The organism is Pseudomonas sp. 50_B, assembly GCF_017491625.1.
In the GTDB taxonomy this organism is placed as follows: Bacteria; Pseudomonadota; Gammaproteobacteria; order Pseudomonadales; family Pseudomonadaceae; genus Aquipseudomonas; species Aquipseudomonas danubii.
Genome location: NZ_JAFGYX010000005.1, coordinates 1 through 111,304, shown reverse-complemented (window position 1 = coordinate 111,304; position 111,304 = coordinate 1). Strand labels below are relative to the sequence as shown.

113 protein-coding genes and 2 tRNA genes (1 of these 115 cut by a window edge) are annotated in these 111,304 nt (G+C 61.8%); 61 read left to right on the top strand and 54 right to left on the bottom strand.

The window, feature by feature from the left end; translation table 11 throughout:
• From J5M73_RS08980 to recX, 21 genes are all read left to right on the top strand, one after another.
• Positions 1-259 carry the end of a phage tail sheath subtilisin-like domain-containing protein gene (locus J5M73_RS08980; protein ID WP_102861411.1) on the top strand. 1,238 nt of this gene lie to the left of the window's left edge, so 259 of the gene's 1,497 nt are visible here — the last part of the coding sequence; the start codon falls outside the window, past its left edge; it ends in the stop codon at positions 257-259.
• A 66-nt stretch (positions 260-325) separates the two neighbouring features.
• On the top strand, positions 326-673 hold the full coding sequence (locus tag J5M73_RS08975; RefSeq protein WP_011059564.1) for a phage tail tube protein: 348 nt from the start codon (positions 326-328) through the stop codon (positions 671-673).
• Complete coding sequence (locus J5M73_RS08970) at positions 670-966, top strand: phage tail assembly protein (protein ID WP_102861412.1); 297 nt, start codon at positions 670-672, stop codon at positions 964-966. The genes J5M73_RS08975 and J5M73_RS08970 overlap by 4 nt, the downstream gene beginning before the upstream one ends.
• A gap of 130 nt (positions 967-1,096) precedes the next feature.
• On the top strand, positions 1,097-2,818 hold the full coding sequence (locus J5M73_RS08965) for a phage tail protein (RefSeq protein ID WP_102861413.1): 1,722 nt from the start codon (positions 1,097-1,099) through the stop codon (positions 2,816-2,818).
• Positions 2,808-4,052 (top strand): DNA circularization N-terminal domain-containing protein, encoded by a 1,245-nt coding sequence (locus J5M73_RS08960; RefSeq protein WP_102861414.1) that lies wholly within the window; start codon positions 2,808-2,810, stop codon positions 4,050-4,052. The genes J5M73_RS08965 and J5M73_RS08960 overlap by 11 nt, the downstream gene beginning before the upstream one ends.
• Before the next feature lie 3 nt (positions 4,053-4,055).
• Positions 4,056-5,096 carry a phage baseplate assembly protein gene (locus J5M73_RS08955; protein ID WP_102861415.1) on the top strand — a complete coding sequence of 347 codons (1,041 nt, stop codon included), beginning with the start codon at positions 4,056-4,058 and terminating at the stop codon, positions 5,094-5,096.
• A 108-nt stretch (positions 5,097-5,204) separates the two neighbouring features.
• Complete coding sequence (locus J5M73_RS08950) at positions 5,205-5,711, top strand: phage baseplate assembly protein (protein ID WP_102861416.1); 507 nt, start codon at positions 5,205-5,207, stop codon at positions 5,709-5,711.
• 2 nt (positions 5,712-5,713) lie between these two features.
• Positions 5,714-6,112: a phage GP46 family protein gene (locus tag J5M73_RS08945; RefSeq protein ID WP_102861417.1), complete on the top strand. Its 399-nt coding sequence runs from the start codon at positions 5,714-5,716 to the stop codon at positions 6,110-6,112.
• A complete protein-coding gene (locus J5M73_RS08940; protein WP_102861418.1) occupies positions 6,102-7,142 on the top strand; it encodes a baseplate J/gp47 family protein in 1,041 nt (346 codons plus the stop codon). The genes J5M73_RS08945 and J5M73_RS08940 overlap by 11 nt, the downstream gene beginning before the upstream one ends.
• Entirely contained in the window at positions 7,130-7,729 is a 600-nt protein-coding gene (locus J5M73_RS08935) for a putative phage tail protein (protein ID WP_102861419.1), read from the top strand. Before J5M73_RS08940 ends, J5M73_RS08935 begins: the two co-directional genes overlap by 13 nt.
• 15 nt (positions 7,730-7,744) lie before the next feature.
• A complete protein-coding gene (locus J5M73_RS08930; RefSeq protein WP_102861420.1) occupies positions 7,745-9,556 on the top strand; it encodes a phage tail protein in 1,812 nt (603 codons plus the stop codon).
• Positions 9,553-9,915: a tail fiber assembly protein gene (locus tag J5M73_RS08925; RefSeq protein ID WP_102861421.1), complete on the top strand. Its 363-nt coding sequence runs from the start codon at positions 9,553-9,555 to the stop codon at positions 9,913-9,915. Before J5M73_RS08930 ends, J5M73_RS08925 begins: the two co-directional genes overlap by 4 nt.
• Positions 9,916-10,013: 98 nt before the next feature.
• The gene (locus tag J5M73_RS32155) at positions 10,014-11,282 is read left to right on the top strand and encodes a tail fiber protein (protein ID WP_308412653.1); all 1,269 of its coding nucleotides are present in this window, start codon (positions 10,014-10,016) and stop codon (positions 11,280-11,282) included.
• Positions 11,283-11,290: 8 nt separating this feature from the next.
• Positions 11,291-11,719, top strand: a complete 429-nt coding sequence (locus J5M73_RS08915) for a phage tail assembly chaperone (RefSeq protein WP_243433732.1) — start codon at positions 11,291-11,293, stop codon at positions 11,717-11,719.
• A 50-nt stretch (positions 11,720-11,769) separates the two neighbouring features.
• Entirely contained in the window at positions 11,770-12,333 is a 564-nt protein-coding gene (locus J5M73_RS08910; RefSeq protein WP_016966077.1) for a glycoside hydrolase family 19 protein, read from the top strand.
• Between the two features lie 156 nt (positions 12,334-12,489).
• Positions 12,490-12,996, top strand: a complete 507-nt coding sequence (locus J5M73_RS08905; RefSeq protein WP_102861422.1) for a hypothetical protein — start codon at positions 12,490-12,492, stop codon at positions 12,994-12,996.
• 70 nt (positions 12,997-13,066) lie between these two features.
• Positions 13,067-13,255 (top strand): Com family DNA-binding transcriptional regulator, encoded by a 189-nt coding sequence (locus tag J5M73_RS08900; protein ID WP_102861720.1) that lies wholly within the window; start codon positions 13,067-13,069, stop codon positions 13,253-13,255.
• A gap of 5 nt (positions 13,256-13,260) precedes the next feature.
• Positions 13,261-13,593: a hypothetical protein gene (locus J5M73_RS08895; protein WP_102861423.1), complete on the top strand. Its 333-nt coding sequence runs from the start codon at positions 13,261-13,263 to the stop codon at positions 13,591-13,593.
• Between the two features lie 245 nt (positions 13,594-13,838).
• Complete coding sequence (locus tag J5M73_RS08890) at positions 13,839-14,339, top strand: CinA family protein (protein WP_102861424.1); 501 nt, start codon at positions 13,839-13,841, stop codon at positions 14,337-14,339.
• An 83-nt stretch (positions 14,340-14,422) separates the two neighbouring features.
• A complete protein-coding gene (recA, locus tag J5M73_RS08885; RefSeq protein ID WP_011059579.1) occupies positions 14,423-15,475 on the top strand; it encodes a recombinase RecA in 1,053 nt (350 codons plus the stop codon).
• An 8-nt stretch (positions 15,476-15,483) separates the two neighbouring features.
• Complete coding sequence (gene recX, locus J5M73_RS08880) at positions 15,484-15,951, top strand: recombination regulator RecX (protein WP_102861425.1); 468 nt, start codon at positions 15,484-15,486, stop codon at positions 15,949-15,951.
• 40 nt (positions 15,952-15,991) lie between these two features.
• On the opposite strand, the gene J5M73_RS08875 is transcribed toward recX, so the two are convergent.
• Positions 15,992-17,110 (bottom strand): TIGR00730 family Rossman fold protein, encoded by a 1,119-nt coding sequence (locus J5M73_RS08875; protein ID WP_102861426.1) that lies wholly within the window; start codon positions 17,108-17,110, stop codon positions 15,992-15,994.
• 452 nt (positions 17,111-17,562) lie between these two features.
• Here J5M73_RS08875 and J5M73_RS08870 point away from each other — a divergent pair, with 452 nt between their 5' ends.
• Positions 17,563-17,757 carry a hypothetical protein gene (locus tag J5M73_RS08870; RefSeq protein ID WP_102861427.1) on the top strand — a complete coding sequence of 65 codons (195 nt, stop codon included), beginning with the start codon at positions 17,563-17,565 and terminating at the stop codon, positions 17,755-17,757.
• Position 17,758: 1 nt separating this feature from the next.
• Here the strand turns inward: J5M73_RS08870 and J5M73_RS08865 are convergent, their stop codons facing one another.
• The gene (locus tag J5M73_RS08865) at positions 17,759-18,184 is read right to left on the bottom strand and encodes a quorum-sensing-regulated virulence factor family protein (protein ID WP_102861428.1); all 426 of its coding nucleotides are present in this window, start codon (positions 18,182-18,184) and stop codon (positions 17,759-17,761) included.
• 191 nt (positions 18,185-18,375) lie between these two features.
• Between J5M73_RS08865 and J5M73_RS08860 the strand changes: the two genes are divergently transcribed.
• The gene (locus J5M73_RS08860) at positions 18,376-19,086 is read left to right on the top strand and encodes a tRNA-uridine aminocarboxypropyltransferase (protein WP_102861429.1); all 711 of its coding nucleotides are present in this window, start codon (positions 18,376-18,378) and stop codon (positions 19,084-19,086) included.
• Here J5M73_RS08860 and J5M73_RS08855 read toward each other — a convergent pair.
• Positions 19,070-19,978, bottom strand: a complete 909-nt coding sequence (locus J5M73_RS08855) for a DMT family transporter (RefSeq protein WP_102861430.1) — start codon at positions 19,976-19,978, stop codon at positions 19,070-19,072. The two genes, J5M73_RS08860 and J5M73_RS08855, sit on opposite strands and share 17 nt — an antisense overlap.
• Positions 19,979-20,215: 237 nt before the next feature.
• On the opposite strand from J5M73_RS08855, the gene erdR reads away from it, so the two are divergent.
• Positions 20,216-20,866, top strand: a complete 651-nt coding sequence (gene erdR / locus J5M73_RS08850; protein WP_102861431.1) for a response regulator transcription factor ErdR — start codon at positions 20,216-20,218, stop codon at positions 20,864-20,866.
• 73 nt (positions 20,867-20,939) lie between these two features.
• Entirely contained in the window at positions 20,940-21,302 is a 363-nt protein-coding gene (locus tag J5M73_RS08845) for a diacylglycerol kinase (RefSeq protein ID WP_011059587.1), read from the top strand.
• Here J5M73_RS08845 and J5M73_RS08840 read toward each other — a convergent pair.
• Entirely contained in the window at positions 21,299-22,225 is a 927-nt protein-coding gene (locus tag J5M73_RS08840) for a LysR family transcriptional regulator (RefSeq protein WP_102861432.1), read from the bottom strand. The two genes, J5M73_RS08845 and J5M73_RS08840, sit on opposite strands and share 4 nt — an antisense overlap.
• A gap of 119 nt (positions 22,226-22,344) precedes the next feature.
• Here J5M73_RS08840 and fpr point away from each other — a divergent pair, with 119 nt between their 5' ends.
• Positions 22,345-23,124: a ferredoxin-NADP reductase gene (gene fpr / locus J5M73_RS08835; RefSeq protein WP_016966062.1), complete on the top strand. Its 780-nt coding sequence runs from the start codon at positions 22,345-22,347 to the stop codon at positions 23,122-23,124.
• Positions 23,125-23,243: 119 nt separating this feature from the next.
• On the opposite strand, the gene tsaA is transcribed toward fpr, so the two are convergent.
• The 5 genes from tsaA to rimO all read right to left on the bottom strand — a co-directional run bounded on the left by tsaA (position 23,244) and on the right by rimO (position 27,245).
• Positions 23,244-23,939 (bottom strand): tRNA (N6-threonylcarbamoyladenosine(37)-N6)-methyltransferase TrmO, encoded by a 696-nt coding sequence (tsaA, locus tag J5M73_RS08830; RefSeq protein WP_102861433.1) that lies wholly within the window; start codon positions 23,937-23,939, stop codon positions 23,244-23,246.
• A gap of 76 nt (positions 23,940-24,015) precedes the next feature.
• Positions 24,016-24,477, bottom strand: a complete 462-nt coding sequence (locus J5M73_RS08825; RefSeq protein ID WP_047284181.1) for a DUF1456 family protein — start codon at positions 24,475-24,477, stop codon at positions 24,016-24,018.
• A 66-nt stretch (positions 24,478-24,543) separates the two neighbouring features.
• Entirely contained in the window at positions 24,544-25,254 is a 711-nt protein-coding gene (locus J5M73_RS08820) for an rRNA pseudouridine synthase (RefSeq protein WP_102861434.1), read from the bottom strand.
• An 82-nt stretch (positions 25,255-25,336) separates the two neighbouring features.
• Positions 25,337-25,810: a GNAT family N-acetyltransferase gene (locus J5M73_RS08815; RefSeq protein ID WP_102861435.1), complete on the bottom strand. Its 474-nt coding sequence runs from the start codon at positions 25,808-25,810 to the stop codon at positions 25,337-25,339.
• Positions 25,811-25,907: 97 nt separating this feature from the next.
• Entirely contained in the window at positions 25,908-27,245 is a 1,338-nt protein-coding gene (gene rimO / locus J5M73_RS08810) for a 30S ribosomal protein S12 methylthiotransferase RimO (protein ID WP_047284184.1), read from the bottom strand.
• A 321-nt stretch (positions 27,246-27,566) separates the two neighbouring features.
• Here rimO and J5M73_RS08805 point away from each other — a divergent pair, with 321 nt between their 5' ends.
• Positions 27,567-29,468 (top strand): potassium transporter Kup, encoded by a 1,902-nt coding sequence (locus J5M73_RS08805; protein ID WP_102861436.1) that lies wholly within the window; start codon positions 27,567-27,569, stop codon positions 29,466-29,468.
• Positions 29,469-29,635: 167 nt separating this feature from the next.
• Here J5M73_RS08805 and J5M73_RS08800 read toward each other — a convergent pair whose 3' ends face one another.
• The 5 genes from J5M73_RS08800 to J5M73_RS08780 form a co-directional block, all read right to left on the bottom strand.
• Positions 29,636-29,911, bottom strand: coding sequence for a DUF3077 domain-containing protein (locus tag J5M73_RS08800; protein ID WP_102861437.1), 276 nt, complete (start codon positions 29,909-29,911; stop codon positions 29,636-29,638).
• 438 nt (positions 29,912-30,349) lie between these two features.
• Positions 30,350-31,648 carry an AcvB/VirJ family lysyl-phosphatidylglycerol hydrolase gene (locus J5M73_RS08795; protein WP_102861438.1) on the bottom strand — a complete coding sequence of 433 codons (1,299 nt, stop codon included), beginning with the start codon at positions 31,646-31,648 and terminating at the stop codon, positions 30,350-30,352.
• The gene (mprF, locus tag J5M73_RS08790; RefSeq protein ID WP_102861439.1) at positions 31,648-34,296 is read right to left on the bottom strand and encodes a bifunctional lysylphosphatidylglycerol flippase/synthetase MprF; all 2,649 of its coding nucleotides are present in this window, start codon (positions 34,294-34,296) and stop codon (positions 31,648-31,650) included. The genes J5M73_RS08795 and mprF overlap by 1 nt, the downstream gene beginning before the upstream one ends.
• Positions 34,297-34,574: 278 nt before the next feature.
• A tRNA-Met gene (locus J5M73_RS08785) sits at positions 34,575-34,651 on the bottom strand.
• Positions 34,652-34,853: 202 nt separating this feature from the next.
• A tRNA-Met gene (locus J5M73_RS08780) sits at positions 34,854-34,930 on the bottom strand.
• A 294-nt stretch (positions 34,931-35,224) separates the two neighbouring features.
• On the opposite strand from J5M73_RS08780, the gene dinB reads away from it, so the two are divergent.
• Entirely contained in the window at positions 35,225-36,292 is a 1,068-nt protein-coding gene (dinB, locus tag J5M73_RS08775; RefSeq protein WP_102861440.1) for a DNA polymerase IV, read from the top strand.
• A 77-nt stretch (positions 36,293-36,369) separates the two neighbouring features.
• Here the strand turns inward: dinB and J5M73_RS08770 are convergent, their stop codons facing one another.
• The 4 genes from J5M73_RS08770 to J5M73_RS08755 all read right to left on the bottom strand — a co-directional run bounded on the left by J5M73_RS08770 (position 36,370) and on the right by J5M73_RS08755 (position 41,142).
• On the bottom strand, positions 36,370-37,320 hold the full coding sequence (locus J5M73_RS08770; protein ID WP_102861441.1) for a hypothetical protein: 951 nt from the start codon (positions 37,318-37,320) through the stop codon (positions 36,370-36,372).
• Between the two features lie 17 nt (positions 37,321-37,337).
• A complete protein-coding gene (locus J5M73_RS08765) occupies positions 37,338-39,053 on the bottom strand; it encodes a proline--tRNA ligase (RefSeq protein ID WP_102861442.1) in 1,716 nt (571 codons plus the stop codon).
• A 127-nt stretch (positions 39,054-39,180) separates the two neighbouring features.
• Positions 39,181-40,746 (bottom strand): AmpG family muropeptide MFS transporter, encoded by a 1,566-nt coding sequence (locus J5M73_RS08760; protein WP_102861443.1) that lies wholly within the window; start codon positions 40,744-40,746, stop codon positions 39,181-39,183.
• Positions 40,747-40,788: 42 nt separating this feature from the next.
• Positions 40,789-41,142, bottom strand: a complete 354-nt coding sequence (locus J5M73_RS08755) for an MGMT family protein (RefSeq protein WP_102861444.1) — start codon at positions 41,140-41,142, stop codon at positions 40,789-40,791.
• Positions 41,143-41,301: 159 nt separating this feature from the next.
• Here J5M73_RS08755 and J5M73_RS08750 point away from each other — a divergent pair, with 159 nt between their 5' ends.
• The gene (locus J5M73_RS08750) at positions 41,302-42,309 is read left to right on the top strand and encodes a DUF481 domain-containing protein (RefSeq protein ID WP_102861445.1); all 1,008 of its coding nucleotides are present in this window, start codon (positions 41,302-41,304) and stop codon (positions 42,307-42,309) included.
• A 116-nt stretch (positions 42,310-42,425) separates the two neighbouring features.
• Here the strand turns inward: J5M73_RS08750 and J5M73_RS08745 are convergent, their stop codons facing one another.
• Positions 42,426-42,635 (bottom strand): cold-shock protein, encoded by a 210-nt coding sequence (locus J5M73_RS08745; RefSeq protein WP_002554837.1) that lies wholly within the window; start codon positions 42,633-42,635, stop codon positions 42,426-42,428.
• A gap of 352 nt (positions 42,636-42,987) precedes the next feature.
• On the opposite strand from J5M73_RS08745, the gene dcd reads away from it, so the two are divergent.
• Together dcd and J5M73_RS08735 are read left to right on the top strand one after the other, a co-directional pair.
• Positions 42,988-43,554: a dCTP deaminase gene (gene dcd / locus J5M73_RS08740; RefSeq protein ID WP_016965530.1), complete on the top strand. Its 567-nt coding sequence runs from the start codon at positions 42,988-42,990 to the stop codon at positions 43,552-43,554.
• Positions 43,555-43,659: 105 nt separating this feature from the next.
• On the top strand, positions 43,660-43,872 hold the full coding sequence (locus J5M73_RS08735; protein ID WP_102861446.1) for a hypothetical protein: 213 nt from the start codon (positions 43,660-43,662) through the stop codon (positions 43,870-43,872).
• Between the two features lie 69 nt (positions 43,873-43,941).
• Here J5M73_RS08735 and J5M73_RS08730 read toward each other — a convergent pair whose 3' ends face one another.
• The 6 genes from J5M73_RS08730 to J5M73_RS08705 form a co-directional block, all read right to left on the bottom strand.
• A complete protein-coding gene (locus tag J5M73_RS08730) occupies positions 43,942-44,706 on the bottom strand; it encodes an ATP-binding cassette domain-containing protein (protein ID WP_102861447.1) in 765 nt (254 codons plus the stop codon).
• 13 nt (positions 44,707-44,719) lie between these two features.
• A complete protein-coding gene (locus tag J5M73_RS08725; protein ID WP_102861448.1) occupies positions 44,720-45,838 on the bottom strand; it encodes a succinylglutamate desuccinylase/aspartoacylase family protein in 1,119 nt (372 codons plus the stop codon).
• A gap of 23 nt (positions 45,839-45,861) precedes the next feature.
• Positions 45,862-46,572, bottom strand: a complete 711-nt coding sequence (locus tag J5M73_RS08720; RefSeq protein ID WP_102861449.1) for an ABC transporter permease — start codon at positions 46,570-46,572, stop codon at positions 45,862-45,864.
• On the bottom strand, positions 46,569-47,297 hold the full coding sequence (locus tag J5M73_RS08715) for an ABC transporter permease (protein ID WP_102861450.1): 729 nt from the start codon (positions 47,295-47,297) through the stop codon (positions 46,569-46,571). Before J5M73_RS08715 ends, J5M73_RS08720 begins: the two co-directional genes overlap by 4 nt.
• A gap of 56 nt (positions 47,298-47,353) precedes the next feature.
• A complete protein-coding gene (locus J5M73_RS08710) occupies positions 47,354-48,136 on the bottom strand; it encodes a transporter substrate-binding domain-containing protein (protein WP_102861451.1) in 783 nt (260 codons plus the stop codon).
• A gap of 333 nt (positions 48,137-48,469) precedes the next feature.
• Positions 48,470-50,911 (bottom strand): penicillin acylase family protein, encoded by a 2,442-nt coding sequence (locus J5M73_RS08705; RefSeq protein ID WP_102861452.1) that lies wholly within the window; start codon positions 50,909-50,911, stop codon positions 48,470-48,472.
• A 265-nt stretch (positions 50,912-51,176) separates the two neighbouring features.
• Between J5M73_RS08705 and J5M73_RS08700 the strand changes: the two genes are divergently transcribed.
• Entirely contained in the window at positions 51,177-51,725 is a 549-nt protein-coding gene (locus J5M73_RS08700) for a cysteine hydrolase family protein (protein WP_102861453.1), read from the top strand.
• Positions 51,726-51,773: 48 nt separating this feature from the next.
• On the opposite strand, the gene J5M73_RS08695 is transcribed toward J5M73_RS08700, so the two are convergent.
• The 4 genes from J5M73_RS08695 to J5M73_RS08680 form a co-directional block, all read right to left on the bottom strand.
• Positions 51,774-51,974, bottom strand: coding sequence for an SEC-C metal-binding domain-containing protein (locus tag J5M73_RS08695; protein ID WP_007923047.1), 201 nt, complete (start codon positions 51,972-51,974; stop codon positions 51,774-51,776).
• Between the two features lie 6 nt (positions 51,975-51,980).
• The gene (locus J5M73_RS08690; RefSeq protein WP_102861454.1) at positions 51,981-52,466 is read right to left on the bottom strand and encodes an LEA type 2 family protein; all 486 of its coding nucleotides are present in this window, start codon (positions 52,464-52,466) and stop codon (positions 51,981-51,983) included.
• 63 nt (positions 52,467-52,529) lie between these two features.
• Positions 52,530-53,006: a YchJ family protein gene (locus J5M73_RS08685; RefSeq protein ID WP_102861455.1), complete on the bottom strand. Its 477-nt coding sequence runs from the start codon at positions 53,004-53,006 to the stop codon at positions 52,530-52,532.
• A gap of 4 nt (positions 53,007-53,010) precedes the next feature.
• Positions 53,011-53,508 carry a DUF6231 family protein gene (locus tag J5M73_RS08680; RefSeq protein ID WP_102861456.1) on the bottom strand — a complete coding sequence of 166 codons (498 nt, stop codon included), beginning with the start codon at positions 53,506-53,508 and terminating at the stop codon, positions 53,011-53,013.
• A 190-nt stretch (positions 53,509-53,698) separates the two neighbouring features.
• Between J5M73_RS08680 and J5M73_RS08675 the strand changes: the two genes are divergently transcribed.
• From J5M73_RS08675 to J5M73_RS08660, 4 genes are all read left to right on the top strand, one after another.
• Entirely contained in the window at positions 53,699-54,388 is a 690-nt protein-coding gene (locus J5M73_RS08675; RefSeq protein WP_102861457.1) for an OmpA family protein, read from the top strand.
• Positions 54,389-54,477: 89 nt separating this feature from the next.
• Positions 54,478-55,206, top strand: a complete 729-nt coding sequence (locus J5M73_RS08670; protein ID WP_102861458.1) for an OmpA family protein — start codon at positions 54,478-54,480, stop codon at positions 55,204-55,206.
• Between the two features lie 139 nt (positions 55,207-55,345).
• Positions 55,346-55,627: a DUF1145 domain-containing protein gene (locus J5M73_RS08665; protein ID WP_102861459.1), complete on the top strand. Its 282-nt coding sequence runs from the start codon at positions 55,346-55,348 to the stop codon at positions 55,625-55,627.
• Entirely contained in the window at positions 55,620-56,378 is a 759-nt protein-coding gene (locus tag J5M73_RS08660; RefSeq protein ID WP_102861460.1) for a hypothetical protein, read from the top strand. The genes J5M73_RS08665 and J5M73_RS08660 overlap by 8 nt, the downstream gene beginning before the upstream one ends.
• A 56-nt stretch (positions 56,379-56,434) precedes the next feature.
• On the opposite strand, the gene J5M73_RS08655 is transcribed toward J5M73_RS08660, so the two are convergent.
• A complete protein-coding gene (locus tag J5M73_RS08655; protein ID WP_102861461.1) occupies positions 56,435-56,899 on the bottom strand; it encodes a CopD family protein in 465 nt (154 codons plus the stop codon).
• Between the two features lie 99 nt (positions 56,900-56,998).
• Here J5M73_RS08655 and dinG point away from each other — a divergent pair, with 99 nt between their 5' ends.
• The 5 genes from dinG (at position 56,999) to pdxH (ending at position 64,950) form a co-directional block, all read left to right on the top strand.
• On the top strand, positions 56,999-59,143 hold the full coding sequence (gene dinG / locus J5M73_RS08650; protein WP_102861462.1) for an ATP-dependent DNA helicase DinG: 2,145 nt from the start codon (positions 56,999-57,001) through the stop codon (positions 59,141-59,143).
• A 93-nt stretch (positions 59,144-59,236) separates the two neighbouring features.
• The gene (locus J5M73_RS08645; RefSeq protein ID WP_207815406.1) at positions 59,237-61,636 is read left to right on the top strand and encodes a beta-galactosidase; all 2,400 of its coding nucleotides are present in this window, start codon (positions 59,237-59,239) and stop codon (positions 61,634-61,636) included.
• A gap of 112 nt (positions 61,637-61,748) precedes the next feature.
• Positions 61,749-62,894, top strand: coding sequence for a serine hydrolase domain-containing protein (locus J5M73_RS08640; RefSeq protein ID WP_102861464.1), 1,146 nt, complete (start codon positions 61,749-61,751; stop codon positions 62,892-62,894).
• Between the two features lie 140 nt (positions 62,895-63,034).
• On the top strand, positions 63,035-64,279 hold the full coding sequence (locus J5M73_RS08635) for an OmpA family protein (RefSeq protein ID WP_102861465.1): 1,245 nt from the start codon (positions 63,035-63,037) through the stop codon (positions 64,277-64,279).
• Between the two features lie 23 nt (positions 64,280-64,302).
• Positions 64,303-64,950: a pyridoxamine 5'-phosphate oxidase gene (gene pdxH, locus J5M73_RS08630; RefSeq protein WP_102861466.1), complete on the top strand. Its 648-nt coding sequence runs from the start codon at positions 64,303-64,305 to the stop codon at positions 64,948-64,950.
• A gap of 10 nt (positions 64,951-64,960) precedes the next feature.
• Here pdxH and J5M73_RS08625 read toward each other — a convergent pair whose 3' ends face one another.
• Positions 64,961-65,197, bottom strand: coding sequence for a hypothetical protein (locus J5M73_RS08625; protein ID WP_102861467.1), 237 nt, complete (start codon positions 65,195-65,197; stop codon positions 64,961-64,963).
• Between the two features lie 173 nt (positions 65,198-65,370).
• On the opposite strand from J5M73_RS08625, the gene J5M73_RS08620 reads away from it, so the two are divergent.
• A complete protein-coding gene (locus tag J5M73_RS08620; RefSeq protein WP_011059627.1) occupies positions 65,371-65,835 on the top strand; it encodes a glycine zipper 2TM domain-containing protein in 465 nt (154 codons plus the stop codon).
• Between the two features lie 78 nt (positions 65,836-65,913).
• Here the strand turns inward: J5M73_RS08620 and nhaA are convergent, their stop codons facing one another.
• Positions 65,914-67,101: a Na+/H+ antiporter NhaA gene (nhaA, locus tag J5M73_RS08615; RefSeq protein WP_102861468.1), complete on the bottom strand. Its 1,188-nt coding sequence runs from the start codon at positions 67,099-67,101 to the stop codon at positions 65,914-65,916.
• A gap of 319 nt (positions 67,102-67,420) precedes the next feature.
• Between nhaA and J5M73_RS08610 the strand changes: the two genes are divergently transcribed.
• Entirely contained in the window at positions 67,421-68,515 is a 1,095-nt protein-coding gene (locus J5M73_RS08610; protein WP_102861469.1) for a PLP-dependent cysteine synthase family protein, read from the top strand.
• A 132-nt stretch (positions 68,516-68,647) separates the two neighbouring features.
• Here the strand turns inward: J5M73_RS08610 and J5M73_RS08605 are convergent, their stop codons facing one another.
• From J5M73_RS08605 to J5M73_RS08595, 3 genes are all read right to left on the bottom strand, one after another.
• Positions 68,648-70,261 (bottom strand): NAD(P)/FAD-dependent oxidoreductase, encoded by a 1,614-nt coding sequence (locus J5M73_RS08605; RefSeq protein ID WP_102861470.1) that lies wholly within the window; start codon positions 70,259-70,261, stop codon positions 68,648-68,650.
• 112 nt (positions 70,262-70,373) lie between these two features.
• Positions 70,374-71,051 carry a hypothetical protein gene (locus tag J5M73_RS08600; RefSeq protein ID WP_102861721.1) on the bottom strand — a complete coding sequence of 226 codons (678 nt, stop codon included), beginning with the start codon at positions 71,049-71,051 and terminating at the stop codon, positions 70,374-70,376.
• Positions 71,052-71,229: 178 nt separating this feature from the next.
• The gene (locus J5M73_RS08595; protein WP_102861471.1) at positions 71,230-71,829 is read right to left on the bottom strand and encodes a short chain dehydrogenase; all 600 of its coding nucleotides are present in this window, start codon (positions 71,827-71,829) and stop codon (positions 71,230-71,232) included.
• A gap of 105 nt (positions 71,830-71,934) precedes the next feature.
• Here J5M73_RS08595 and J5M73_RS08590 point away from each other — a divergent pair, with 105 nt between their 5' ends.
• Positions 71,935-72,843 (top strand): LysR family transcriptional regulator, encoded by a 909-nt coding sequence (locus J5M73_RS08590; RefSeq protein WP_102861472.1) that lies wholly within the window; start codon positions 71,935-71,937, stop codon positions 72,841-72,843.
• A 71-nt stretch (positions 72,844-72,914) separates the two neighbouring features.
• On the opposite strand, the gene J5M73_RS08585 is transcribed toward J5M73_RS08590, so the two are convergent.
• The 9 genes from J5M73_RS08585 to J5M73_RS08545 all read right to left on the bottom strand — a co-directional run bounded on the left by J5M73_RS08585 (position 72,915) and on the right by J5M73_RS08545 (position 80,564).
• Complete coding sequence (locus J5M73_RS08585) at positions 72,915-73,424, bottom strand: DoxX family protein (RefSeq protein WP_102861473.1); 510 nt, start codon at positions 73,422-73,424, stop codon at positions 72,915-72,917.
• 2 nt (positions 73,425-73,426) lie between these two features.
• Positions 73,427-74,197, bottom strand: a complete 771-nt coding sequence (locus J5M73_RS08580) for a DNA-binding domain-containing protein (protein WP_102861474.1) — start codon at positions 74,195-74,197, stop codon at positions 73,427-73,429.
• Entirely contained in the window at positions 74,194-75,084 is an 891-nt protein-coding gene (locus tag J5M73_RS08575) for a DUF692 domain-containing protein (protein WP_102861475.1), read from the bottom strand. The genes J5M73_RS08580 and J5M73_RS08575 overlap by 4 nt, the downstream gene beginning before the upstream one ends.
• A gap of 25 nt (positions 75,085-75,109) precedes the next feature.
• Entirely contained in the window at positions 75,110-75,415 is a 306-nt protein-coding gene (locus J5M73_RS08570) for a DUF2282 domain-containing protein (protein ID WP_102861476.1), read from the bottom strand.
• A gap of 148 nt (positions 75,416-75,563) precedes the next feature.
• Positions 75,564-76,265, bottom strand: coding sequence for an ABC transporter ATP-binding protein (locus tag J5M73_RS08565; RefSeq protein ID WP_025127774.1), 702 nt, complete (start codon positions 76,263-76,265; stop codon positions 75,564-75,566).
• Positions 76,266-77,033, bottom strand: coding sequence for a high-affinity branched-chain amino acid ABC transporter ATP-binding protein LivG (gene livG, locus J5M73_RS08560; protein ID WP_016967588.1), 768 nt, complete (start codon positions 77,031-77,033; stop codon positions 76,266-76,268).
• The gene (locus tag J5M73_RS08555; RefSeq protein ID WP_102861477.1) at positions 77,030-78,286 is read right to left on the bottom strand and encodes a high-affinity branched-chain amino acid ABC transporter permease LivM; all 1,257 of its coding nucleotides are present in this window, start codon (positions 78,284-78,286) and stop codon (positions 77,030-77,032) included. The genes livG and J5M73_RS08555 overlap by 4 nt, the downstream gene beginning before the upstream one ends.
• Positions 78,283-79,206, bottom strand: a complete 924-nt coding sequence (gene livH, locus J5M73_RS08550; protein ID WP_102861478.1) for a high-affinity branched-chain amino acid ABC transporter permease LivH — start codon at positions 79,204-79,206, stop codon at positions 78,283-78,285. The genes J5M73_RS08555 and livH overlap by 4 nt, the downstream gene beginning before the upstream one ends.
• A 230-nt stretch (positions 79,207-79,436) precedes the next feature.
• The gene (locus tag J5M73_RS08545) at positions 79,437-80,564 is read right to left on the bottom strand and encodes a branched-chain amino acid ABC transporter substrate-binding protein (RefSeq protein ID WP_102861479.1); all 1,128 of its coding nucleotides are present in this window, start codon (positions 80,562-80,564) and stop codon (positions 79,437-79,439) included.
• A gap of 339 nt (positions 80,565-80,903) precedes the next feature.
• On the opposite strand from J5M73_RS08545, the gene J5M73_RS08540 reads away from it, so the two are divergent.
• Positions 80,904-81,209, top strand: a complete 306-nt coding sequence (locus tag J5M73_RS08540; protein WP_102861480.1) for a DUF2288 domain-containing protein — start codon at positions 80,904-80,906, stop codon at positions 81,207-81,209.
• A 289-nt stretch (positions 81,210-81,498) separates the two neighbouring features.
• Here J5M73_RS08540 and J5M73_RS08535 read toward each other — a convergent pair whose 3' ends face one another.
• A complete protein-coding gene (locus J5M73_RS08535; RefSeq protein ID WP_102861481.1) occupies positions 81,499-83,679 on the bottom strand; it encodes a hypothetical protein in 2,181 nt (726 codons plus the stop codon).
• A 197-nt stretch (positions 83,680-83,876) separates the two neighbouring features.
• On the opposite strand from J5M73_RS08535, the gene J5M73_RS08530 reads away from it, so the two are divergent.
• Positions 83,877-84,773: an NAD(P)-dependent oxidoreductase gene (locus J5M73_RS08530; RefSeq protein ID WP_207815404.1), complete on the top strand. Its 897-nt coding sequence runs from the start codon at positions 83,877-83,879 to the stop codon at positions 84,771-84,773.
• On the opposite strand, the gene J5M73_RS08525 is transcribed toward J5M73_RS08530, so the two are convergent.
• Both J5M73_RS08525 and J5M73_RS08520 read right to left on the bottom strand, forming a co-directional pair.
• Entirely contained in the window at positions 84,664-86,940 is a 2,277-nt protein-coding gene (locus J5M73_RS08525; RefSeq protein WP_115581741.1) for an EAL domain-containing protein, read from the bottom strand. The genes J5M73_RS08530 and J5M73_RS08525 overlap by 110 nt on opposite strands.
• 142 nt (positions 86,941-87,082) lie before the next feature.
• Entirely contained in the window at positions 87,083-87,451 is a 369-nt protein-coding gene (locus J5M73_RS08520) for a YkgJ family cysteine cluster protein (protein ID WP_102861484.1), read from the bottom strand.
• 328 nt (positions 87,452-87,779) lie between these two features.
• On the opposite strand from J5M73_RS08520, the gene J5M73_RS08515 reads away from it, so the two are divergent.
• Positions 87,780-89,126 carry an MFS transporter gene (locus J5M73_RS08515; RefSeq protein ID WP_102861485.1) on the top strand — a complete coding sequence of 449 codons (1,347 nt, stop codon included), beginning with the start codon at positions 87,780-87,782 and terminating at the stop codon, positions 89,124-89,126.
• A gap of 64 nt (positions 89,127-89,190) precedes the next feature.
• Here the strand turns inward: J5M73_RS08515 and rapA are convergent, their stop codons facing one another.
• A complete protein-coding gene (gene rapA, locus J5M73_RS08510; protein ID WP_207815401.1) occupies positions 89,191-92,040 on the bottom strand; it encodes an RNA polymerase-associated protein RapA in 2,850 nt (949 codons plus the stop codon).
• A 218-nt stretch (positions 92,041-92,258) separates the two neighbouring features.
• Between rapA and J5M73_RS08505 the strand changes: the two genes are divergently transcribed.
• Complete coding sequence (locus tag J5M73_RS08505; protein ID WP_102861487.1) at positions 92,259-92,600, top strand: aspartate-semialdehyde dehydrogenase; 342 nt, start codon at positions 92,259-92,261, stop codon at positions 92,598-92,600.
• On the opposite strand, the gene J5M73_RS08500 is transcribed toward J5M73_RS08505, so the two are convergent.
• From J5M73_RS08500 to J5M73_RS08490, 3 genes are all read right to left on the bottom strand, one after another.
• Positions 92,597-93,805, bottom strand: a complete 1,209-nt coding sequence (locus J5M73_RS08500) for an aminotransferase class V-fold PLP-dependent enzyme (RefSeq protein WP_207815399.1) — start codon at positions 93,803-93,805, stop codon at positions 92,597-92,599. The two genes, J5M73_RS08505 and J5M73_RS08500, sit on opposite strands and share 4 nt — an antisense overlap.
• Positions 93,802-94,272: a RidA family protein gene (locus J5M73_RS08495; RefSeq protein WP_207815396.1), complete on the bottom strand. Its 471-nt coding sequence runs from the start codon at positions 94,270-94,272 to the stop codon at positions 93,802-93,804. Before J5M73_RS08495 ends, J5M73_RS08500 begins: the two co-directional genes overlap by 4 nt.
• Before the next feature lie 88 nt (positions 94,273-94,360).
• On the bottom strand, positions 94,361-95,233 hold the full coding sequence (locus tag J5M73_RS08490; RefSeq protein WP_205413462.1) for a LysR substrate-binding domain-containing protein: 873 nt from the start codon (positions 95,231-95,233) through the stop codon (positions 94,361-94,363).
• Between the two features lie 199 nt (positions 95,234-95,432).
• On the opposite strand from J5M73_RS08490, the gene J5M73_RS08485 reads away from it, so the two are divergent.
• Both J5M73_RS08485 and ccoM read left to right on the top strand, forming a co-directional pair.
• Positions 95,433-95,594: a hypothetical protein gene (locus J5M73_RS08485; protein ID WP_162884110.1), complete on the top strand. Its 162-nt coding sequence runs from the start codon at positions 95,433-95,435 to the stop codon at positions 95,592-95,594.
• Between the two features lie 144 nt (positions 95,595-95,738).
• Complete coding sequence (gene ccoM, locus J5M73_RS32055) at positions 95,739-95,855, top strand: cytochrome c oxidase subunit CcoM (RefSeq protein WP_015634423.1); 117 nt, start codon at positions 95,739-95,741, stop codon at positions 95,853-95,855.
• 127 nt (positions 95,856-95,982) lie between these two features.
• On the opposite strand, the gene J5M73_RS08480 is transcribed toward ccoM, so the two are convergent.
• Together J5M73_RS08480 and J5M73_RS08475 are read right to left on the bottom strand one after the other, a co-directional pair.
• Positions 95,983-97,458 carry an inorganic phosphate transporter gene (locus J5M73_RS08480; RefSeq protein ID WP_102861490.1) on the bottom strand — a complete coding sequence of 492 codons (1,476 nt, stop codon included), beginning with the start codon at positions 97,456-97,458 and terminating at the stop codon, positions 95,983-95,985.
• Positions 97,459-97,834: 376 nt separating this feature from the next.
• Entirely contained in the window at positions 97,835-98,035 is a 201-nt protein-coding gene (locus J5M73_RS08475; RefSeq protein WP_102861491.1) for a hypothetical protein, read from the bottom strand.
• A gap of 686 nt (positions 98,036-98,721) precedes the next feature.
• Between J5M73_RS08475 and pcaR the strand changes: the two genes are divergently transcribed.
• The 11 genes from pcaR to pcaC all read left to right on the top strand — a co-directional run bounded on the left by pcaR (position 98,722) and on the right by pcaC (position 109,701).
• Positions 98,722-99,564, top strand: a complete 843-nt coding sequence (gene pcaR, locus J5M73_RS08470) for a pca regulon transcriptional regulator PcaR (protein WP_016962563.1) — start codon at positions 98,722-98,724, stop codon at positions 99,562-99,564.
• A gap of 276 nt (positions 99,565-99,840) precedes the next feature.
• On the top strand, positions 99,841-101,187 hold the full coding sequence (locus J5M73_RS08465; RefSeq protein ID WP_102861492.1) for an MFS transporter: 1,347 nt from the start codon (positions 99,841-99,843) through the stop codon (positions 101,185-101,187).
• Between the two features lie 190 nt (positions 101,188-101,377).
• Positions 101,378-102,235 carry a CoA transferase subunit A gene (locus J5M73_RS08460; protein WP_102861493.1) on the top strand — a complete coding sequence of 286 codons (858 nt, stop codon included), beginning with the start codon at positions 101,378-101,380 and terminating at the stop codon, positions 102,233-102,235.
• Entirely contained in the window at positions 102,235-103,014 is a 780-nt protein-coding gene (locus tag J5M73_RS08455; protein ID WP_102861494.1) for a CoA-transferase subunit beta, read from the top strand. Before J5M73_RS08460 ends, J5M73_RS08455 begins: the two co-directional genes overlap by 1 nt.
• Positions 103,011-104,216: a 3-oxoadipyl-CoA thiolase gene (gene pcaF / locus J5M73_RS08450; protein WP_180988530.1), complete on the top strand. Its 1,206-nt coding sequence runs from the start codon at positions 103,011-103,013 to the stop codon at positions 104,214-104,216. Before J5M73_RS08455 ends, pcaF begins: the two co-directional genes overlap by 4 nt.
• Positions 104,217-104,253: 37 nt before the next feature.
• Positions 104,254-104,958: a protocatechuate 3,4-dioxygenase subunit beta gene (pcaH, locus tag J5M73_RS08445; RefSeq protein WP_102861496.1), complete on the top strand. Its 705-nt coding sequence runs from the start codon at positions 104,254-104,256 to the stop codon at positions 104,956-104,958.
• A 1-nt stretch (position 104,959) separates the two neighbouring features.
• A complete protein-coding gene (gene pcaG, locus J5M73_RS08440; protein ID WP_102861497.1) occupies positions 104,960-105,526 on the top strand; it encodes a protocatechuate 3,4-dioxygenase subunit alpha in 567 nt (188 codons plus the stop codon).
• A gap of 251 nt (positions 105,527-105,777) precedes the next feature.
• Positions 105,778-107,073, top strand: a complete 1,296-nt coding sequence (locus J5M73_RS08435; protein ID WP_102861498.1) for an MFS family transporter — start codon at positions 105,778-105,780, stop codon at positions 107,071-107,073.
• A 48-nt stretch (positions 107,074-107,121) separates the two neighbouring features.
• Positions 107,122-108,486 carry a 3-carboxy-cis,cis-muconate cycloisomerase gene (locus J5M73_RS08430; protein WP_207815395.1) on the top strand — a complete coding sequence of 455 codons (1,365 nt, stop codon included), beginning with the start codon at positions 107,122-107,124 and terminating at the stop codon, positions 108,484-108,486.
• Positions 108,487-108,497: 11 nt separating this feature from the next.
• Entirely contained in the window at positions 108,498-109,286 is a 789-nt protein-coding gene (pcaD, locus tag J5M73_RS08425) for a 3-oxoadipate enol-lactonase (protein ID WP_102861500.1), read from the top strand.
• Positions 109,287-109,308: 22 nt separating this feature from the next.
• A complete protein-coding gene (pcaC, locus tag J5M73_RS08420; protein ID WP_102861501.1) occupies positions 109,309-109,701 on the top strand; it encodes a 4-carboxymuconolactone decarboxylase in 393 nt (130 codons plus the stop codon).
• Positions 109,702-109,770: 69 nt separating this feature from the next.
• Here the strand turns inward: pcaC and J5M73_RS08415 are convergent, their stop codons facing one another.
• Positions 109,771-111,033, bottom strand: a complete 1,263-nt coding sequence (locus tag J5M73_RS08415) for an OprD family porin (protein ID WP_102861502.1) — start codon at positions 111,031-111,033, stop codon at positions 109,771-109,773.
• Positions 111,034-111,304 lie beyond the last annotated feature (271 nt).

Below are 111,304 nucleotides of genomic sequence, written 5' to 3'. Positions count from 1 at the left end.
CGACGGCACCCGTTTCGGCGCCGGCCAGCCGATCGTCACCCCGAGCACCATTCGCGGTGAGCTGATCGCCCAGTACGCCAAGCTGGAGCTGGAAGGCCATGTGGAGAACGCCGACCTGTTCGCCGAGCACCTGATCGTCGAGCGCGACGTGCAGGACCCGAGCCGGGTCAACGTGCTGTTCCCGCCGGACTACATCAACGGCCTGCGGGTGTTTGCGCTGCTCAACCAATTCCGTCTGCAGTACGACGCCGCGGCCTGAGCCGGACCTGCATCACTGCGCTTTTTCAGCCCGCCTTGAGCGGGCTTATTTTTTGGGAGAAACATCATGGGTCAACTGATTGCGGGCACCTGCTACGTCAAAGTGGACGGCGCTCAACTGACCATCAGCGGCGGCTGCGAAGCACCGCTGATGGCCGTCAAGCGGGAAACCGTGGTTCCGGGTTTCTACAAGGAAACCGATCTCACCCCGTCGTTCAAAGTCACTGCGCTGCACACCCCGGACTTTCCGCTCAAGCAGCTGATCGAAGGTGTCGACATGACCGTCACCTGCGAGTTCGCCAACGGCAAGGTCTACGTGCTGGCCGGCGCCTACCTGGTGGACGAGCCTATTGCCAAGGGCGATGACGCCAGCATCGAGCTGAACTTCGAAGGGCAGAAGGGGACCTGGCAATGAGCAATACGGTGAAGCTGCAGGTGCCGATCGAGGCCCACGGCGAGCCTCTGGCCGAACTCACCCTGCGCCGTCCGACGGTGCAGGAAGTGCGGGCGATCAAGGCGCTGCCGTACAAGATCGACAAGAGCGAAGAAGTCAGCCTCGACATGGACGTCGCGGCCAAATACATCGCGGTCTGCGCCGGTATTCCACCGTCCTCGGTGAACCAGCTGGACCTGGTGGACCTCAACGCCCTGAGCTGGGCGGTGGCGAGTTTTTTCATGAGTGCGGCATCGCAGCCATCGCCGACCTGATCGCTGTCGCCTATGACCTGGCCTGGTTCTGGAAGGTCGACCCCGAACAGATGATGGCCAGGCCACTGGATGTGCTCCGGGAATCCCTGGAGCACGCGCAACGGATCAATGCGATGCAGCAGGTGCAGTGATGGCAGACACACAAACCGTAGAGACGAAGTCGGTGCTGTTGACCGGCATCGACGAACTGTCACCCAAACTCGTCGCCCTTCAAGGCAAGGTCGACTCTTTCAAGAAAAAACTTGAGCAGACCGGACTGGGCAAGCTGGATATCAGTGGTCTGTTCAAGGGCGGCAGCCTGATCACCCCGTTTCTCGACGGGATCAAGGCCTGCGACGCGTTCAAGGGCAAACTGGCCGAGGTCGGTGACTCCAGTGCGTCGGCCGACGCGGCCAAAGGCATGAATGTATTCAGTCAGTCCATGGCCAAGGTGTCCTCGGCCATTGATGCCGCGCTGGCGCCAGCGGTGGGGGCGCTGGTGGTCGGTCTGGAGCCCATGCTCAACAGCGTGGGGATACTGCTCGACGACAACCCCAAGCTGGTGGAGGGGCTGGCGATGGGTGCCATTGCCTTCTCGGCGATGCAAACCGCCGTGACGGGCGTGACCCAGGTGCTCGACCTGATGGGCACCGTGGCCAAGGCCAACCCGGTGATGCTGATTGCTATGGGCATTGCCCTGGCGGCCGGTGTGATCATTGCCAACTGGGGGCCGATCTCGGCCTTTTTTGTCAGTCTCTGGGAGGGCGTAAAGAATCTTGCGGCGCAGGCGTTGGAAGGGCTGAAAACCCTGTTCAGCTGGACGCCCTTGGGCATGCTGATCGGCAACTGGGGGACCATCACGGCGTTCTTTGCCGGGCTCTGGGACAGTATCAAGGCGATGACGGCTTCGGTCGTCGGCTTCCTCAAAGAGGTGTTCTCCTGGTCACCTCTGGGACTGATCATCGATAACTGGGCTGGGTTGACGGGCCTGTTCGCATCCATCTGGGAGTCGCTCAAGGCCTTGACGGTACCGGCGATGGCCTTTCTAAAAGGCCTGTTCGACTGGGTGCCGATGGACATGATCACCAAGAGCTGGGGCGCGGTCACCGGTTTCTTCGCGTCGATCTGGGGAGTGTTGCAAACGGGCATTCAGGCGATCAAAACGGTGTTCCAGACGCTGTTCGACTTTTCTCCGTCCGTGTTGCTTTACAACAACTGGGGGGCTGTCAGCAGCTTCTTCAGTTCGATCTGGGCGGCGCTGCAACCGGGTATCGACGGGGTCAAGAAGGTCCTGCAAACCCTGTTCGACTTCTCTCCGCTGGTGATTCTTTACAACAACTGGGGCGCGGTTACGGGCTTTTTCAGTTCGATCTGGGCCGAATTGCAACCGGGTATCGACTCGATCAGGAAGGCCATTGAAGTCCTGTTCGACTGGTCGCCGATGGAGCTGATCATGACCAATTGGGCCCCCATCGCCGATTGGTTTTCCGGGCTGTGGAGCAAGCTTCAAGAGCTGATGGTGCCGATCAAGGAGCTGTTCGAGGGCGGTTTCGGAGGGCTGATTGCCACGGTCACCGGCAAGGTCGAAGGCTTTACCGAGGCGCAAAGGCAAATCAACGCCGAGGGTAAAGGCGGGCTGGCATCACCCTTTGCCGCAACCCAGGGCAGCTCGCTGACCCAGAACTCCAGTGCCCTGATCCAACAGAACGCTGCCAACAACCGCACGCAACTCGAAGGCGGGTTGACCGTGCGTTTCGAAAACGCCCCGGCAGGCCTGCGTGCCGAACAAGCCAAGACCAATCAACCAGGCCTGAACGTGGCTTCGACCCTGGGCTATCGCTCACTTTCCCTAGGAGGTTCCAATGGCGGATAACTGGCGTGATCGTTTGTTGCCCGCGTCCTTTCGCGGCGTGCCGTTCTGGGTCGATCAGGCGAAAACCCCGGTGGGCCAGAAAGGTCAGTTGCACGAGTACCCGCAGCGCGATCAGCCGTTTTTCGAGGGCCTTGGCCAGCAGGCGAAAATCCACGATCTGACGGCCTTTATCGTCGGCGCCGATTGCCTGGCGCAGCGCGACAGGCTGCTCAAGGCTCTGGAAGAGGGCAGCGGCGAGCTGGTGCACCCTTGGCTCGGGCGGATGCAGGTCAAGGTCGGCGAATGCGAGATGACCCAGAGCCGCCAGGACGGCGGCCTGGTGACTTTCAGCCTGAAGTTCTACCCGGACCAGCCGTTGCGCTTTCCCTCGGCGGTGGTCAATACCCAGCAGCAGGTGCTGGTGGCCAGCGATACCTTGCTGGGGGCGGCGGTGCTGCGGTTCGAGTTTGCCACCAACCTGATCAAGCAGGCGCGGATCGGCGTGGCGTCTTTGCGCCAGGGGCTGGCGGACGTGTATCAGGTCATCGAGCACGAGTTCAAGCCGTTGATCGAGTTCTATGGCGATCTCAACACCCTGGTCAAAGCGGTCAAGGAAATACCCAAGGAGCTGAGCACGGAGTTCAAGGGGTTGCTGGACGATGTACGCGGGCTCAAGGACTTTGCCCGTAGCGGCTATCGGCAGATGCTCGCCGATATTTCCCAACAGGTGGAGGCGGCCCGGCGCATTGATGCGCCGAAGCTGACCACCGGCAAGGACACCACGGCGGCGGCCGAGGCGGTGGCCAACCTGGTGCAGGATGCGCTGCTGGTGCAGATCGCCCGGCTGGTGTCGGCGTTACCGGTGGCCACGCCCGTGGTGAAGCTCAAGAACACGCCGCCCCTGGCGCAGCAGGCCAGCCGGCCGGTGCAGCGCCTGGAAGTGCCGGTGGCCGACGATGTGCTGGCGCTGCGCGATCAGTTCAATGAGCTGATCTGGCAAGCCGCGCTCAAGGCCGACGCGGTGCATTACCAGGCGCTCAACACCCTGCGTCAGCAGGTGCAGGGGCACCTCAATGCGGTGGCGTCCTCGGGGGTGCGGCTGGTCAGCCTCAGCCCCAAGAGCAGCCTGCCGGCGCTGGTGCTGGCCTATCAGCGGTTTGCCGATGCGACGCGGGTCGGTGAAGTGGTGCAGCGCAACCGGGTGGCTCATCCGGGCTTCCTGCCGCCGGCTGATCTGCAAATCGCTCGGGAGTGACCCATGGACGAATTGGCAAATATCGTCACCCTGACGGTGGACGGGCTGGACTACAGCGGCTGGAAGAGCGTGGAGATCAGCGCCGACCTGGAGCGTCAGTTCCGCACCTTCAGCCTCAACATCACCTGGCAATGGCCGGGGCAGGATGCGCAGGTACGCATCCGCCCGGGCGCTCGCTGCCAGGTGCGCATCGGTTGCGACCTGGTGCTCACCGGGCATGTCTACAAGGCGCCGATCAGCTATGACGGCCAGCAGATCAGCCTGAGCGTCCAGGGCAGTTCCTTGACCCAGGATCTGGTGGATTGCGCGGCCATCAACCGGCCGAGTCAGTGGCGCCAGCAGGACGTGCTGAGCATCGTCCGCGCCCTGGCCGGCTCCTATGGGGTCGGGGTGCGCAGCGAGATCGCTCCAACCAGCAAGCTGCACACCCACAGCATCGTGCCGGGGGAGACGGTGTTCGCCTCCATCGACCGTTTGCTGACCCTGTACCGGGTATTTTCCACCGACGACGCCGACGGTTACCTGCTGCTGGCGGCGCCGGGCAGTGGTGGGCGCGCCAGCGATGCCCTGGAGCTGGGCAAGAACATCCTCTCGGCCAATGCACCGATGGATTTTTCCGCGGTGTTTTCCGAGTACCGGGTGATCGGCCAGCACAAGGGCAGCGACCAGAGCAGTGGGGCTGCAGTCAGCGAAGTATCCGGCCAGTCCAGCGATGCCAGTGCTTCACGCAAACGGGTGACGGTGATCAGCGAGGCGGCGCAACTGAGTGCCGAGCTGGCTCAGCAGCGCGCTGACTGGGAGTGCGGCACCCGCACCGGCAAGGCCCTGACCACCACCTACCAGGTGCAGGGCTGGCGCCAGAGCAATGGCGATTTGTGGCGCCACAACACCCTGGTGCGAGTGATCGACCCGGTGCTGGGGTTCGACCGGGACATGCTGATCTCCAAGGTCACCTGGTCGCTGTCCGAGCAGGGCTCGATCACCACCCTGCAGGTGGCGCCGCCGCAGACCTTCGACGCCAACCCGACACCCGGCAACACCTGAAACCCGCGCCCATCCGTAGGCGCCGGGTGGCCGGCGAAGGCATCCGGCCCGAAACCGCGCAACCCCTGTTCGCCGGCAAGCCGGCTCCTACCCTCCAAGGAACTCAGCATGAGCCTACTGACACGCCTGTTGGCGCGGGGCACCGTGGTGCTCTCCAACTCGGCCAACAAACTGCAATCGCTGCAAATGCGCCTTACCGCCGGCGAGGTCAACGACGACATGGAGCATTTCGAGCCTTACGGTTTCACCAGCAATCCCCTGGCCGGCGCCGAGGGCATCGCCACCTTCCTCGGCGGCGACCGGTCACACGCGGTGGTGCTGGTGGTGGCGGACCGGCGCTATCGCCTCAAGGCCCTGGCTGCCGGCGAAGTGGCGATCTACACCGACGAGGGCGACAAGATCCACTTCAAGCGCGGGCGGGTCATCGATATCGACACCGCGACCTTGAATATCCGCGCCAGCAGCGGCGTCAACATCGACAGCCCGACCCTGAGCATGAGCGGCAAGATCGTCTCCCAGGGCGATCAGGTCGCCGCCGGCATCAGCCAGATCAACCACGTCCACAGCGGCGTGCAACCCGGCCCGGCGCAGACCGGCGCGCCGGTGGGAGGTTAAGCATGTTCGCCACCTATGACCTGAAGAACGCCCTGACCCGGGCCGTGGAAATCAGCCTGTTCACCTGGCGCCGTGCTGCTGATGACGACGCTCTGGACGATGACCAGCGCTACGGCTGGTGGGGCGACAGTTTTCCCACGGTGGCCGACGACCGCATCGGCTCGCGGCTGTGGCTGCTGCGCCGGGTCAAGCTCAGCCGGCAGACCCAGCTCGACGCCGAGTTCTATGCCCGCGAGGCCTTGCAGTGGCTGATCGACGATGGCCACTGCAACGCCGTGGAGATCATGACCGAGCGCCTCGACGCCCAGCGTCTGAACCTGCGCACGGTGCTGATCCTGGCCGACGGCGAACGCCTGGACCTCAACCCCACTCACAGTTGGCAGGTGACCTATGCCGTTTGAAACCCCTTCGCTGCCGGTGCTGATTCAGCGCACCCAAAGCGACCTGGCCAGCGACTCGCTGCGCCAGTCCGATGCCCAAGTGCTGGCCCGCACCCTGAGCGGTGCCGCCTTTGGCCTGTATGGCTACCTGGATTGGATCGCCGAGCAGATCCTCCCGGACAAGGCCGATGAGTCGACCCTGGAACGCATCGCTGCCCTGCGCCTGAACCAGCCGCGCAAGGCCGCCCAGGCGGCCCGTGGCAGCGTCAGCTTCAACGCCGCGGCCGGTGCCGTGCTGGATGTCGACACCCTGCTGCAGAGCAGCGACGGTCGCAGTTACAAGGTGACGGCCGCCCGCACCGCCATCGCGGGGCTCAACAGCACCACTATCCAGGCGGTCGATGGCGGGACCCTGGGCAATGCCGATGCGGGCCTGGAATTGACCGCGGTGCAGCCGGTGCAAGGCATCGGCAACGCATTCACCGTCCTGGCCCCGGGGCTGACCGGTGGCGTAGCCCGGGAAAGCCTCGAGTCCCTGCGCTCCCGGGTAATCCGTTCCTACCGGATCATTCCCCACGGCGGCTCGGCGGACGACTACGAAACCTGGGCCCTGGAATGCCCGGGGATCACCCGTGCCTGGTGCCGGCGCAATTACCTGGGGCCGGGCACGGTGGGCCTGTTCGTCATGCGTGACGATGACCCGCAGCCGATCCCCAACGCCGAGCAACTGGCGCAGGTTCAGGCGTATATCGAGCCGCTGCGCCCGGTGACCGCCGAGGTGCATGTACTGGCCCCGGTGATGCTGCCGGTGATCTACAGACTGCGCCTGACTCCCGACACCAGCGCGGTGCGCGCCGCGGTCGAGGACCAGCTGCGCGACCTGCACAGCCGCGAGGCCGGCCTGGGCCAGACCCTGTTGCTCAGCCATATCCGCGAAGCCATCAGCAGCGCCACCGGCGAGCAGGATCACCAACTGCTGGCGCCCTTGGCCGATGTGCCGGCGGCGAACAATCAGTTGCTGGTATTCGGAGGTTGTCAATGGCAGCAATAAGAAGCGCCGCCCAGTACCAGGATCAGTTGCGCAGCCTGCTGCCCAGCGGCCCGGCCTGGGACCCGGAGCGGGTGCCGGAGCTTGAGCGAGTGTTGCAGGGCGTCTCCCAGGAGCTGGCGCGCATCGACGCCCGGGCCGTGGACCTGCAAAACGAAATGGACCCGGCCAGCGTCAGCGAACTGGTGACCGATTGGGAAAAGGTCATGAACCTGCCCGATCCCTGCCTGGGCCTGACCCCGCTGTTCGAAGACCGGCGCCTGGCCGTGCGCCGCCGCCTGTTGGCGGTGGGCAGCCAGCGCGCCGCCTACTTCGTCGAAATCGCCCGCAGCCAGGGCTACCCCAATGCCAGCGTCACTGAGCTGAGTACCCCGCGCATGGGCCGCTCACGCTTTGGTCATGCGCATTTCGGCACCTGGCGGGCGAACTTCATGTGGACCCTCAATACCGGTGGCCGCCTGCAACTGGGCCGGCGTTTCGGCGCGAGCTATTGGGGCGAACGTTTTGGCATGAATCCGGGGAGCGCCCTGGAGTGCCTTATCCATCGCAGTACACCGGCGCATACCCAGGTGTACATCAACTATGACTAGAGAAGACAAGAACAAGTGGATTATCCGAAAAGTGTTCCCAGCGTAGGGCTGGTGAACGGCAAGTTTGTCGACGAGAACCCGGTCACGGGGCAAGTCGGCTCACTGATTTCCTCGCAATGGGGAAACGCGGTTACCGATGAATTGCTCAATGTGATTCGTGCGGGTGGGAAGGAGCCGGCCGAGGCCGAGCACGACCAGTTGCTGGCGGCGATCAAGGCGATCGTCCGTGATTCGATTCCGCCAGAGAAGATTCGCAGCACCTTGGCCGAGTACGGCATCACCGACGCCTACACCAAGTCGGTGACCTACACCAAGGCCGAGATCGAGGCGCTGCTGAAGAACATGTCGGCCCTGCCGGTGGGGGCCATGGTGCCGTTTCCCAAGGGCACGGTGCCGGCGGGGTTCCTGGAGGTGGATGGCAGTGTGCAGAGCGCTGCGACTTACCCGGATCTGGCGGCTTATTTGGGGACTACGTTCAACACCGGGGGCGAGGGCGCGGGTAACTTCCGGTTGCCTGAGTCGCGGGGGGAGTTCTTTCGAGGTTGGGACCATGGTCGTGGCGTCGATAGTGGACGGAGTATTGGCAGTCGACAGGCCGCAACAATTGTCAGTGCGGGTGATGGGACGAAGACATCTGCTGCTGTTGTTTCGTTTTACAACGGCGCCGATGACAGCATTGAAGCCCATAAGTCGAGGCTTAACTCTGATGGCACACCTTCGTTCCCTCTGACCGGTATTTTAGATATTAATGCAGGGGCCACTGGATCTGATGCTACTCCTTACTCGGCTATGTATGTCCGCCCGCGCAACCTGGCAGTCATGTGGTGCATCAAAGCCTGGAACGCACCGAGCAATCAGGGAAACATCGATGTCGCTGCTCTAGCTGCCGAAGTTCAGAAGCTCAAAGCTCTATCGGGTAGCAGCTATCAGGGACTCTACGTTTCTGCTTCGGGAACCAATGCACTGATCTCGGTGAAGGCTCGCAGCCTGATTGTCGGTAAAGGTAGTGCGGCACAGGCATTGAATGCCGTGGACCTGAGTATCAACCTGCAAACCATAGGTCTGAACGGTCTCGATAGCGGTGTGCTTGCGGCTTCCAGTTGGTACAGCGCCTGGGTTGTATCCAATGGCACTCAAGTCGCCGGTATTGCTGCCTTGATGCCGGCAGTCCAGTGTTCGACCATCGTCGGTTCGGCAGTCGTTACCGGCATTGCCAGCACTTCTTCAATGCGTGTTGGAATGCCGTTCGGTGGAGCAAGCTTTCCGCCAGGAACTTTCATCAAGTCTGTTGACTCGTCGAGTCAGATCACGGCGAGCGTGCCTGCGCTCATGACCGCCGTAGATACAACGCTGAGGTTTGTGTTTGAACCGATTATTCCCGCAGGTTTCATTGCGACGCGCGTGAGCGCATTTTTCACAGACGCTACGGCAAACCGATACCCACTGTCATATGTACAGGCCGGTCGGAGCAGTCGTTACAAAGTTGCGTCAGGTTCGAACCTGGCATCACTTCCAATGATGGCGTCGGGGGCCATGGGGACCGCCACAGCTCTTGTTGCTGTCAGCATTTTCCAGTTTGTTCCGCCAACGGCCACAGGTATCTGCCTTCAACTACTTGGGGCAACCAACAGCAACTCTTCAGCTGCGCCAAACGCAAGTTACATCGGTGGTTACATTGGGCCCAATAGTCCACCGCTCAATAGCACCGGCTCTACTAATACGCAGCACAATACCCAGGGGCGGTTTGTGCTGGAGGAGCCAAGAGTTTACTACTGGGGAGCAGGCGCCGCAGGGCTGATGTGTTATGGCTGGGAGGACGATGTATGAGTTGGGCTGTACGAAATGATGGTGTTCAGGGGTGGCGTGCGATAGAGGGGGCTGATGAGCTTTTTTCGAATGAAGTTTATTCAGAATTTGAGCCCGTGCAGGTGATGCCTTCCCCTCCTAGTATTGAAGAGCTTTCTGTTCTAGCGAAGGCACAACGAAGTGAGTTGCTGACGTTAGCTGCATACAGGATGGGCCCATTACAGGATGCAATGGATATCGGTTGTATTACAGACGTAGAAGCAAGGCAGCTTTTGCTGTGGAAAAATTATCGAATCAGTCTTAATAGGATTGAGGAGCAGGATTTATTTTCGAGTGATTTTCAGTGGCCTCTATCTCCAGATGAAATATTGAATCAATAAGCGCCCCGCCTCGCCGGGGCGTTTTCTTTTCCAGTTTTCTAACTATGTCCACACCGAGCTGTGTCGGTGTGGATGAATGACAACGAGAGGACAGACGAGTGGATTATCCAAAGAGTGTGCCAAGTGTTGGGTTGGTTAATGGGAAGTTTGTCGACGAGAACCCGGTCACGGGGCAAGTCGGCTCACTGATTTCTTCCGACTGGGGAAATGCAGTGACCGATGAATTGCTCAACGTGATTCGTGCGGGTGGGAAGGAGCCGGCCGAGGCCGAGCATGACCAGTTGTTGGCGGCGATCAAGGCGATCGTGCGCGATTCGATTCCGCCGGAAAAGATCCGCACGACTTTGGCCGAGTATGGGATCACCGATGCGTACACCAAGTCGGTGACCTACACCAAGGCCGAGATCGAAGCGTTGCTGAAGAACATGTCGGCCTTGCCGGTGGGGGCCATGGTGCCGTTTCCCAAGGGCACGGTGCCGCCGGGATTCCTGGAGGTGGATGGTAGTGTGCAGAGCGCTGCGACTTATCCGGATTTGGCGGCTTATCTGGGGACGACCTTCAACACCGGAGGCGAGGGCGCGGGTAACTTCCGTTTGCCGGAGTCTCGGGGGGAGTTCCTGCGGGGTTGGGATCATGGTCGTGGGGTGGATGCTGGGCGGACTGTCGGCAGTTGGCAGGCCGATGAGTTCAAGAGTCATGCACACTCAGTCAAGGACAGTTCGAGTGCTGGAAGTGTGTTTGATTCTTGGGTTTATGGTGATACTGGTAACGGAGTTACTGATGATGAAAATCTAAGGACAAATCCATCAGGTGGAGTTGAAACCCGTCCTCGCAACCTGGCGGTGATGTGGTGTATCAAGGCCTGGAACGCTCCCATCAACCAGGGGAATATCGATGTCGCTGCGTTGGCTCCATTAGCTGTTCAGGCGACAGAGATGAATCAGGGTACAGCGAGGGTCGCGACGTTAGCGCAGACGTTTACAGGGACAGACGACTCCGTGATTGTCACTCCGAATAAGCTGCGATGGGGATTTTCAATCAGTCTTTCACCTAACGGATATATTGCTTTACCCAGTTGGCTAGGAGGATTCATTCTCCAGTGGGGGGTGGTCTCCGCAACTGGAGGTTCTGCCCCGTTTGGTACATTAAACTTTCCTATGGCATTTCCAGACGCTACACGTGTAGTGCTGGGCGCACCCGGTGCCACTAATATCAATGTAGGCCTCAATACTTCTGGATCAGGCGGTATCCCTATTGTTGCGTTTGACTTAATAACACTCACGGGCGCGAGATGGAGGCTTGATAGTAATAATGGAACTGCTATGAGTGCCGGAATTCCTATTCGTTGGATTGCAATTGGAAGTTGAGATCTGAGATGAAAAGACTTTATAGCAAGACAACACAGACGACATATCTCATGGGGGTTCATGCTCGTATCCCAATGGATGCTATCCAGATATCGGAGGCGCTTTATCAATCTGTGATTGGAAATCCTTTGCCTGGTCAGATTCGCGCGCATGATGAACAAGGGCTGCCATTCTTAATTGATGCGCCTAAAGTGGTCCAGGATTCTTCAAGCCAAGAGCGAGCGTGGCGCGATGAAAATCTGATGTCCGTCATATGGCTGCGTGAGCGGCACCGTGATCAATTGGAAATTAAAGCACCGACTAGTCTTGATAGTGAGCAGTTCAATACTCTGCTTGTGTATATCCAAGCTTTACGCGATTGGCCGCAATCTGCCAATTTTCCCAATAGTCGATATCGCCCTGTTGCACCATCGTGGATAACTGAACAGACCCAATAAACGCCCCGCACCGCCGGGGCGTTTTCTTATCCGACTTACAAACACAGAACATGCTTATTACCGAACAACAACTGCAACAAATCATGCCTAACGCCCGCCGCCAAGCGGGCGTTTTTGTTTCTCCACTCAACACCGCCATGGCTCATCGGCAGATCGATACGCCGAAGCGCCAGGCGGCCTTTCTTGCCCAGATCGGTCACGAATCCGGGCAACTGCAATACGTGCGCGAGCTGGGCAGTGATCAATACCTGAGCAAGTACGACACCGGCACGCTCGCGGCACGCCTGGGCAACACCCCCGAGGCCGATGGCGACGGCCAGCGGTATCGCGGGCGTGGGCTGATCCAGATCACCGGGCGCAGCAACTACCGCCAGTGCAGCCTCGGGCTGTTTGGCGATGAGCGCCTGCTGGAGTTGCCCGAGCTGCTGGAGCAGCCGCAATGGGCCGCCGAGTCGGCGGCCTGGTTCTGGGAGCGCGGCGGGCTCAATGCCCTGGCCGATCGCGATGAGTTCAACAGCATCACCCGTCGCATCAATGGCGGTTTGAACGGCTTGCAGGATCGCCTGCAACTCTGGGCCAGGGCGCGGGCGGTGCTGTGCCTGCCCGTGGTCTGAGTTCATGGGGAGGCGGGCACCTTCTGTAGCCGCTGCCGTAGGCTGCGATTGGACCTGGAGGGAAGGTCCTGCGGACCTTTTCGCAGCCTGCGGCAGCGGCTACAGGGATTTTTGCAGGCCATTTGATGCATTTCACATCGGTCAAGGGAGGGCGTGATGAATATCCGCAGTTGGCTGGCTCTCGCCGTCGTAGCTGGGTTGCTCTATGCCCTTGGCTTCGTCAGCGGTGCCGGCAGCGAACGCAGTAAGCAGCAGCGCCTGGACGAGGCTCGACTGCAACAATCCTTCGAGCAGGGCCAGGCGTTGGGCAGGGTCAAGGAGAAGGTGGTGGTCGAGTACGTCGATCGCGTCGTCAAGGTCTATCAGGCGGGCGCCACTATCACCAAGGAGGTTCCTATCTATGTTTCGAAAGCGGCTGATAACGCCTGCGTTGTACCTGCTGGTTTTGTCCGGGTGCACGACGCCGGTGCCGCCAACCTGCCCGTGGCCGCAGGCCCCGGCGTCGCTGATGACGCCGCCTCGGGCCTTGCACTCTCTACCGTCGCCGCCAGCGTCGTCGACAACTACAGCCAATGCCACGCAAACGCCGAGCAACTGAAAGCATTGCAGCAGTGGGTGCGAAAGTCTCAGGCGTTGTTGCAAGGTGCCCCGGCGATGCACTGACGGCCTTGAGACATTTATGAGATGGATCGCTGCCGCGGTGTGGGGCAGTTGAAATCAAATGGACTTGTCGATGTTAAAAGAATGCAGATGTGGTCATTGCAAACGACTGCTCGCCCGTGTGGGTGACTTTACCGAGCTCCAGATCAAATGTTCCCGCTGCGGAACCTTGAATCATGTGAAGGCCTCGAGCCTTGGGCAATCGCCTTTGAGCGACATGAAAACGCCACTCTCAGTGACGGACCATTCCACTCAAAGGTGAAAAATATGAACGCAGTAACCATGGGCAAGCACTTCATTACCGTATTCCCAAAAGGGATTGTGGAGATCGTTTCGGCCGCTCAAAACACCGGTGGCTTGATCATCCAGACGGGGTTGATCAAGACCTCGACCGGTGTTGTCGACCTGTATGTGGGACCGACCGGCTCTTCCATCTCCAATTCGGCCGTCATCTTCTCTGGCAACGGCTCTAGCATTTCCGGCAGCGACTCCGAGATTGTCATGCCGTACCCGATCCGTATTCCCGCAGGCCAGGCACTGTGGGCATACGCATCCACTCCGGGTGGCGCGATAGCTTTGACTTGGGACTTGCTGGCCTGACCTGGCTGCGCAGAGAAGAGGGATCAACGGGCGCCGGTGCTTTTGCTCATTTCGGCAGGCTTTGATCGCTGGACTGGCCGCGTCAGCTTGGTGGCTGGCGCTGTTCCTGACGCAATGATGGACTGTTCGCGCCAGATCCTCTGAAGCCTTGTTCCAGAGCTGTTGGTTTTCCTGACAGCTTGTCACTTGCAAGCCTTCTTTCCTGGTGTACGGTAAGCACACGCCAGCCCCATCAGGAGAGAACTGTGAAAGAAATTACCCAGCTTGCCGCTGAACTCGGTCGGCGTCTGCAGGTTCTGAATGCCCACGTCACCACGGCGGAGTCCTGCACTGGCGGCGGGATTGCCGAGGCGATCACGCGGATCCCGGGCAGTTCGGCCTGGTTTGAGGCCGGTTATGTCACCTATTCCAACCGCCAGAAGACCCTCCAATTGAATGTGCCGGCCGATTTGTTCAATTCGGTTGGTGCGGTCAGTCGTGAAGTGGTAGAGGCCATGGTCCGTGGGGCACAGGCCAAGAGTCATGCGCATTTTGCGGTGGCGGTCAGTGGTATCGCTGGGCCGGATGGCGGTTCTGCGCAGAAGCCGGTGGGTACGGTTTGGCTGGCCTGGGGTGCGGGAGAGACGTTGACCTCCGAGTGCCGGCACTTCCCCGGGAATCGCGATGAGGTTCGCCGACAAACGGTGAAGGCCGCGCTAGAGGGGTTGCTGCAACACGCTGCAGCAGAAATCGCAAATCAGGGGTAGGCGATCCTCGAGCGCTGTGGAATAATACTGGCTACTTATACAGGTGTTGGCCGTCAGGCCTTATTGATTACGTGAGGACTTTAATGGACGACAACAAGAAGAAAGCCTTGGCTGCGGCCCTGGGTCAGATCGAACGTCAATTCGGCAAGGGTGCCGTAATGCGTATGGGCGATCATGACCGTCAGGCGATCCCGGCCATTTCCACTGGCTCTCTGGGTCTGGACATTGCTCTGGGCATTGGCGGTCTGCCAAAAGGCCGTATCGTTGAAATCTACGGCCCTGAGTCGTCCGGTAAGACCACTCTGACCCTGTCGGTCATTGCCCAGGCGCAGAAAGCCGGTGCCACTTGTGCCTTCGTCGACGCGGAGCACGCGCTGGATCCGGAATACGCCGGCAAGCTGGGTGTCAACGTCGACGACCTGCTGGTTTCTCAGCCGGATACCGGCGAGCAGGCCCTGGAAATCACCGACATGCTGGTGCGCTCCAACGCGGTTGACGTGATCATCGTCGACTCCGTGGCGGCCCTGGTGCCCAAGGCTGAAATCGAAGGCGAGATGGGTGACATGCACGTTGGCCTGCAAGCCCGCCTGATGTCCCAGGCGCTGCGTAAAATCACCGGTAACATCAAGAATGCCAACTGCCTGGTGATCTTCATCAACCAGATCCGCATGAAGATCGGCGTGATGTTCGGCAGCCCGGAAACCACCACCGGTGGTAACGCGCTGAAGTTCTACGCTTCGGTTCGTCTGGATATCCGTCGTACCGGTGCGGTGAAGGAAGGCGACGAGGTAGTCGGTAGCGAAACCCGAGTCAAGATCGTCAAGAACAAGGTGGCTCCGCCGTTCCGTCAGGCCGAGTTCCAGATTCTTTACGGCAAGGGTATCTACCTCAACGGCGAAATCATCGATCTGGGCGTGCTGCATGGTTTCCTGGAGAAATCCGGTGCCTGGTACAGCTACCAGGGCAACAAGATCGGCCAGGGCAAGGCCAACTCGGCCAAGTTCCTGCAGGACAATCCGGAAATCGGCAACGCGTTGGAGAAGCAGATCCGCGAGAAGCTGCTGACCGCTTCGCCAGACGTCAAAGCCAATCCGGTCAAAGAGACCGAAGACGATATGGCCGACGCTGATATCTGATTGATCCAATGACCGCCGTACTCGATACCCTCGTCGCGGTGCGGCGAACAGCAATGGACCTGCTCGCGCGACGCGAGCACGGTCGAGTCGAGCTGACGCGTAAACTGCGTCAGCGCGGCGCTCCTCCTGAAATGATCGAAGTCGCCCTGGACCGTTTGACGGAAGAGGGGCTGCTGTCCGAATCCCGTTATCTCGAAAGTTTTGTTTCCTATCGTGCGCGCTCAGGTTACGGGCCGATGCGTATTCGCGAAGAGCTCAGCCAGCGTGGCTTGCAGCGAGGTGATATCGATCTTGCGCTGCGCGAGTGCGGTATCGACTGGCAAGAGCAGTTGCGAGACGTCTGGCAGCGCAAGTTTGCCGGGCAGTTTCCTGTGGATGCCCGTGAACGGGCCAAGCAAGGGCGCTTTCTGAGTTATCGCGGGTATTCCATGGACATGATCGGCCGTCTATTGAGCGGCCGAGGGATGGATGACTGAAGTTGTACCCGCTGCCTGGTGCAGCGGGTGATGGTGCAGGTCAGCTGACTTTGCTGGTTTCTCGTGCGCGCTGGCGGGTCTCGGATTGTTGCCTGGTCCAGTTCTCCGGCAGGTTGATAAAGTCGATCAGTTCCCGCAGACGGCCGTTGTCACGAGCGTTGAAAACGAACGATAGCCGCGTCAGATGGCTGAACTGAACTTCGTCGTGCTCCTCTCCACTGTAGGTATGTTGCCGAAACTGGCCACTCAGGCACAGGTCGGCGAATGCTGTCTGCATGTGTTCCAGCGCCTGCTCATTGAGGCTGTGGTTCATGCGGATGACAAACTCCTGTTTCAGCCAGCGGCTGGAGTGGAAGTTGGCGTAGAACTGCTGGATTTCCTTAACTGCTTCTTCGGTGCTGTGTACCAGGCGCACCAGCTTCATGTCGCTGGGCAGGATGTAGCGATTGGCCTCCAGTTGGTTATGGATGAAGTCCAGGGCGCCTTGCCAGAACTGCCCGCCAGGTGCGTCCAGCAATACCACCGGTACCAGAGGGCTTTTGCCGGTCTGGATCAGGGTCAGGACCTCCAGGGCTTCGTCCAGGGTGCCGAAACCACCAGGGCAAAGCACCAGGGCATCGGCTTCCTTGACGAAAAACAGCTTGCGTGTGAAGAAAAAGTGGAACGACAGCAGGTTTTCCGTGCCGTCCACAGTGGGGTTGGCATGCTGTTCGAAGGGCAGGGTGATGTTGAAGCCCAGGCTGTGCTCCAGCCCTGCGCCATCATGAGCCGCTGCCATGATGCCGCCGCCAGCGCCGGTGATCACCATCAGGTCCGAGCGGGCCAGGGCCGCTCCCAGTTCCTTGGCCATGGCATAAAGCGGATGTTCGCTGGGCGTTCGCGCCGAGCCGAATACCGTCACTTTGCGCCGGCCCTTGAACTGTTCCAGTACCCGGAAGGCATGTTCCAGCTCGCGTAGCGCTTGCAGGGTAATCTTGGCGTTCCAGCGGTTGAGGTCGTCCTCGGCCATGCGCAGGACGGTGAGAACCATGTCGCGGTAGAGGGGGATATTCGGGCTGTTGGGGGCAATCTGGTTGAGTTGCGCTTCGACCTGGCTTGTGAGGTCGACGCCCTTGCTTTGGAAATGACGAGTTAACAGGTCATTCGATTGGTAAGGCATTCAGCTTCTCCTTCTGCACAGAACCTTGTGCACGGCCGAGGTATTCGAACGTGCCACGACACAACCTGTGTCGCTGCCTGCTCAGCCCAGCGTGTGAGCAACTCTCTTGACCCGATCACCGCTGACCGTCGCTGGGCAGCAATCGAGGTATCCACAGAGGTTCTGCTTTCCTTTATTAAGAAAAAATGCACTGCAAGACGCACAAGAACGGCCTCCTGAACCGTCCTGGAACAATCGATGGGAACCTTCGGACATGACTTGATCATGTGCCCATAAAGTCTTGGCTGGCAACCGCTTCTTAGTGAATTTAGCGGCCTTGGCACCATTGGTCAGGCGCCGCGGCAAGGGCTCGAGCCTCTGATTTACTAAAGTGCAGCGCTCGGTTCAGGAGCCGGCTCCAGGAAGGGGGCGCGGCCATCCGTCCGTACAAGCCTAGGGCAGGGAGGCAAGGGATGACCACTGTCGTGTTGGAAGTCGATCCGCAGTTGTACCAGCTGTTGCAAGCTGCGGCGGCAGCCCATCATTTGAGTCTTGAGGAAGAGTGCCGGCGTCGCTTGGCGGGGGAGGAGCGGCCTTCGCGATATCTGCAGGCCCTGGTAGCGGAGTTGCGCGCCGATGATCAGCAGCGGCGCGCGTCCCGTCCTTGATTCACTTCTTCTTGGGCGTGTTTTGGGAAGGGCAATCCGATTCCTGGAAGCGCGCCGAGGCTACAGGGCGATTGGTGCGGTTTTCGGTGAACTCGTAGCGCATGACTGCGCCTTTGGCCATCAGCTTGCGGTAGTTGGGGTTACGGCAGACGCTGGCACCCAGCTGCAAGTAGACGGCCTTGGGGTTGGCACGCATTTGTTCGGCGTGGCCGGCCTGGACGCTGAGGTGATTGATCAACTCCTTGCCTTCAACGGTATAACCCTGATCGAGAATGTTCTCGTTGACTTCCCGGGGAGTGCCGACGTTGCTTTCCGCAGCGACCTTCTCCAGCATTTTGCTCAGTTCGAACTCTTGCAAGGACGCAGCCTGGACACCCAGGGGCAAGGCCAGCAGAAGGGCGACGGTAGGGATGGTAAAGCGCAACATGAAACTCTCCTGGTGCAGTGACTGATGCTTCGACCAGCCACTCGACTGTGCGTTCAGTGGCGACGAATTATAGGGGGAGAGCTAGGAAGGCGGTACAGGTTTGAACAGATGGCTCTGATAAACTTGTCCGACTTTTTACCCCTTCGAGTTATTTCCGTGTCTATTCCTGTCCTTTGCCGGTGTGCTCAGCGATGAGCCATGCGGTATCCCGTCTACGTGATCTGCGCATGGCTCGTGCGGTCAAACCCTTTTTTGCGCGGGGCTCACGCGCTGAGCGCTGCCCGCGTTGCCGAGTGATTCCCAGCCATTGCCTGTGTGCCTGGCGGCCCAAGGTCAGCGCCGAGTCGGCCATGTGCCTGGTGATGCACGATGTGGAGCCGCTCAAACCGAGTAATACCGGCTGGTTGATCGCTGATGTGATTGCCGATACCTGGGCGTTTCACTGGTCCCGTACCGAAGTCGATCCGCAATTGCTGGCCTTACTGGCTGATCCGCAGTGGCAGCCTTATATCGTCTTTCCCGGAGAGTTCGTGGCCCCCGAGCGAGTGGTCAGCGAGGTCCGGCAGGAGGAAGGCAAGCGCCCGCTGTTCATTCTGCTGGATGCCACCTGGAGCGAAGCCCGCAAGATGTTTCGCAAGAGCCCCTATCTTGAGCACTTGCCGGTGCTTAGCCTGTCATCGGAGAAGCTCTCGCGCTACAAGTTGCGGCGCTCCAAGCGTGATGACCATTTCTGTACCGCCGAGGTAGCTGCCCTGTGCCTGGAGTTGGCGGGGGACGAGCAGGTCAGCCAGGTCATGGACGCCTACCTTGACGTATTCAGCACTCATTACCTGTCGGCGAAGTTCCAGAAGGCCATCGATCCTCTGGATGAAGTGCACTCCCGGCTCAAGCCCTTTGTGTAGTGGCGGCGCTGGCCAGGGGTTTTTGCGGCCATAGCTGGGCCACCAACATGCCGCTGAGCATGAGTGCGCAGCCGAAGTAACCGCGCAGCTGCAGTGATTCATCCAGCAGCCAGGCCCCGGCGATGGCGGCAAACACGGCTTCGAGGGACAGAATGATTGCCGCGTGGGAGGCGATCGCGTCCCTCTGGGCAATCACTTGCAGGGTGTAGCCGATGCCGACAGCAATCACGCCCCCGTAAAGAATGGCCGGACCGGCGGCGACAATCGCGTTCCAGTGAATCGGCTCCAGGCACAGCGCAAGGATCAGGCTCACCACCGAACAGGTGGCAAATTGTAGGAAGGCCAGGCGAATCGGGTCGTGGCGGCTGGCGAATACGCCCACCAGAATCACGTGTGCGCCCCAGACAAAGGCGCCGATCAATTGCAGCCAGTCGCCGGACGCAACGTGAAAGCTGTCGCTGACGGTCAACAGGAACATGCCCACCACGGCCAGCACCGCGCCGAGCCAGGTACCTAGTCCCGTCTTGTGGCCGATCAGCAGTCCCAGCAGCGGCACTACAATGACGTAGAGCCCGGTGATGAACCCGGCATTGGTTACGCTGGTAAACATCAGACCGACCTGCTGCAGGTTGATCCCCAGAGTAAGGGCCAGGCCCATGAGTACGCCGCCAAGCAACAGGCCACAATTGAGCGGGGGGGCAGGGTGGCGGTCGGCGGGCGTTCTGCGTAGTACCAGTGGTAGCAGGCAGAGTGAGCCCAGAGCAAAACGCAGGCCGGAATAGAGGAAGGGGCCGATATGATCCATGCCGGAGGATTGTGCGACAAACGCAGCCCCCCAGATGACAGCGGTGATCAGCATCAGGACATCGGCACGCAAGGCTTGGCTTCGCATGAGGGCTCTCTTATTAGTTAGCTGGCTAAGATGCCGCAAAGCTTCACGCTTGACCACCCTGGCTTCGCTGGGCATGCTTGGCGCCGATTAGGGCGCCAGCGCTGTTTGAACCACCGTTTTGCTCAGGCTTTTCGCGGTGTTCGTGCTCTTTGGGTATCGCATTCTGGCGAGCCCCCATGTTGCTGGGTGAGGGCTGAATGCATCAGTCCTGCCATGAAAAACAGGATCATTTGAAAAATGGCCACATACGAAATCCTGATTGCCGATGACCACCCGCTTTTTCGCAGTGCACTGCATCAAGCTGTCACTCTGGGCTTGGGTCCTGATGTGCGTCTGGTGGAAGTGGCGAGCATCGCCGAGCTGGAAGCCCGCCTCACCGAAAAAGCTGACTGGGATCTGGTGCTGTTGGACCTGAACATGCCTGGTGCCTACGGTTTTTCTGGCCTGGTGCTGTTGCGCGGGCAGTATCCGCAGATTCCGGTGGTGATGGTTTCGGCGCAGGAAGAAGCGTCCGTCATGGTTCGTTCCCGCGAGTTCGGGGCCAGCGGTTTCATTCCCAAGTCCAGCTCCCTGGAAGTCATTCAGCAGGCGGTGCGCAGCGTCCTTGATGGTGACGTCTGGTGGCCGCCGCAAGCTTTTGAAGAAGTCAGTGTTTCGGCGGAAGCCAAGGCCGCGAGCGAAGGCCTGGCAAGCCTGACGCCTCAGCAGTTTCGGGTACTGACCATGGTCTGCGAGGGGTTGTTGAACAAGCAGATCGCTTATGAGCTGAGTGTTTCCGAGGCGACAATCAAGGCTCACGTGACGGCAATTTTCCGCAAGCTCGGGGTTCGCACCCGGACCCAGGCGGCCTTGCTCTTGCAACAACTTGAGTCAATTTCCAGCCATTAACCCACGGGTTGTTCACGCTTTTTTGACTTTGGTTGAACTAGTTTCCCCACTCCTCTTTTCAGTTGCTCAGCTTATGTCGCCTTTCAAAGGTCAAACCGGTCTCAAACGTATCCTCAACGCCGCCGGCTATTCGTTCGATGGCTTGCGCGCCGCCTTCACCGGCGAGGCGGCATTTCGTCAGTTGGTGTTGCTCAACGTGATCCTGATTCCCTTGAGCTTCCTGCTCAACGTCAGCCGGGTCGAGCGCGCGCTGCTGATTGCCGTGTGCCTGCTGGCGCTGATCGTCGAATTGCTCAACTCGGCGGTGGAGGCAGCGATCGACCGGATTTCCCTGGATCGTCACCCGTTGTCGAAGAACGCCAAGGACATGGGCAGCGCGGCGCAGTTTGTCGCCCTGAGCATGATCACCATCGTGTGGGCCGTGATCCTGATCTAAGGAATGCTCGGCAGGACGATTTCGTCGCTGCGCTGTACCCCGGCGGTAAAGGAGCGGCACAGTTCGAGGAACTCGCGCATGGCTGAAGTCTGATACTTCTGTTTATGCCAGATGAAGTAGAACTGCCGGGCCAGATCCAGGCCCGGTGTTTCCACTGGCACCAGGCTGCCACGACGAAAGGCATCTCGCAGCGCCAGCCTGGAGATGCAACCAATCCCCAATCCCGACTCCACTGCACGCTTGATGGCCTCGGTGTGCTCCAGTTCCAGGCGGATGTTCAGCGCGCTGCGATGATGACGCATGGCCTGGTCGAAGGTCAGGCGGGTCCCGGAACCCTGCTCCCGGAGAATCCAGGCTTCGTGGGTCAGTTCCTCCATGGTGGCGTGGCCGCGTTTGGCCAAAGGGTGCTGGGGCGCGCAGAACACCACAAGCTCATCCTCGACCCAGGTTTGCACCTCGATATCCGGGTGACTGCAGTCGCCTTCGATTAGACCCAGATCAATTTCGTAGTGGGCCACCTGTTGCACGATATGCGCAGTGTTTTGCACATGGAGCTTCACCTGGCTTTCCGGATGCACCTGCATGAAGCTGCCGATCAGCAGGGTCGCCAGGTAGTTGCCAATGGTCAGGGTCGCGCCCACCGACAGCGAGCCGAATCCGGACTTGCCATTGAGCAGGTCCTCGATCTCCTTGGCCTGGTCCAGCAGTGCCACCGCTTGTGGCAAAAGCTGTTTGCCCAGGGCGTTGAGGCTCAGGCGCTTGCCGGCGCGATCAAACAGCTGGCAACTGGATTGGCGCTCGAGCTCGGTGATCGAGGTGCTGGCCGCCGATTGCGACAGGGCCAGAAGCCCGGCAGCACGAGAAACGCTCTCTTGCTGGGCGACGGCGACGAAGACTTGCAGTTGACGGAGAGTAAATCGCATATCGATATAACCGATAACCCTTATCTTAATAATCCAGTTAACAGATATTGTCGCCGCCATTAGAATGCTGTGCAATTGCGCTCATGGTTAGCGCAGGCAATTTCTAGGAGCCCCCGTACATGAGCAACATGAACCACGAGCGTGTCCTCAGTGTTCATCACTGGAATGACACTCTGTTCAGCTTCAAGTGCACCCGCGACCCGGGTCTGCGCTTCGAGAACGGTCAGTTCGTGATGATCGGCCTGCAACAGCCCAATGGCCGTCCGCTTATGCGTGCCTACTCCATTGCCAGCCCGAACTGGGAAGAGCATCTCGAATTCTTCAGCATCAAGGTTCCAGACGGTCCGTTGACTTCCCAACTGCAGCATCTGAAGGAAGGCGACGAGATCATCATCAGCAAAAAGCCTACCGGCACCCTGGTGCTGGATGACTTGAAGCCGGGCAAACACCTGTATCTGCTCAGCACCGGCACCGGACTGGCGCCGTTCATGAGCGTGATCCAGGATCCGGAAACCTACGAGCGTTTCGAAAAAGTGATCCTGTGCCACGGCGTTCGCTACGTCAACGAAGTCGCCTACCGCGAGTTCATCACCGAGCACTTGCCGCAGAACGAGTTCTTCGGCGAAGCGCTGCGTGAGAAGTTGATCTACTACCCCACCGTGACCCGCGAGCCGTTCGAGAACGAAGGCCGCCTGACCGACCTGATGCGCAGCGGCAAGCTGTTCCGCGACATCGGTCTGCCACCCATCAACCCGCAGGACGACCGAGCCATGCTGTGCGGCAGCCCAAGCATGCTGGAAGAAACCAGCGAAGTGCTCAACAGCTTCGGCCTGACCGTTTCGCCGCGCATGCGTGAACCGGGCGACTACCTGATCGAGCGCGCCTTCGTCGAGAAGTAGAAGCGAGCTTGCTCGCGAAGACCGTCCAGGCAGCGCATTGGTGCTGACTGGGCGGCTAGCAGACACAGAAAAGCCCGCGTTGCCTGGGAAGGCAACGCGGGCTTTTTCGTTTCCGGGGTTCAGCCCGCCGGGACCACTTCCAGCACCCGGATCAGCCCTGGCTCGGGGTAATGCCAGCGCACATCCAGATCCCAGAACTGCGCACCGTATTCCCGCTCGGCAGTGGGCACCTGATAGGCCGGGCGCGGATCCTGGGCCAGGCACTGCTCGATCAACTCCACCAGGGGCTCCTTAAGGCGCTGAGCGTGGATCTGAGCCTGTTGCAGGGCATTATCCTGCCACTGCACCGGAATAATCTGCGGCGTGGCGCTGGCGATGTCATTGCTCGCCGTGGAAATGATGTCGGCGTAAGGCACGTAGGGCTTGATATCGAGGATCGGCGTGCCGTCCAGCAGGTCGATGCCGGAGATCCACAGGCGGTTGGCCTCGACCTTGTCCAGCTTGACCACCGATTGGCCGATGCCGTTGGGTCTGTGGGTTGCTCGGGTAGCGAAGACCCCCATGGACTTGTTGCCCCCCAGGCGCGGCGGGCGCACCTTGAGCCGCGGCTTGTCTTCCAGGGCCTGGTGAAACAGGAACAGCAGCCAGACGTGGCTGACCTGCTCCAGCCCTTGCACCGCGTCGCCCTGATCGAAGGGCGCCACCAGCTCCAATACGCCGCGAGCGGCCGGGGCCAGTTGCGGCTGGCGCGGGATGGCGAATTTCTCCTTGAAACAGGAGCGCACGAAACCGATGGGCGAAACGCTGTAGGTCATTTGGCAAGCCTCAAGCTTTGAGCGATAAGCCGCAAGCTACAAGCCTTGAACTTGCAGCTTGAAGCTTGCAGCTGCCTTAAGCTCTAACCCGCAGGGTCAGGCCCTTGAGGAAGTTGCGCAGCAACTGGTCGCCGCAAGGGCGGTAGTTGGTGTGGCCGAACTTGCGGAACAGCGCGCTCAGCTCGGGCTTGGACACTGGGAAGTCGGCGGCCTTGAGCACGGCGTGCATGTCGTCTTCCTTGAGCTCGAAGGCCACGCGTAGTTTCTTCAGGATGATGTTGTTGGTCACCGGCAGTTCGATCGGCAGCGGCGGACGGCTTTCATCCTTGCCGCGCTTGAAGATCACCAGGCCGTCGAGGAAATGCGCCATGACTTCGTCCGGGCAGTGCACGAAGCCTTCTTCCTCGTCCTTCTTCAGGTAGCTGACGATGTCGTCCAGGCTGACCTTGAAGCCGGTGAGCTTGATGATCTCCACGACCTTCTTGTCGCTGATGTCGAGCATGTAGCGCACGCTGCGCAGTACATCGTTATGAATCATGGTTACAGTCCTGATCAATGCGCGTTGAGCGCCGCGCCAGGGCACGGCGTCTGAATGGGGGCGGCTTTAGAACTTCTCTTTGGCCGACAGGTAGCGCCACTGGCCCAGCGGCACTTTGCCGATGGACACGCCGCCGATCCGGATGCGGCGAATGGCGACGACCTTGAGGCCGACGGCTTGGCAAAACAGCGCGATCACACCCGGCTGCGGATTCTTCATGGCGAAGCGCAGGCGGTTCTCGTTCTGCCAACTGGCCTTGACCGGCGGCAGCTCGCGGCCTTTGTAGGTCAGGCCGTGGTTCAGGCGGTTGAGGCCGTGGTCGATCATCTCGCCTTCGACCTCGACCACGTATTCCTGCTCGATCTTGGCCGCATCGGCCGTCAGCTTGCGCAGCACTTTCCAGTCCTGGGTGAACACCAACAGGCCGCTGGCATTGGGTTGCAGGTCTTCACTGGCGGTCAGGCGCAGGAAATGCCCGCGCAGCGGACGTTTGCCGTAGCGGTGCTCGTCCGACAGGCTGTCGGCGCTGATGGACTGCATGGCGCTGTCCAGATCCTGGCCGGCGGGCACGTTGAGCAGGATGGTTACCGGCTCCGGGGCGGTGGCCTTGGCCTCGGGGTCGAGGACGACCTTTTGCGCGCCGACCTTGAACTGCGGTTCGTCGATGACTTCGCCGTCTACGGTGACCCAGCCGCCCTCGATGAACAGCTCAGCCTCCCGGCGGGAGCAGCCGACCAGTTCGATGAGGCGTTTGGAGAGACGAATCGGGTCAGTCATGTCAGGGGCCGTATCAAAAGAGGGCGGCTATTGTACCTGCCTGGCGCCGGTTAATCGCGGGTCCATTTGCCCGCTGTGGCTTTTAGCCGCGTCGGGCCTGCAGTTGCGGTTGTTTCAGGCGCATGTGCAGCAACGGGTAGGGCTGGCCCATGCCGTCCTGTTCGGAGCGGCCGACCACCTCAAAGCCCTGCTTGAAGTAGAAGCCCAGCGCTTGAGGGTTCTGTTCATTGACGTCCAGTTGTTGGGCGTTCAGGTGTTCCACTGCATAGTGCAGCAGTTGCCGGCCCAGGCCCTGGCCGCGATGGGCCGGGTCGATGAACAGCATCTCGATCTTGCCCGCTGCCACGCCAGCGAAACCGGTGATGCGTTGCCGCTGATCCCGGGTACAGATCAGCATCACCGCATCCAGGTAGCGGGTCAGCACCAGGTTTCTCAGCAGCTCTATATAGCTGTCCGGGAGAAAGTCGTGGGTGGCGCGAACCGAGTCTTCCCAGACACGGACCAGTTCCGGGTAGTCGCTGAGTTTGGGGGTGTGGATGACCGAGTGGTGGCGCATGCCGCTTGTCCCTGAGGTGATTGGCAAGGGCTAACGATAGACCGAAAAAAGCCCCGCATCTCGTGGCGAGAGCGGGGCTTGGCAGTTTTTTTACGCCTTACAGGGTTTCGGCCCAGAGGTCGTATTCGTCGGCGTCGGTGACCCGGCACCAGACCTTGTCACCCGGCTTCAGGTCGCCCGCACCGTCGATGAACACGTTGCCGTCGATCTCCGGCGCATCGAAGAAGCAGCGGCCCACGGCGCCATTCTCGTCGACTTCATCGATCAGCACTTCGATTTCCTTGCCGATGCGCTGTTGCAGGCGTGCCGAGCTGATTTCCTGCTGGTGCGCCATGAAGCGTTCCCAGCGGTCCTGCTTGACCTCGTCCGGGACCACTTCCAGGTCCAGGTCGTTGGCCGGTGCGCCTTCCACCGGCGAGTACTGGAAGCAACCAACACGGTCCAGCTGGGCTTCGGTCAGCCAGTTGAGCAGGTACTGGAAGTCTTCCTCGGTTTCGCCAGGGAAGCCGACGATAAAGGTCGAACGGATGATCAGCTCCGGGCAGATCTCGCGCCAGGCCTTGATCCGCGCCAGGGTCTTGTCTTCGAAGGCCGGACGCTTCATGGCCTTGAGCACTTTCGGGCTGGCGTGCTGGAACGGGATGTCCAGGTACGGCAGGATCTTGCCGGCGGCCATCAGCGGAATCAGCTCGTCCACGTGCGGGTACGGGTACACGTAGTGCAGGCGCACCCACACGCCCAGAGTACTCAGGGCCTCGCAGAGCTCGGTCATGCGGGTCTTCACCGGCGCGCCGTTCCAGAAACCGGTGCGGTACTTGACGTCCACGCCATAGGCGCTGGTGTCCTGGGAGATCACCAGCAGTTCCTTGACCCCGGACTTGACCAGGCGCTGGGCCTCGTCGAGCACATCGCCCACCGGACGGCTGACCAGCTTGCCGCGCATCGACGGAATGATGCAGAAGCTGCAGCTGTGGTTGCAGCCTTCGGAAATCTTCAGGTAGGCGTAGTGCCGTGGGGTCAGCTTGATGCCTTGCGGCGGCACCAGATCGATCAGCGGGTTGTGGTCCTGTTTCGGCGGCACCACTTCGTGCACGGCGTTGACCACTTGCTCGTACTGCTGCGGGCCGGTCACGGCCAGCACGCTAGGGTGCACGTCACGGATATTGCCTTCTTCCACGCCCATGCAGCCGGTGACGATGACCTTGCCGTTTTCCTTGATGGCTTCGCCGATCACTTCCAGGGATTCGGCCTTGGCCGAGTCGATGAAACCGCAGGTGTTGACCACCACGACATCGGCGTCCTGGTAGGTGGACACCACGTCATAGCCTTCCATGCGCAGTTGAGTGAGGATGCGCTCGGAGTCGACCAGAGCTTTTGGGCAACCCAGGGATACGAAGCCGACTTTCGGGTTGGCCGGCGCGGAGGGGGTGGACATGTCTAACCTCGGTATTGGGTATCGAATCACTTGGGGGGCAAGTGCGACGCTTGGGCGCTGGCTGCGCCTCTGATCAAAAAGTGCGCAATTCTAGCGATGGTCGAGGCGCTTGACCAGCTTTATACGGGGGAAATACGACCAGCGCTGGACTATGCTTCTTCCCGTTATGCCCGGTTGCTTTCATACGACGTTAGTTGGCGCCTTAGTGGTAATAAGAATCTGCAAATTACATGGCAAACTGCGCAACTTAAGAGAATAGCGCTTGTATAACCTTGCGCTTTCTATATAAGAAGCCCCGGTCTTGAGTAGTGGGAGTCATTGATGGGTCAGGCAAGTAGTCAGGCGGCGAGTGGCGAGCACTCCGGGGGCAAGCCTCTGGGGATGCTGGTGGCGGCGGTCGGGGTGGTGTATGGCGATATCGGCACCAGTCCGCTCTACACCCTCAAGGAGGTGTTTGCCGGCCATTATGGGGTTCAGGTCAATCATGACGGGGTGTTTGGCATCCTCGCGCTGATTTTCTGGTCGTTGGTCTGGGTCGTCTCGATCAAGTACGTACTGTTCGTCCTGCGCGCCGACAACCAGGGCGAGGGCGGTATCATGGCCTTGACCGCACTGGCCAGGCGGGCTGCCGGTTCCTATCCGCGCTTGCGTTCGATGTTGGTGATTCTGGGCCTGATCGGGGCGGCGCTGTTCTATGGCGACAGCATGATCACCCCGGCGATTTCCGTGTTGTCGGCGGTCGAGGGGCTGGAGCTGGCATTCAGCGGCCTGGAACACTGGGTGGTGCCGATGGCGCTGGTGGTGCTGGTGGCCTTGTTCCTGATCCAGAAACACGGCACTGATCGCATCGGCAAGCTGTTTGGTCCGGTGATGGTGGCCTGGTTCGTGGTCCTTGGCGGGTTGGGGGTCAACGGCATTCTCCAGCACCCGGAAGTGCTGCAGGCGCTGAACCCGATGTGGGGCGTGCGTTTCTTCATCGTTCATCCGGGCATGGGGGTCGCCATTCTCGGGGCGGTGGTGCTGGCATTGACCGGTGCTGAAGCCTTGTACGCCGACATGGGGCACTTCGGGCGCAAGCCCATCGCCCGGGCCTGGTTCGCCCTGGTGCTGCCGGCGCTGGTGCTGAACTACTTCGGCCAGGGCGCGTTGCTGCTGGAAAACCCTGAAGCCGCCCGCAACCCCTTCTACCTGCTGGCGCCGAGCTGGGCCCTGATTCCGCTGGTGGTGCTGGCCACCCTGGCCACGGTGATCGCGTCCCAGGCCGTGATTTCCGGCGCCTTCTCCCTGACTCGCCAAGCAATTCAGCTGGGTTACATCCCGCGGATGCACATTCAGCACACTTCCAGCGCCGAGCAGGGGCAGATCTACATCGGCGCGGTGAACTGGGCGCTGATGGTGGGGGTGATCCTGCTGGTGCTCGGTTTCGAGTCCTCCGGTGCCCTGGCTTCGGCCTACGGCGTGGCGGTGACCGGGACCATGCTGATCACCAGTATCCTGGTGTCGGCGGTGATCCTGCTGCTGTGGAAGTGGCCGCCGATGCTGGTGGTGCCGCTCCTGCTGGGATTCCTGTTGGTGGATGGGCTGTTCTTCGCCGCCAACGTGCCGAAGATCTTCCAGGGCGGTGCCTTCCCGGTGCTGGCGGGGATCGTGCTGTTCCTGCTCATGACCACCTGGAAACGCGGCAAGGAATTGCTGGTGGATCGCTTGGACGAAGGCGGGCTGCCGCTGCCAATCTTTATCGGCAGCATCCGCGTACAGCCGCCGCATCGGGTGCAGGGCACTGCCGTGTTCCTCACGGCCCGTCCAGACGCCGTGCCCCACGCCTTGCTGCACAATCTGCTGCATAACCAGGTGCTGCACGAACAAGTGGTGCTGTTGACGGTGGTCTACGAGGATATTCCGCGGGTGCCTGCAAATCGGCGCTTCGAGGTGGACGCCTACGGCGAAGGTTTCTTCCGGGTGATCCTGCACTTCGGTTTCACTGACGAACCGGACGTCCCGGAAGCCCTGAAACTGTGCCACCTGGACGAGCTGGACTTCAGCCCCATGCGCACCACCTACTTCCTCAGCCGTGAAACCGTGATCGCCTCCAAGCTGGTGGGCATGGCCCGCTGGCGCGAAGCGCTGTTCGCCTTCATGTTGAAGAACGCCAACGGCAACCTGCGCTTCTTCAAGCTGCCGGTGAACCGGGTGATTGAACTGGGTACTCAGGTCGAGATGTGATCCTGACCAGACAAAAGCCCCCGTTGCCTTGCGGCAGCGGGGGCTTTTTCGTTTCTACGGTTCTGTAGGAGCGGGCTTGCTCGCGATGACGGACTGGCCCTCGACATCGATGCTGATGACAGGACGGTTTCTCTCGGAGCCCACCGGCCCCGTGATCGCCCCGGCCTTTACGCGGCTAGCGCCTGCACCACATCGTCCACCACCGCCTTGCCCATGGCGGTCAGGTAGTGCGCGGCCCAGGCGTGACGATCGCTGTCCTTGCTGTAGGCGGCGTCCTCGGCAAAGGCCTTGGCCAGGGATAACAGGTCGGAGGCTTGGGCCAGGGCTTCGCCGATGGGGAGGCCGGGGCTGACCTGGAATAGCGGGCGTTCCGAGCAGTAAAGGAAAGTGATTAAGCCGACTGTTTTCAGATTTGAAAGTTGAGGCGGGTTTGTATTGTTCATGGTTCAACTCCAAGGTTTGAGGAGCTACCACGTTCGTTTCCAAGCGAATGGGTGGCAGCTATGCGCAGGTTGGAAAACCGGAAACCCAGGAAACCGGCAGACCCGAAGGCCTCCCACGCACAGCCGCCATAACAGATGGATTGCAGGCGCAAAATTTATCTGCAATCAAGCGGGGCGCTAGTTGTCAAGGTTCTTCGGGTTTCCAAGCCCGGCCGCTGAATGCTCAGCGACACCCGGAGCCTAGCCCGTCGAAGCGCAGGCCAACAAGGCAGCAAAGTGCCCAAAACGCACCCCTTACACAACTCTCGGAGTTTGCCTACAACCTGCGCGGGAGTCATCCGCCATTACGCGGTCTTCAACGAGGCAACTGAGACCGCTGATGTAAAAAAGCCCCCGCAACCTCAAGGCTGCGGGGGCTTTTATGCGGCGAGGCTCAGCTCATTCTTGAGCGGTCGCCTGATCCTTGGCCTGGCGCTTTTCGATGGCATCCACCAGGCGCTTGGCCAGTGCCGGGTAGTTCTCATCGAAGTGATGGCCGCCCGGCAGCTTCATGGCTTCACCGACCGCAGTCTTGTCGGTGCAGCCGCTTTCGTCGACTTCTTCCTCACCGTAGATGCACACCACCTTGGCGGCGGGCAGCTTGGCCATTTCCGGGCCGGTGGCAGCTTCCTTGCCAGCATTGCCCAGCCAGCCTTCGACTTCGATCTCGAAGCTGCCGGTACGGGCGAAGGCCAGCAGGATAATGGCGTCGACCCGCTGCTGCTCGGCTTCCGGCAGGCGGTTGTAGATCGCCGGCAGCACGTCGGCGCCGAAGGAGTAGCCGGTCAGCACGAAGCGCTTGGTGCCCCACTTCTGCCGGTAGTGCTGCATCAGTTCGGTGAGGTCAACGGCGCTTTGCTCAGGCGTCTTGTGCTGCCAGTAGTAGCGCAGGGTGTCGATGCCCACCACCGGGTAGCCGATCTTGGCCATCTCGCCAGCCACGTCGCGGTCCAGGTCGCGCCAGCCGCCGTCGCCGGAGAGGAACAGGGTCACGGTGTCCTTGGCCTGGCCGGCCGGGACTTCCACCACGGGAATGTTCAGGCCGCCGTTTTCAGAACCCACCAGCAGCTTGCGCAGCTCGTTGTTCAGCACTTGGGGCAGGTGGATGTCGTAGTCGCTGATGCTGGTGGTGGCGTTGGGGGTATCACGCACGAAGCCGGCACTTTCGTCATCCGGGTTGTCGTTCCAGGCCACCAGCCAGTGGCCGTGGGCCAGGGTCTTGGGCAGTGGATCGGTGCAGCCGGGCGCCGGGTTGATGGTGAAGCCCACCGACACGGCCTGGGCCTTGTCGTCGTTCTGGGTGGCGACCCAGCGCCAGGCCAGGGCCGCGCCCGGGCCGATGCCGCTGACCAGGGTGGCCGGGCCGTTGAGCTGGGGCAGGGCGCTTTGCAGGGCTTGTTCCTGCAGTTTGCAATCGTCCTTGGGCAGGATCACCTGGACGATCTGCGCCGCGCCACTGCGGCTCAGGGCCAGCAGTTGTTTGTCGGTCAGGGTCGAATCAGGCAACACCGCCACCACCACCCGGGCCTTGGCCTTGGTGCCGGGGGTCACACGGGTCAGGGTCGAGCCGTCGGCCTGGGTCAGTTGTTCCAGGGTCGGTTCAGGGGCGGGGCGGTTCCACCACCAGTAGCCACCACCCGCAAGCAAAGCCAGTACCACCAGTGTGGCCAGCAGATACCGCCAAGAGCGTTGAATCATCAGCGTTTCACCAATCCAGTCAGGCCGCCTGCGATCAGGGCGGCGGTGTCGGCCAGTGCCACCAGCGGGTCGAGCCCGGCCGGCACGGCCATGTAACGGGGTTCCCAGTCGGGCTGGAACTTGTCTTTGAAGCGGCGCAAACCTTGGAAGTTATACAGTTGCTCGCCGCGGCGGAAGACCATCGAGCCGAGGCGTTGGGTCAGCGGCGCGCCACGCCGCGGTTGCAGGCCGGACAGCGGCACCATGCCCAGGCTGAAGCGGGCGTATCCATGATTTTTATAATGCTGGATCAGGCCGACCATCATGAACTCCATGGTCAGCTTCGGCGCGTCCGGGTGCGCACGCATCAAGTCGAGGCTGGCCAGGTCATGGCTGTAGGTCTCGAGCAGGTTGGCGAAGGCCACCGGGCGTCCTTCAAAACGGATGATCGCGATGCGGAAGTGCTTGAGGTAGTCGTCGCTGAAACGGCCCAGGGAGAAGCCTTTCTCGCGGACGTTCTTGCCGGTCAGCCAGGCATCGGAGATGACCTTCAGCTCATCCATCGGCGCTTGCCCGGGTTCGTGGATCTCCAGCGACAGGCCGTCGCGGGTGCCGCGGTTCCAGGTGTAGCGCAGGTCCTTCATCTCCTTGCCCTTGGCTTCCAGATCAAAGCGCTTGAGATCGACCCGGGCTTCTTCGCCGAGCTTGATCGCGGTCAGGCCGATGTCCATGTAGTAGGGCAGGTTTTCCGCCCGTACCTGGTAGAACACCGGGCGCGCGTGGTGCAGGTCGCACAGGTCGCGGAACTGCCAGATCATTTCCGCGCGCTGCTGGGTCGGGCCGATGGGGTCGTACAGCGCCACCAGGCTGCGGCCGCGGCGAGCGTACATCAGGAAGGCATCGTCGTTGGGGTGGAACAGCAGCGCCTTGTCACCGGTCAGGGCCAGGCCACCATCGGGTTGGGACGAGGCCATGAGGATCTTCGCAGCCTTGTCCAGCTCGTCGCTGGTGGGCAGGTGGATGACCGGGCGTGCGGTACGCAGCAGCCAGGTCAGGGACACCACCAGCAACAGCACCGCAGCCCCCAACAGCGAACGCAGGCCCCGAGGGGCGTCGGCGTCGAGGGTGAACTGCCACCACAGTTGATGGCTGTAGGGCACGTCCTGATAGGCGAACAGCAGCAGCCAGGTGGAGGCGCCGAGCACGCAGACGCTGGCCACCAGGTACAGCGGCGAGAAGGGCAGTTCGGTGAGGCGGCTGGGGCGATAGAACGAGCGCCGGAACACGGCCAGCAGGCTGGCGGTGAGGGTCATCAGGCAGGCTTCTTCCCAGTCAAAGCCTTTAAGCAGCGAGAGCAGGGCGCCCACCAGCAACAGAATGGTGGTGAGCATCCAGGCGGCGGAGAGGCGCCGGCGCAGGCCTTGGGCCAGCAGCAGGCAGAGCACGCCGATCAGGCTGGCGCCGAAGTGCGAAGCGTCCACCAGGCGGTGAGGAATCAGGAAGCCGATGTGTTGCAGGCGGGTATCGATTTCCGGGGTGGCGCCGGAGAACAGCAGCACCACGCCGGAGAGAAACACCAGCACCGCCAGGATCGGCGCCGCCAGGCCGGAAGCTACCCGCAGGGATTGTCGGGTCTGGAACAGGCGCTGGGCTTCGTTGATCAGCAGCAGGACGCAGGCCACCAGCATCGGCAGCACCACGTAGATCAGGCGATAAAGCAGCAATGCGGCCGCCAGGGGCGCGGCCCCGAGCTTGTCGGCGAACGCCGCCAGCAGGATGGCTTCGAACACCCCGACGCCGCCGGGGACGTGGCTGAGCACACCGGCGGCCAGGGCCAGCAGGTACACCAGCAGGAAGGCGCCGAACGGCGGCGCTTCGGGCAGCAGCAGGTAGAGCACGGTGGCGGCTGCGGCGACGTCCAGGGCGGTGATGATCAGTTGCAGGAAGGTCAGGCGCCGTCCAGGCAGGCGCAGGGTGCGGCGTCCGACCCGGACCAGCAGGTTGTCGCGCAGAGGCTGCTCTGGCAGGCGTCGGCGATAGATGCCGACGGCCAGTACCGCGCCCAGCAGCAGGATAGCCAGGGCAATACCGCCCAGCAGGCTTTCAGGCAGGCGCAAGGCTGCCGAGGCTGCCGGCAAGTTACTCAAAGTGGCCAGGGCCGCCAGCGGTGGCAAGGCACACCCCAGAGAGAGGCTGGCAAACAGGGTCATGTGCGCGACGTCGGAGGCCCCCAGCCCATGACGTGCATACAGGCGATAACGTACCGAGCCGCCCGACAGCAGCGACAGACCGATGGCGTTGCCGATGGCGAAGGCGGTGAAGCCACCCAGGGCCAGGGTACGGCCGGGCAGGTTGACTCCGGCATAGCGGCTGGCGGACCACTCGTATCCCAGCAGAATGATGAAGCCGACGATGGTCGCGCCCAGGGCGCCGAGCAGGGCCGGCTTGGGCACTTCGAGGATCGAGTCGTGCAGGGCGTAGAAGTCCAGCTCGCTAAGCAGGTGACGGCAAGCGATCAGGGCAATGGCGAACAGCAGCAGCGTTATGGCCAGGCCCAGGGGTTGGCGGTACTTGCTCAACAGGTCCAGCCAGCGCAGGCGAGTGGTTGTCACAGGTTGAGTGGCGGTAGTGGTATCGCTGTCTTGCGAATCAGACGTGTTGGCGCGCATCAATCACCTCGTGGATTGTGCGCGACAGGATGGGGGTATCCGGCCAAGTTACCAATCCCTGTAGAAAAAATAGTTTCAAATATTAACGCGTCTCACCGTGGCCCGGCGACCCTGGGCGATGGCCGCCGGGTGGTTGCTCGAGACAGAGCATAGCTCGCATCTTGAAGGGTCGAAGCATCGCTAAAAGGCTCGCAACACTTTGCCAGGTCATTGTTGCGAAAGGACTTTTTCAACAGATACAAAAAAGGCCACTCTTTCGAGCAGCCTTTTTTGATGTTTGGTTGCGGGAGCCGGATTTGAACCGACGACCTTCGGGTTATGAGCCCGACGAGCTACCAGACTGCTCCATCCCGCGTCTGTGTGGCGGCATTCTACAGGCGAACGACTGAGTGTCAACCATTAATGGTTCGACAGGTCAAATAAACGTCGAATGGCCGGTTCTGTCTTTTAAGTCATCGACAGCTAAAGAGTTTTGCCGCTCTGGTGGTGAGTGCGTGAAGGGCAAAAACAGGCGCGCACAAAAAAGGCCACTCTTTCGAGTAGCCTTTTTTGATGTTTGGTTGCGGGAGCCGGATTTGAACCGACGACCTTCGGGTTATGAGCCCGACGAGCTACCAGACTGCTCCATCCCGCGTCTGTGTGGGCGGATTCTACAGCGTCGCTGGCGTCTGTCAATCACTAATTTTAAAAAAAGGCTTCTTGTTCAATCGCTTAGCGTGCTTCCAGGAGCGTTTTTCGAGGCTTGGGCCCAGGTAGACCGTGGCTTTCAGCTCTATGGAACGCTTGGTGCTCATTAAGAGAATAAATGTCTCATGGCGCTTTGCCGATTGATCCGAGATGCAAGGTACTGGTGCTATATACAGGTGCCGGTAGATACTAATCGTCCGCTTTGATTCCGACTTCAGCTTTTAATGATCTCTGCCTTTATATGATGCAGCGCAAAATCATCCACATTGACTGTGATTGCTTCTACGCCGCCATCGAAATGCGCGACGACCCGCAGCTGGCCGGCAAGCCGATGGCAGTGGGCGGCTCCGCGGATCGACGGGGGGTGATTGCGACCTGCAACTATGAGGCGCGGGCCTATGGCGTGCGCTCGGCCATGTCGTCGCGGCACGCGTTGACCCTGTGCCCGGACCTGGTGATCGTCAAGCCGCGCATGGATGCCTATCGCGAGGCGTCGAAAGAGATTCATACGATCTTTCGTGATTACACCGAGCTGATCGAGCCCTTGTCCCTGGACGAGGCCTACCTGGATGTTTCCGACAGTCCGAACTTCGCCGGCAGCGCCACGCGCATTGCCCAGGACATTCGTCGGCGGGTTTCCAATCAGTTGCATATCACGGTGTCGGCCGGGGTCGCGCCCAACAAGTTTCTGGCCAAGATTGCCAGCGACTGGAAAAAGCCCAACGGCCTGTTCGTGATCACTCCGGATCAGGTGGAGGATTTTGTCTCCGAATTGCCGGTGAGCAAGTTGCATGGGGTGGGCAAGGTCACGGCGGACAAACTGGGTCGCCTGGGGATTGTCGACTGCCTGCAGTTGCGCGACTGGAACAAGCTGGCTCTGGTGCGCGAGTTCGGCAGTTTCGGCGAGCGCCTGTGGAGCCTGGCCCGGGGGATCGATGATCGGCCGGTGCAGAATGACAGCCGGCGGCAGTCCATCAGCGTGGAAAACACTTACGACGTGGACCTTCCCGATCTGGATAGCTGCCTGCAGAAGTTACCGGAGCTGATGGAGACTCTGGCAGGGCGCATTGCGCGTATCGACAGCAGTTATCGGCCGGGCAAACCCTTCGTCAAAGTGAAGTTCCACGACTTTACCCAGACCACTCTTGAGCAGGCGGGGGCCGGACGGGATCTGGAGAGTTATCGGCAACTGCTGACCCAGGCCTTCAAGCGTGGCGGTAAGCCAGTGCGGCTCTTGGGAATTGGCGTGCGATTGCAGGATCTACGCGGTGGTCACGAACAGCTGGAGCTGTTTCGGGGTGTGTTGTAGGCGCTGGCAGGCTGGCGAATTGGGCGTCGCGATCGATCCGCGGCGTGACATTCGCCAGCCTGCCGGCTCCTTGTCAATCAGTGACCGGGATCGGCGACCAGGCGGCCGGCGTTCTTGGTCAGGGACTTTAGAAACTCGCTCTGCAGTTCCGGATCGTTGCGTGTTAGCTCGATCAGGCTCTGCTCCAGCTCGCTGGCCTCTTCTTCCAGACCCAACTCCGACAGGCGCTTGACCCGGTGTACCCACTGGCTTACTTCGTCATCTTCCAGATCGTCGTAAATCAGTGCATGGGCTTCCACCAGCTTGCCGCGCAGGCTGCTGCTCAGGCTCAGGGACGAGTCGGAATGCACTTCGTCCTGAGCATCCTCGACACTGATCTGCAACTTGCCGATGTGGTTCAGGTCCTGTTCGGAGAATGGCGCGTCCAGCAGGTTCAAGCGCAGCACGCCATTACGATCGGTGCTCATGTCGTAGGTTTGCTTACCGGCCTTGACCTGCACCGGGCGCTCGCTCCAGGGCAGGCTCGAATACTCCAGGCGCTTGTCACGCTGGACTTCATCGATGGCTGCCAGGTTCTGCTGGGCCCGACCGTGGGACGGCATGTTCATGAACGGGTTGAGCCCGGACACGCCATAGCTGACCCAGTCCTTGGTGACGCTGTCCGGCAGGTTGCCCAGGGCAAACACGTTGACCACATTGGCGCCGACGCCGGCCACCAGGGCTACCGCGCCCAGCGGGATCTCGTAGATTTCCCGCCAGGGTTGATAAGGCGTATAGCGATCGTAGCGCCGAGTGACCTCGAACTCGGTCACTTCGAAGGTCTTCTGCTCGTGGATGCGTACCCGGCGTTGCGGCAGCTCAAGCACCTTAGGCTCACCGACATCGATCTGCAGGCTGTGGTCGAGCAGTTTGCGCTCGACGCGTTCCTCGTGTTCGCTGCGTTGCGACATCTGGTTGGCGCAGCCGCTGACCAGCAGGGCGCCGCATAGAGCGGCGCCCCCGAGGCTTAAGGTGTTTCGCTTGAACATGACTTCTCTATCTGGTTTCAGCGACGGATACGGGCTTGGAGGAAGGACAGGACGTCGGCCACGGGCAGCGCTTGTGCCTGGGCTTCGGTACGGCTCTTGTATTCCAGGTTGCCTTCGGCGAGGCCGCGGTCACTGACCACGATCCGGTGAGGAATGCCGATCAGCTCCATGTCCGCGAACTTGATGCCCGGGCTGGTTTTCTTGTCGCGGTCGTCCAGCAGCACTTCGAAACCGGCGGCAGTCAGTTCTGCGTAGAGTTTGTCGGTGGCTTCGCGAACCTGCTCGGTTTCGTAGCGCAGCGGTACCAGGGCGATCTGGAACGGCGCCAGGGTATCGCTCCAGATGATGCCGTTTTCATCGTTGTTCTGCTCGATGGCGGCCGCCACCACGCGGGACACGCCAATGCCGTAGCAGCCCATTTCCAGGGTCACTGGCTTGCCGTTCTCGCCCAGCACTTCGCACTTCATCGCCTTGCTGTACTTGTTGCCCAGCTGGAAGATGTGCCCGACCTCGATGCCGCGCTTGATTTCCAGGGTGCCCTTGCCGTCCGGGCTCGGGTCGCCGGCCACCACGTTGCGCAGGTCGGCAACAGTCGGAACCGGCAGGTCGCGTTCCCAGTTGACGCCGAAGTAGTGCTTGTCGTCGATGTTGGCACCGACGCCGAAGTCGCTCATCAGCGCCACCGAGCGGTCGATGATGATCGGCAGTGGCAGGTTCACCGGGCCCAGGGAGCCGGCGCCGGCGCCGATGGCGTCACGCAGTTCAGCTTCGGAGGCCATGACCAGCGGGCTGGCAACGCCAGGCTGGTTGGCGGCCTTGATTTCGTTCAGTTCGTGGTCGCCACGGATGATCAGGGCGATCAGCTTGCCGGCTTCTTCGGCATGCACCACCAGGGTCTTGACGGTCTTCTCGATCGGCAGGTTGTAGCCTTCCACCAGCTGGGCAATGGTTTTCGCGTCAGGGGTGTCAACCAGGCGCATCTCTTCGGTCGGAGCCGGGCGCGAGGTTTCGCGCGGCACGGCTTCAGCCTTCTCGATGTTCGCTGCGTAGTCGGAACCGTTGCTGAAGACGATATCGTCTTCGCCGGACTCGGCCAGTACGTGGAATTCGTGGGAACCGGCGCCGCCGATGGAACCATTGTCTGCTTCAACCGGGCGGAACTTCAGGCCCAGGCGGGTGAAGACGTTGCAATAAGCCTGGTGCATGCGGTCGTAGGTGACCTGCAAGGACGCCTGGTCGGCGTGGAAGGAGTAGGCGTCCTTCATGATGAACTCGCGGCCGCGCATCAGACCGAAGCGTGGGCGGATTTCATCGCGGAATTTGGTCTGGATCTGGTACAGGTTCAGCGGCAGCTGCTTGTAGCTGCTCAGCTCGTTGCGGGCCAGATCGGTGATCACTTCTTCGTGGGTCGGGCCGGCGCAGAAATCGCGACCGTGACGGTCTTTGAAGCGTAGCAGCTCAGGGCCGTACTCTTCCCAGCGACCGGATTCCTGCCACAGCTCAGCCGGTTGAGTGCTCGGCATCAACACTTCAAGCGCGCCCGCGGCGTTCATTTCTTCGCGAACGATGGCTTCAACCTTGCGCATCACTCGCAAGCCCATCGGCAGCCAGGTGTACAGGCCGGAAGCCAGTTTACGGATCATGCCGGCGCGCAGCATCAGCTGGTGGCTGATCACGACCGCGTCGGAAGGCGTTTCTTTCTGTGTGGCGAGCAAATATTGACTGGTACGCATGGTAGGCCGTTGTCGGTTGCTTAGACTGGAAGTGACGGAGCATTGTACGGGCGAGTTCCGCTGGCGTACAGGATTGCGCTTTGAGGGGACGGGAGCCGCGGAGAAAAGCCGCAACTCCCGGGATTTTCTAGGATTCCTCGCCCACGACAGCGCCCTTGGCGGGCTGCTCCGACGGGTCTTTCGGTCCGTCGCGGCGGCTCTCCTGGAACCAGTGAATGGCGATCAGAATCAGGGTCGGCACCCCGAGTATTGCGGTGATGAGGAAGAAGTCGTGATAGCCGTATTTTTCCACCATGACTCCGGAATAGCCGCCGATCAGGCGCGGAAGCAGCAGCATGATGGAGCTGAGCAGGGCGTACTGAGTGGCCGAGAACTTGAGGTTGGTCAGGCTCGACAGGTAGGCGACGAAGGCGGAAGTGGCCATTCCCGAACTGAAATTGTCCAGGGAAATGGTGGCAATCAGCATTTTCAGGTTCGGGCCCATGTCGGCGAGCATGAGGAACAGCAGGTTGGTGCCGGCGGACGCGGCACCGCCGATGAACAGGATCGGCAGGATGCCGAAGCGCACGATCAGCAGGCCGCCCATGCCGGCCCCAAGCAGGGTCATGATCAGGCCGAAGATCTTGCTGACCCCGGCAATCTGGTCCTTGGTGAAACCCTGGTCGATATAGAAAACATTGGCCATCACGCCCATGACCGTGTCCGACATGCGATAGGTGGCGATCAGACCCAGTAGCAGGAAGGCTTGCCAGCGGTAGCGCAGGATGAAGTCGTTCACCGGGGTCAGCACCGGCGCCAGGCCTCGACGGCCCATCGCCGACAGGCACAGGGTGCTGAGGGTGATGTAGAGGATCGCCCGCAGGAAGGCCCGGTCTTCCAGCAGCAGGTCCAGCAGGCTGACGCCGTCGAAGATCACGCTGGCGAAGTCGGTGTTGTACAGCTGGGTAAAGGTGGCAGGCACTGAAACCAGAAGCACGATCAGGACGAACACCGAGATCAACTGGTGGGCGAAGCTGTAGCGCCCTGCCGACAGTTGAGTGCGCAATGGAACTGCTGGTTCACGCATCAGCAGGGTGGTGAGCAGTGCTGGAATCATCAGCACGCCGAACAGCACGTAGGTACCGGTCCAGGCCGAATGTTTGTAGCTGAAGCCGGTGGAGCCAAAGCCTTCGGCGAAGAACAGCGCGCCGGCGGTGGCCAGCAGTACCGCGACCCGGTAGCCGGACATGTAGCTGGCGGCCAGCGCGGCTTGTCGACTGTCGTCGGCGATTTCCAGGCGATAGGCGTCGATGGCGATGTCCTGGGTCGCCGAGGCAAAGGCCACGACCACCGCAATGGCGATCAACCAAGACAGGTGTTTTTGCGGGTCGCAGAAGCCCATGCCGATCAGGCCGAGAATCACCAGGACCTGGGCCAGTACCAGCCAGGAGCGGCGTCGGCCGAGCTTGCCTAATAGAGGCAGGCGCCATTGGTCGAGCAGTGGCGACCACACCCATTTAAAGGCATAGGCCAAACCGATCAGGCTGGCGTAGCCGATGGTTTCGCGGGCCACACCGGCCTCGCGCAACCACACCGAAAGAGTCGAGAACACCAGCATGTAAGGCATGCCGGCAGCGAAACCAAGCAGCAACAGCACGAGCGTCGAGGGGCTGGCATAGGCGGCAAGTGCGGCGCGCCAGGTTTTACGGGGCATGGGCTGAAGTCTGCCTCAGATTACGGAAACAAAGCGCGCACTCTAACCGCTGTGCTCTACCGGGCGCCAGCCATGGCGCTGAATATCCACGCGATTGTTCAGGATAGACACGCCTTCGCCGCGCAGTCTGGCGCGCTGCTCGTCGCCTGATGGGCTACCGACGGGCAGGCTGATGCGGCCGCCAGCACCGAGTACCCGGTGCCAGGGCAGGCTGGTATCGGCGGGTAGCTGACTGAGGGTGCGTCCAACCCAGCGCGCGGCCCGGCCCAGGCCGGCCATTTCTGCCAGTTGGCCATAGCTGACGACCTTGCCTTCGGGGACTTGGGCCAGGGTCAGGTACAGCGCCGTGCGTCGGATTTGCGCGGGGTTTTGCGAGTCTTCGCCGTGTTCGGTCACATTCGCGGTTCCAGATCAATGAAGAGGCGTTGGTCGGTTCAGGGGATGAGGGGGGGATGCATATTGAACTCACTCTCAATACCCGGGTCAGTCCTGACTAAGGCGTGTTCAGCAGGAATAATGCCGTTTTTTTTCGCAAGATCGAGCCCTGTATTACCTATGTTGCCTAGAACGTTGTTGTGTTTCGCGGTGCTCAGCGCCTCCATGCCTGCTCTGGCCGATACCGTCTGGTTGAAGAACGGTGACCGGTTGAGCGGCAAGATCAAGGTTTTCGACGGCGGTAAGCTGTTGATCCAGACCGATTACGGTGGCGCCATTTCCATTGATTGGAAGCAGGTCAAAACCCTGGAAAGCGATCAGGAGTTGCTGGTCAAACAGGATGCCTACACCGGGGAAAAGGCCAAGTCGCTGCAGGCGGCGGAGGAGGGCAAGGTTGTCCTGGTCAACGGTGAGGCGCCCAAGACTGTGGAGTTGGCCAGTATCCAGCAGATCATGAAACCCAAGCCGCTGGTGGAGGATGTGGTCTGGAAGGGCAATGTCGACGTGGCCATGGATTACAAGCGTGCTGAAAAGGACACTGATGACTATGACATCGACTTCAAGACTTCGGCGCGCCATGGTGCTTGGCGTCACAACGCCCAGGGTGAGTACAACCGTGAGTTCCAGAATCAGGTGGTGACTACCGACAACTGGAATGCCGAGTACGCTCTGGACCGCTTCATTACCGAGAAGTGGTTCTGGGAAGGACGCCTGACCTACAAGCGCGACAAAGTAGAAGATCTTGCGCGGCAACGGGTGGTGGGTACGGGTCCCGGCTACCAGTTTTGGGACGATGAGCTGGGGGCGTTCTCCTTGGGCTCGCTGCTCAACCGCACGGATTACGAGTACGCCGATGGCGGTACGGACAGCTTCTACTCACTGGCGATGAAGTGGGATTACAACCGTTACCTGATCGGCAAGCGGGTGGAGTTCTTCACTAATGGCGAAGTGGGCAGGCCGTTTTCCGGCGTCGCCGATTACGCGCTGGATGCGGAGATGGGGCTGCGCTACAAGGTCACGGACTGGGCGTCGCTCAACCTCAAGGCGGAAAAGGACCTGATCCGCGGTACCGAGGACAGCGACCTGGATAAGACCCGCTATACCGTGGGCTTTGGCGTGACCTGGTAACGGGGTACCAGCCAGGTGCATTCGCGAGGATGCGCCTTGGCTGCACGCCGCAATAACCTGCGGGCACAAAAAAGCCCCGCTGTTGAGGGCGGGGCTTTTTACTGGATCAGTACAAGTTAGATAACTTGAACTTCTTCAGCTTGCATGCCTTTCTGACCGCGGGTAGCGATGAAAGAAACCTGTTGGCCTTCTTTCAGGCTTTTGAAGCCGTCGGATTGGATAGCTTTGAAGTGTACGAACAGGTCGTCACCGGATTGTGGAGTGATGAAGCCGAAGCCTTTTTCATCGTTGAACCACTTAACGGTACCGGTTTGGCGATTAGACATGGTGTATCTCCTTGGACAAAGTTAACTGCGACTCAGGAAAAGCCCTGGCCGAGACTGAGTGCAAAGAGCAGGAAAAATTCTTGGAGATGGTTGGATCGAAATTCAACATCGTGTAGAGATTCTCAGTGACACAAGCAGCACAGTGGCGCCACCTTAACCCTTTTTCCTGAACGTGCCAATGGCTAGGGCCAAGGTTTCTCGGTTTTCGTGACTGACGGCCCGTCGTTCGTCGCCGAACCCTTGAAAATCCTGGTGTCAGGCGAGAAAAACGTCCCGGACTTTGAACCCGACCCCGCGCCCCGGTAAGATGCCGGACAGAATTTTTTCACCTCGTTATTTCAGGACACCCGCCATGAGCATCAAATCGGACAAGTGGATTCGCCGCATGGCGCAAGAGCACGGCATGATCGAGCCCTTCGTAGAGCGCCAGATGCGTGGCGAAGGCCCGGATCGGCTGATCTCTTTCGGGGTGTCGAGCTACGGCTACGATGTGCGTTGCGCCGATGAATTCAAGGTGTTCACCAACATCAATTCGGCCACCGTCGACCCGAAGAACTTCGATGAAAAGAGCTTCGTCGACATCAAGAGCGACGTCTGCATCATCCCGCCAAACTCCTTCGCCCTGGCCCGTACCGTCGAGTATTTCCGCATTCCGCGCAACGTGCTGACCATCTGCCTGGGCAAGAGCACCTATGCCCGTTGCGGCATCATCGTCAACGTGACTCCGCTGGAACCCGAGTGGGAAGGCCACGTGACCCTGGAGTTCTCCAACACCACCACCTTGCCGGCCAAGATCTACGCCAATGAAGGCGTGGCGCAGATGCTGTTCCTGGAGTCGGACGAAGAGTGCGAAGTTTCCTACAAGGACCGTGGCGGCAAATACCAGGGCCAGCGTGGCGTGACCCTGCCGCGTACCTGATTGCGTCCGTCTGACAAATAGCGGGAATTCCTGAGCACACCCACACTCTATTGGGTGTATTTCCGGTATGCGCAAGGCGTACCGGGCACAGCTCAGGAGTGCCCCATGAAGATAGATCCGCGAATCAGCGCCACCTTGGCCAGGCTGGAACCCAATCAGGTTGGGGTATTGGCCTGGACCCTGCTGGCACATCCGCCTGTCAACATGGCAGGCGGCATTCCCGGTCAGCCCGACCCTGACTCTCCGCAACCCCCAGAACCTACCGAACCTGGTGAGCCCACTTTGCCGGACGAGCCGCCGCCCGCGCCTGTGGCTTGAACTCACTGGATACCGTCAGTCGCCCCGTCCGCGACAATCTTGCGCGGACGGTGGCGTTCTACGCGGCCGCTACTTCAGATTGCCACTGAGAAACTGCTGCAGGCGCTCGCTTTTCGGGTTGCCCAGCACCTCCTCAGGAGCACCTTCCTCCTCCACCAGACCCTTGTGCAGAAACAGCACCTGGCTCGACACCTTGCGGGCGAAGCTCATCTCGTGGGTGACCATGATCATGGTCCGGCCTTCCTCGGCCAGGCCCTGGATCACCTTGAGTACCTCGCCCACTAGCTCCGGGTCCAGGGCTGAAGTGGGTTCGTCGAACAACATGACTTCCGGCTCCATGGCCAGTGCCCGGGCGATGGCCACTCGCTGCTGCTGGCCGCCGGAGAGGAAGGCCGGGTACTGGCCAGCGACGCGGGCCGGCAGGCCGACCTTGTCCAGATAGCGCCGGGCCCGTTCTTCGGCGTCCTTGGTACTGACTCCCAGCACCCGACGCGGGGCCATGGTGATGTTCTCCAGCACCGTCATGTGGCTCCACAGGTTGAAATGCTGGAACACCATCGCCAGGCGTGTACGAATCCGCTGCAGCTCGGCAGGATCGGCCACGTGCATGCCGTGGCGATCGCTGACCATGCGGATCGGCTGGCCATCCAGGCTCATGGCGCCGTCGTCCGGGGTTTCGAGAAAGTTGATGCAACGCAGAAAGGTGCTTTTGCCCGAACCACTGGCGCCGATCAGGCTGATCACGTCACCGGTCTTGGCCTTCAGAGACACTCCTTTGAGCACTTCATTGTCGCCATAGCATTTATGCAGGCCTTCAACGGTCAGTTTGTACATGGGGCTTGCATCCTCAAGGCGAAAGTAGATAGCCGCTGCGATAGGCCTCGCGGCCGGCGACATGAGCGATCACCATGCCGGCGGTGGCCATGCGCCGCAGCGAGCGGGCATACAGGAGCCCGGCATTGTTGCAATGGATAGGGGTAACCCGGTCATGGATCGGGTCGATGATTTCAGCCACCAACTGCCCGGCCTCCAGGTATTCCCCCGGTAGCGCAGCGAACACCAGCAGTCCGCCCACCGGCGTCGCCACCGGTTCGACCGCCGCCAGCGGCGTGGCCGGAAAGGGCAGCTCAGGCAGCGGCGGAACCTCGCCTGCGATGGCGCCGAAGCGGGTCAGGTAGTCCAGCATGGCCTGGCAGTCGAGGCTGGCCAGGCCGTGGTTGACGTCGCCCTGGCCACGCAGCTCGACCGTGACCGCAAAGCAGCCCGAGGGAATGGCGAAGTGTTCGCCGAAGCGCTGTTGCAGTTGCCACCACAGCAGGCTGAAGCACTCGTCGAACGACCAGGCCGCGGAGTCGGTGGCCAGCAGGCAGGCTTCGGCGCCGAGGTAGCGGGCCAATGGCTCTACCTGGGGCCAGGCCTCGGGGGTGGTGTACAGGTGCGCCACGGCTTCGAAGTCGCAGTGCAAGTCCAGCACCATGTCGGCGTCGCAGGCCAGCCGTTGCAGGGCCAGTTGCAGGGACTGCAATTGAGTCTGTGGTCGTTGACGGCTCAGGGCATCGATCAGGTGTCGGCGGATCAGGTCGAGGTTGTGCTGCGGATCGTGAGTGAGCAGCCCTTCGATGGCGTTGCCGACCTCTTCACTGAGGTCGACGAAGCCGCGATTGAAGTTCTGCCCGCTTTCCAGCTGGTAGCGCCCCAGTGGAACGTCCATCAACACCTGTTCCAGGCCGACCGGATTGGCCACCGGCACCAGGACTATTTCATGCAACAGGCGACCGGCGGCTTCCAGCTCCGTCAGGCGCTGCTTGAGGTGCCAGGCCACCAGCATGCCGGGCATTTCATCGGCATGCAGGGAGGACTGGATGTAGACCTTGCCTTGGGCCTGGGCGGGGCCGAAATGAAAACTGTGGACCTGGCGCGCGGTGCCCGGCAGCGGAGCGAGCAGGTCGTGGATCTCGTGGCGCATTGATGATTTCCCGGCAGCAAGTCCTAGTGGGTCGGCCCGAGGAAGGCCAGCCAGCGGCGTTCAGCGAGACGGAACAGGCCCACCAGGGTGAAGGTCACGCACAGGTAGATGATGGCGGCGATACCGAACGACTGAAACGTCAGGAAGGTCGCCGAGTTGGCGTCCCGGGCGATTTTCAGGATGTCGGGAATGGTCGCGGTAAAGGCCACCGTGGTGGAGTGCAACATCAGGATCACTTCGTTGCTGTAGTAGGGCAGCGAGCGGCGCAGGGCCGAAGGCATGATCACGTACGCATACAGCTTCCAGCCGCTCAAACCATAGGCCTTGGCTGCCTCCACTTCGCCGTGGGCCATACTGCGGATCGCCCCGGCGAAAATTTCCGTGGTGTAGGCGCAGGTATTCAGGGCAAACGCGAGGATGGTGCAGTTCATCGCATCACGGAAAAACGCATCCAGCAGCGGTTGCGCGCGGATCGCGGCGATGCTGTAGATCCCGGTGTAGCAGATCAGCAGCTGAATATAGAGCGGTGTGCCGCGAAACAGGTAGGTGTAGAACTGCACCGGCCAGCGGATGTAGCGCTTGGGCGAGACCCGGGCGATGGACAGCGGGATCGACACCAAAAAGCCAATGCAGATCGAGGCCGTGAGCAGCCACATGGTCATGGCCAGCCCGGTCATGTGGTAACCGTCGCTGTAAAGGAAGGGACGCCAGTATTCCTGCAGGAGTTCGATCATCGCACGGCCTCCCGGGCGCCGGCGGCATAGCGCCGTTCAAGCTTGCGCAGGACGAAGTTGGAGGCGCTGGTGATCAACAGGTAGATCAGTGCCGCCAGGACCAGGAAGTAGAACAGCTGATAGGTGCTCTTGCCGGCATCCTGAGCGGCTTTGACCAGATCGGCCAGGCCGATGATCGACACCAGGGCCGTGGCCTTGAGCATCACCATCCAGTTGTTGCTGATGCCCGGCAGGGCAAAGCGCATCATCTGCGGGAAGACCACGAAGCGAAAGCGCTGGCCGCGCTTGAGGCCATAGGCGGTGGCCGCTTCTACCTGGCCCCGGGGCACGGCGAGGATCGCCCCGCGAAAGGTTTCGGTGAAATAGGCGCCATAGATGAAGCCCAGGGTGATCACCCCGGCGCTGAAAGGGTTGATCTCGATGTATTCCCACTCCATGAAGTCGGTGAAGGAGGTCAGCCAGGTCTGCAGGCTGTAGAAAATCAGCAGCATCAGCACCAAGTCCGGCACCCCGCGGATCAGGGTGGTATAGAGCTGGGCGGGGACCCGCAGCAAGGCGACGCTGGAGAGTTTGGCGCTGGCGCCGAGCAGGCCGAGCAAGACGCTGACCAGCAGCGACAACACCGACAACTTGATGGTCATCCAGGTGCCTTCCAGCAGCAGAGGGCCGAAACCCTTCAGACTGAAGGCGGAAAGCCCCAGGTTTTTTAGAAGTTCTTCGAGCATTGATCAGTGACCCGTGGCGATAAAAAAGGCGCCCATCGAGGATGGGCGCCGGCAGGTTATTTACCGCTGTAGAGGTTCAGGTCACCGAAGTGCTTTTTCTGGATGGTGGCGTAGGTGCCATCATCGTGTAACGCTTTGATACCTTTATCCAGGAGCGCTTTCAGCTCTTTGTTACCTTTTGAGATACCGATGGCGGTCTTGGACGGCAGCAGTGGGTCATCCACCGGCTTGCTGACTTCGTAGTCCGCGCCCTGCGGCGATTTGAGGAAGCCCAGTTCGGCTTGCAGCATGTCCTGGATCGAGGCATCCAAGCGGCCGGAGGTCAGGTCGGCATAGACCTGATCCTGGTTCTGATAGGCCTGGGTCTTGACTCCGGCCTTGTCCAGCACGGCCTTGGCATAGGCTTCCTGAATGGTGCCCTGCTCATAGCCCACGGTCTTGCCCTTGAGCGAGGCGGTGTCTGCGCTCAAGCCCGAGCCTTTCTTGAACACGAACGAGGTGGGACCGGAGAACAGTTCGTTGGAGAAGTCGATGACTTTTTCCCGGGCTGCAGTGACGGTCATGGACGAGATCACACCGTCGAATTTATTGGCTTTCAGCCCGGGAATCATGCCGTCGAAGTCACTTTCGACCCATTTGCACTTGACCTTCAGCTCGGCACAGATGGCGTTGCCCAGGTCGATGTCGAAGCCCACCAGGCTACCGTCGGCGGCCTTGGACTCGAAGGGGGCATAGGACGGATCGACGCCAAAGCGCAGTTCCTTGTATTCCTTGGCCAGCGCGGAGCCGGCAGCCATGCACAGAGCCAGTGCGGAAAGGGTCAGCAATGCTTTTTTCATTATTCAATCCCTAAGAACCAATATGAGCGCTTGTGGCGCATGAGTACTGTTACTGGAACGCATAAGACTTATTGAAAGTAGCAATTTCCGAACCAGAGCCCCGAACAAGTGTTTTAAAAGCAGTTGGCAACACTTGGGCAAGGCCTGTTGTGCACTGAAAGGAGGCGTGTGGGCGGCGCGGCGCCAAGAGGGGGCGGCAATGCTGGGGAGCGGATTACGAGGCGCTGCAGAGCGGATGTCCGCTGGTTTGGGCGCTGGCGTCTGCAGAGCGGAGTGATCGTTATGAGGCGACACCGCTGGCGCAGGATGCGCCAGCGGTGTCGGCCGGGGAGGTTACTTGCCCGGGACCAGGGTCAGGCGGGTCTTGCCGTAGCTGCGTTCGAAGTTCTGCGGTTGCATCGGGAAACTCAGGTACTGGGCCTTGAGCCAGCCGTCGATGCCATTGGCGTAGTTCGGGCTCACCGGGTTGCTGGATTGGCCACTGCTGTTAAGGCCCATCAACGGCTCGCTCAGCGCGAAGTCGACGACGAAACGCAGGGCCGGGGTCGTGGTGATGGCAAAGTCCTGTCCCCAGCGATAGCCGGCGTTGTTGACGGTGTTCTGGTCGCCACCGGCCTGCAAGGGACCGCGTATCGCCTGGCCACTGCTGTTGGTCCAACGGTAGCTGTGCAACTTGCCCCACTGCCAGGCCTTGCGGTCCGTGCCCAGCAGTTGCTCGCCCGAACTGATGGCCGCCGCCAGGCTGCGGGCGATAATGGCCGGCTTGTCCTCTTTTTGCCCGTTACGCGAGTCGCCCCAGAACGGGCTGTCTTCTCGGCTCAGAAGATGGTCGGCCTGGGCCGAATAGGACAGGCCCGCATTGGCAACGAACGCCTGCCAGGCAATGCCGGGCTCCGGACCGAGCTGTTTGAGGAAGGTCTGCTTGGCGCTTTCCTGGAGGAACAGTTCGTAGAGCGCGGCGTCGGCAGAGCCGGCACTGAGCTTGCCGTCGAACGCCATCAGCCGGCTGTAGGCTTCACGGGCCTTGGCGCGGTCTGCATCGGGCAGGGCGTCGATGGCGTTTTTCAGCGGCTGGGCCATGCCCGGCGCCTCGAACATCAGCTTCAACTTGGCGGCGAACAGGGTGGTCTGGTCGTACTGCAGGGCAATCAGGCTGCGGTTGTCCTGCTTGCCGCCCGACAGCCATTGGCCGATGCGCTCGGCCCGTTCCGGAGCGTCCCAGGAGTTGGACAGCTGCATGCCGTAACCGCGGGGGATGACCCGCTGATTGGCGGTGGCGATCCAGCCTTGCGCCGGGTCCTGGTCATAAGGGTGGAGCATCGGGTCGGCGTAGCCATCCCAGTCATAGCGCCCGTCCCAGCCGGGAGAGGGCAGCAGGCCTTCGCCTTCGCGGCGGTTGGGGAAGCGCCCGGTGACCTGCCAGCCGATGTTGCTGGCATCGGCATAGACCATATTCAGGGCAATGGCGCGGATCTCACGGCTGGCGTCGGAGGCCTTCTCCACATTCTGGGCCCGTGACAGATCGAAGAACGCATCCAGGCTCCTGTCGTCCTTGAGCTCCGGCATTTGCAGCGCCAGGCCGTAGCCACTGGCCAGGGCATTGTTGGCGTTGATCCCCAGGGTGCTGTTGAGCAGCGGACCGTGGCGGGTTTCGTACACCGCTTCGCGAATTGGCCGCTGTCCTTTGATGAAGTAGGTCTCGTTGCGAACGATGACCGGCTGCCATTTTCCGTTGTTCTGGTAGTACAGAGCGTTGCCCTGGCGTTTGAGTTTTTCCAGGAACAGGTCCTGGTTATCGCCCATCGCCGAGCTCATGCTCCAGGCCAGCTTGCCGTTGAAGCCTTGCAGAATGGCCGGTAGACCAGCGATCGAAGCCCCGGCCGCCTGATATTTCGGCGCGCTGATCTGTACGTAGTACCAGGCGCCGATCTGGCTGTCGCTGGCCAGCAGGCTGCGACCGCTGCGAGCGCGCTGCGGGGCGACGGCCAGGTTGCTGCCGGCCGTGACACCCAGTGAGTTGAGGGTCGACATCTGCTTGACGGCCAGGCTGAGTTCGCTCAAGCCCGGCACATACAAGGCCAGCCCCTTGAGCTTGTCGGCCTCGGCCGTGGGCAGCGGTTCATCGGGGTAGCTCGGGGTCAGCCAGGGCAGTTTGTCGCTGCCGACCTTTTGTGCCAGTACCAGGCTGTTGATCTCTTCCAACAGATTGGCGGACTGGCCGAAATTCAGCAGGCAGAAAATCAGTGCCGAATCCTCGGCCTTCCAGTATTCAGGCATGTAGCTGCGGGCGGCCAGGTCTGGCGGCAGCTTGTCGCGGTAGCGGAACAGGTAGGCGTTGACGCCTCGAGCGTAGACCTCGAAGAAACGCTTGATCCGTGGTGATGAGGCCTTGTACAGCTCGTCGGCGCTTTTCTTCAGATTCACCGCGCGCATCAGGCGGTCGACTTCCAGCACCTCGGCGCCGGACATCTCCGCCAGGCGGCCCTGGGCCAGCAGGCGCAGGGTGACCATCTGCTCGATACGATCGCTGGCGTGTACGTAGCCCAGGGTGAACAGCGCGTCGTGGAAACTGTTGCTTTCGATCAGCGGTACACCGACGACGCTACGCCTGACCGAAACATTCTGCGCCAGGCCCTTGAGGGGCTGTACGCCGGAGGTGGGTGGCAGGCTGTTTTGAGAGTTCCAGGACTGGCAACCGGCCAGGCTGAGAGCACCGGCCACTGCCGCGGCAACGCCGAACCGGGGAAGAAAATGTGAGAGGGCTGGCGAGGCCATGGCAAAGCTCCTGCGGGGGGTAGCGTCGATAAAGGCGCTACGTTAGTGAGCAGGCGAGTGCCGCGCAAGCGGGGGCTGGAGGTATTTCTTGACCGCGCCACAAATAGCCAGCGCCGGAGCGCCGTCATCTGTCGTTTCATGCTCGACGATGGCACGACAGCAAGCGTCTGCATTAGGTCGTCCGGTGTGTAATGAGTGGCTTGCCTGTCACAGCAGGTGATGTTGAAGTTGGAAAATTCAATGATGCTCCAACGGAGAATGCTTCATGCCCATTCCGGCCGACACGGCGCTGCTAATCATCGATCAACAACAAGGCATCCTGCATCCCCGGCTCGGTCCACGAAACAATCCCGAGGCAGAGGAGCGGATGCTCGAGTTGCTGGCCCACTGGCGCTCCCGGGGTTGGCCGGTGATCCATGTGCAGCATCTGTCGCGCTCGACGGATTCGGTGTTCTGGCCCGGGCAGTCCGGCGTGGAGTTTCAGCCGCGTTTTCGTCCGCAAACGGGGGAGGGACTGATTCAGAAACAGGTGCCGGATGCCTTTTGTGGCACCTCCCTGGAGGCGGATCTGCGCCAGCAGGGGATCGGGCAGTTGGTGATAGTCGGTGTGGCCACCAACAACTCGGTGGAGTCGACGGCGAGAACCGCCGGTAACCTGGGCTTTGCGGTATGGGTGGTGGCCGACGCCTGCTTCACCTTCGACAAGCGCGACTTTGCCGGTCGAGCCCGTTCTGCCGAGGAGGTGCATGACATGTCGCTGGCCAACCTGCACGGCGAGTACGCCACGGTGTTGAACCTGGCGCAGCTTTTTTAGGAGAGGCCGGACGGCGACGTGCGCGGACAGGCCTCTTGCGCGATCAGATCAAGCGCCGTGGCACTTCTTGAACTTCTTGCTGCTGCCGCATGGGCAAGGATCGTTGCGGCCAACGTCTTTCAGCGCGTTGCGCACGGGTTCCTGGTGGGCGTGGTTGCAGTGCGGACCGTGAACATGGCCATGGTCATGATCGTGGTGGTCATGATCGTGGTTGCAGTCCGGGCCATGGACATGAGGTTGCTGGGTCATTGCGGGTTACTCCGGGATAAAATCGCCGGGAATTATCACGCCATTGCGCTTCAGGTGCACGTCCTGGCCGATGAATAATCCGATTTCCAGCTCCCCTTCGAGGCGATAGGGGATCGGCCGTTCGGGCTTGCGCAACAGTTTCACCACATCCCGGATCTGCGGCCAGAGATTGGTGCGCACCGGCACTTTGAAATAGCGGCTGCTGTGGGGCGTGACGGTGAACCAGTGTTCATGCTCGCCCTCGCTGAGCAGAAAACGCTCCAGGTAGACCCGGTAGGTCAAGCGGCGCACAGTCAGGTCGCTGTCATTGGGATTGTCGACCCGCAGGTGCAGGGTGAAGCGCTGCTCCAGCAGGTTGGCCTTGACCACCTCGACCTTGACCAGGTGTACCGCAGGGGCCAGGTCCTCATCGGTGAACCAGGAAGCGCATCCCGACAGGCTCAATAGTCCGAACAGGCAGACGGCCCGTAGTGCGCGCAGTTCACCGATCATTGCAAGACTCCCTTTGAACCCCCTGTACCCGTCCTGGGCATGGGGTGCCTGGCCTGCAAAGGCTCAGCGTGTGAAATAGCCGGCGCAGCACTTCTTGAATTTTTGCCCGCTACCACAGGGGCAGGCGTCGTTGCGTCCGGCATTCAAGGGCACGGTGGGGTCGATGAAATACCAGCGTCCATGATTCTGCACGAAGGACGAGCGTTCGCGATGGCTGTGTTCGCCCTGGTTGTCATGCCAGCGCGCAGTGAAGGTGACGAAGGCATGTTCGGGCTGACCGCCGAAGACCTCCGAGCTTTCTACCTCCAGCCCCAGCCAGGTGCTTTGTGCGCTCCAGTCACTGATGGATTGGCGATCCAGGCCTGCCTGTTGTACGGGCAGTGTGGTGGCCAGCAGGTAGTCCACTTGCCCCAGCACATAGGCGCTGTAGCGCGAACGCATCAGGGCTTCGGCGCAAGGGGCGGGATGACCGGCGTGGTAGTGGCCGCAGCAGGCGTCCAGCAGGTTGCCGCTGCCACAAGGACAAATCGAGGCGCTCATTGTGTTACCACCAATACTTTCCAAAGTTTTCCGGGTTCGCCCAGAAGCGAGCGTTGAGCCAGTCGGGCACTTGTTTGTATTCAAGCAGATCATAGGTAAACAGGGTCAGCACCTGTTCGTCCCGCTGGAAGCGTTCACTGGCCTGCAGCGCCAGTGAGAAAAAGTCGGTCTCCTGCCAGCCGCAGGCACTCAGGTCGGCCAGTACGGCGATTCGGCTGGCATTGAGGTTGCGAATACCCCCAAGCAGGTTCAGGCCATCGCGCTTGGGCAGATGCTCCAGGCAATCCACCGCCAGGGCCAGGTCGAAACGCCGTGCAGCCAGCTCCGCAGGCAAGGGGCCGGGGGCCGCCTGAGCCACCTCGGTAGCGGGATGAGCCTCCTTGAATGCGGCCAGGGCGGGGAAGTCGCTGGCGCCGATCAGCAGCAGCTGTTGGGGGGCGTAACGGTCCAGCAAGGCCGCCAGAGCCTGCTGGGGGGTACGGGTAGAAATGCCGGCGCTCATTGTCGCTCCTCGATCAGAACGCCCAAGACTAGCGTGCTGGCACCCTCGGGCCTAGAGCGGTTCGCCACTAAATCGGCGAACCTCCCGTATTTACGGGGCGAAATCACTGATAGCCCGGTGCTGGCGCAGATGAAATGCGCAGTCTTTACTCCGTGAATCGGCCTCGAGCCGATCCCTCAGGAGAAATCAGATGAGCATCATTCGGACGGCAGTACCCTTGGTTCTGTTAACCAGTGTGTTGACTGGTTGTGCAGGTTTGCAGAAAACCGACTGGCCAACCTGTGCCGCAGTCGGCGGCGTCACGGGCGCGGCGTTGGGCGCCACCGAAAGCGCCTCGTGGGCGGGTGGTGGCGCACTGGTGGTTGGTGGTCTGGCAGGTGCCTACTGCTGGGTAAAAGGCGATGGCGACGAAGACGGCGATGGCGTGCCGGACAGCCGCGACAAGTGCCCGCATACCCCCAAAGGTGTACAGGTCGATGCCAACGGTTGCCCACCGCCGCCACCGGTGGTGGAAGAAGTCGTGGTGGTCAAGGAGGAAACCATCGTCATCCGCGATGTCTACTTCCATTTCGACTCGGCCAAGTTGACCGACGCCGACAAGACCAAGCTCAACACCATCGTGAGCCGCCTGAAACAGGAAGCGCCGACTGCACAGCTACGCGTGACCGGACACACCGACAGCGTCGGCAGCGATGCCTACAACCAGAAACTCTCGGACAAGCGTGCCCACTCGGTCGTGGACTATCTGATCAGCAACGGCATCCCCCGCAACAGTTTCGTGTCAGTGACCGGAGCCGGTGAAAGCAAGCCGGTGGCGGACAACAAGACGGCCGCGGGCCGGGCGATGAACCGTCGTACGGAGATCCAGATCAACCGCTGAAACCCTTTGCCTGCGCGGCTTGTGCAGCCGTCGATGGCAGTCTTTACTCCTGTGTGACCGGTCTTGCCGGTGACACAGGAGCATTCATGATGAACCTTCTTCCTCGGGCCGTTTTCCCGGTCCTGTTGCTCGGCGGCCTACTGACAGGTTGCGCAACCCACAGTGATGGCACTGCTCCCCTCAACCAACGCACCTGGCCCCTCTGTAGTCTGCTCGGCGGGCTGGCCGGCGGTGGCTTGGGAGCGATCGAGAGTGGTAGTTGGGCGGCTGGAGGCGCGGCCCTGGGGCTGATCGGTGGTGGCCTGATCTGTTACGCCCAGGATGGCGACGAGGATGGCGATGGGGTATTCGATCGTCGCGATCGTTGCCCGGACACGCCTTCCAACACGGCGGTGGATAATCGCGGTTGCCCGATGCCCGAGTATCCGGCAGTGGTCAAGGCGCCGGAGCCTGAGGTAGCAGCGCCTGCGGAAGTGATCACCCTCAGTGACCAGGGCAATGTGCTGTTCGCTTTCGACTCCGCGGAGTTGACCGCCGAGGCGCGTAACCAACTGCAGGGGCTGATGGCCAGGCTGGCCAATGCCGATGTGGTCAGCATCAAGGTGCTCGGGCATACCGACAGCCAGGGTTCCGATGCCTATAACCAGAAGCTCTCGGAGCGCCGCGCTAGCAGTGTCGTCACCTTTCTTGTTGGCCAGGGCGTGGCGTCGGAAAAAATCAGCAGCCAGGGCCTGGGAGAAAGTCAGCCGGTAGCGGATAACGACAGTGAGCAGGGGCGAGCGACGAATCGTCGCGTGGAGCTGCATCTCCAACGTTGAAACGAGTCGGTCCGGGTCGGCGATCCTCGCCGATCGGGCCGCTAAACAGACGCTTCGGGAAGAATTTTCATCGACCTCTGGCGTATCCCCGGGGTAAGTCGTTACTGTGCGCGCAAAGAATAATTCACAAGGGGAGCCTATGAAGGTCTTATGGGGGGCGGGGAAGTTTCTGACCTTGGTCTTTTGGCTGGTGGTGTTGATCAATCTGGTCAAGCCATTGATCAATCCGTTGCACCTGCTGGTCAACCTGGCGGGTAGCCTGTTGCTTTTGACCCATTTGCTGGAACTGCTGCTGTTCAATGGCAGCCTCAAGGAGCGTCCACATCCCTGGCGTGATCGTTTACACATCCTGCTGGTGGGGATCTTCCACCTGCAAACCCTTCCCGCTGCTGCTCCTGTTGCCGAGACCGACCATGCGTAAGCTTTGCCTGCTGGCCCTGTTCTGCAGTCCTCTGGCCGTGGCCCAGGTGGTCCAGGTTGAAACCAACTCCTTCATGCGCCTGCCCAATACCGCCAGCACCCTGCAGCTGGAGCGTCTGGATGTGGCGGACTACGGCACCTTGCTGATTCCGGCCAATGTCACCGAACTCAAGGTCGACGACCTGCATCTGGGACGTGACGCGCGGATCGCCATCGTGCCTACCGGGCAAAGCCTGCAACTGATTGTCCGCCATGCGCAGTTGGAGAGCGGCAGCCAGATCAACTCCCGTGGTGCACCGGGCACCTATGAGAAGGTGGCCAAGCCGGGGCGCGATCTGAACCTGCGAATCGAGTCCTTGAAGGCCGAGCAATTGTTCGTGGACGCCCGCGGTGGCAAGGGGGCTCCCGGTTACGTCGGCCTTGATGGGGCCAATGGCCAGGAGCCGGGTTGCACCTGGGGGCAGGCCGGGCGCGGTGCCGACGGTGACAACGGCGGTGACGGCCGGCCCGGGGCTTCGGGCGCCGAGGTCCGGCTGGAGTTGCCCCGTGATTACCCCAGCGAGCAGATCAAGGTCCTGGTCGATGGTGGCGCCGGCGGCCTGGCCGGTGCCGGCGGCAAGCCGGGGGCCGGGGGCAAGTCCAAGGGCTGCCTGGTCTACCGAACCGACGGCGGCAAAAGCGGGCGTCCCGGTGCTCAGGGGCAGCCGGGCCCTGTGGGCGAGGCGGGGTCACTGACGGTCCAGCGCTTGTAGTCAACCTCGAAAGATGGATTGTTCCAGCCGCCCGCTCCTGTAGCGGGCGGTTGCTTTCAGAAGCTTGGCCGGGCCGCTGCCAGGGCCACCAGTACCAGGCCGATGATCAGGTTGCTGCCCACCAGTCGGCGGATCTTGCCCAGCGCCGCGGCGCCGGCCGGCCAGTCCTGCGCCGCGACGGCCTTGCGCAGCTCCGGCAGTTGCAGGGACTGGATGCGGATGAACAGGGCGGTCATCACCAGATACAGCCCCATCATGATCTGCACATACTTCGGCGCGGTTTCAAAGCCGCTGAAACGCAAATGTAGCAGGCCGATACCGCTGATCGGCAACAGCACCACGGCGACCCAGACCCAGACGAAAAAACGCGGAAACACTTGCACCCAGAGCTGCAGTCGCGCCGGTCCCTCAAGGGCCGCCACGGCTGCCGGGCGCAGGACCATCCAGGCGAAAAACATGCCGCCGACCCAGACCAGGGCGGCCAGTACATGCAAGGTGTAGGCAAGGGCGAAAGCGGTCATTCGGGTACTCCGTTCTGCGCGACATGAATTAGCGGGGTATGATAGCGGCCGATTCGAACCACTGAAAATTTATCCAGCGTTTTGTGCGCCCGAAAAACCATGATCAGCAACGAACTCAAAACCACGATCCAGGGCGCCTACTCGCGTTTTCTCGAAGCCAAGAGCCTCAAGCCGCGTTACGGCCAGCGCCTGATGATTGCCGAAGTGGCCAAGGTCCTGGGTGATATCGACACCGACGACGAGGGCCGGCGCAGTGGCGACCCGGCGGTAGTCGCGGTGGAAGCCGGTACCGGTACTGGCAAGACCGTGGCCTACAGTCTGGCGGCCATTCCCACGGCCAAGGCCGCCGGCAAGCGCCTGGTGATTGCCACCGCCACCGTCGCCCTGCAGGAACAGATCGTCTACAAGGACCTGCCGGACCTGATGCGCAACAGCGGGCTGAACTTCAGCTTCTCCCTGGCCAAAGGCCGCGGGCGCTACATGTGCCTGTCCAAGCTCGATATGTTGCTCCAGGAAGGTCACGCCCAGACCGCCACGGCCCAGCTGTTCGAGGAAGAAGGCTTCAAGATCGAAGTGGATGAAGCCAGCCAGAAGCTGTTCACCAGTATGATCGAGAAGCTCGCCGGCAATAAATGGGACGGTGACCGCGACAGCTGGCCCACCGCCCTGGAAGACGCCGACTGGGCGCGCCTGACTACCGACCACAGCCAGTGCACCAACCGTCATTGCCCGAACTTCGGCCAGTGCGCCTTCTACAAGGCTCGGGAAGGCATGGGCAAGGTGGACGTGATCGTCACCAACCACGACATGGTCCTGGCCGACCTGGCCCTGGGCGGCGGCGCGGTGCTGCCGGACCCGCGCGACACCCTCTATGTGTTTGACGAAGGCCACCACTTGCCGGACAAGGCCATCGGCCACTTTGCCCATTACACCCGGCTGCGCTCCACTGCCGACTGGCTGGAGCAGACCGCCAAGAACCTCACCAAGTTGCTGGCCCAGCACCCGCTGCCGGGGGATCTGGGGCGCTTGATCGAGCAAGTGCCGGAGCTGGCGCGGGAGATCAAGACCCAGCAGCAGTTCATGTTCAGCGCCTGCGAGCAGATCGCCGACTTCAAGACCGGCGAAGACATGGAAGGCCGCGAACGGCCACGCCATCGCTTCGTCGGCGGGCTGATCCCCGAGCACATGCGCGAGATGGGCATCGAGTTGAAGAAGGGCTTCTCCCGTCTCACCGATCTGTTCACTCGCCTCACTGAGCTGCTCAAGGAAGGCATGGATGGCGAGGTCAATATCGGCATCGCCAGCAATCAGGCCGAAGAGTGGTATCCGCTGTTCGGTAGCCTGCTGGCGCGGGCGTCGGGCAACTGGGAACTGTGGACCGCGTTCACCATCGAGGACCCGGAAGACAATCCGCCCATGGCCCGTTGGCTGACCCTGGCCGAGAGCGGCTCGCTGTTCGACATCGAGGTCAACGCCAGCCCGATCCTCGCGGCGGAGATGCTCCGACGCAATTTGTGGAACGTGGCCTACGGCGCCCTGGTGACGTCGGCGACCCTGACCGCCCTGGGCACCTTCGACCGCTTCCGCATGCGTGCCGGGCTGCCGAAGAAAGCCGTGACTGCGGTGGTACCCAGCCCGTTCCATCACGCTGATGCCGGGGTGTTGCGAGTGCCTGACCTGCGTGCCGATCCGCGGGATGCGCCGGCGCATACGGCGGCGATCATCCGCGACCTGCCGGAACTGGTGGAAGGCTCCCGGGGCACCCTGGTGCTCTTCTCTTCGCGCAAGCAGATGCAGGACGTGTTCGACGGTCTGGATCGGGATTGGCGCAAGCAGGTGTTCATCCAGGGCAACCTGTCCAAGCAGGAGACCCTCAACAAGCACAAGGCCCGGGTCGACGGTGGCGATTCCAGCGTGCTGTTCGGCCTGGCGAGCTTTGCCGAAGGGGTGGATTTGCCCGGTGCCTACTGTGAGCACGTGGTGATCGCCAAGATCCCGTTCTCGGTACCCGATGATCCGGTGGAAGCGGCGCTGGCGGAATGGATCGAGGCCCGGGGTGGCAATCCATTCATGGAAATCTCGGTGCCGGATGCTTCTCTCAAGCTGGTTCAGGCCTGCGGCCGTCTGCTGCGTACCGAGCAGGACCGCGGCACTATCACCCTGCTGGACCGCCGCCTGGTCACCCAGCGCTATGGCAAGGCTATCCTCAATGCCTTGCCGCCATTTCGCCGAGAAATATCATAAGCAAGGCGCGCACCTTTGCGCGCCTTGCTGTCTATTTCATATCACCGCTTCAGCACCGGCCGTTCATCGGTCTTTAGGGAGAGCCAGGTTCATATGATTCGCCGTTCGTTGCCCGCTGTATTTGCCCTGTTGTTTGCCGCGCCTGTGTGGGCGGCCCCGACCGGACAACAGACGCTGTTCAACTTTGTCCGGCCTGCCGCTGTGGTGCAGGTGGCGACACAAGATGCCAGCCTGCCGCAGTCCAACGCGGAGCAAACGGCCGAAGGCGAGGTGCTGCGGCGTATCATCTTCAACCCGACCCGTCGGCCTAGCCTGACCCTGGCGCCCCAGAGCGGTGCCTGGGACTGGTCGCAGTCAGGGATGATGAGCCTGCGCATCCAGAGCGCGATGAACTGGGCCCTGACCCTCTATGTGACCATTCAAAGCAACGACGGCAAGACCCTGGTCAGTCGCGTCGATCTGCCCGCGGGGCCGGCGCAGACCCTGCTGGTGCCGCTGGTGGCCAACACTCCCCTGAGCCAGGGCATGAAGGCCGCGCCGCCGATGCCGATGACCGTGGACGGCCAGCGCATCCTGCTGGCCAGCAGCGAGGGACAATTGGACCGCAGCCAGGTGGTGTCGGTGACCTTGTCCCTGGATAGCCCCAAGGCCGCTCAGAGTATCCTCCTCGAGCGCTTTGGCGTGCAGGACGGCGAGGGCGTGGTCAAGGCGGTCTACGGTTCCCTGGTGGATGGCTACGGCCAGTCGACCCGGTCCCGCTGGCCGGAAAAGATTACCAGCGACGATCAGCTCAAGGCGGCCGATGCCAAGGAACAGCTGCAACTCAAGGCGTGGCTTGGCGAGCGCGAGAAGACTTCCCTGGACAAGTTTGGCGGCTGGGACAAGGGCCCGAGCTTCAAGGCCAGCGGCTTCTTCCGCACGGAAAAGCGTGACGGGCGCTGGTTCCTGGTGACTCCGCAAGGTCACCCGTTCTACTCCCTGGGCGTCAACACCGTGGCCCCGGATAACAGCCAGACCTATGTCGCCGGGCGTGAGTGGATGTTCAGCGCCTTGCCCAAGGATGGCGAGCCCCTGGCGAGCCATTACGGTGAGGGCGACAACCGTGGCGGCAACGGCGCCGACCGGGGACGTGGTTACAACGCCGGCCGCTGGTACGACTTCTATCGGGCCAACCTGCAACGTACCTACAGCGCCCCCTGTGCAATGGCCAGCGAAGCTCCGGCCGAAGCCTCCGGTACCGAGCCCAAGCCAGCGGCGCCTGAAACCGCCGCAGTCCCATGCGCGACACCGACCTTCGATGAGCGACGCTGGGTCAGCCACACCCTGGACCGCTTGCAGGCCTGGGGATTCAACACCATCGGTAATTGGAGCGCCCTGGCGCTGGGGGCGGCCGACCGGGTGCCCTACACCTTGCCGCTGTCCATCGTGGGTGATTACGCCAGCATCAGCACGGGCAGTGATTGGTGGGGCGGCATGCCGGACCCCTTCGATCCGCGCTTTGCCATGGCCACCGAGCGCGCCGTGGCCATCGCCGCCCGCGACCATCGGGATGATCCCTGGCTGATTGGTTATTTTGCCGACAACGAGCTGGCCTGGGCCGGTCCCGGTGATGATCCCCAAGCCCGCTATGCCCTGGCCTACGGCACCCTGCGCCTGACCACCGATGTGCCGGCCAAACGGGCCTTCCTCAAGCAACTGCGGGACAAATATCGTAACCAGGCAGGCCTGTCGAAAGCCTGGGGCATCGATCTGCCGGCCTGGGAGTTGATGGAGGATCCGGGTTTCGTGCCGCCACAGCCAAGTCCCGAGCACCCGGAGATCGAGGCTGACTTCAAGTATTTCCAGAAAGTCTTTGCCGAGACCTATTTCAAGACCATCGCCGACTCGCTGAAGTGGCATGCCCCCAACCATCTGCTGCTGGGCGGTCGCTTTGCCGTCAGCAACCCCGAAGCGGTGGCGGCCTGTGCCCAGTACTGCGATGTGCTGAGCTTCAACATGTACACCCTCAAGCCTCAGGACGGTCAGGACTTTGCGTACCTGCGCAGCCTGGACAAGCCGGTGCTGGTGACCGAGTTCAATTTCGGCTCCCGGGATCGTGGCCCGTTCTGGGGCGGGGTGACCGAGCTGGCTCGGGAGGAAGATCGTGGACCGGCCTACGCCAACTTCCTCAAACAGGCCGTGAGTGAGCCATCGATTGTCGGTGTGCATTGGTTCCAGTATCTCGACCAACCGGTAACCGGACGTCTGCTGGACGGTGAAAATGGCCATTTTGGCCTGGTGGGCATTACCGATGTGCCCTTCCAGGGTTTTGTCGACAATGTGCGCAAGAGCAACCTGCAGGCGATTGAACAACTGGCCAAGGAAACACAGAAGGCCCGGGTTCAGGCGCAGCAGGCTGAAGCCGCCGAGCATGGCAGCGAGGAAGCGGGCAAAGGCCACGAAGGCAAGGGCGCGGGTGAGCATGCTGGTGGCCATTCCGCTAACGGTCATTGATCGATCCGGGGCTCTGCCGCGCTGCGCAGAGCTCCGTTGGCTGTTCCCAAATCCGTTTCGGGCTGGAACAATGCGCGCCTCGTTGTCGAGCAAATGTGCTGGGGGAGTCAGGGTGCAGATTCAGGGTCATTACGAACTTAAATTCGAGGCGGTACGCGAAGCCTTCGCGGCACTGTTCGACGATCCCCAGGAGCGCGGCGCGGCGCTGTGCATCCAGATCGGCGGAGAAACCGTCATCGACCTGTGGGCCGGCACCGCCGACAAGGACGGTGCCGAGGCCTGGCACAGCGATACCATCGCCAATCTGTTCTCCTGCACCAAGACCTTCACTGCGGTCACCGCCCTGCAACTGGTGGCCGAAGGCAAGCTCAGGCTGGATGCGCCGGTCGCCAGTTACTGGCCGGAGTTCGCCGCAGCAGGCAAAGCTGCCATTACCTTGCGCCAATTACTCTGTCATCAGGCGGGCTTGCCGGCCCTGCGCGAGTTGCTGCCTGCCGAGGCCCTCTACGACTGGCAGGCCATGGTCGATGCCCTGGCCGCCGAGCAGCCCTGGTGGACGCCGGGTGACGGGCATGGTTACGCCGCTATCACCTATGGCTGGTTGGTGGGTGAGCTGATCCGACGCGCCGATGGACGCGGTCCGGGAGAGTCCATTGCGGCCCGGGTGGCAAGACCCCTGGGGCTGGACTTCCATGTCGGCCTGGCCGACGAAGAGTTCCATCGGGTGGCACATATCGCCCGTGGCAAAGGCAATGTGGGTGACGCAGCAGCCCAGCGCTTGCTGCAGGTGACCCTGCGCGAGCCGACGGCCATGACCACCCGGGCCTTCACCAATCCACCGTCTATCATGACCAGCACCAACAAACCCGAGTGGCGGCGCATGCAGCAGCCGGCGGCCAATGGCCATGGCAACGCCCGCAGTCTCGCCGGGTTCTACAGCGGCCTGCTCGATGGCAGCTTGCTGGAGGCCGATATGCTCGAAGAACTGACCCGCGAACACAGCCTGGGCATGGACAAGACCCTGCTGACCCAGACCCGATTCGGCCTGGGCTGCATGCTTGATCAACCCCAGGTCGCCAATGCCACTTTTGGCCTGGGGGCTCGGGCGTTCGGGCATCCGGGTGCCGGGGGTTCCATCGGTTTTGCTGACCCGGAGCATGACGTGGCGTTCGGTTTTGTGACAAATACCCTGGGGCCTTATGTATTGATGGATCCACGGGCACAGAAGCTGGTGCGGGCTTTGTCGGATTGTCTGTAAAAAGGTTGCTGTTAAGCACTTTTTTGCTTAAACATGCTTGGAAAGCTGCAGGACGGAACCCTGTGGCTTTTATAATTTCCAAGCGTCTGTTTGTACCGGTCATGTAGACCGAATTTTTTATCTCATTTTGTGGATATCCCATGTCGTCGAACAAGTCTCTAGCCTTGGCCATCTGCCTGACCGTCACCGGTTGTGCACAAACCCCACAAAATGAAGCGGATGGCGGCCATTGGTGGTCGTTCGGGTCCGATAAGGCCAGCAGCAAGGAAGCCCCGCAGACCGCTGAAAAACCCGTCGCAGCCGAAGCGCCAGCTCCTGTCGCTCCAGCAGGCAAGCCGGCAGTGGCGGCCAAGCCCGCAGCTCCTGCGGCCGCTGCCGGTAAAACCACCGCCTCCGCGAAGCCGGCAGCACCGGCAGGCAAAGCGCCGGTTGCCGCCAAGCCGGCAGCAGCCGAGCCAGCTCCAGCTCCTGCCCCTGTAGCCGCAGCACCTGCCGCTCCTGCCGCCAAGGCCGAGAGCAGCAACTGGTGGTGGCCGTTCTCCTCCAAGGAATCCGCCGACAAGCCTGTGGCTGAGACCAAGAAAGCCGAGCCGACTCCAGCTCCAGAGGTCGCCAAGGCCGCCGACTCCGAGACCCACTGGTGGTGGCCGTTTGCCAAGAGCCAGCCCAAGCCCCTGAGCAAGGTCAATGTGGCGGACATTCCAATGCCCGACCCGAAAATCACCCAGGCCTGGCTGGACGACTACGAGCCGCGCCTGCGTGAAGCGGTGAAGGACAGCAAGCTGCAAGTAGAACGTCGTGAAAACGTGCTGGTGGTGACTGCGCTGGTCGATGCGTCCTTCAACCCGGACCGTCCTGCCATGCTGCTGCCAGTGACCCTGGGCCCATTTACCCGGGTGGCCAAGGCTGTTGAAGGTGACCCCAAGACCGCCGTACTGATTCTCGGCCACGCCGATGCGACCGGCCCGACCCTGGCCAACCAGAAGCTGAGCCGTGATCGCGCCCAGTCCGTTGCTGCCATCTTCAGCCTCAGCGGCTTGAAGCAGGACCGCCTGATGCTGCGTGGCATGGGGGCGGTCATGCCGCGTGCTGCCAATGACAGCCCTCAAGGCCGTTCGCTGAACCGTCGAGTGGAAATCATGCTGACCCAGCGCAGCACCATGCTGGGCCTGCTGAGCAAGTACAACCAGCCGACGCCGTCCGAGACCGAAATGGTCGCGGTGCAAGATGCCAAGCCGCCCGTTCCTGCCGCCTCGGGCAAAAAGGCCGCAGCGCCGGCGAAGAAGTCCACCGTTGCCAAGAAGCCTGCCGCCAAGAAGGCTCCAGCGAAGAAGGCCGCAGCTCCAGCGAAGAAAACAACGGCTACCGCTCAGGCTAAAAACTGATTCTCAAGGATAAGGAAGCAGGCATGACTCAGTCTCTGGCTGATATGCGCCGGGATTACACCCGCGATGGTTTGTCCGAGGCTCAGGCCCCGGGTGAACCCTTCGCGCTGTTTCATCAGTGGTTTGCCGAAGCGGTGAAGACCGAGCAACCGCCGGTAGAGGCCAATGCCATGACGCTGGCGACTGTCGATACTGACGGTCGTCCCCACTGCCGCATCTTGTTGCTCAAGGGGCTGGATGAACAGGGTTTCACCTTCTTCACCAACTACGAAAGCGCCAAGGGCGAGCAACTGGCCGCACGGCCCTTTGCCGCCATGACCTTCTTCTGGCCGACCCTGGAGCGTCAGGTGCGGATCGAAGGAAAGGTGGTCAAGGTCACTCCCCAGGAGTCTGATGCCTATTATCAGGTGCGCCCTCTGGGGAGTCGGTTGGGGGCCTGGGCTTCACCGCAAAGCCGGGTGATCGCCGATCGCAACGAGTTGCAGGAATTGCTCAAGGCCACCGAGGCGCGTTTCAGTGATAGTCAGCCCGATTGCCCGGAGCATTGGGGGGGGTATCGCCTGCTGCCGGAGCGCATCGAGTTCTGGCAGGGTCGCCCCAGCCGCCTGCATGACCGTTTGAACTATCGCCTGCAGGCGGGGCAGTGGAGCCGGGAGCGCCTGGCCCCCTGAAGCGCGCAGGTCAGTCGCCGGGATAACCGGCCGCAGCGGCTTCCAGCCATTGCGGCAGGTCCCGGCGTTTTACTTTCTGGCGTTGGGCCTCGGCTAGCTTTTGCAGCATGAATTGTTTCTTCTGTTCATCGGTTCCGGCCAGGGACAAAGCCAGGTCCCGGTCCACCCAACGCTTGATGCGCACGTAGAGCCACCAATGGAAATACAGACCGGCGATGGTGGTCACGATGATGATGAAGTAATCCATGAAAATCCCTTGCTGGTTGGCGCTATGCTGGAAATCGGCGTTACCGTATTGAGACGGTTTGGCTTTTTTGCAGTCTGTACTTTGGCTGAATGAAACCAATTTTATCCGGGCGGTGCCGTGACAGGCGTCAAGCTGCGGAGTCTAATGGCTATCTGTCCTTTGGAGTTGATCCTATGCGTAAGTCTGTTTTGCTGGTTGCGTCTTTCACCACGATGGCAATGTTGCTCGGCGGTTGTGCCTCTAACCTGACCGGTGACTCCTACTCCCGTGATGAAGCACGTCGTGTGCAAACCGTGCGTATGGGCACCATCGAGTCCCTGCGTCCGGTGAAAATCGAAGGCACCAAGACCCCCATCGGCGGCGCTGCTGGCGCTGTGATTGGTGGCGTGGGTGGCAGCGCCATCGGCGGCGGCCGTGGCAGCATCGTCACCGCTGTGATCGGTGCGGTAGCTGGCGGTCTGTTGGGTTCGGCTACTGAAGAAGGCCTGACCCGTACCCAGGGCGTGGAAATCACCGTGCGTGAAGACGATGGCAGCATGCGTGCCTATGTGCAGCAGGTACAGGAAAACGAAGTGTTCCGGGTTGGCGATCGCGTACGCATCATGACCGTCAACGGTACCAGCCGCGTTACCCGCTGATATTTCTGCTACAAAACAAAACCCCGGCCAGGCAACTGGTCGGGGTTTTGTGTTTTCAGGCTGTCGGATCGGTGTGGATCAGGAGGCCAGCGCCGTGTTCTTGCGGCTGGCGGCGGCGGTAACCGTATAGCCAATCAGTGCGGCCAGCAACGAGCCGGTGAGAATCCCCATGCGATCCATGCCGGCGTATTCGCTGCTACCGGGCACGAAGGCCAGGGAGCCGACAAACAGGCTCATGGTGAAGCCGATGCCGCAGAGAATTGCCACCCCGAGGATCTGGCCCCAGTTGGCGCCGGCAGGCAAGGCCGTAAGGCCGGCTTTGACCGCCAACCAGCTGAGGCCGAACACACCGATGGTCTTGCCCAGCAACAGGCCGATGGCGATGCCCATGGGGACATGGTGGGTGAAGCTCTCAAGGGTCACGCCGTTCAGGGACAGGCCGGCGTTGGCGAAGGCGAACAGTGGCAGGATGCCGAACGCCACCCAGGGATGCAGCGCATGTTCCAGGGCCAGCGAGGGCGAGGGTTCGGCATTACGGGTACGCAAGGGAATGCAGAAGGCCAGGGTCACGCCGGCCAGGGTGGCGTGGACACCACTCTTGAGCACGCAAACCCAGAGAATCAGGCCGATGATCATGTACGGCCCGAGTTTCACCACCCCCATGCGGTTCATCGCCACCAGGGCGGCAATACAGGCGGCCGCCAGCATCAGTGACAGGGTCGACAGGGCGCCGGAATAGAAGATCGCAATGATCACGATGGCCCCCAGGTCGTCGATGATCGCCAGGGTCATGAGGAACAGTTTCAGCGATGTCGGCACCCGCTTGCCCAGCAGGGCCAGGACCCCCAGGGCGAAGGCGATGTCGGTGGCGGTGGGAATCGCCCAGCCATTGAGTGCCGCCGGATTGTCCCGGTTGAGAAACCAGTAGATCAGCGCCGGGACCAGCATGCCGCCAATGGCCGCCATGCCCGGCAGGACGATTTGCGAAGGCTTGGACAGTTGCCCTTCCAGGACTTCGCGCTTGACCTCAAGGCCGATCAGCAGGAAGAACAGCGCCATCAGACCGTCGTTGATCCACAGCAACAGCGGTTTGGCGATCTTCAAGGCGCCGATCTGGGCCACCACCGGGGTTTCCAGCAGGCCGTTGTACAGCCAGGACAGTGGCGAGTTGTTGATGATGAGAGCCAGGATGGCAGCGGCGATCAATAACAGACCGCTGGCAGCTTCCATGGCAAAGAAACGAGTGAAAGTGCTACGCAGAGGCAAGGTCGCTCTCCATCTAAATCTAAAAAAGGTGGCACACCCTAACCCGTACAGATAGTTGTTAAAACAAAAATTATATTCTTTTTTGTTATATGCAGAGGCTAAAGGGCCTGTTTGAAAATGCGCTTTTGCAGTTGTGTTTCCAATTGCTTCCCAGCTGTACCTGTAAGGTCCGAAAGTTATTTCATAACATGTCTTTTCAGGGCCGTTCCGAGCTGTTTTTCCCGGGAAAACGCCAGTCAGCCACGAACCCGGATCATCTCCGCCGGGTGCATTTCATCTTCTTGCGCCGGTACGGCGTTCGATCTGACGAGAATAGAACATGAGTGACAATCGCCAGTGGGCCCGTGAGGCCATTCGCATTATCGAAGCCGACTTCCAGCGCAGCGCCGACACCCACCTGATTCCGCTGCCTTTGCCGGGACTGCCGGGCATTGAATTGTATTTCAAGGATGAATCCAGCCATCCCACCGGCAGTCTCAAGCACCGCCTGGCTCGCTCGCTGTTTCTTTATGCCCTGTGTAACGGCTGGCTCAAGCCCGGCGCGCCAGTGATCGAGGCCTCCAGCGGCTCCACGGCGATTTCCGAGGCCTATTTCGCCCGTCTCTTGGGACTGCCTTTCATTGCCGTGATGCCAGCCACCACCTCCCAGGAAAAGATCGCTCAGATCGCCTTCTATGGCGGCAAGAGCCATCTGGTGCAGGACCCCACACAGATCTATGCCGAATCCGAGCGCCTGGCCCGGGAGAGCGGTGGCCACTTCATGGATCAGTTCACTTACGCTGAGCGGGCCACCGACTGGCGGGCCAACAACAACATTGCCGAGTCGATCTTCCAGCAGCTGCGCTTCGAGCGTTATCCCGAACCCAGCTGGCTGATCTCCAGCCCTGGTACCGGCGGCACTACCGCGACTCTGGGTCGCTACGTGCGTTATCGCCAGCACGGCACCCGGGTGCTGTGTGCCGACGCCGAGCGTTCGGTGTTCTTCGACTACTACCTGAGCGGTGATGCTGGTTTGCGTCTGGACTGCGGTTCGCGGATCGAAGGCATCGGCCGGCCGCGGGTCGAAGCTTCGTTCCTGCCCAAGGTGATCGACGCCATGGTCAAGGTGCCGGATGCCCTGTCCCTGGCAGCCATGCACTACCTGGCCCAGCGTCTGGGGCGGCGGGTCGGCGGCTCCAGTGGCACCAACCTGATCGGCGCATTGATGGCCGCCCAGCACATGGCCGCGGTCGGCGAAAGCGGTTCGATCGTGGCGATTCTCTGTGACGGTGGCGAGCGCTATGCGACCACTTACTACGATCAGCAGTGGCTGGCAGAGCAGGGGTATGAGTTGGATGCCTTGATCGATGCGGTAGCGGCCAGCGTCGAGCGTGGCGAGGCACTCCCGGCCAGCGTATTGCGCGCCGGCATCTGAACCTGTCGTAGGAGCCGGCTTGCCGGCGAAGAGGCCCTTGAGCCTTGCACTGTTCTGGATGACATCTTCGCTGGCGAGCCAGCTCCTACGGCAGGCGGTAGGAGCCGGCTTACCGGCGAAAGCACCCGTCCGTCAGGCCTGAATGCCGAGGATGTCGCGGGCCACGGCTTCGGCAATACGAATCCCGTCCACACCGGCGGAAAGAATTCCCCCGGCATAACCGGCGCCTTCGCCAGCGGGGTACAGACCCTTCACATTCAGGCTCTGCATCGAGGCATCACGGGTAATGCGCAGTGGCGATGAGGTGCGGGTCTCGATGCCGGTCAGCACCGCATCATGCAACGAGTAGCCCTTGATCTGCCGTTCGAAGGCCGGTAATGCCTCGCGAATGGCCTCGATGGCGAAGTCCGGCAGGGCCAGCGCCAGATCCCCCAGGCTCACGCCGGGCTTGTAGGATGGCTCGACGCTGCCCAGTGCCGTGGTGGGTTTGCCGGCGATAAAGTCGCCCACCAACTGCGCCGGGGCCTGGTAGTTGCTGCCACCCAGGACGAAGGCGTGAGACTCCAGGCGTTCCTGCAATTCGATGCCGGCCAGCGGGCCGCCCGGGTAATCCACTTCCGGAGTAATGCCGACCACGATGCCGGAGTTGGCGTTGCGCTCGTTGCGCGAGTACTGGCTCATGCCGTTGGTCACCACCCGGTTCGGCTCGGACGTGGCGGCCACCACGGTGCCGCCCGGGCACATGCAGAAGCTGTAGACCGAACGGCCGTTCTTGGCGTGGTGCACCAGCTTGTAGTCGGCGGCGCCGAGTTTCGGGTGGCCGGCGTACTTGCCCAGGCGCGCACTGTCGATCAGCGACTGCGGGTGCTCGATACGGAAACCCACCGAGAACGGCTTGGCTTCCATGTACACGCCACGGCTGTGGAGCATGCGGAAGGTGTCGCGGGCGCTGTGGCCCAGGGCCAGGATCACGTGCCGCGAATGCAGTTGTTCACCGCTGGCCAGCTCCACGCCCTGCAATTGACCGTCTTCGATCAGCACGTCGGTGACCCGCTGCTCGAAGCGCACTTCACCGCCCAGGGCGATGATCTGCTGGCGCATGTTTTCCACCACGCCAGTGAGGCGGAAGGTGCCGATGTGCGGCTTGCTGACGTAGAGAATCTCGTCTGGCGCACCGGCCTTGACGAACTCGTGGAGCACCTTGCGGCCGTGGTGCTGCGGGTCCTTGATCTGGCTGTAGAGCTTGCCGTCGGAGAAGGTCCCGGCGCCGCCTTCGCCGAACTGCACGTTGGACTCGGGGTTGAGCACGCTTTTGCGCCACAGGCCCCAGGTGTCCTTGGTGCGCTGGCGCACTTCCTTGCCGCGCTCGAGGACGATCGGCTTGAAGCCCATCTGGGCCAGCAACAGGCCGGCAAAGATGCCGCAAGGGCCGAAACCCACCACGATCGGTCGCTCGCTCAGGTCTGCCGGGGCCTGGCCCACCACCTTGTAGCTGACATCCGGCGCCGGGTTGACGTTACGGTCGTCGGCGAACTTGAGCAGCAGCGCCGCTTCGTCGCGTACGTTGAGGTCGATGGTGTAGATGAAGCACAGCTCGGAAGATTTCTTGCGCGCATCGTAGCTGCGTTTGAACAAGGTGAAATCGAGCAGGTCATCGCTGGCGATCCCCAAGCGCTGCACGATAGCGGCGCGCAGGTCTTCATCGGGATGGTCGATCGGCAACTTGAGTTCGGTGATTCGTAACATGACAGGATCCGGGTAGGCGGTGCGCAACAGTGCGCCGGCTTGCTTTGCACAAACCGGCGATTATAAGCCGCAATCCTCCCTGGCCGTGAGGCTAAAACCGCTGCTCGTCGAATCAGTCGTTGCGCGAGCCGCCGAAATAGCCGCAACCGCGCTGCACCTGACCGTCCACCCGCAGTTCGGCACTGAGGTGCTGGACGCTGCCGGTCGTCGGGTCGACGCAACGCTGCGGCGCCACCCAGAGCTCCACGCGCTGGTGATTGGCTTCGCTGCTGAGGTTGAAACGGCCGTCGCCCAACTGTTCTTCCAGATAGGGCAGGGCCAGGGTCGGTTGGCCGGCGCGTTCGATCATCATGCCCTTGGCGCTGACATCGACGTTCCAGGCCGGGTTCTTGCCGCCGGCCCGCAGGATCAGGCGCTGGAAGTTCGGGTCGCCGCAGGCGCTGGCGGAGCGCTCTACGCGGTACAGCTGGCGCAGGTCCAGCTGGCCGTCGCTGCTGCCACTGGCGGAGAACTTGCCCCGCAGGTCGGCGAACAGCTTGCCCTGTTTCTCCGCCAGGGTGGCGGCCTCCTGCAGCACGCTGGTGCCGCCGCCGTCACTGACCACATAGCGGCGATCCTCGGTGCAGGGCTTGAACAGCAATTTGCCGTCCGCCGCACTGAGTTCACCCTGCATCCGGGTCAGCCCGGCCATGGAGGGGGCCTGGGGCTGTTGGTTGAACATCGGCAGCATCTGGCAGCCGGCAAACAGCGGCAACAGGGCGAAACAAAGCAGTGAACGGGCAGTGCGCATCATCGGGCCTCCAAGCGGAAGCCGACACGTTACGCAGCCCGCCCGGTCACCACAACCCCGGATTGAAGGCTGCGGCGCCATCAACCGCAGGAGCCGGCTTGCCGGCGAAGCGCCCCTGGAGCCTTGTGCGGTTCGGCAGGACGCCTTCGCCGGCAGGCCAGCGCCTACACAAGCCGGCTTAGCCGACGTGATAGGTCTGGCCGGTCTGCAGGCCTTCCACGCTCTTGGCGTAGGCCAGGGCCACGTCAGCCGCCGGCACCGGCTTGAAGCCACGGAAGTAGGGGGCATAGCTGCCCATGGCTTCCAGCAGCACGTTGGGGCTGATCGAGTTGATCCGCAGGCCCCGCGGCAGTTCGATGGCGGCGGCGCGCACGAAGCTGTCGAGGGCGCCGTTGACCAGGGCCGCCGAGGCCCCGCTGCGGATCGGGTCGTGGCTCAAGATGCCGGTGGTGAAGGTGAAGGACGCGCCATCGTTGGCGTACTCGCGGCCGATCAGCAGCAGGTTGACCTGGCCCATCAGCTTGTCCTGCAGGCCCAGGCTGAAGTGCTCGGCGGTCATGTCCGCCAGGGGCGCGAAGGTGACGTTGCCGGCGGCGCAGACCAGCGCATCGAAGCGTCCGGTTTTCTCGAACAGGGCGCGAATCGACTGGGCATCACTGATGTCCACCTGGAAGTCGCCGCTGCTACGGCCGATCCGGATCACCTCGTGACGCTGGGACAGTTCCCGGTCAACCGCCGAACCAATGGTGCCGTTGGCACCGATCAAGAGAATCTTCATGGGGCGTTCCTCGATAAGGGGGGGAAGAACTTGCAGTCTAGAGTGGTTTTTTACGTGGATTAACGCGCTAATAGGCAACCTTTGGTTTTCAAATGGAAACAGTCCATGAGCGAGATGGATGACCTGGCGGCGTTTGCCGTGCTGGTGGAGGCGGGCAGCTTTACCCTGGCGGCCCAGCGCCTGGGTTGCAGCAAGGGCCAGTTGTCCAAGCGCCTCAGTGCCTTGGAGGCACGCTACGCCGTGGTGCTGTTGCAACGCACCACCCGGCGCCTGGACCTGACCGCCGCCGGCGCGGCGTTGCTGCCTCAGGCCCAAGCCCTGGTTGCCCAAGTGGAACGAGCGCATCAGGCCCTGGCGCGGCTCAAGGACGACATGGCCGGCCCGGTGCGCCTGACGGTGCCGGTGTCCTTGGGCGAAACCTTTTTCGACGGCCTGCTGCTGGAGTTCTCCCGGCACTATCCCCAGGTGCAGATCGAGCTGGACCTGAACAACAGCTACCGTGACCTGGCCCGGGAGGGGTTTGATCTGGCGGTGCGCTCGGAAGTGGCCAACGATCAGCGCCTGGTCGCCCGGCCGCTGCTGGCCTGGCATGAGATGACCTGCGCCAGCCCGGCCTATCTGGAGCAATACGGTGAGCCGCAGACTCCCGCGGAGCTGGCCGAGCATCGCTGCCTGCTCAACAGCCACTACAGCGGGCGGGAAGAGTGGCTCTATCACCAGCGTCACGAACTGCTGCGGGTGCGGGTCAGCGGTCCTTTTGCCAGCAATCACTACAACCTGCTGAAGAAGGCCGCCCTGGTGGGGGCGGGAATCGCTCGGCTGCCGTCCTATGTGCTGCACAGCGAGCTGGCCGATGGCCGTTTGCGCTGGCTGCTGCGGGACTACCAGACCCGCAGCATGCCGATGTACCTGGTGCATCCCTATCAGGGCGGCCTGCCCAGGCGCACCCAGGTGCTGGCCGATTACCTGATGGACTGGTTCCGCCGCAGCGGTGAGGCGCTGGATCGTCTGTAGCCGCGGCCAGTGGGTTGCGAACTTGAATCGGTTCAAGGGCCTAAGGCCCTTTTCGCAGCCTGCGGCAGCGGCTACAGAGGACGGTGGTGAAAATGCCGGGCCAGCAGGTGGTCGAGGGAAAACATGCCCGGGCCACGGGCCATCAACAGCAGCAAGATCGCCGCCCAGGTGCCGTGGGTCGGGTAGGCGTCGGGGTAGACGAAAAGCTGGATGGTCAGGGTCATCCCCAGCAGCGCCAGGGCGGAAAAGCGCGTGGCCAGGCCCAGCAGAATCAACGCCGGAAAAAAATGCTCGGCAAAGGCCGCCAGGTGCGCCGCCACTTCCGGCGTCAGCAGCGGCACGTGGTATTCACTCTGGAACAGGGGAATGGTCGAGTCCGCCAAGCGCGGCCAGCCCAGTTCGAAGGTGCCATCGACCAGGTCGATGGCCAGTCCCTCGACTTTGGTCTGGCCGGATTTCCAGAACACCGCGGCGATGGAAAAGCGCGCGAGAAAGGCGATCAGGCTGTAGGGAATACGCTCGAACCCTTGAATGATTCGGTGCAGCAGTCCGCTAACGGGGGCAGGTGTCTGGGTGTTCATGGTCAAGCCTTTTGGTGAGGTTGCAGGTCAATGAGGGCGCCGTGGGCCAGCAGCAGCCCCAGGCACTGGCCCAGGTCGAAGTCGGCCTGGGCGTCCAGGGCATAAGCGGCGGCGATTTCCAGCGGCCAGTGGTGGCGCAGGCTGTCGATGAAGGTAGCGCTGCCGGCGTCCAGTGCGATCACCCGCACCTCCAGGGCATCGCGCAGCACCAGGGCGTGCTGGCTCTGGTGCAAGTCGAACGCCGGCCAGGCAGCGTCGCTCTGGTGAGCGGCCCACAGGCTGACGACGGCGAACGCCGAGTGCAGGGTGCGCAGTGACGGATGCAACTGCAGGCAGAGCTGGCCGAGGCGATCGGGCTGGTTCATTGCCGCCAGCAGTTGGGCCGGTTGCAGAGGCTCGGCGTCGGCGGCGTGATAAGCCTCGACCCGCAGCCGTTCCAAGCGCGCCATATCGGCCAGATAGGGCAGGGTCGCTGCCGGAGCGAAACCCTGGATGAAGTCCGCCAGGTCCTGGCCGTAGTCGTTGATCACCGGGCTGTATGGAGGGTAATCCTGCACATACAGACGGGCCATGGCGTTGAAGAATGTCTGCCCCACCAGTTGCGCCAGCACTGGGTAGGCCTCCGCCAGAGCGTTGATCAGCGAGCCTTGCACGTTGTTGCGATAGACCGCGAAGCGACTGGCCGGATCGGCGCCGTTGCTGCTGCAAAGCCCCTCCGGGCAGATGGATTCGGCGCTCAGTAGCGCCTGGGCAAAGAGGGCGTGGTCGCTCATGGCTGCACCCGCGCCTGGTGTAACAGCGCCTGGGCCTGAGCGGCCTCCCCCAGCAGCGTGGTCAGGCTCGGCACCTGATTGTCCCGTTCGATCAGGGTGGCCATGGGGCCGATTCGCCCCAGCACCTGTTGGTACAGGGCCCAGACTTCCCGGTCCACCGGGGCGCCGTGGTCGTCGATTAACAGGCGATCACCGAGGTTGTCCCGGTCTTCGGCGAACCCGGCCAGATGGATCTCGCCCACGGCCTGCAGCGGCAGTGCCTGCAGATAGGCCAGGGGATCGCGCTGGTGGTTGATGCAGGAAACGTAGAGGTTGTTGACGTCCAGCAGCAGGCCGCAACCGCTGCGCTGGATCACTTCGCGAATGAAGTCCGTCTCGTCCAGGGTCGAGCGTTGGAACTGCAGGTAGGTAGCGGGGTTTTCCAGCAGCATGGTTCGCCCCAGATGATTCTGCAGTTGGTCGATGTGGTCGCAGACCCGCTGCAGGGTCGGCACATCGTAGGCCAGGGGCAGCAGGTCGTTGAGAAACACCGGGCCGTGGCTCGACCAGGCCAGGTGTTCGGAAAAGGACTGGGGTTGATAGCGCTCGATCAACACCGCCAGGCGCCGCAGATGCTCGCTGTCCAGGGGGCCTTCGCCGCCAATGGACAGACCGACACCGTGCAGCGACAGGGGATACTCCTGGCGAATCAGGCCCAGGTAATGATGGAAGGGCCCGCCCGCCACCATGTAGTTCTCGGCATGCACCTCGAAAAAGCCAATGTCGGGACGCTGTTCGAGGACGTCCTTGAAGTGTTGGCTCTTGAGCCCCAGGCCTGCACAGGGCGGCAGGCTCGGGGTGGACGCCTGAATGTCGTGGCGGGGACGTGGGATCAAGGCGGTGTTCATCATCGACACTCAGGCTGGCGCAGGATCAGGACTTGGCTTTGAAGGCTTCGAGCTGGCCGAAACCGGTGGGCGAGGTGCTGCTGGCGGTTTTTTCGCAAGTGCCCTTGGGCACCAGTTTCCAGGCGTTGGCCTGGTCGTTGACCTTGGAGGTGCCGGCGCAGCTGGTGCCGGCGCCCGCGGCGCAGTCGTTCTTGCCCTTCATGGCCACGCCGAAGCATTTCTCCATGTCGTCGGCGGCGTGGGCGGTGGTGGAGACGGCAGCGATGCTCAGGGCGGAGCCCAGGGCCAGGACCAGGGCGGTGGCGGACAGGGTGCGAGTGGTGCTCATGATGTTTCTCCAGATCGGTTGGGTAAGGAAGCATTTGTGCTTGCTTACCCCTCTAGAGAAGGCTCATTGGCATTCGTTACAGCCCGGGACAGTTTTTTCTCCCGGAATAAAAAAAACGGCCCCGAAGGGCCGTTTTTTGTAACGCAGGTGTTTAGCCGCCCAGATAGGCTTCGCGCACCTTCGGATCGGTCAGCAGCGCTTCGCCGGTGCCTTGCATCACCACTCGGCCGTTTTCCAGCACATAGGCGCGGTCGGCGATCTTCAGCGCCTGGTTGGCGTTCTGCTCCACCAGGAACACCGTCACGCCGTCGCGGCGCAGCTGTTCGATGATGTCGAAGATCTGCTGGATGATGATCGGCGCCAGGCCCAGGGACGGTTCGTCCAGGAGCAACAGCTTGGGCTTGCTCATCAGCGCGCGACCGATGGCAAGCATCTGCTGCTCGCCGCCGGACATGGTGCCGCCGCGCTGGGTGAAGCGCTCCTTGAGCCGTGGAAACAGCTCCAGGACCTTGTCCATCTGCTCCTGATAGTCACCCTTGTCGGTGAAGAAACCGCCCATGGCGAGGTTTTCTTCCACGGTCAGGCGGGCGAATACCCGGCGGCCTTCCGGCACCACGGCAATGCTCTTGCGCATGATCTGCGCCGAGCTTTGCCCCACCAGCTCTTCACCCAGGTAACGGATGCTGCCGCTGTGGGCCTGTGGCGAGCCGCAGAGGGTCATCAGCAGGGTGGATTTGCCGGCGCCGTTGGCGCCGATCAGGGTGACGATTTCGCCCTGGCGGATCTCGACGTTGACGCTGTGCAACGCCTGGATCTTGCCGTAGTAGGTGGAAACGTTTTCGAACTGCAGCATTTACGCTTCCCCCAGGTAGGCTTTGATCACTTCGGGATTGTCGCGGATCTGTTCCGGCGTGCCGTCGGCCAGGGGCGTGCCCTGGTTGATCACCACGATGTGGTCGGAAATGCTCATGACCAGCTTCATGTCGTGCTCGATCAGCAGCACGGTGACGTTGTGCTCCTCACGCAACACGCTGATCAGCGCCTTGAGGTCCTCGGTTTCCTTGGGGTTGAGGCCGGCGGCCGGCTCGTCGAGCATGAGGATCCGCGGGCGGGTCATCATGCAGCGGGCGATTTCCAGGCGCCGTTGCTGACCGTAGGCCAGGGTGCCTGCGGGACGGTTGGCAAACTCCCGCAGGTTGACCTTGTCCAGCCAGTAGCCGGCGTACTCCATGGCTTCGCGCTCGCTCTTGCGGAACGCCGGGGTCTTGAACAGACCGGCCAGGAAGTTGGTGTTCAGGTGACGGTGCTGGGCGATCAACAGGTTCTCGACCGCGGTCATGTCCTTGAACAGGCGCACGTTCTGGAAGGTTCGCACCACACCCTTGCGGGCGATCTGGTGGCCCGGCAGGCCTTCGATCGGCTCACCGTCCAGGAGGATGCTGCCGGCGCTTGGCTGGTAGAAACCGGTCAGGCAGTTGAACACCGTGGTCTTGCCGGCGCCGTTCGGGCCGATCAGCGCCACCACTTGTTTTTCCTTGACGGTCAGGGCCACGCCGTTGACCGCCAGCAGGCCGCCGAAGCGCATCGACAGGCCGGTTACTTTGAGGATCTCACGGCTCATTTGCGCAGCTCCATGTGAGGACGTTGCATGGGCAGCAGACCTTGAGGACGCCAGATCATCATCAGCACCATCATGGCGCCGAACATCAACATCCGGTATTCGCTGAATTCACGCATCATTTCAGGCAAGAGGATCATCACGATCGCCGCCAGGATCACACCCAGCTGCGAGCCCATGCCACCCAGCACGACGATGGCGAGGATGATCGCCGACTCGATGAAGGTGAAGGACTCCGGGGTCACCAGGCCTTGGCGCGCGGCGAAGAAGCTGCCGGCGAAACCGGCGAACGCGGCGCCCAGGGTAAAGGCCGAGAGCTTGATCACGGTGGGGTTCAGGCCCAGCGCGCGGCAGGCAATCTCGTCTTCACGCAAGGCTTCCCAGGCACGGCCGATGGGCATGCGCAGCAGGCGGTTGATGACGAACAGCGCCGCCAGCGCCAGCAGCAGGGCCACCAGGTAGAGGAAGATCACCTTGTTGATCGAGTTGTATTGCAGGCCGAAGAACTCGTGGAAGGTCTGCATGCCTTCTGCTGCCTTGCGCTCGAAAGTCAGGCCGAAGAAGGTCGGCTTGTCGATGTTGCTGATGCCGTTCGGGCCGCCAGTGAGATCGGTCATGTTGCGTAGCAGCAGACGGATGATCTCGCCAAAGCCCAGGGTCACGATCGCCAGGTAGTCACCGCGCAGGCGCAGCACCGGGAAGCCCAGCAGGAAGCCGAAGGTGGCCGCCATCATCCCGGCGATCGGCAGGCAGATCCAGAAGCTCAGGCCGAAGTAGTGCGAGAGCAGCGCGTAGCTGTAGGCACCGACGGCATAGAACCCCACGTAACCCAGGTCCAGCAGGCCGGCCAGACCGACGACGATGTTCAGGCCCAGGCCCAGCATCACGTAGATCAGGATCAGCGTGGCGATGTCCACCGCACCGCGGGAGCCAAAGAATGGCCAGACCAGGGCAACGACGATCAATGCCAGGATGATCCAGCGCTGGGTGCCCGGCAGGGTCAGGAAGTTGCTGGCCTTGGCCGGAATCAGCGGCATGCTGGGAGAGGACTTCCAGGCGGCGCTGATCTGGCTATGGAACAGCACCCGCAGGAACATCAGCACCGAGCACACCGCGATGGTGGCCAGGATGGTCGGGCTGGTGTTGTGGACTTCCAGGTTGATGCCGACGATGGTCAGTTTCAGGCCCAGTACCGGGTAGGCGACGGCCCAGACCAGCAAGGCGCTAAATAGCGCCGATTTAAGATTCCTAGTCATACTTTCTCAACCTCCGGACGGCCCAGAATGCCGGTCGGACGGAACAACAGCACCAGAACCAACAGGCCGAACGCTACGACGTCCTTGTACTGGTCGCCGAACACGTCGGCGCCAAAGGCTTCGGCCACCCCCAGCACCAGCCCGCCGAGCATCGCGCCCGGAATGCTGCCGATGCCGCCCAAGACCGCTGCGGTGAAGGCCTTGAGGCCCACCAGGAAACCGGCGTTGGGGTTGATCACACCGTATTGCATGCTCAGCAGCACGGCGGCGATGGCCGCCAGTGCGGCGCCGATCACGAAGGTCAGGGCGATGATGTTGTTGGTATTGATCCCCAGGAGGTTGGCCATCTTGATGTCTTCGGCACAGGCACGGCAGGCGCGACCCAGACGAGAACGGGAGATGAACAGCGTCAGACCGAGCATGGCGACCAGGGTCACCACGAATACCACGATCTGCATGTAGGAAATCAGCACTTCATGTGCGCCACCTGGCCCGATGGAGAAATTGCCCGGGATCAGGTTGGGAATGGATTTGTCCTTGGAGTCTTGCGCCAGCAGAACGGTGTTCTGCAGGAAGATCGACATGCCGATGGCCGAGATCAGCGGGATCAGGCGGTTACTGCCCCGCAAGGGGCGGTAGGCGATCCGTTCGATGCTGTAGCCGTAGGCACTGGTGACGACGATGCTCGCGATAAAGGCTGCGGTCATCAACAGCGGTACGCTGTCGAGTCCCATCATGGCCAGCCCGGCGATGGCGATGAACGCCACATAGGAGCCGATCATGTACACCTCGCCGTGGGCGAAGTTGATCATTCCAATGATGCCGTAAACCATCGTATAGCCGATGGCGATCAGGGCATACGTGCTGCCAACGGTGAGACCGTTAACTAGCTGTTGGAAAAAGTGATAGAGGTCAGGCATTACAACGCTCCTAAAAACCTGATACGCATTTCACTGGTGGAGTCATTTTCCCGCCCAGGCCCCGTGGATCTGCACCCACTTCGGGCTGGGTTTTGCCAGCGAACCGCTGATGACGGTTTTGAGATTTTCAGGTGGGCGGGATTCCGGATCACGGAACACAGGCCCATACATTCGTAAAACAAAGCCCACGGCGAGCCGTGGGCTTTATTGGCAGTCAGTCAGGGCGCGCCTTACTGAGGAGAGACTTCGGTTTTAGGTTTGCCGAAGTGCCACTCGTAGACCACGAATTTGAAGTCTTTCAAGTCGCCCTTGGCGTCGAAGCTCAAGTCACCGGTCGGGGTCTTGAAGGTTCCGGCGTGGATGGCTTCAGCCACCTTGGCCGCGTCTTCGCTCTTGGCGTTGGTGATGGCGCCAGCGATCACTTCAACCGCGGAGTAGGAGGGGAATACGAAAGGACCGCTCGGGTCTTCTTTCTTGGCCTTGAATGCGTCAGCCAGGGCGACGTTGGCCGGGTCCTGGTCGAAGGATTTGGGCAGGGTCACCAGCAGGCCTTCGGACGCGTCCTTGGCGATCTGCGAGATGGAGTCGTTACCCACGCCTTCCGGACCCATGAACTTGGCCTTCAGGCCCTTTTCCTGGGATTGACGCAGGATCAGGCCCAGCTCCGGGTGGTAGCCGCCGTAGTAGACGAAGTCGACGTTGGCTTGCTTGAGCTTGGCGATCAGCGAAGAGAAGTCCTTGTCGCCGGCGTTGATGCCTTCGAACACGGCCACCTTGGTGCCTTTCTTCTCCAGGGTCTGCTTCACGGCGCTGGCGATGCCTTCACCGTACTGCTGTTTGTCGTGGAGTACGGCCACGACTTTTGGCTTCACGTGGTCGGCGATGTAGTTACCGGCGGCAGGGCCCTGGGCGCTGTCCAGGCCGATGGTGCGGAACACCATTTTGTAACCACGGGCGGTGATGTCCGGGCTGGTGGCTGCCGGGGTGATCATGATCACGCCTTCATCTTCGTAGATGTCGGAAGCGGGTTGAGTGGAGCTGGAGCACAGGTGGCCGACCACGAACTTGACGCCATCGTTGACCACTTTGTTGGCCACCGCCACGGCTTGTTTTGGATCACAGGCGTCATCGTATTCAACGGCTTCGAGCTTCTTGCCGTTGACGCCGCCCTTGGCGTTGATCTGCTCGATGGCCATTTTTGCGCCACTGAACTGCATGTCGCCGTACTGGGCTACCGGGCCGGTCTTGGGGCCGGCGATACCGATCTTGATGGTGTCAGCTGCGAACGAATGGCTGGCAACACCGGCCAGGACCATAGCGGCAAACAGTTTGGAAATCTGCTTAGTAGCCTTATTCATAGTGCTCCACTCTTACTGTTGTAATTTTTATAGTTCCGGCGGCCTTGGTCGCAGAACCGAATCAGATATATCGCGAATATCCGTCGGAAGTGCCCCTGGCAACTGTACCGGTACAGTGTAGAGCGCCGGTTGTTCGCTTGAAAAGCTGGCGGCTGGGGGCAAAAACGCGGGGTGTCGCTTAATCGAAAGAAAAAGACAGATTTGCGGCGTGGCTCGCGCCCGGTTCGGCGTCAGTCCCTGGCGCTTCTGAGCTTCTCGATCGGTGATGCATTTGCTTCTGGGTTTTTCTGCCAGAGCACCGACGTTATGATTGCGCCGATTTCATTTCTGGACAGTCCCATGACTCAAGAACCTAGCACCCTCTATGCCAAGCTGCTTGGTGAGACCGCATCTATCAGCTGGAAGGAACTGGAGCCGTTCTTTGCCAAGGGTGCCCTATTGTGGGTCGACGCCGACCTGGATCTGATCGAGGCGGCCCAGGCGGTAGCGGAGAATCAGGCACAAAAAGTCGCGGCCTGGCTGGCCGAAGGGAAGGTTGAAAAGCTGTCTGCGACGCGGGCGTCCGATCTGTTGGAGCGTGATCCGCAGCTGTGGGCCGTGGTGGTCTCGCCCTGGATTCTGACCCAGGAGAGGGCGCCGCGCTGAAGGTGTGCGCCAATCTGGTGCGCTATTTTGTCGGACAAAAGTGTGTAGCCGAGTAACCGTGAGTCCAGTGATGGCATCTTGCCGTGGAGAAAGGCCCCACAGGGATTTCAGTCAGGGTGACGTTCACGGAAGGGGCACAGTTTCAAGTCGGTCCGACGAGCTGCTTAATTGTTTCGTGGTGTGAACAAATTGACCATTGGCCGGCGAGCGGAACGCCGCCCGGCCGCCCCTACAGGGCAGCAGGTTTTTTCCCTGCTGTGTAGGAGCCGGCTCGCTGGCGAAGCCCTTCTTAATAGGCGGTCTTGCCGGTGTGGCTATTGAGGGAGATGACCCGGGTCTTGCCGATGCGGTGACGGTAGATCTCGCGCAGGTACTTGATGGCCTTCTTCACGCAATCGCGGGACAGGCGGATGTCGTTGATCGAGACGAACTTGTCCTTGTCATTGATCAGCTCGCGGTACTTCTTCTCGTACATCGGCTTGATCGCATACCAGTTGGTATCGAGGATCTTCGCCGGGTTCTCGAATTCGTTGAGCAGATCGTCGATGCGGTCTTCGTCGAATTGCTCGCTGACGATGAAATCCAGCACCGAGTTGTCCAGGGTGTCGTCGAAACGGTACGGATTGCGCGCAAAGCAACGCTTGATAAAGGCCACGATCAGGGTCAGGAAGTCATCCGACAGGCACGGGCTCTTGGCGATCAGGGTGGTCAGCGACAGGTTGGCCGAGGCGCCGATCACCAGCGCGTAGCGCTTGAGGGTGGTGTTGGGGAACAGGCTGTTGAGGTGAGTCTTGAGCCGGTTCAGGTCCATGTAGGACAGCTTGTAGTCCTTGGGCAGGGACACAATCGATACCACCGACGAGCAGTTCTTGAAGAAGTGCAGGTCGTGCAGCGCCGCGGCGTCATACCCCGAGGCCTTGTACTGCTCCAGAGCCGCACGATAGCGCTTGGACTCGATGGGCAGCAGGCTGATGCCTTCAATGGCCTGGGTCACCTTGTTGAAGTGCGGCAGGTCGATGGAGCGGAAGAACAGGTCGTCGATGTTCAGGCGCTGCGGCTCTTTCTCGAACACCTTGAACTTGTCGCCGGTGGGCACCGGCTGCTCCGGCACCACGGATTCGGCGTAGGCGATCGCCACCGGGCCGGCCAGGCTCATGAACAGGTCGTTGGCGTCCAGGCGGATGGTCTCGCCGATGTCGATGCCGGCGCGACGGAAGTAGTTCTGGTCGTAGTCGGTGGTCACTGCCTGGGCAGTGAGGATGTTGAAGATCTGCTGGGAGATGTACTGGTTGGCGTGCTTCTCCATGGCGTTGACGTCGATGTTCTGGATGTTGCCGTCATCGCTTTCTTCGGCGTAGCGCATGATGTCGTTGGAGATCAGCATCATCGCGTTCCACGGGCGGATCCGCCCCATGACGCTGGCTTCGCTGCTGTCTTCATTGTCGAAGTTGTAGGAGAAGTCCCACTCTTCCGAAAGGTATTTGCACAGCAGGCGGCCGGCGTTGATGTGCAGCGCCTCGGACATTTCGCTGCGATGGTCCGAGATGTTCGGCAGTACGCAGATGCCGCTGGTGAAGATCGGCTCGAAGACGAAGGAGTGCCCGCTCTTGCTGTCGTGCTCGTCCATCGGCTTGGTGTCGAAGGTCTTGTTCATGTACGAGTACTGCTGGGCCAGGCCGAACTCCGAAGCCATGCCCGAACCGGTACCGCCACCGGCACTGAAGATCGAGAAGTACAGGCGCGACTGGTTGGCCTTGATCCCGCAGGAGTCGATCAGGTACGAGTGGATCATTTTCCAGTCAGGGCTGGAGAAACGCTGGGTGTCCTTGTTGAGGATGATCTTGGCCAGGTACTGGCCGAGGATCGGCGCGTTACCGGCGCCACCGGCGTGGACTTCCGAGAGGTCCATGATCTTCATCTTGCTGTAGTCGCGGATGAAGCCGCTCTTTTCGCCCTTGCGCGAGAAGCGGATGCGCCCGGCGATGTCCTTGTCCAGGTCACCGAGCATCACCAGGGGCTCCACCAGGAATACCGGTTTGCTGGCCTTGCTCTGGCCCAGGCGCAGGTTCTGGCGGATCCACTGGCCGGGGCTGTAGCCGCCTTCGTAGGCCTTGTCTTCGTTATTGAATTCGTTGAGGTAGAACTTGCGGGCGTTGTACACCAGCTCCGCCACATCCAGGGCGATGTTGGAGCCGCAGCGGCCCAGGCCGATCAGGCACACCGACGGGAATTCCTGGTCACGGCGATTTTCCTGCTCGTCTTCCAGGTGCGGCGGGCGCGGGAACACGGAGTCGCGCAGGCCATCGAGGTTGTCGAGGATGCGGTCGGTGTTGGTTTCGGTGAAATACAGGTACTGCTGGGTCGACAGGGGGCGTGAACTGGACAATGGCTTCGTATCTGAGTGGCTTGATGTGGGGGAGGTCAGCGTCATCTCGGAGACTGCGTTGGCAGGATTGTTTTTAGAAGTCATTGTGCGCCATATGCCTGGTCTGGTTGGCTCGAGACGAGGTGTCAGCGAACCATCACGGAATGGGACCTCGCCGCTGCGTGGAGCGCGAATTTTGCCCAAGGCGTCAGGGTATTTACTGAGCGTCGCTCGGGGGAATCCTTTCCTGAATCATGATGAATCGGCCAGTATTCGATGATCTTTAATCAAATGGGGGCAATATGATGTCAGCGTTACCTTCACTCGGGTTTGCCGGGATCGGCCTGATGGGGCGGCCCATGTGCCGGCGCCTGCTGGCTGCGGGCTATCCGCTGACGGTGTGGAACCGCAATCCGCAGAAGTGCGCGCCCCTGGTGGCCGCCGGGGCGCGACAAGTGGCCACACCCGCGCAGCTGTGCGAGCACGCGGATCTGGTGCTGCTGTGCCTGGCCAACACTGACGTGGTGCGCCAGGTGGTGTTTGCTGCCGATGGCATCGCCCAGGGCGCCCGGGCCGGGCAACTGCTGCTGGACCTGTCCAGCCTGGAACCCACCGCCACCCGGGAGATGGCCGCGATGCTGGCTCGCGACACCGGCATGGCCTGGGTCGATGCCCCGGTTTCCGGTGGAACCCCCGGTGCCGAGTCCGGCAGCCTGGCGATCATGGTGGGCGGCGAGGCGGCGGATATCGAACGGGTCCGCCCGGTGTTGCTGGCCCTGGGGGAGCGGGTCACGCACATGGGGGCTGTGGGGGCAGGCCAGGTCACCAAGGCCTGCAACCAGATGATCGTCGCCTGCAATGCCCTGGTGATTGCCGAAGTGGTGGCCCTGGCGGAGCGTTCCGGCGTGGATGCACGGTTGATTGCCGAGGCCCTGGCCGGCGGTTTCGCTGACTCCAAGCCGTTGCAGATCCTGGCCCCGCAGATGGCTGAGAGCCGTTTCGAACCGGTGAAATGGCATGTGCGGACCCTGCTCAAGGATCTGGACGGTGCGGTGAAGTTTTCCCGGGAGCAGGGTTCGGCTACGCCGATCAGCGGATTAGCTGCGCAGTTGATGCGTCTGCATGGTGGGCAGGGCTATCTGGAGCAGGACCCGGCGACCCTGATTCGCCTCTATCGAGACCCGGCATCCGCAGATTGAGCCTGTCGTGGCGCTGGTTCAGTTCATCCAGTACCCGACCCAGGTCCTGCAGCGGCACCGGGCGACTGAGCAGGTAGCCCTGCAGGTAGTCGCAGCCGTAGTGTTCGAGGAACTGCTGCTGCTCCAGGGTCTCGACCCCTTCGGTGACCACCTGCAGGTGCAGGGTGTGGGCCATGACGATGATTGCCTGGACTATTTCCCTGTCCTGGGTCGACTTGGGGATGTCCTGGATGAACGATCGATCGATCTTCAGGGTATTGAGCGGCAGGCGCTTGAGGTAGGCCAGGGATGAGTAACCGGTGCCGAAGTCGTCGATCGACAGGGATACGCCCAGGTCGCGGATCTGCTGGAGCAGGGCCAGGGTACTGGCGATGTTGCCCATCAGGGCGTTTTCCGTGACCTCCAGTTCCAGGCGTTGCGGGGCGACCTGGGCGTCACGCAGGGCGGCCGCGATTTCCTCGGCCAGGGTGTCACGGGTCAGGTTCAGGGCCGAGCAGTTGACTGCGATCTTCAACTCGCCACTGCCGTTTTGGGACAGGTAGGCCAGGTCCTCGCAAGCCTTGCGCAATACCCAGTTGTCCAGCTCGGCGATCATGCCGTTGGTTTCGGCAATGTCGATGAAGCGATCCGGTAACAGCAATCCATGCTGCGGATGTTGCCAGCGGACCAGGGCTTCGAGCTTGGTGACCCTGCCGAGCTTGAGGTCGTAGATCGGCTGGTAATACAGCAGCAGCCCTTGATCGTCGCGCAGGGCATTGCGCAGCTCTTCTTCCAGTTGCAGCTCCAGGGTGGCGCGGGTCTTCAGGTTGGAGCTGAAGAAGTGCAGGCTGTTGCGCCCGGCACCCTTGGACTGATAGAGCGCCAGGTCGGCGTTCTTCAGCAGCTCCTCGCAGGTCTTGCCGTCGTCAGGGAAGACACTGATGCCGATGCTGGTGGTCATCACCATGCGCCGGCCCCCCAGTTCGATCGGTTCCTTCATCTTCTGCATGATGCGCTGGGCCATGAGCCGCGCCTCATCTCGCTCATGGAGGTTGATGAGAATGCAGAATTCATCTCCACCCAGGCGTGCCACCACGTCTTCATGGCTGCGGGTGGAACTCTTGATATGCCCGGCGATGACCTTGAGCAACTCGTCGCCGGCATCGTGGCCGAGGCTGTCGTTGATTCGCTTGAAGTGGTCGATGTCGAGGAACATCACCGCCAGCATGCCGCCGAAGGTGTTTTTCTCCATGAGTTTTTCCGCGAACAGCTGGTTGAAGCCACGGCGGTTGATCAGGTTGGTCAGGGCATCGTAATGAGCCACCTGCTGCAGCGAGGCCCTGGCCTGGTCCAGTTGCGAGAGCAAGGCGTTGACCCGACGCAGGTCCCGCTCCTTGTGCTGCAGCTTCTTGTCCGCCAGGGCCGCACTGATACCGCTGGCGATGATCAGGAGCGTGATCACGCTGAGGGTCAGGCCCAGTTGCATGTGGCCGTTGGGTGCCACTGAGGTCGGCAGGCTGCCTGCGGGCAGCACCAGGGTCATGGACCAGATGCCGGTGAAATGCATCAGCACGATGGCGCCACCCAACACCAGGCTGCTGGCGTACTTGAGCAGTTGATGGAACATCCCGCTGCCATCGCGCAAGTGCCGGGACAGCAGCAGCGCGGCCAGGCTGCCGCCGATCGCCACCAGCAGCGACAGCCCCATGAGCATGGGTTCGTAGTACAGGCTGGCACTGGAGCGCATAGCGGCCATGCCCACGTAATGCATGCAGCAGATGCCCAGGCCAATCCACACCGAGGCCACGCCATAGCGCCAGAGCGGCAGCTCGATATGGCTCAAGGTGTTCATTGCCAGCCAGGCGGCGATCAGGGCGAGGAGCAGGGAAACCAGGGTCAGTGGCAGGTCGTACTGGATTTCCAGGGGGACTTCGAGCGCCAGCATAGCGATGAAGTGCATGGCCCAGATACCGCCGGCCAGACAGCAGACACCGACCCAGCGCCACAGGCGTTGATGGGTGGCTTGTTCGACGTGGCTGACACGTTCGGCCATATCCAGTGTCGCGAAGCTGGCGGCACAGGCCACCAGATAAGCCAGCAGCACCAGGACCGGGTTGTGACTGCATTGCAGAACCACTTGCCCGCTATCTGGAAGCTCGGTGAGGAAATGCAGACCCAGCCATTCCATAGCATGCCCATCTCTGAGTCATGTGGTGTCGGCGGACCCGCGCGCCAACAAGTGCTTGCAGTATAGAAGGCACCTGTTGGCTGCAATGGGAGGTGGCAATCTGGCTCTAATGATTTGCTTATGAGCCCTATCGCCAATGGTGCTATGCGCTTTTCTCGAACCAGGGCTCGTGATCCAGCGGCTCCAGGGGCGCCAGGCCAAAGGCGGCCCGGGCGGCGTCACAGTCGCTGTTGTGCTGGCCGTCGGCCCAGGAGGCTTCGAACTCCCGGCAGGGGCTGGAACGCTGCTCATAAATCGAGCAGCTCACGCCCTGGCCGACCTCGCCTTCAAGGGCGATGCAGCGCGGCGATTTGCAGTCGGTGCCGAGCATGGCTACCCGAGTGGGACTGATGCTCTGCACCAGATCGTCGGGGACCGTGCCACCGGATGAGGCGCATTCGCCCCAGAAAAAAGACACACGAAAGTATGAACAGCAGGCACCGCAATTCAGACACGGACTGGCTTCGGACATAGGCGTATTCAAAGGGAGAGGGAAGGGTAAGGGGGGCAGGCAAGGCGGCTATTCTAGGCTTCCCATCGGCCTTGGGAAGGGGGGGCGCCAGGTATTTTTTCAGTGCCGGCCAAGCCCTTGAAAAGACTGGGAAAGCCCCGGGTAATGGGGGCTGTGGCGAATTCGCCGCGCCGCGCTGTGAGGGTTTTGAAGGTCGCGGCCGGGGCCGGCATGCGATGGTTTGATATCAGGCTGACGAATGATCACAGACAGCCAAGCCGGGCCTGACTAGATTGCAGCTTCCAGGCTCGCTCGCGTCTGGCCGAATAACAATAAAGAGATCGACCCCATGGATAACTCGACTCAAGCGGCAAATGCCTGGCGCATTCTGTTCCTGTTGTTTTTGGCAAACCTGTTCAACTTCTTCGACCGCACCATTCCCGCCATCATCATCGAGCCGATCCGCATGGAATGGCACTTGAGTGACTTCCAGCTGGGCATCATCGGCACCGCCTTTACCATCGTCTACGCCATCGCCGGCCTGCCCCTCGGGCGCCTGGCCGATACCGGCTCGCGGAGCAAGCTGATGGGCTGGGGCCTGGCGGTGTGGAGCGGGCTGACGGCGGTCAACGGCATGGTCGGCAGTTTCTGGAGTTTCCTGCTGGTGCGCATGGGGGTGGGCATTGGCGAGGCGAGCTACGCACCGGCGGCCAACTCGCTGATCGGCGACCTGTTCCCCGCGCACCGCCGGGCCCGGGCCATGGGTATCTTCATGCTTGGGCTGCCCCTGGGGCTGGTGCTGGCGTTCTTCACCATCGGGGCCATGGTCAAGGCTTTTGACAGCTGGCGGGCACCGTTCTTCATCGCTGCGGTACCCGGGTTGGTGCTGGCGGTGTTCATGTTTTTCATCAAGGAGCCCAAGCGCGGCGCGGCGGAAGCGGTGAAGGTGGCGCAAGTGCCTGTCGACCGTCCGATTCGCCGGGTGTTGGCGATTCCGACCTTTCTCTGGCTGACCTTGGCCGGGCTGACCTTCAACTTCGCCACTTACGCCTGCAACTCCTTCCTGGTGCCGATGCTGCAGCGTTACTTCCTCATGCCCTTGCAGGAGGCGGCCATGGCGACGGGGCTGATTGTCGGTGTGACCGGGTTGGTGGGTTTGACCCTGGGTGGCTGGGTCGCCGACAAGATTCATCAGCGGGTTGCCAACGGCCGCCTGCTGTTCGCGGCCTGCAGCCTGGTCATCTCGACCTTGGCCACTGGCTGGGCGTTGCATGCCGGGCGCGTCGAGATCGGGGTATTTGTTGCAGTGTTCAGCGTCGGCTGGCTGTTTGCCTACAACTTCTACACCTGCGTCTATACCGCCTTGCAGGACGTGGTCGAACCCCGTTTGCGGGCCACGGCCATGGCCTTGTTTTTCGCCGGTCTGTACCTGCTGGGCGGCGGGTTGGGGCCAGTGGTGGTCGGCGCGCTGTCGGATCACTTCGCCCACTCGGCGATGTATGCCGCCGGTGCCGAGCTGATGACCGAGGAGTTCAAGGCCATCGGCCTGCACGACGCCATGTACCTGATTCCGGTGGCGCTGTTCCTGACCCTGCTGTTTCTGTTCCAGGCCGCGCGTTGCTTTGTCCGCGATGCCCAGCGCATGAAGGAGGGGCTGGCGCTGGCTGAGCCTGCGGCGACGGCGTTGGCGGTCTGATCTGGCAGATAAAAAAAAGGCCCGCACGATGCGGGCCTTTTGTTTAGCGCTTGGCGTCGGGCAATCAGCCCGCCACCAGCACCCGGATCGCTTCCAGGCGCAGGGCGGCTTTTTCCAGCATCGCCAGACCCTGTTCCCGTTGCTTGCGCAGGGCGACCAGCTCGCTGTCACGGACGGTCGGGTTGACCGCCTGCAACGCGGTCAGGCGCGCCAGTTCTTCATCGGTATCGGCCGCCAGGCGCCGTTGCGCCTCGGCCACGCGCTCGGCGTGACGCGGTGCGACCTTGGCTTCGCCAGCGTTGATCTTCGGCGCCAGCTGGTCGCGCTGAGCCTGGATGAACTTGTTGGCGCTGGCCTTGGGCACGCTTTCCAGTTGGTCGTTGAGGGTCTCGAAAGCCACCCGTGCCGACAGGTCGTTGCCGTTGGCGTCCAGCAGGCAGCGCAGGGCGGCCGGCGGCAGGTAGCGGCCCAGTTGCAGCGAACGCGGGGCCACGACTTCACTCACATACAGCAGCTCAAGCAGCACGGTGCCGGGTTTGAGCGCCTTGTTCTTGATCAGCGCCACAGCGGTGTTGCCCATGGAACCGGACAGCACCAGATCCATGCCGCCCTGCACCATCGGGTGCTCCCAGGTGATGAACTGCATGTCTTCGCGGGACAGCGCCTGGTTGCGGTCGTAGGTGATGGTCACGCCTTCGTCGTCGCCCAGGGGGAAGCTGGCATCGAGCATCTTCTCGCTGGGCTTGAGGATAAGGGCGTTTTCCGAATGGTCCTCGCTGTCGATACCGAAGGCGTCGAACAGGGTCTCCATGTAGATCGGCAGGGCGAACTGGTCGTCCTGTTCGAGGATCGCTTCCACCAGCGCATCGCCTTCACCGGCGCCGCCGGAGTTGAGCTCCAGCAGGCGGTCGCGGCCGGTATGCAATTCGGCTTCCAGGCGCTCGCGTTCGCCACGGGCTTCGTCGATCAGGGCTTGCCACTCGCCGTCGTCGGCGTTTTCCAGCAGCGGCAGCAGGCGCGGGCCGAACTGGTGCTGCAAGGCGTTGCCGGTCGGGCAGGTGTTGAGGAAGGCGTTCAGGGCTTCGTGATACCACTGGAACAGGCGCTCTTGCGGGCTGGTTTCCAGGTACGGCACATGCAGTTCGATCACGTGTTTCTGGCCGATCCGGTCCAGACGGCCGATCCGCTGCTCCAGCAGGTCCGGGTGCGACGGCAGATCGAACAGCACCAGGTGGTGGGCGAACTGGAAGTTGCGGCCTTCACTGCCGATTTCCGAGCAGATCAGCACCTGGGCGCCGAACTCTTCATCGGCGAAGTAGGCGGCCGCGCGGTCGCGTTCGAGGATGTTCATGCCTTCATGGAAGACCGTGGCCGGAATGCCGGAGCGCACGCGCAGGGCGTCTTCCAGGTCCATGGCGGTTTCCGCGTGGGCGCAGATCACCAGGACCTTGGTGCGCTTGAGCATCTTCAGCTGGTCGATCAGCCACTCGACCCGCGGGTCGAATTTCCACCAGCGCTGTTCTTCATCGCTGGCGTCGGGCTGGGCCTGGAAGCTGACTTCCGGATACAGCTCGGCGTGTTCGCCCAGGGGCAGTTCCAGGTATTCGTCCGGGCATGGCAGCGGGTAGGCATGCAGCTTGCGCTCCGGGAAACCCTGCACGGCGGCGCGGGTGTTGCGGAACAGCACGCGACCGGTGCCGTGGCGGTCCAGCAGTTCGCGCACCAGGCGTGCACTGGCTTCGCTGTTGCCGTCGTTGACCGCGGCCAGCAGGGCTTCGCCTTCGTTGCCGAGGAAGCCGTGGATGGTCTTGTGCGCCTCGGGAGACAGGCGGCCTTTATCCATCAGTTCCTGCACCGCTTCGGCCACCGGGCGGTAGTTCTCGCTCTCGGCGCGGAAGGCTGCGAGGTCGTGGAAGCGATTCGGGTCCAGCAGGCGCAAACGGGCGAAGTGGCTGTCCTGGCCCAGTTGTTCCGGGGTCGCGGTCAGCAGCAGCACGCCAGGGATAGTCTCGGCCAGCTGTTCCACCAGGGCGTATTCCGGGCTGACCTGATCTTCGTGCCAGACCAGGTGGTGGGCTTCGTCCACCACCATCAGGTCCCAGCCGGCGGCGAACAGCGCGTCCTGGGCCTTCTCGTCGTCCACCAGCCACTCCAGGGCCACCAGGGCCAACTGGGTGTCTTCGAACGGGTTGCTGGCATCGCTTTCGATAAAGCGCTCTTCGTCGAACAGTGCCACTTGCAGGTTGAAGCGCCGGCGCATTTCCACCAGCCACTGGTGCTGGAGGTTTTCCGGAACCAGGATCAGCACCCGGCTGGCGCGGCCCGAGAGCAGTTGGCGATGGATGACCAGGCCGGCCTCGATGGTCTTGCCCAGGCCCACTTCGTCCGCCAGCAGGACCCGTGGCGCGATACGGTCGGCGACTTCACGGGCAATGTGCAACTGGTGGGCGATGGGTTGGGCGCGCACGCCACCCAGGCCCCAGAGCGAGGACTGCAGTTGGCGGCTGGTGTGTTCCAGGGTGTGGTAGCGCAGGGAGAACCAGGCCAGCGGGTCGATCTGTCCGGCGAACAGACGGTCGCTGGCCAGACGGAACTGGATGAAGTTCGAGAGTTGGGTTTCCGGCAGGGTAACGGCCTCGTTCTGCCCGTTGAGGCCGTGATAGACCAGCAGGCCGTCGACGTCGTCGACTTCCTGAACGGTCATTTTCCAGCCTTCGAAGTGGGTGATGCTGTCCCCAGGAGAGAACCTCACGCGAGTGAGGGGCGCATTCCGTAGCGCATACTGGCGGGTGTCGCCAGTGGCCGGATAGAGCACGGTCAGCAAGCGACCGTCCTGTGCCAGAACGGTGCCTAAACCTAGCTCGGCTTCGCTGTCACTAATCCAGCGTTGCCCCGGTTGATACTGCTGCGCCATGCTGCCTGACTCCCGCTTTGAAAAAGCCGACTATCTTAACGGAACGACGCTTCCAGTCCAAAGAACTCTGATAAAAAACCCTGGAATAAAAGGTAGCGTACAGCGGCGTTCGTCGGCCCCGAGGGCACTATCGGCTGACGACCGGGTCACAGTTTTGCGACCGATGGCTCAAGTCGCCCGTGCCGCAGCCGACAGCCTGCCGACAGGAGACCCATAACATGCTGCCACCGATGCTCCCCTTGAGTGCCGTGCCCATCACCGCCCAGCAGGACCCGATCCGGCAGCGTCCGGATATCCCGCCAGTGGTGCCGGTGCAGGAAAGCTCCAACGAAAGCACCATCGACTTGCAAAAGCGCGATGCCGAGCAGTCGGCCCTGCTACTGCGCGAAGAGCAGCAGCGCCAACAGGAAAAGCAGCGGCGCAAGCGTGAGGCCGACGATGATCCAGAGCAGCACCTGGCCGTGCCCGGCGACGAATTGAACGCCGACAACACCGTGCCGGTGGCACCGCTGATCGAGGATGCCCCGCGCCAGGGCCTGTGGGTGGACGTGCAGGTCTAGCCCGCGGGGCCGCGTCCGGCCAGTTCCGTCAGCGCCTCCAGCAGGCGCTGGATTTCCGCTTCGGTATTCAAATAGCTCAGGGCGATCCGGGCAATCTGGGGCAGGCCTCGGGCCTGCATGTCCAGCGGGGTGTAGGCCACGCCATTGGCTCCGATATTGATGCCCCTTCGAGCCAACGCTTCCTTCAGTGCAAAACAGTCCCAGCCCTTGAGGGTGAAGGCAATCAGGCCTGACTGCTGCCCGGCGACCCCCAGGTCCTGGCGCTGCAGGCCGGGCAGGCGGTCGAGGTCCTGACGCAGCGTGTCGGCCAGGGTCTTGATCCGCTGGCGGATGGCGTCGATACCGATGCTGTTCAGTTCCTGCAAGGCATTGGCCAGCCCCGCCAGCAGCACCAGCGAAACTTCGCTGGTTTCGAAGCGCCGTGCATCGTCCCGCAAACTGAAGCCCTGGCCGTTCCAGGGAGCAGACAAGACATCCCGCGGCAGTGGCTGCAACTGTTCCAGAAAACCCGGCCTGACATAGAGCAGGGCCGTGCCCCGTGGCCCGCGCAGGTATTTGCGTCCCGCGCCTTTGAGCACGTCGCACCCCAGCGCCTCTACATCACAGGGCAGTTGCCCCAGGGCCTGGCCAGCGTCGATGAAATAGGGAATGCGCCTATTTCGGGCCAGTTGGCCGACGGCGGCGGCCGGATTGATCAAGCCGCCGTTGGCCGGCAGCCAGGTCAGGGCGATCAGGCGCACGCGCGAGTCGAGCATGGATTCCAGCGCCTCCACCGAAACCGCGCCATGGCGGTCGCAGGGGATGATTTCCAGTTGGGCGCCGGCACTTACCGCCTGGGCCAGGCAGGCCAGGTTGCCACCCCATTCATGGCGCCCCACCAGAATCCGGTCGCCCGCCTGCCACGGCGGCAGGGCGTTGAAGGCCATGCTCCAGGCTGCCGAGCCGCTGCTGGCAAAGGCGATTGCAGCGGGACTGGTATTGAGCAGCCGGGCCGCGGCCTCACGGGCCTGTTCCTGCAGCTGTGCGCCGGTGATGGCGGCCTCCATCGGCCCTTCACTGGCTTCCCGTTGCAGTTGCCCGAGCATGGCGTCCAGGGTGCCCTGGCTGGGCAATGAAGCACCCGCGTGGTTGAAGTGACAGACCCGGGCGCAGCCGGGTGTGGCCTCGCGCAGACGGGCGAGGTGCGCTGGGTCCAGGGGGCTCATGGCTTGAGTTCGAAAATCGCGTCGACCTCCACGGCGACCCCGGCGGGCAGGCTGGCCACACCCACCGCGGTGCGCGCATGCCGGCCTTTCTCACCCAGGGCGTTGACCAGCAGGTTGGAAGCGCCATTGGCCACGATGCCATGGCTCTGGAAATCGGCACTGGCGGCAATGAATACACCGAGCCGGCTGATGCGCTGCAGCCGCGACAGGTCGTCGTCCAGCGCCGCGCTCAACTGGGCCAGCAAGGCCAGGGCCGCGAGCTCGGCGGCCTGGGTGCCTTGCTCCACTGTCAGACTCTCGCCGAGACGGCCCTGCAGGGTCGGTTGGCCTTGCAACAAGGGAATCTGTTCGGAGATCAGCAGCAGGTTCTGGCTGCGTACATGGTTGACGTAGTTGGCGATTGGCTGGCTGGGGGCGGGTAGCTCAAGCCCCAATTGCTGTACGCGGTGTTTCAGGGAGTCGCTCATGGGAAGTCCTCGGATGCAAGGCCTGCAGCATCCGCGTTCAGTCCAGGAGCGACAAACGGATAGATCTAATTCGACGTATCTGAATTTCTCATGGGTCGAGGCCTTGCTCCAGTAGCCACTGTACAAAGCACTCCAGAGCCGGGTTCGACGCTCCTTCAGCGGTCACCAGCCAATAGCCGATCTGGCTGCACAAAGGGGGCAGGTCGAAGGCATCCACCAGGCTGCCCTGGGCCAAGTGGCGTTGGATCAACTGGCGGCGCCCCATAGCGATGCCCTGGCCGGCCACGGCCGCTTCCACCACGATGTTGTAGTCGTGCAGCATCACCCTGGGGTGGGAGGCCAGGTCCATGGCCTGTTGCCTGCTCCAGTCATCCCACTCGAAGGGTTGATGGGAGCGAGCCAACAGCAAGGGGCCGTTGGCCAGGGAGGTGGCTTTGAAGGCAGGGCTGCAGACTGGCGATAGCTGCTCGGCGAGAAAGCGCGTGGCCCGGACCTTTGGCCAGTTGCCCTTGCCGTAGCGAATGGCCAGGTCGACCTCGGCGCCGGCGACATCCGCCAGGTCGATGGCCGGTAGCAATTCCAACTGGATTTTTGGATGGCGGCGGTTGAAGTCTGCCAGGCGAGGCGCCAGCCACAAGGTGGCGAAGGACGCCAGCAGACCGATGCGCAGAACGTGCTGCCCAGCGGGCGCAAGCAGCGCCTGGGTGGCTTGGGCGATCTGCTCAAGGGCCGGGCGAATCTGTCGGTAGTAGGTGTCGCCGGTGGCGGTCAGATCGATGGCGCGAGTCCGACGTATGAACAGGCGTTGGCCCAAGTGCTGTTCGAGTTTCTGCACTTGATGGCTGACCGCGCTCTGGCTCACGCACAACTCCCGAGCCGCCTTGATAAAGCTCAGGTGGCGGGCCACGGCCTCGAATGCGCGCAGGGCCAGTAGTGGCGGCAGGTGCTTGGGCATTTCCACATCAGGCTCCGTGGGGCGGTTTGCAAAGGGCCATTGTGCGGATAAAAACTCTTCACGGCAGCGACTTTATTGCCTCTGTGCCGGTCTGATCACTGGTCAGGTGCGGCGTCACGCCGCATTATTGGCCTATCCGCCAGGGCCGCTCTGCATCCTGTAGCAGTGCGGTTGATATTGACCTCCCAGTGATGCCAGCCAAGCCATGAATCAAGACGACAAGCTGATCGACCTGAATGCTGAACGCGCCAAGCGTGTGCATGACCTGAACGAGAAACGCCTGAATGAAGTACGCCAGGCATTCGAGCAGGCCATGCCTTTGGGCAAGGCCAAGAAAAAGCCGAAAAACAAACCGAAAAAGCGCTGAACTGGGCGCTTTCTGTTGATACAGGTCAGTTATTTCCCCTTCCTCGCGCCCAGTCTTGGGCGACATTGACCCCGGTCAATTTTCCCCGCGGCCTCTTTGGTTAACTTAGCCCCATCGCAACAGGGCAAGAGCAGGAGGCCAGTCATGTTTTTCGACAATGTGGTGATCGCCGGAGTGCTGACTGTCGGCCTCATGGTTCTGTTTTTCGCAGGGTTTGGTTTCTTCATCTGGAAAGACGCGAATAAGCGTAAAAAACCTTAAGTCTCTCCAGAGCAACGAGCACGCAAGGCATTTTGGGCAACTTCGGTTGCCCTTTTTTTTGCCTGTCGAAAAGGCATAAAAAAAGGTGCGTCCCGAGGGGCGCACCTTTTTTGTTGGCGCTGGGGTATCAGGTACCCAGGACTTTGGAGGCCGCCCAGAACAGACCGGCAGACAGGGCCACGGTCGCTGGCAGGGTGAGGACCCAGGCCAAGAGGATGGTTTTAACCGTACCGCCTTGCAGGCCGCTCTTGTTGGCGACCATGGTCCCGGCCACGCCGGAGGAGAGTACGTGGGTGGTGGAGACCGGCAGGCTGAAGATGTTCGCCAGGCCGATCAGGCCCGCCGCGGTGATCTGTGCCGACATGCCCTGGGCGTAGGTCATGCCCTGTTTGCCGATCTTCTCGCCAATGGTCAGTACCACACGCTTCCAGCCGATCATGGTGCCCAGGCCCAGTGCCAGGGCCACCGCCAGGATCACCCAGAACGGTGCGTACTCGGTGGTGGCGGTCAGGTCCTTGCGCAGCTTGTCCAGGTCAGCCTTTTCGCGGGCCGACAGGTTCGGCAGTTTGCCCACTTTCTTCGCCGTGTCGTCCAGGCACAGCAGGTAGCGACGCACTTCGATACGGCTTTCCGGCGACAGCGAGTGGTAGTCGGCGACACCCTTGAGGCTGCTCAGCAGGGCGCTGATGGTGGGCTCGGTCTGTTGCGGGTTGCAGCGGAACTTGCCCGGCAGGTCGTCTTTCACGCTCTTGCCCAGGGCCAGGAACTCGCCCAGGGAGTCGTGGTTGCGCTCGTAGAACTGACTCAGGTGCAGGGTCGCGTCGCGGGTACGCTCGATCTGGTAGGTAGTGCTGTTGAGGTCCAGCACGAACTGCGCAGGCACGATGCCGATCAGCACCAGCATGATCAGGCCAATGCCTTTCTGACCATCGTTGGAACCGTGGACGAAGCTCACGGCCATCGCCGAGATCACTAGGACCAGGCGGTTCCAGAACGGTGGGTGCTTCTTGTCATCGACCTTGCGGCGCTGTTCCGGGGTCTTGTGCATCTTCGAGATCGGACGCCACCATTTCAGACCAATCAGCACCAGCGCAGCTATAAGGAAGCCGGCCATCGGCGAGAACACCAGGGAGGCCCCGATATCGATCGCTTTCTGCCAGTTCACGCCGTCCCCCAGGGGAATGTCGTTGAGCAGGGCGTTGGCCAGGCCGACACCGAGGATCGAGCCGATCAGGGTGTGGGAACTGGAAGCCGGGATGCCGAAGTACCAGGTGCCCAGGTTCCAGGCGATGGCCGCGGCCAGCAACGAGAAGACCATGGCCAGACCGTGACCGGTGTTGACATTGATCAGCAGCTCGACCGGCAGCAGGTGAACGATGGCATAGGCCACGCCGACGCCGCCCAGCAGCACGCCGAGGAAATTGAAGACACCGGAAAAGAACACGGCCAGGTGTGGCGGCATGGCTTTGGTGTAGATGACAGTGGCAACCGCGTTTGCGGTGTCATGAAAGCCGTTGATGAACTCGTAGGCGAGGACAAAAGCCAGGGCGAGCAAGAGGCTCACAAGCACCCAAGCATCCAGTCCGCTGAATAAATCGATCATGAAGGTTTTCTGACCCGGTCATAAGGGGGCGCGATTATGCCAGAAAACCCTGCTAATCAATGCACAAGGTGCTAACCGGTAACATTCTTCAACGAAAAAACTGACCGGGAGCAGAGTTTTCGCCAATTCTCGCCAAATGTGGCAAGTCATTGAGTTTATTGGGCCAAAGCACGATGACGAGGGTTTGAGCCCGGGAGTGAGAGGGTTCAAACGCTTGTATGAAATTTCAACGAAAGGGCCTGCCGGGTACCGTTTCTCGCTGTGGGTGGGGCGAGGCGGTGAGGGGCCCGGGGTAGCGAGCATCAATGGTCTGCCTGGCCGCTGGGGTGATCGAGCGGACAAGAGAGCAAGCCCTGAGAAGCTCAGGCTGCCGGCATTATGGCTGTTCGGCCTTGAGCTCTTTTTCCATCTTTTGCAGTTCTTGGGTGAACGCCTGGTCGCGAATACTTGCGCGTTTGCGCCAAGGTTTGCGTTCAGGTTCCGGTTGGGCGGCATAACGGGTGATCTCGCCGCCGTAAACTTCCTTGTAACGTTGTTCCTGGCGCTCAAGTTCCGCGCGCAGTTCGTCTTTCGTCACAGTGTTACCTAATTGAGTAAGGGTCCATTCCGGTGCAACGCATTGCTTGTGGGCGACTATCAAGAAAGCAGACTGATTGCCTGCCGAGGCCTTGGGGCCTGCTCTTTCCAGCCAGCCTTTTGTTGCATGCGGCCACGTCACCGGATGAAAACGACTGTCGTAGCTACAGTGTTGTTTGTTGCAAGCGGATTGGCCGAATCTGGTTAGGGGTCAAGCGCTTGCGACAGGTGACCGATTGCAGCCTTGGGTCACCTGAGCGAGGTACGAGCGGGACTGATTGCGCGTTACTCACTTCGGCAGTATAGCCTCGGCAAAGAATAACTCTACGCTCGGCAAGTTTAAAACTGTCAACTTTATTGTGAGCGTTTTGTGACACGGAAGTTCTAATGAATTCCTACACGGCGCTTCCCGTCTTCGTACTCCGTTGGCAGAAATCTATATGGGGCTAATCCGCTCTTGATACAAGTGACAGGCCTGAAGATGGTCACTGAGTCCACCGCCTGCTGGTGATTATTACCATGAGTTTTTGCAATAAAAGAGTGGGCGAGTGGTTGGCAGCGGCAAGCACCGCAGATTGCGATTATCGGTCGACGGTTCGATAATCGCCCAATCTTGCAGGGGCTGACTTGTGCTGCCTCTCCAATACGGCTTGTAATACGGAAGAATTTCATCGCAGAGACCCTGAAATGAACGATCAGATGCGTAATTCCTTCACCTCAGTGGCGCCGCCCATCGTGGCTTCGGCAGCGAAGAGGATTCAGGCGTTGACCGGTGACCCGGATTTCATGACGTCTCTGGCCCGAGGCCTGGCGGTGGTGCAGGCGTTTCAGGAACGCAAGCGTCACCTGACCATCGCCCAGATCAGCCACCGCACGGAGATTCCCCGAGCGGCAGTGCGCCGCTGCCTGCATACCCTGATCAAGCTGGGGTACGCCACCACCGACGGGCGTACCTATTCGCTGCTGCCCAAGGTGCTGACCCTGGGGCATGCTTACCTGTCGTCGACGCCCCTGGCGGTTTCCGCGCAGCCTTATCTGGACCGCATGAGCGAGCAACTCCATGAAGCCTGCAACATGGCCACCCTGGAAGGCGACGACATCCTCTATATCGCCCGTTCGGCCACTACCCAGCGGTTGATTTCCGTCGATCTTTCGGTGGGCGGCCGGCTACCGGCCTATTGCACGTCCATGGGGCGGATTCTGTTGGCCGCGCTGGATGACTCCTCGCTGCATGAGTATCTGGAACACGCCGATCTGCAGGCCAAGACCAGCCGCACCCTGCACACCCCGGAGGCATTGCTGGAGTGCCTGCAGCAAGTTCGTCAGCAGGGCTGGTGCATCGTCGACCAGGAACTGGAGCAAGGGCTGCGTTCAATTGCCGTGCCGGTCTACGATGCTTCGGGCCAGGTGTTGGCGGCGTTGAACGTCAGCACCCACGCGGGCCGGGTCAGCCGCGCCGAATTGGAACAGCGTTTTCTCCCCGGCCTGCTGAGCGCCAGCCGCGATCTCAGCGCCCAGCTGTTTGCTTAAGCGTTCGATAAACGCACAGATCCGCCTTTGACGAATTGACGCTCTTTCCCCTGGCTCATTAATGTCGCGCCAGCGTCATCGGCGGCCAGCCTGCTGCCGATGACCCGTCCAATAATAATGAAGAGGCCAACTCATGAGCATGCTCTCCCTGCGTCGTTGCCGTGACCGTTCCTGCCGTCCCGCTCGAATCGCCTGATTTTCGCCACCTTTTCTACGTGACCTGATCAGCCCTTGGCGGCCTGTGCGCGCCTGCGTTTTAGTGTGGAAATAAAAACAATGAATCAACCCCAATCCGCTGTAGGGAACTGCCTCGATGTGCAGTCCTTCATCAATTCCCAGCCGCTGTCGCGTTACCAGTGGCGAGTCGTGATCCTGTGTTTCCTGATTGTCTTCCTCGATGGGCTGGACACCGCGGCCATGGGCTTCATCGCCCCGGCGCTGTCCCAGGACTGGGGCATCGACCGTGCCAGCCTGGGCCCGGTGATGAGTGCGGCGCTGATCGGCATGGTCTTCGGTGCCCTGGGTTCCGGGCCCCTGGCTGACCGTTTTGGTCGCAAGGTGGTGCTGGTAGGGGCGGTGCTGCTGTTTGGCGCCTTCAGCCTGGCTTCGGCCTACAGCACCAACGTCGACCAGTTGCTGGTGCTGCGCTTTCTCACCGGCCTGGGATTGGGGGCGGGGATGCCCAATGCCACCACGCTGCTTTCGGAGTACACCCCCGAGCGTCATAAGTCGCTGTTGGTGACCAGCATGTTCTGCGGGTTCAACCTGGGCATGGCGGGCGGTGGTTTCATTTCCGCCAAGCTGATCCCGGCCTTCGGCTGGCACAGCCTGCTGCTGATCGGTGGCGTCCTGCCGCTGATCCTGGCCCTGGTGCTGGTGGTCTGGCTGCCGGAGTCGGCGCGTTACTTGGTGGTGCGCAATCGCGGCACCGACAAAGTGCGCAAGACCTTGGCCCCCATCGCTCCGGCCATCGTCAGCGAGGCGGGCAGTTTCAGCGTGCCGGAACAGAAGACGGTGAAGGCGCGCAACGTTTTTGCCGTGATCTTCTCCGGCACTTACAGCGTCGGCACGCTGCTGCTGTGGCTCACCTATTTCATGGGCCTGGTGATTGTCTACCTGCTGACCAGCTGGCTGCCGACCCTGATGCGCGACAGTGGCGCGAGCATGGAGCAGGCCGCCTTTATCGGCGCTTTGTTCCAGTTTGGCGGGGTGCTCAGTGCAGTCGCCGTGGGCTGGGCCATGGACCGTTTCAATCCGCACAAGGTGATTGGCTGCTTCTACCTGCTGGCCGGGGTCTTTGCCTACGCCGTGGGACAAAGCCTGGGCAACATCACCGTACTCGCCACCCTGGTGCTGATCGCCGGCATGTGCGTCAACGGTGCGCAATCGGCGATGCCTTCCCTGGCGGCGCGTTTCTATCCGACCCAGGGACGGGCCACCGGGGTGTCCTGGATGCTCGGCATCGGTCGATTCGGCGCCATTCTCGGTGCCTGGATGGGCGCCACCCTGTTGGGCCTGGGCTGGAACTTCGAGCAGGTGCTGACCGCGCTGGTGATCCCGGCAGCGCTGGCCACCACAGCGGTAGTAATCAAGGGCATGGTCAGCCATGCCGACGCCACCTGACAGGCAACAAGGAGCAGGATTGGGTGCAGGGCGAAGAATCGATAGTCCTGCAACAATCCGTTCGATAATCGAACGCTCAGTCGATTATCGGATTGTTTGGGGTATTGCTCCGGCTTAATCTTCAGTCACTGCGGCGCGCCTAGAGCGCCTTTTTCTCCAGTCGCTGAATAACAATCGGGAGACCCCATCCATGGCTGAAATCCTTTCGCTGCACGACGCGGTGAAGCAATTCGTCAACGACGGTGACACCGTCGCACTCGAAGGCTTCACCCACCTGATTCCTACGGCCGCAGGTCATGAAATCATCCGCCAGGGCAAGAAAGACCTGACCCTGGTACGGATGACGCCTGACCTGATCTACGACCAGTTGATCGGTGCCGGTTGCGCTCGCAAGCTGATTTTCTCTTGGGGTGGCAACCCGGGTGTTGGCTCCCTGCATCGCCTGCGCGACGCCGTGGAAAAGCAGTGGCCACAGCCCCTGGAAATTGAAGAGCACAGCCACGCCGACCTGGCCAACGCCTATGTGGCCGGGGCCTCCGGCCTGCCATTTGCGGTACTGCGGGCCTATGCCGGCTCCGATCTGCCCAAGGTCAACCCACTGATCAAGACCGTGACCTGTCCCTTCACCGGTGAAGTGCTGGCGGCGGTGCCTTCGGTGCGTCCCGACGTGACGGTGATTCACGCGCAGAAAGCCGATCGCAAGGGCAACGTCCTGCTGTGGGGCATCCTTGGGGTGCAGAAAGAGGCCGCCCTGGCCGCCAAGCGCTGCATCGTCACCGTCGAGGAAATCGTCGACGACCTGAATGCGCCGATGAACGCCTGCGTGCTGCCGACCTGGGCCCTGAGCGCGGTGTGCCATGTGCCCGGCGGCGCCCATCCGTCCTACGCCCATGGTTATTCCGAGCGCGACAACCGTTTCTACCAGGCCTGGGACCCGATTGCCCGCGACCGTGAGACCTTCACCGCGTGGATCAACGAATACATCCACGGCAGTGCCGACTTCAGCGAATTCCAGGCCAAGCTGGCCGCAGCTTCGGAGGCCCAGTAATGACCTACTCCACCAATGAAATGATGACCGTGGCCGCGGCCCGTCGCCTGCAGAACGGTTCGGTATGCTTCGTCGGCATCGGCCTGCCGTCCAAGGCCGCCAACCTGGCGCGCCTGACCTCGTCGCCGGACGTGGTGCTGATCTACGAATCCGGCCCGATTGGTGCCAAGCCCAGCGTGCTGCCGCTGTCTATCGGTGACGGTGAACTGGCGGAAACTGCCGACACCGTCGTCCCCACCGGAGAGATTTTCCGTTACTGGCTGCAAGGTGGGCGCATCGATGTGGGGTTCCTCGGCGCGGCCCAGGTCGACCGCTTCGGCAACATCAACACCACAGTGGTGGGTGATTACCACCGGCCCAAGGTGCGCCTGCCGGGGGCCGGCGGTGCTCCGGAGATCGCCGGTTCGGCGAAAAGCGTGCTGATCATCCTCAAGCAGTCTTCCCGTTCCTTTGTCGACAAGCTGGACTTCATCACCTCCGTCGGTCACGGCGAGGGCGGCGACTCGCGCAAGCGTCTGGGCCTGCCCGGCGCCGGGCCGGTGGGGATCATCACCGACCTGTGCATCATGGAGCCGGAAGCCGGTACCCACGAATTCGTCGTCACTTCCCTGCACCCGGGGGTGACCCGCGAGCAGGTGGTGGCCGCCACCGGCTGGGCGATCCGTTTCGCCGAGCACGTGGCCGAGACGGCCGCGCCTACCGAAGTCGAACTGACCGCCCTGCGTGAGCTGGAAGCACGCACCGCTGCGGCCCACGGCCAAGCACCTGGAGAAGCCTGATGCGCGACGTATTCATCTGTGATGCCATTCGTACCCCCATCGGCCGCTTTGGCGGCGGCCTGTCGGCGGTGCGCGCCGACGACCTGGCGGCGGTGCCGATCAAGGCGCTGATGGAGCGCAACCCGACGGTGGACTGGACTGCCGTGGACGAGGTGTTCCTCGGCTGCGCCAACCAGGCCGGTGAAGACAACCGCAACGTGGCGCGCATGGCGCTGCTGCTGGCGGGCCTGCCGGACAGCGTGCCGGGCGTCACCCTCAACCGCCTCTGCGCCTCGGGCATGGATGCCATCGGCACCGCCTTCCGCGCCATTGCCAGTGGCGAGATGGAACTGGCCATCGCCGGCGGCGTCGAGTCCATGTCCCGCGCGCCCTTTGTGATGGGCAAGGCCGATGCCGCCTTTTCGCGCAACATGAAGCTGGAAGACACCACCATCGGCTGGCGCTTCATCAACCCGTTGATGAAGGCCCAGTACGGTGTGGATGCCATGCCCCAGACCGCCGACAACGTGGCCGACGACTATAAAGTGTCCCGCGCTGACCAGGACGCCTTCGCCCTGCGCAGCCAGCAGCGCACCGCCGCGGCCCAGGCCGCCGGTTTCTTCGCCGAGGAAATCGTCCCGGTGCGCATTGCCCACAAGAAGGGTGAGAGCGTGGTGGAACAGGACGAACATCCACGGGCCGACACGACCCTGGAAGCCCTGGGCAAACTCAAGCCGGTCAACGGCCCGGACAAGACCGTCACCGCCGGCAATGCGTCTGGGGTCAACGACGGTGCTGCCGCACTGATTCTGGCGTCGGCCGAGGCGGTCAAGAAACACGGCCTGACTCCACGTGCGCGGGTGCTGGGCATGGCCAGCGCCGGTGTGGCGCCACGCGTGATGGGCATCGGCCCGGTGCCGGCGGTGCGCAAACTGATCGAGCGCCTGGGTGTGGCCGTCAGCGACTTCGATGTGATCGAACTCAATGAAGCTTTCGCCAGCCAGGGTTTGGCGGTACTGCGGGAGCTGGGTCTTGCCGACGATGCGCCGCAGGTCAATCCCAATGGCGGCGCCATTGCCCTGGGTCACCCCTTGGGCATGAGTGGCGCGCGCCTGGTGCTGACAGCTCTGCATCAGCTGGAAAAGAGCGGCGGTAAAAAAGGCCTGGCCACCATGTGCGTGGGCGTCGGCCAAGGGCTGGCACTGGCCATCGAGCGGGTTTGAATGCCTGCCCTATATAAGAAGAGAACGAGGAACCACCATGAGTGACAAGCCCGGTTACCGGCGCCCGCAAGCGGGTACTCAGCCTGATTACCTGCACCCGGCCTACCAGTCGACCAACACCCGCTCGCCGTCCAAGCCGCTGGTGTTCCTGCCCCATTCGCTGTCGGAAATCACCGGCCCGAGCATCGGCGCCGAGTCGATCCAGGAGCGGGACAACGACCTGACGGCCCAGCACCAAGGCCAGCCCCAGGGCGAGCGGATCATCATCCACGGCCGGGTGCTGGACGAGAACGGCCTGCCGGTGCCGGGCATCCTGGTGGAGATCTGGCAGGCCAACGCCGCCGGTCGCTACAACCACGACCGCGACCTGCACGACGCGCCCCTGGACCCGAACTTCACCGGCACCGGGCGCACCGTCACCGATGCTGAGGGCTGGTATCAGTTCCAGACCATCAAGCCCGGCGCCTACCCCTGGGGCAACCACCACAATGCCTGGCGTCCGGCGCATATCCATTTTTCGCTGTTCGGCCCGAGCATCCTCACCCGCCTGGTGACCCAGATGTATTTCCCCGGGGACCCGCTGCTGGAATATGACCCGATCTACAACTGCGTGCCGGACACCCGTGCCAAGGAACGCCTGATCGCCCGCTTCGACCTGGAGAAAACCATTCCTTCCTACGCCCTCGGTTACCGTTGGGACATCGTCCTGCGCGGCCGCGATGCCACGCCGATGGAGAAATAACATGAGCCTGACCGCGACTACCTCCCACACCGTCGGCCCCTACTACCACATCGGCCTGACCTGGCTGAACCGCGAAGACCTCACCGAGGAAGGCACTCTGGGCGAGCGAGTGGCAATCACCGGCCAGGTGGTGGACGGCAACGGCAACTTCGTCAACGACGCCATGCTGGAAGTCTGGCAAGCCAACGCTGCCGGCAAGTACCGCCACTGCGAGGACGACCAGGACAAACCTCTGGACCCGAGCTTCCAGGGTTTTGGCCGAGTCCCGGTGGATGGCGAAGGGCGCTTCCGCTTCACCACCATCAAGCCGGGCGCGGTGCCGGGTCTGAAGGGCACGACCCAGGCGCCGCACCTGGTGGTGCTGGTGTTCGCTCGGGGCCTGGTCAAGCACTTGCTGACCCGGATCTATTTCGAGGGTGAACCGGCCAATGCCACCGACCCCTTGCTGGCCTGTGTACCCGAGGAGCGCCGCAGCACCTTGCTGGCCAAGTCCGACGCCGAGGGCCGCTATCAGTGGAACGTGATCCTCCAGGGTACCGACGCCGAAACCGTGTTCTTCGACTACTGAGCCGGAGCACTGTGTAGCCGCTGCCGCAGGCTGCGAACGACCCGAAGGGGCGCGGGGTTCTCAAGGTTGCGGCGAGTTTGGCGAGAGATTGCCGAGCAAGGCCCTGTGCACCGAACGCGGCCCGGCCTTTTGCAGCCTCGCCGTGGCTCGGCAGCGGCTACAGGGCAGAACCACAGGGCCCACGTCCCGTAGGGAACGGGGTTGTTGCAAAGTGTGTCTAGATTCGCACTGTCCCCCATGAGTGAAAAACCATGACTACAACGACAAGTCACTACACCGCAGAGGAGCGCAGCAAAAGGATCTTTGCCATTGTCGGTGCTTCCTCCGGCAACCTGGTGGAGTGGTTCGACTTCTACGTCTATGCCTTTTGCGCCATCTACTTCGCTCCGGCGTTCTTCCCCTCTGACGATCCCACCGTGCAACTGCTCAACACGGCCGGGGTATTCGCTGCGGGGTTCCTGATGCGTCCCATCGGCGGCTGGCTGTTCGGCCGGGTTGCCGATCGTCATGGGCGCAAGAACTCGATGATGATCTCGGTGCTGATGATGTGCGCCGGCTCCCTGGTCATCGCCTTCCTGCCAACCTACGCCAGCATCGGTGCCTGGGCGCCGTTCCTGCTGCTGGTGGCGCGCCTGTTCCAGGGGTTGTCGGTGGGCGGCGAGTACGGCACCACCGCCACCTACATGAGTGAAGTGGCGCTCAAGGGCCAGCGCGGTTTCTTCGCGTCCTTCCAGTACGTGACCCTGATCGGCGGACAACTGCTGGCGGTGTCGGTGGTGGTGATCCTCCAGCAGTTTCTCGATGAGGCCGAGCTCAAGGCCTGGGGTTGGCGCATTCCCTTCGTGATCGGCGCCATCGCGGCGGTGATCTCGTTGCTGCTGCGGCGTTCGCTGAAGGAAACCACCAGCAAGGAAATGCGTGATAACAAGGACGCCGGCAGCATCGCCGCGCTGTTCAAGCATCACTCGGCGGCCTTTATCACCGTGCTGGGCTACACCGCTGGCGGCTCGCTGATTTTCTACACCTTCACCACCTACATGCAGAAGTACCTGGTGAACACCGCGGGCATGCACGCCAAGACCGCCAGCTACATCATGACCGGCGCGCTGTTCCTTTATATGTGCATGCAGCCGCTGTTCGGAATGCTCGCGGACAGGATTGGCCGGCGTAACTCGATGCTCTGGTTCGGCGCCCTGGGCACCCTGTTCACGGTGCCGATCCTGATGACCCTCAAGACCGTCACCAGTCCGTTCCTGGCCTTTGTACTGATCACCCTGGCCCTGGCCATCGTCAGTTTCTACACCTCCATCAGCGGCCTGGTGAAGGCGGAGATGTTCCCGCCACAAGTGCGGGCGCTGGGGGTAGGCTTGGCTTATGCGGTGGCCAATGCGATCTTCGGTGGCTCGGCAGAATGGGTGGCCCTGAACTTCAAGAACATGGGCATGGAAAACACCTTCTACTGGTATGTCACGGCGATGATGGCGATTGCTTTCCTGTTCAGCCTGCGTCTGCCGAAACAGGCTGCATACTTGCACCATGACCTTTGACCCGTACGCCTGTGCCCGCCCAGGGCACAGGCGCACCAAGGACTGTTTATGACCTTACCTGCGAGCAACCAGTTGTTCGATGCCTACTTTACTGCCCGGGAAATGCGTGGGGTGTTCTGTGACCAGGGACGGGTCCAGGCCATGCTCGACTTCGAGGCTGCCCTGGCCCGGGCCGAGGCGCGGACCGGGTTGATTCCAAGCGCGGCGGTTGCCCCCATCGAGGCGGCTTGCCACGCCCATCTCTATGACTTCCAGGCCCTGGGTGAAGCGATCGCCACGGCCGGCAATTCGGCGATTCCTCTGGTCAAGGCCCTGGGCAAGCAAATCGCCCGGACCGATGCCGAGGCCGAGCGTTATGTGCACCTGGGCGCCACCAGCCAGGACGTGATGGACAGCGGGCTGGTGCTGCAATTGCGCCGCGCCGTGGACTTGCTGGAGCAGGACCTGAACCGTCTGGGCGGCATACTCGCGGCCCAGGCCCAGCGCTATGCCGACACGCCCCTAGCCGGCCGTACCTGGCTGCAACATGCCACGCCGGTGACCCTGGGCATGAAGATCGCCGGTTGGCTGGGGGCCGTGACCCGCAGCCGCGAACGGCTGCAGCAACTCAAGCCGCGCCTGCTGGTGCTGCAGTTCGGCGGTGCCTCCGGAACCCTGGCGGCCCTGGGCGAACAGGCCCTGCCGATTGCCCAGGCCCTGGCGCAAGAACTGCAACTGAGCCTGCCGGAACAGCCCTGGCACACCCAGCGCGACCGTCTGGTGGAGTTCGCCTCGGTGCTGGGCCTGCTGGCCGGCAGCCTGGGCAAGCTGGGGCGGGATATCAGCCTGTTGATGCAGACCGAGGCGGCGGAAGTCTTCGAGCCTTCGGCGCCGGGCAAGGGCGGTTCGTCCACCATGCCGCACAAGCGCAATCCGGTGGGCGCGGCGGTATTGATCAGCGCCGCGACCCGGGTTCCGGGCCTCTTGGCGACGATGTTTGCCGCCATGCCCCAGGAGCACGAGCGCAGCCTCGGCCTGTGGCACGCCGAATGGGAAACCCTGCCGGAGATCTGCTGCCTGGTGTCCGGAGCCCTGCAACAAGCCTTGCTGGTCACCGAGGGCCTGGAGGTCGACAGCGCACGCATGGCGCGCAACCTTGACCTGACCCAGGGCCTGGTTCTGGCAGAAGCGGTGAGCATTGAGCTGGCCCAGCGCCTGGGGCGGGAGACGGCCCATCACCTGTTGGAACAATGCTGCAAGCGTGCGGTGGCTGAACGACGCCATTTGCGCGAGGTATTGGCGGACGATGCCCAGGTCAGCGCCGAGCTGTCGGCGCCAGAGCTGGATCGTCTGATGGACCCGGCGCATTACCTCGGTCAGGCCCAGGCCTGGGTCGAGCGTGCCGTGGCTGAACATTTTGCCTTGAAGGCCTGAAGGAGACTGCTGTGGGATTCGTGAAACTCGCCGAGGGCGATCTGCACTATCAACTCGAAGGACCAGAGGGCGCGCCGGTACTGGTGCTGTCCAACTCCCTGGGCACCGATCTGCACATGTGGGACAAGCAGATCGCGGCGTTCACCCGGCACTTTCGGGTGTTGCGCATGGACACTCGCGGCCATGGCCGTTCGCTGGTGACCGAGGGGCCTTACAGCATCCAGCAACTGGGCCAGGATGTGCTGGCACTGCTGGATGCCCTGGATATCCGCCGGGCGCATTTCTGCGGTCTGTCCATGGGCGGCCTGATCGGCCAGTGGCTGGGGATCAATGCCGGCGAGCGTCTGCACAAGCTGGTGGTGTGCAACACCGCGGCGAAGATCGGCGACCCTTCCATCTGGAACCCACGGATCGAGACCGTGCTGCGTGACGGCCAGGCTGCCATGGTGGCGTTGCGCGATGCCTCCATTGCCCGCTGGTTCACCGAGGACTTTGCCGCCGCGCGTCCTGATCAGGCCAAACTGATCACCGACATGCTCGCCGCCACCTCGCCCCAGGGTTATGCCGCCAACTGCGCAGCGGTGCGGGATGCGGATTTCCGTGAGCAACTGGCAGCAATCAAGGTGCCGACCCTGGTGATCGCCGGCAGCGAAGACGCGGTGACACCGCCGTCTGGCAGTCACTTCATCCAGCAGCACGTGGCCGGCGCCGAGTACGCCGAGTTCTATGCCGCGCACCTGTCCAACGTCCAGGCCGGTGACGCGTTCAGCGACCGTGTCGTGGAATTCCTGCTGGCCTGACCTCGGATTCAAGGAGCCCTTTGTGGACGAGAAACAACGTTATGACGAAGGTATGCAGGTCCGCCGCGCCGTACTGGGCGACGCCCATGTGGACCGCAGCCTGAATGCCCTGAACGAGTTCAACTCGGAGTTCCAGGAAATGATCACCCGCCATGCCTGGGGTGATATCTGGACCCGTCCGGGCCTGCCGCGGCATACCCGCAGCCTGATCACCATCGCCATGCTGATCGGCATGAACCGCAACGAAGAACTCAAGCTGCACCTGCGGGCAGCGGCCAACAACGGTGTGAGCCGAGCCGAGATCAAGGAAGTGATCATGCAGAGCGCGATCTACTGCGGCATCCCGGCAGCCAATGCCACCTTCCACCTGGCCGAATCGGTTTGGGACGAGTTGGGCACCGAATCGCGTGTGTAACCCGTTCCATGGCCCAACAAAAAGGCCAGCCCGATCACCGGGCTGGCCTTTTTATTGGGCGTTGCGCGGTTACAGCAGGCTCAGCGGATAGCTGACGATCAGGCGGTTCTCGTCGAACTCGTTGTTGCTGAAATCACGGCGCATGGTGGAGTTGCGCCATTTCAGGTTGAGGTTCTTCAAGGTGCCGCTCTGCACCGTGTACCCAAGCTCACTTTCCCGGCCCCATTCCTTGCCATCGCTGACCGTAGCGGTGTGTACGTTGCTGCCGCTGATGTAGCGGTTCATCAGGGTCAAACCAGGCACGCCCAGGGCGGCGAAGTTGTAGTCATGGCGCAGTTGCCAGGATTTTTCCTTGGCGTTGTCGTAGCTGGCGTTGTAGCTGTCGTTGGCCAGGGTCCCGCCGCTGGTGCCATTGACCCGCATCCAGCCGCTGTCGCCAGTGAGTTTCTGCAGGCCGACGTAGAAGGTGTTGCCGCCGTATTTGGCCGAGAACAGGCCGGACCAGGTGCGGTTTTCCAGATCGCCGGCCCGGGCGCTGCCGTCTTCCTTGCCGTAGAAGAAGCCCAGGTTGGCCCCCAGGGTCCAGTCGCCCAGCGGCTGGGTGTGGATCAGGTTGACGAACTGCTGGTTGTAGATGTCCTTGAGCTCGGCATTCCACAGGCCGATCTGGGTGCGCTTGTCATTGAAGGCGTATTCGGCCCCCTGGAAGTTGAAGCGATCCGAGGTAAAGGCCGCTTTGCCGAACATCGTCATGTCGCTCATGCTGCTGTCGTCGCGGGGGCTGTTGCCACGGAACTGACCGCCATAGAGGGTCAGGCCGGCGATTTCCTTCGAGGTGATCTGGCCGCCGCGGAAGGTCTGCGGCAGCGAGCGACCGTCATCCGAACGCAGGATTGGCAGCACTGGCATCCATTCGCCAACCTTGACCTCGGTCTGCGACAGCCGAGCCTTGAAGGCCACTCCCAGGCGCCCGAAGTTGTCCGCCGGGCGCCCGTCGTGGTCCAGGGGCAGCAGTTGGGTGCCACCGGTGCCCTTGCCACCGTCGAGCTTCAGCGAGTACAGGCCCAATACATCCATGCCGAAGCCTACCGTGCCCTGGGTGAATCCTGACTTGGCGTCGAGGATGAAGCTCTGGGTCCACTCTTCAGCCTTGCCCTGGACCTTGCTCGGGTTGGTGAAGTTGCGGTTGATGTAGAAGTTGCGCAGGTTCAGGTTGGCCTGGGCATCTTCGAGAAAGCCCGACTCTGCGGCCATGACCGGCAGGGCGGCGCTGGTCAGCGCCAGGGCCAGAAGGCTGGGCAGAAGGTATTGCGGCGGGGTGATTGGCTTCATTCGTCGGTCTCTCTAATTGTTAGGGGTGCAACTATCCACTGCCGCAAAAAGCCCATGCGGACAGCTTTCAAGGTGTGGGAGGAGGTGCTTGCAGGATCAGCCGGAGCGGGCAGGACGTGAGGGCATGGCATCGAACCTGTTGTTATTGGTGTGTTCGGGTGCCGGGAATGGTGCGTCGCGGATCAGGGCCGATCAATTGGCGAATGCGGGTTCTGGGCGATTAACGAACAGTTATCGGGCCGGGTGGGGTGGGCTGCCAGGGGATATATCC

Bases quoted from the DNA above. Each gene is read 5' to 3' on its own strand.
- J5M73_RS08975 (WP_011059564.1), top strand. From the start codon at position 326: ATGGGTCAACTGATTGCGGGCACCTGCTACGTCAAAGTGGACGGCGCT.
- J5M73_RS08970 (WP_102861412.1), top strand. From the start codon at position 670: ATGAGCAATACGGTGAAGCTGCAGGTGCCGATCGAGGCCCACGGCGAG.
- J5M73_RS08965 (WP_102861413.1), top strand. From the start codon at position 1,097: ATGGCAGACACACAAACCGTAGAGACGAAGTCGGTGCTGTTGACCGGC.
- J5M73_RS08960 (WP_102861414.1), top strand. From the start codon at position 2,808: ATGGCGGATAACTGGCGTGATCGTTTGTTGCCCGCGTCCTTTCGCGGC.
- J5M73_RS08955 (WP_102861415.1), top strand. From the start codon at position 4,056: ATGGACGAATTGGCAAATATCGTCACCCTGACGGTGGACGGGCTGGAC.
- J5M73_RS08950 (WP_102861416.1), top strand. From the start codon at position 5,205: ATGAGCCTACTGACACGCCTGTTGGCGCGGGGCACCGTGGTGCTCTCC.
- J5M73_RS08945 (WP_102861417.1), top strand. From the start codon at position 5,714: ATGTTCGCCACCTATGACCTGAAGAACGCCCTGACCCGGGCCGTGGAA.
- J5M73_RS08940 (WP_102861418.1), top strand. From the start codon at position 6,102: ATGCCGTTTGAAACCCCTTCGCTGCCGGTGCTGATTCAGCGCACCCAA.
- J5M73_RS08935 (WP_102861419.1), top strand. From the start codon at position 7,130: ATGGCAGCAATAAGAAGCGCCGCCCAGTACCAGGATCAGTTGCGCAGC.
- J5M73_RS08925 (WP_102861421.1), top strand. From the start codon at position 9,553: ATGAGTTGGGCTGTACGAAATGATGGTGTTCAGGGGTGGCGTGCGATA.
- J5M73_RS08915 (WP_243433732.1), top strand. From the start codon at position 11,291: ATGAAAAGACTTTATAGCAAGACAACACAGACGACATATCTCATGGGG.
- J5M73_RS08910 (WP_016966077.1), top strand. From the start codon at position 11,770: ATGCTTATTACCGAACAACAACTGCAACAAATCATGCCTAACGCCCGC.
- J5M73_RS08905 (WP_102861422.1), top strand. From the start codon at position 12,490: ATGAATATCCGCAGTTGGCTGGCTCTCGCCGTCGTAGCTGGGTTGCTC.
- J5M73_RS08900 (WP_102861720.1), top strand. From the start codon at position 13,067: ATGTTAAAAGAATGCAGATGTGGTCATTGCAAACGACTGCTCGCCCGT.
- J5M73_RS08895 (WP_102861423.1), top strand. From the start codon at position 13,261: ATGAACGCAGTAACCATGGGCAAGCACTTCATTACCGTATTCCCAAAA.
- recA (WP_011059579.1), top strand. From the start codon at position 14,423: ATGGACGACAACAAGAAGAAAGCCTTGGCTGCGGCCCTGGGTCAGATC.
- recX (WP_102861425.1), top strand. From the start codon at position 15,484: ATGACCGCCGTACTCGATACCCTCGTCGCGGTGCGGCGAACAGCAATG.
- J5M73_RS08875 (WP_102861426.1), bottom strand. From the start codon at position 17,110: ATGCCTTACCAATCGAATGACCTGTTAACTCGTCATTTCCAAAGCAAG.
- J5M73_RS08870 (WP_102861427.1), top strand. From the start codon at position 17,563: ATGACCACTGTCGTGTTGGAAGTCGATCCGCAGTTGTACCAGCTGTTG.
- J5M73_RS08865 (WP_102861428.1), bottom strand. From the start codon at position 18,184: ATGTTGCGCTTTACCATCCCTACCGTCGCCCTTCTGCTGGCCTTGCCC.
- J5M73_RS08860 (WP_102861429.1), top strand. From the start codon at position 18,376: ATGAGCCATGCGGTATCCCGTCTACGTGATCTGCGCATGGCTCGTGCG.
- J5M73_RS08855 (WP_102861430.1), bottom strand. From the start codon at position 19,978: ATGCGAAGCCAAGCCTTGCGTGCCGATGTCCTGATGCTGATCACCGCT.
- erdR (WP_102861431.1), top strand. From the start codon at position 20,216: ATGGCCACATACGAAATCCTGATTGCCGATGACCACCCGCTTTTTCGC.
- J5M73_RS08845 (WP_011059587.1), top strand. From the start codon at position 20,940: ATGTCGCCTTTCAAAGGTCAAACCGGTCTCAAACGTATCCTCAACGCC.
- J5M73_RS08840 (WP_102861432.1), bottom strand. From the start codon at position 22,225: ATGCGATTTACTCTCCGTCAACTGCAAGTCTTCGTCGCCGTCGCCCAG.
- fpr (WP_016966062.1), top strand. From the start codon at position 22,345: ATGAGCAACATGAACCACGAGCGTGTCCTCAGTGTTCATCACTGGAAT.
- tsaA (WP_102861433.1), bottom strand. From the start codon at position 23,939: ATGACCTACAGCGTTTCGCCCATCGGTTTCGTGCGCTCCTGTTTCAAG.
- J5M73_RS08825 (WP_047284181.1), bottom strand. From the start codon at position 24,477: ATGATTCATAACGATGTACTGCGCAGCGTGCGCTACATGCTCGACATC.
- J5M73_RS08820 (WP_102861434.1), bottom strand. From the start codon at position 25,254: ATGACTGACCCGATTCGTCTCTCCAAACGCCTCATCGAACTGGTCGGC.
- J5M73_RS08815 (WP_102861435.1), bottom strand. From the start codon at position 25,810: ATGCGCCACCACTCGGTCATCCACACCCCCAAACTCAGCGACTACCCG.
- rimO (WP_047284184.1), bottom strand. From the start codon at position 27,245: ATGTCCACCCCCTCCGCGCCGGCCAACCCGAAAGTCGGCTTCGTATCC.
- J5M73_RS08805 (WP_102861436.1), top strand. From the start codon at position 27,567: ATGGGTCAGGCAAGTAGTCAGGCGGCGAGTGGCGAGCACTCCGGGGGC.
- J5M73_RS08800 (WP_102861437.1), bottom strand. From the start codon at position 29,911: ATGAACAATACAAACCCGCCTCAACTTTCAAATCTGAAAACAGTCGGC.
- J5M73_RS08795 (WP_102861438.1), bottom strand. From the start codon at position 31,648: ATGATTCAACGCTCTTGGCGGTATCTGCTGGCCACACTGGTGGTACTG.
- mprF (WP_102861439.1), bottom strand. From the start codon at position 34,296: ATGCGCGCCAACACGTCTGATTCGCAAGACAGCGATACCACTACCGCC.
- dinB (WP_102861440.1), top strand. From the start codon at position 35,225: ATGATGCAGCGCAAAATCATCCACATTGACTGTGATTGCTTCTACGCC.
- J5M73_RS08770 (WP_102861441.1), bottom strand. From the start codon at position 37,320: ATGTTCAAGCGAAACACCTTAAGCCTCGGGGGCGCCGCTCTATGCGGC.
- J5M73_RS08765 (WP_102861442.1), bottom strand. From the start codon at position 39,053: ATGCGTACCAGTCAATATTTGCTCGCCACACAGAAAGAAACGCCTTCC.
- J5M73_RS08760 (WP_102861443.1), bottom strand. From the start codon at position 40,746: ATGCCCCGTAAAACCTGGCGCGCCGCACTTGCCGCCTATGCCAGCCCC.
- J5M73_RS08750 (WP_102861445.1), top strand. From the start codon at position 41,302: ATGTTGCCTAGAACGTTGTTGTGTTTCGCGGTGCTCAGCGCCTCCATG.
- J5M73_RS08745 (WP_002554837.1), bottom strand. From the start codon at position 42,635: ATGTCTAATCGCCAAACCGGTACCGTTAAGTGGTTCAACGATGAAAAA.
- dcd (WP_016965530.1), top strand. From the start codon at position 42,988: ATGAGCATCAAATCGGACAAGTGGATTCGCCGCATGGCGCAAGAGCAC.
- J5M73_RS08735 (WP_102861446.1), top strand. From the start codon at position 43,660: ATGAAGATAGATCCGCGAATCAGCGCCACCTTGGCCAGGCTGGAACCC.
- J5M73_RS08730 (WP_102861447.1), bottom strand. From the start codon at position 44,706: ATGTACAAACTGACCGTTGAAGGCCTGCATAAATGCTATGGCGACAAT.
- J5M73_RS08725 (WP_102861448.1), bottom strand. From the start codon at position 45,838: ATGCGCCACGAGATCCACGACCTGCTCGCTCCGCTGCCGGGCACCGCG.
- J5M73_RS08720 (WP_102861449.1), bottom strand. From the start codon at position 46,572: ATGATCGAACTCCTGCAGGAATACTGGCGTCCCTTCCTTTACAGCGAC.
- J5M73_RS08715 (WP_102861450.1), bottom strand. From the start codon at position 47,297: ATGCTCGAAGAACTTCTAAAAAACCTGGGGCTTTCCGCCTTCAGTCTG.
- J5M73_RS08710 (WP_102861451.1), bottom strand. From the start codon at position 48,136: ATGAAAAAAGCATTGCTGACCCTTTCCGCACTGGCTCTGTGCATGGCT.
- J5M73_RS08705 (WP_102861452.1), bottom strand. From the start codon at position 50,911: ATGGCCTCGCCAGCCCTCTCACATTTTCTTCCCCGGTTCGGCGTTGCC.
- J5M73_RS08700 (WP_102861453.1), top strand. From the start codon at position 51,177: ATGCCCATTCCGGCCGACACGGCGCTGCTAATCATCGATCAACAACAA.
- J5M73_RS08695 (WP_007923047.1), bottom strand. From the start codon at position 51,974: ATGACCCAGCAACCTCATGTCCATGGCCCGGACTGCAACCACGATCAT.
- J5M73_RS08690 (WP_102861454.1), bottom strand. From the start codon at position 52,466: ATGATCGGTGAACTGCGCGCACTACGGGCCGTCTGCCTGTTCGGACTA.
- J5M73_RS08685 (WP_102861455.1), bottom strand. From the start codon at position 53,006: ATGAGCGCCTCGATTTGTCCTTGTGGCAGCGGCAACCTGCTGGACGCC.
- J5M73_RS08680 (WP_102861456.1), bottom strand. From the start codon at position 53,508: ATGAGCGCCGGCATTTCTACCCGTACCCCCCAGCAGGCTCTGGCGGCC.
- J5M73_RS08675 (WP_102861457.1), top strand. From the start codon at position 53,699: ATGAGCATCATTCGGACGGCAGTACCCTTGGTTCTGTTAACCAGTGTG.
- J5M73_RS08670 (WP_102861458.1), top strand. From the start codon at position 54,478: ATGAACCTTCTTCCTCGGGCCGTTTTCCCGGTCCTGTTGCTCGGCGGC.
- J5M73_RS08665 (WP_102861459.1), top strand. From the start codon at position 55,346: ATGAAGGTCTTATGGGGGGCGGGGAAGTTTCTGACCTTGGTCTTTTGG.
- J5M73_RS08660 (WP_102861460.1), top strand. From the start codon at position 55,620: ATGCGTAAGCTTTGCCTGCTGGCCCTGTTCTGCAGTCCTCTGGCCGTG.
- J5M73_RS08655 (WP_102861461.1), bottom strand. From the start codon at position 56,899: ATGACCGCTTTCGCCCTTGCCTACACCTTGCATGTACTGGCCGCCCTG.
- dinG (WP_102861462.1), top strand. From the start codon at position 56,999: ATGATCAGCAACGAACTCAAAACCACGATCCAGGGCGCCTACTCGCGT.
- J5M73_RS08645 (WP_207815406.1), top strand. From the start codon at position 59,237: ATGATTCGCCGTTCGTTGCCCGCTGTATTTGCCCTGTTGTTTGCCGCG.
- J5M73_RS08635 (WP_102861465.1), top strand. From the start codon at position 63,035: ATGTCGTCGAACAAGTCTCTAGCCTTGGCCATCTGCCTGACCGTCACC.
- pdxH (WP_102861466.1), top strand. From the start codon at position 64,303: ATGACTCAGTCTCTGGCTGATATGCGCCGGGATTACACCCGCGATGGT.
- J5M73_RS08625 (WP_102861467.1), bottom strand. From the start codon at position 65,197: ATGGATTACTTCATCATCATCGTGACCACCATCGCCGGTCTGTATTTC.
- J5M73_RS08620 (WP_011059627.1), top strand. From the start codon at position 65,371: ATGCGTAAGTCTGTTTTGCTGGTTGCGTCTTTCACCACGATGGCAATG.
- J5M73_RS08610 (WP_102861469.1), top strand. From the start codon at position 67,421: ATGAGTGACAATCGCCAGTGGGCCCGTGAGGCCATTCGCATTATCGAA.
- J5M73_RS08605 (WP_102861470.1), bottom strand. From the start codon at position 70,261: ATGTTACGAATCACCGAACTCAAGTTGCCGATCGACCATCCCGATGAA.
- J5M73_RS08600 (WP_102861721.1), bottom strand. From the start codon at position 71,051: ATGCGCACTGCCCGTTCACTGCTTTGTTTCGCCCTGTTGCCGCTGTTT.
- J5M73_RS08595 (WP_102861471.1), bottom strand. From the start codon at position 71,829: ATGAAGATTCTCTTGATCGGTGCCAACGGCACCATTGGTTCGGCGGTT.
- J5M73_RS08590 (WP_102861472.1), top strand. From the start codon at position 71,935: ATGAGCGAGATGGATGACCTGGCGGCGTTTGCCGTGCTGGTGGAGGCG.
- J5M73_RS08585 (WP_102861473.1), bottom strand. From the start codon at position 73,424: ATGAACACCCAGACACCTGCCCCCGTTAGCGGACTGCTGCACCGAATC.
- J5M73_RS08580 (WP_102861474.1), bottom strand. From the start codon at position 74,197: ATGAGCGACCACGCCCTCTTTGCCCAGGCGCTACTGAGCGCCGAATCC.
- J5M73_RS08575 (WP_102861475.1), bottom strand. From the start codon at position 75,084: ATGAACACCGCCTTGATCCCACGTCCCCGCCACGACATTCAGGCGTCC.
- J5M73_RS08565 (WP_025127774.1), bottom strand. From the start codon at position 76,265: ATGCTGCAGTTCGAAAACGTTTCCACCTACTACGGCAAGATCCAGGCG.
- livG (WP_016967588.1), bottom strand. From the start codon at position 77,033: ATGAGCCGTGAGATCCTCAAAGTAACCGGCCTGTCGATGCGCTTCGGC.
- J5M73_RS08555 (WP_102861477.1), bottom strand. From the start codon at position 78,286: ATGACTAGGAATCTTAAATCGGCGCTATTTAGCGCCTTGCTGGTCTGG.
- livH (WP_102861478.1), bottom strand. From the start codon at position 79,206: ATGCCTGACCTCTATCACTTTTTCCAACAGCTAGTTAACGGTCTCACC.
- J5M73_RS08545 (WP_102861479.1), bottom strand. From the start codon at position 80,564: ATGAATAAGGCTACTAAGCAGATTTCCAAACTGTTTGCCGCTATGGTC.
- J5M73_RS08540 (WP_102861480.1), top strand. From the start codon at position 80,904: ATGACTCAAGAACCTAGCACCCTCTATGCCAAGCTGCTTGGTGAGACC.
- J5M73_RS08535 (WP_102861481.1), bottom strand. From the start codon at position 83,679: ATGACTTCTAAAAACAATCCTGCCAACGCAGTCTCCGAGATGACGCTG.
- J5M73_RS08530 (WP_207815404.1), top strand. From the start codon at position 83,877: ATGATGTCAGCGTTACCTTCACTCGGGTTTGCCGGGATCGGCCTGATG.
- J5M73_RS08525 (WP_115581741.1), bottom strand. From the start codon at position 86,940: ATGGAATGGCTGGGTCTGCATTTCCTCACCGAGCTTCCAGATAGCGGG.
- J5M73_RS08520 (WP_102861484.1), bottom strand. From the start codon at position 87,451: ATGTCCGAAGCCAGTCCGTGTCTGAATTGCGGTGCCTGCTGTTCATAC.
- J5M73_RS08515 (WP_102861485.1), top strand. From the start codon at position 87,780: ATGGATAACTCGACTCAAGCGGCAAATGCCTGGCGCATTCTGTTCCTG.
- rapA (WP_207815401.1), bottom strand. From the start codon at position 92,040: ATGGCGCAGCAGTATCAACCGGGGCAACGCTGGATTAGTGACAGCGAA.
- J5M73_RS08505 (WP_102861487.1), top strand. From the start codon at position 92,259: ATGCTGCCACCGATGCTCCCCTTGAGTGCCGTGCCCATCACCGCCCAG.
- J5M73_RS08500 (WP_207815399.1), bottom strand. From the start codon at position 93,805: ATGAGCCCCCTGGACCCAGCGCACCTCGCCCGTCTGCGCGAGGCCACA.
- J5M73_RS08495 (WP_207815396.1), bottom strand. From the start codon at position 94,272: ATGAGCGACTCCCTGAAACACCGCGTACAGCAATTGGGGCTTGAGCTA.
- J5M73_RS08485 (WP_162884110.1), top strand. From the start codon at position 95,433: ATGAATCAAGACGACAAGCTGATCGACCTGAATGCTGAACGCGCCAAG.
- ccoM (WP_015634423.1), top strand. From the start codon at position 95,739: ATGTTTTTCGACAATGTGGTGATCGCCGGAGTGCTGACTGTCGGCCTC.
- J5M73_RS08480 (WP_102861490.1), bottom strand. From the start codon at position 97,458: ATGATCGATTTATTCAGCGGACTGGATGCTTGGGTGCTTGTGAGCCTC.
- pcaR (WP_016962563.1), top strand. From the start codon at position 98,722: ATGAACGATCAGATGCGTAATTCCTTCACCTCAGTGGCGCCGCCCATC.
- J5M73_RS08465 (WP_102861492.1), top strand. From the start codon at position 99,841: ATGAATCAACCCCAATCCGCTGTAGGGAACTGCCTCGATGTGCAGTCC.
- J5M73_RS08460 (WP_102861493.1), top strand. From the start codon at position 101,378: ATGGCTGAAATCCTTTCGCTGCACGACGCGGTGAAGCAATTCGTCAAC.
- J5M73_RS08455 (WP_102861494.1), top strand. From the start codon at position 102,235: ATGACCTACTCCACCAATGAAATGATGACCGTGGCCGCGGCCCGTCGC.
- pcaH (WP_102861496.1), top strand. From the start codon at position 104,254: ATGAGTGACAAGCCCGGTTACCGGCGCCCGCAAGCGGGTACTCAGCCT.
- pcaG (WP_102861497.1), top strand. From the start codon at position 104,960: ATGAGCCTGACCGCGACTACCTCCCACACCGTCGGCCCCTACTACCAC.
- J5M73_RS08435 (WP_102861498.1), top strand. From the start codon at position 105,778: ATGACTACAACGACAAGTCACTACACCGCAGAGGAGCGCAGCAAAAGG.
- J5M73_RS08430 (WP_207815395.1), top strand. From the start codon at position 107,122: ATGACCTTACCTGCGAGCAACCAGTTGTTCGATGCCTACTTTACTGCC.
- J5M73_RS08415 (WP_102861502.1), bottom strand. From the start codon at position 111,033: ATGAAGCCAATCACCCCGCCGCAATACCTTCTGCCCAGCCTTCTGGCC.